Source organism: Enterobacter cloacae complex sp. SHL020 (assembly GCF_049236945.1).
Classification (GTDB): domain Bacteria; phylum Pseudomonadota; class Gammaproteobacteria; order Enterobacterales; family Enterobacteriaceae; genus Enterobacter; species Enterobacter dykesii.
Genome location: NZ_JBMKJF010000012.1, coordinates 1 through 115,280, shown reverse-complemented (window position 1 = coordinate 115,280; position 115,280 = coordinate 1). Strand labels below are relative to the sequence as shown.

At 56.2% G+C, this 115,280-nt stretch carries 104 protein-coding genes, 1 rRNA gene and 1 riboswitch; of the genes, 54 read left to right on the top strand and 51 right to left on the bottom strand.

Annotated features, from left to right (window positions below):
• Window positions 1-313 precede the first annotated feature (313 nt).
• Together murI and btuB are read right to left on the bottom strand one after the other, a co-directional pair.
• Complete coding sequence (gene murI, locus ACOTZB_RS21125) at window positions 314-1,165, bottom strand: glutamate racemase (RefSeq protein WP_421628458.1); 852 nt, start codon at window positions 1,163-1,165, stop codon at window positions 314-316.
• Complete coding sequence (gene btuB, locus ACOTZB_RS21120; protein WP_023309661.1) at window positions 1,110-2,957, bottom strand: TonB-dependent vitamin B12 receptor BtuB; 1,848 nt, start codon at window positions 2,955-2,957, stop codon at window positions 1,110-1,112. Before btuB ends, murI begins: the two co-directional genes overlap by 56 nt.
• A gap of 66 nt (window positions 2,958-3,023) precedes the next feature.
• Window positions 3,024-3,199, bottom strand: a riboswitch (cobalamin riboswitch).
• A gap of 104 nt (window positions 3,200-3,303) precedes the next feature.
• On the opposite strand from btuB, the gene trmA reads away from it, so the two are divergent.
• The gene (gene trmA, locus ACOTZB_RS21115; RefSeq protein ID WP_047653051.1) at window positions 3,304-4,404 is read left to right on the top strand and encodes a tRNA (uridine(54)-C5)-methyltransferase TrmA; all 1,101 of its coding nucleotides are present in this window, start codon (window positions 3,304-3,306) and stop codon (window positions 4,402-4,404) included.
• Between the two features lie 79 nt (window positions 4,405-4,483).
• Here the strand turns inward: trmA and ACOTZB_RS21110 are convergent, their stop codons facing one another.
• Window positions 4,484-4,843 (bottom strand): YijD family membrane protein, encoded by a 360-nt coding sequence (locus ACOTZB_RS21110; RefSeq protein ID WP_008501783.1) that lies wholly within the window; start codon window positions 4,841-4,843, stop codon window positions 4,484-4,486.
• A 9-nt stretch (window positions 4,844-4,852) separates the two neighbouring features.
• Window positions 4,853-5,491: an HTH-type transcriptional repressor FabR gene (fabR, locus tag ACOTZB_RS21105; protein ID WP_008501784.1), complete on the bottom strand. Its 639-nt coding sequence runs from the start codon at window positions 5,489-5,491 to the stop codon at window positions 4,853-4,855.
• A gap of 196 nt (window positions 5,492-5,687) precedes the next feature.
• Between fabR and sthA the strand changes: the two genes are divergently transcribed.
• Complete coding sequence (gene sthA / locus ACOTZB_RS21100; RefSeq protein WP_008501785.1) at window positions 5,688-7,088, top strand: Si-specific NAD(P)(+) transhydrogenase; 1,401 nt, start codon at window positions 5,688-5,690, stop codon at window positions 7,086-7,088.
• On the opposite strand, the gene oxyR is transcribed toward sthA, so the two are convergent.
• Complete coding sequence (gene oxyR, locus ACOTZB_RS21095; protein WP_023309664.1) at window positions 7,071-7,988, bottom strand: DNA-binding transcriptional regulator OxyR; 918 nt, start codon at window positions 7,986-7,988, stop codon at window positions 7,071-7,073. The two genes, sthA and oxyR, sit on opposite strands and share 18 nt — an antisense overlap.
• A gap of 489 nt (window positions 7,989-8,477) precedes the next feature.
• Between oxyR and ppc the strand changes: the two genes are divergently transcribed.
• Together ppc and ACOTZB_RS21085 are read left to right on the top strand one after the other, a co-directional pair.
• Window positions 8,478-11,129: a phosphoenolpyruvate carboxylase gene (gene ppc / locus ACOTZB_RS21090; RefSeq protein WP_047653049.1), complete on the top strand. Its 2,652-nt coding sequence runs from the start codon at window positions 8,478-8,480 to the stop codon at window positions 11,127-11,129.
• 54 nt (window positions 11,130-11,183) lie between these two features.
• Window positions 11,184-12,032, top strand: a complete 849-nt coding sequence (locus tag ACOTZB_RS21085) for a helix-turn-helix transcriptional regulator (RefSeq protein ID WP_421628459.1) — start codon at window positions 11,184-11,186, stop codon at window positions 12,030-12,032.
• Here ACOTZB_RS21085 and ACOTZB_RS21080 read toward each other — a convergent pair.
• The 5 genes from ACOTZB_RS21080 to ACOTZB_RS21060 are packed head-to-tail and all read right to left on the bottom strand — an operon-like array spanning window position 12,019 to window position 16,982.
• Window positions 12,019-12,375, bottom strand: coding sequence for a PTS fructose-like transporter subunit IIB (locus ACOTZB_RS21080; RefSeq protein WP_193805319.1), 357 nt, complete (start codon window positions 12,373-12,375; stop codon window positions 12,019-12,021). The genes ACOTZB_RS21085 and ACOTZB_RS21080 overlap by 14 nt on opposite strands.
• Before the next feature lie 2 nt (window positions 12,376-12,377).
• Window positions 12,378-13,253, bottom strand: coding sequence for a [formate-C-acetyltransferase]-activating enzyme (locus tag ACOTZB_RS21075; protein ID WP_421628457.1), 876 nt, complete (start codon window positions 13,251-13,253; stop codon window positions 12,378-12,380).
• The gene (locus ACOTZB_RS21070; protein ID WP_421628456.1) at window positions 13,219-15,516 is read right to left on the bottom strand and encodes a formate C-acetyltransferase; all 2,298 of its coding nucleotides are present in this window, start codon (window positions 15,514-15,516) and stop codon (window positions 13,219-13,221) included. Before ACOTZB_RS21070 ends, ACOTZB_RS21075 begins: the two co-directional genes overlap by 35 nt.
• Before the next feature lie 51 nt (window positions 15,517-15,567).
• Window positions 15,568-15,888 carry a PTS fructose-like transporter subunit IIB gene (locus ACOTZB_RS21065; RefSeq protein WP_421628455.1) on the bottom strand — a complete coding sequence of 107 codons (321 nt, stop codon included), beginning with the start codon at window positions 15,886-15,888 and terminating at the stop codon, window positions 15,568-15,570.
• Between the two features lie 14 nt (window positions 15,889-15,902).
• A complete protein-coding gene (locus ACOTZB_RS21060) occupies window positions 15,903-16,982 on the bottom strand; it encodes a PTS fructose transporter subunit EIIC (RefSeq protein ID WP_194401819.1) in 1,080 nt (359 codons plus the stop codon).
• A gap of 305 nt (window positions 16,983-17,287) precedes the next feature.
• On the opposite strand from ACOTZB_RS21060, the gene ptsP reads away from it, so the two are divergent.
• The 3 genes from ptsP to gldA are packed head-to-tail and all read left to right on the top strand — an operon-like array spanning window position 17,288 to window position 21,582.
• Window positions 17,288-19,789 carry a phosphoenolpyruvate--protein phosphotransferase gene (ptsP, locus tag ACOTZB_RS21055; RefSeq protein WP_421628454.1) on the top strand — a complete coding sequence of 834 codons (2,502 nt, stop codon included), beginning with the start codon at window positions 17,288-17,290 and terminating at the stop codon, window positions 19,787-19,789.
• Window positions 19,790-19,803: 14 nt separating this feature from the next.
• Complete coding sequence (gene fsa, locus ACOTZB_RS21050) at window positions 19,804-20,466, top strand: fructose-6-phosphate aldolase (RefSeq protein ID WP_421628453.1); 663 nt, start codon at window positions 19,804-19,806, stop codon at window positions 20,464-20,466.
• 12 nt (window positions 20,467-20,478) lie between these two features.
• Window positions 20,479-21,582: a bifunctional L-1,2-propanediol dehydrogenase/glycerol dehydrogenase gene (gene gldA / locus ACOTZB_RS21045; protein WP_008501794.1), complete on the top strand. Its 1,104-nt coding sequence runs from the start codon at window positions 20,479-20,481 to the stop codon at window positions 21,580-21,582.
• An 83-nt stretch (window positions 21,583-21,665) separates the two neighbouring features.
• On the opposite strand, the gene katG is transcribed toward gldA, so the two are convergent.
• From katG to argE, 3 genes are all read right to left on the bottom strand, one after another.
• Window positions 21,666-23,846: a catalase/peroxidase HPI gene (gene katG / locus ACOTZB_RS21040; protein ID WP_421628452.1), complete on the bottom strand. Its 2,181-nt coding sequence runs from the start codon at window positions 23,844-23,846 to the stop codon at window positions 21,666-21,668.
• Between the two features lie 147 nt (window positions 23,847-23,993).
• A complete protein-coding gene (gene metF, locus ACOTZB_RS21035; RefSeq protein ID WP_023309676.1) occupies window positions 23,994-24,881 on the bottom strand; it encodes a methylenetetrahydrofolate reductase in 888 nt (295 codons plus the stop codon).
• A 261-nt stretch (window positions 24,882-25,142) separates the two neighbouring features.
• Entirely contained in the window at window positions 25,143-26,294 is a 1,152-nt protein-coding gene (argE, locus tag ACOTZB_RS21030; protein ID WP_008501790.1) for an acetylornithine deacetylase, read from the bottom strand.
• An 88-nt stretch (window positions 26,295-26,382) separates the two neighbouring features.
• On the opposite strand from argE, the gene argC reads away from it, so the two are divergent.
• From argC to argH, 3 genes are all read left to right on the top strand, one after another.
• Window positions 26,383-27,387: an N-acetyl-gamma-glutamyl-phosphate reductase gene (gene argC, locus ACOTZB_RS21025; RefSeq protein ID WP_193805325.1), complete on the top strand. Its 1,005-nt coding sequence runs from the start codon at window positions 26,383-26,385 to the stop codon at window positions 27,385-27,387.
• 6 nt (window positions 27,388-27,393) lie between these two features.
• Complete coding sequence (gene argB / locus ACOTZB_RS21020; RefSeq protein ID WP_090420882.1) at window positions 27,394-28,170, top strand: acetylglutamate kinase; 777 nt, start codon at window positions 27,394-27,396, stop codon at window positions 28,168-28,170.
• A gap of 78 nt (window positions 28,171-28,248) precedes the next feature.
• Complete coding sequence (gene argH / locus ACOTZB_RS21015) at window positions 28,249-29,622, top strand: argininosuccinate lyase (RefSeq protein ID WP_421628451.1); 1,374 nt, start codon at window positions 28,249-28,251, stop codon at window positions 29,620-29,622.
• Window positions 29,623-29,677: 55 nt separating this feature from the next.
• On the opposite strand, the gene ACOTZB_RS21010 is transcribed toward argH, so the two are convergent.
• Both ACOTZB_RS21010 and metB read right to left on the bottom strand, forming a co-directional pair.
• Entirely contained in the window at window positions 29,678-32,110 is a 2,433-nt protein-coding gene (locus ACOTZB_RS21010) for a bifunctional aspartate kinase/homoserine dehydrogenase II (protein ID WP_029739191.1), read from the bottom strand.
• 2 nt (window positions 32,111-32,112) lie between these two features.
• The gene (gene metB / locus ACOTZB_RS21005) at window positions 32,113-33,273 is read right to left on the bottom strand and encodes a cystathionine gamma-synthase (protein ID WP_047646964.1); all 1,161 of its coding nucleotides are present in this window, start codon (window positions 33,271-33,273) and stop codon (window positions 32,113-32,115) included.
• A gap of 276 nt (window positions 33,274-33,549) precedes the next feature.
• On the opposite strand from metB, the gene metJ reads away from it, so the two are divergent.
• Entirely contained in the window at window positions 33,550-33,867 is a 318-nt protein-coding gene (gene metJ, locus ACOTZB_RS21000) for a met regulon transcriptional regulator MetJ (RefSeq protein WP_007369220.1), read from the top strand.
• Between the two features lie 48 nt (window positions 33,868-33,915).
• Here the strand turns inward: metJ and rpmE are convergent, their stop codons facing one another.
• Window positions 33,916-34,128 carry a 50S ribosomal protein L31 gene (rpmE, locus tag ACOTZB_RS20995; RefSeq protein WP_003862040.1) on the bottom strand — a complete coding sequence of 71 codons (213 nt, stop codon included), beginning with the start codon at window positions 34,126-34,128 and terminating at the stop codon, window positions 33,916-33,918.
• Between the two features lie 200 nt (window positions 34,129-34,328).
• Between rpmE and priA the strand changes: the two genes are divergently transcribed.
• From priA to rraA, 7 genes are all read left to right on the top strand, one after another.
• Window positions 34,329-36,524 (top strand): primosomal protein N', encoded by a 2,196-nt coding sequence (gene priA / locus ACOTZB_RS20990; RefSeq protein WP_421628450.1) that lies wholly within the window; start codon window positions 34,329-34,331, stop codon window positions 36,522-36,524.
• A 119-nt stretch (window positions 36,525-36,643) separates the two neighbouring features.
• A complete protein-coding gene (gene cytR / locus ACOTZB_RS20985; protein ID WP_421628449.1) occupies window positions 36,644-37,669 on the top strand; it encodes a DNA-binding transcriptional regulator CytR in 1,026 nt (341 codons plus the stop codon).
• Window positions 37,670-37,762: 93 nt separating this feature from the next.
• Complete coding sequence (ftsN, locus tag ACOTZB_RS20980; protein ID WP_047646961.1) at window positions 37,763-38,761, top strand: cell division protein FtsN; 999 nt, start codon at window positions 37,763-37,765, stop codon at window positions 38,759-38,761.
• 94 nt (window positions 38,762-38,855) lie between these two features.
• Window positions 38,856-39,386 (top strand): ATP-dependent protease subunit HslV, encoded by a 531-nt coding sequence (gene hslV, locus ACOTZB_RS20975; protein ID WP_008501802.1) that lies wholly within the window; start codon window positions 38,856-38,858, stop codon window positions 39,384-39,386.
• Between the two features lie 9 nt (window positions 39,387-39,395).
• Window positions 39,396-40,730, top strand: coding sequence for an HslU--HslV peptidase ATPase subunit (gene hslU, locus ACOTZB_RS20970; protein ID WP_421628448.1), 1,335 nt, complete (start codon window positions 39,396-39,398; stop codon window positions 40,728-40,730).
• 68 nt (window positions 40,731-40,798) lie between these two features.
• Window positions 40,799-41,719, top strand: a complete 921-nt coding sequence (gene menA, locus ACOTZB_RS20965) for a 1,4-dihydroxy-2-naphthoate polyprenyltransferase (protein WP_337281424.1) — start codon at window positions 40,799-40,801, stop codon at window positions 41,717-41,719.
• 92 nt (window positions 41,720-41,811) lie between these two features.
• On the top strand, window positions 41,812-42,297 hold the full coding sequence (gene rraA / locus ACOTZB_RS20960) for a ribonuclease E activity regulator RraA (RefSeq protein ID WP_023309687.1): 486 nt from the start codon (window positions 41,812-41,814) through the stop codon (window positions 42,295-42,297).
• A gap of 584 nt (window positions 42,298-42,881) precedes the next feature.
• On the opposite strand, the gene zapB is transcribed toward rraA, so the two are convergent.
• Entirely contained in the window at window positions 42,882-43,121 is a 240-nt protein-coding gene (gene zapB, locus ACOTZB_RS20955) for a septal ring assembly protein ZapB (protein ID WP_010436935.1), read from the bottom strand.
• A 399-nt stretch (window positions 43,122-43,520) separates the two neighbouring features.
• Between zapB and ACOTZB_RS20950 the strand changes: the two genes are divergently transcribed.
• The 4 genes from ACOTZB_RS20950 to fpr all read left to right on the top strand — a co-directional run bounded on the left by ACOTZB_RS20950 (window position 43,521) and on the right by fpr (window position 47,849).
• Entirely contained in the window at window positions 43,521-44,366 is an 846-nt protein-coding gene (locus ACOTZB_RS20950) for an MIP/aquaporin family protein (protein WP_010436934.1), read from the top strand.
• A gap of 21 nt (window positions 44,367-44,387) precedes the next feature.
• Complete coding sequence (gene glpK / locus ACOTZB_RS20945) at window positions 44,388-45,896, top strand: glycerol kinase GlpK (protein ID WP_014885706.1); 1,509 nt, start codon at window positions 44,388-44,390, stop codon at window positions 45,894-45,896.
• A 99-nt stretch (window positions 45,897-45,995) separates the two neighbouring features.
• The gene (gene glpX, locus ACOTZB_RS20940) at window positions 45,996-47,006 is read left to right on the top strand and encodes a class II fructose-bisphosphatase (protein WP_223561870.1); all 1,011 of its coding nucleotides are present in this window, start codon (window positions 45,996-45,998) and stop codon (window positions 47,004-47,006) included.
• Between the two features lie 96 nt (window positions 47,007-47,102).
• The gene (gene fpr, locus ACOTZB_RS20935; RefSeq protein WP_421628447.1) at window positions 47,103-47,849 is read left to right on the top strand and encodes a ferredoxin--NADP(+) reductase; all 747 of its coding nucleotides are present in this window, start codon (window positions 47,103-47,105) and stop codon (window positions 47,847-47,849) included.
• Here fpr and ACOTZB_RS20930 read toward each other — a convergent pair whose 3' ends face one another.
• On the bottom strand, window positions 47,850-48,269 hold the full coding sequence (locus ACOTZB_RS20930; RefSeq protein WP_023293600.1) for a DUF805 domain-containing protein: 420 nt from the start codon (window positions 48,267-48,269) through the stop codon (window positions 47,850-47,852).
• 112 nt (window positions 48,270-48,381) lie between these two features.
• Here ACOTZB_RS20930 and ACOTZB_RS20925 point away from each other — a divergent pair, with 112 nt between their 5' ends.
• Together ACOTZB_RS20925 and tpiA are read left to right on the top strand one after the other, a co-directional pair.
• Complete coding sequence (locus tag ACOTZB_RS20925; protein WP_126331001.1) at window positions 48,382-48,978, top strand: DUF1454 family protein; 597 nt, start codon at window positions 48,382-48,384, stop codon at window positions 48,976-48,978.
• Between the two features lie 111 nt (window positions 48,979-49,089).
• Window positions 49,090-49,857: a triose-phosphate isomerase gene (gene tpiA / locus ACOTZB_RS20920; protein ID WP_014172206.1), complete on the top strand. Its 768-nt coding sequence runs from the start codon at window positions 49,090-49,092 to the stop codon at window positions 49,855-49,857.
• A 47-nt stretch (window positions 49,858-49,904) separates the two neighbouring features.
• Here tpiA and ACOTZB_RS20915 read toward each other — a convergent pair whose 3' ends face one another.
• The 7 genes from ACOTZB_RS20915 to cpxP all read right to left on the bottom strand — a co-directional run bounded on the left by ACOTZB_RS20915 (window position 49,905) and on the right by cpxP (window position 56,646).
• Window positions 49,905-51,209: an SLC13 family permease gene (locus ACOTZB_RS20915; protein WP_421628446.1), complete on the bottom strand. Its 1,305-nt coding sequence runs from the start codon at window positions 51,207-51,209 to the stop codon at window positions 49,905-49,907.
• Window positions 51,210-51,282: 73 nt separating this feature from the next.
• On the bottom strand, window positions 51,283-52,026 hold the full coding sequence (locus tag ACOTZB_RS20910; RefSeq protein WP_421628445.1) for a CDP-diacylglycerol diphosphatase: 744 nt from the start codon (window positions 52,024-52,026) through the stop codon (window positions 51,283-51,285).
• A gap of 107 nt (window positions 52,027-52,133) precedes the next feature.
• The gene (locus ACOTZB_RS20905) at window positions 52,134-53,123 is read right to left on the bottom strand and encodes a sulfate ABC transporter substrate-binding protein (protein WP_023309695.1); all 990 of its coding nucleotides are present in this window, start codon (window positions 53,121-53,123) and stop codon (window positions 52,134-52,136) included.
• A 232-nt stretch (window positions 53,124-53,355) separates the two neighbouring features.
• On the bottom strand, window positions 53,356-54,318 hold the full coding sequence (pfkA, locus tag ACOTZB_RS20900) for a 6-phosphofructokinase (protein ID WP_023309696.1): 963 nt from the start codon (window positions 54,316-54,318) through the stop codon (window positions 53,356-53,358).
• A 174-nt stretch (window positions 54,319-54,492) separates the two neighbouring features.
• Entirely contained in the window at window positions 54,493-55,386 is an 894-nt protein-coding gene (fieF, locus tag ACOTZB_RS20895) for a CDF family cation-efflux transporter FieF (protein ID WP_023309697.1), read from the bottom strand.
• 256 nt (window positions 55,387-55,642) lie between these two features.
• A complete protein-coding gene (locus tag ACOTZB_RS20890; RefSeq protein ID WP_115876978.1) occupies window positions 55,643-55,939 on the bottom strand; it encodes a TM2 domain-containing protein in 297 nt (98 codons plus the stop codon).
• A 200-nt stretch (window positions 55,940-56,139) separates the two neighbouring features.
• Entirely contained in the window at window positions 56,140-56,646 is a 507-nt protein-coding gene (gene cpxP / locus ACOTZB_RS20885) for a cell-envelope stress modulator CpxP (protein ID WP_193805341.1), read from the bottom strand.
• 150 nt (window positions 56,647-56,796) lie between these two features.
• On the opposite strand from cpxP, the gene cpxR reads away from it, so the two are divergent.
• Both cpxR and cpxA read left to right on the top strand, forming a co-directional pair.
• On the top strand, window positions 56,797-57,495 hold the full coding sequence (gene cpxR / locus ACOTZB_RS20880) for an envelope stress response regulator transcription factor CpxR (protein WP_003862004.1): 699 nt from the start codon (window positions 56,797-56,799) through the stop codon (window positions 57,493-57,495).
• Entirely contained in the window at window positions 57,492-58,865 is a 1,374-nt protein-coding gene (gene cpxA / locus ACOTZB_RS20875; protein WP_023309731.1) for an envelope stress sensor histidine kinase CpxA, read from the top strand. Before cpxR ends, cpxA begins: the two co-directional genes overlap by 4 nt.
• Before the next feature lie 52 nt (window positions 58,866-58,917).
• Here the strand turns inward: cpxA and yiiM are convergent, their stop codons facing one another.
• Both yiiM and sodA read right to left on the bottom strand, forming a co-directional pair.
• Window positions 58,918-59,592: a 6-hydroxyaminopurine reductase gene (gene yiiM / locus ACOTZB_RS20870; protein ID WP_421628444.1), complete on the bottom strand. Its 675-nt coding sequence runs from the start codon at window positions 59,590-59,592 to the stop codon at window positions 58,918-58,920.
• A gap of 194 nt (window positions 59,593-59,786) precedes the next feature.
• Complete coding sequence (sodA, locus tag ACOTZB_RS20865) at window positions 59,787-60,407, bottom strand: superoxide dismutase [Mn] (protein ID WP_004203668.1); 621 nt, start codon at window positions 60,405-60,407, stop codon at window positions 59,787-59,789.
• 288 nt (window positions 60,408-60,695) lie between these two features.
• Here sodA and rhaT point away from each other — a divergent pair, with 288 nt between their 5' ends.
• A complete protein-coding gene (gene rhaT / locus ACOTZB_RS20860) occupies window positions 60,696-61,730 on the top strand; it encodes an L-rhamnose/proton symporter RhaT (RefSeq protein ID WP_421628443.1) in 1,035 nt (344 codons plus the stop codon).
• Here rhaT and rhaR read toward each other — a convergent pair whose 3' ends face one another.
• Together rhaR and rhaS are read right to left on the bottom strand one after the other, a co-directional pair.
• Window positions 61,731-62,579, bottom strand: a complete 849-nt coding sequence (rhaR, locus tag ACOTZB_RS20855) for an HTH-type transcriptional activator RhaR (RefSeq protein ID WP_023309734.1) — start codon at window positions 62,577-62,579, stop codon at window positions 61,731-61,733.
• A gap of 73 nt (window positions 62,580-62,652) precedes the next feature.
• Window positions 62,653-63,489 carry an HTH-type transcriptional activator RhaS gene (gene rhaS / locus ACOTZB_RS20850; protein WP_047743326.1) on the bottom strand — a complete coding sequence of 279 codons (837 nt, stop codon included), beginning with the start codon at window positions 63,487-63,489 and terminating at the stop codon, window positions 62,653-62,655.
• A 300-nt stretch (window positions 63,490-63,789) separates the two neighbouring features.
• Between rhaS and rhaB the strand changes: the two genes are divergently transcribed.
• From rhaB to rhaM, 5 genes are read left to right on the top strand one after another with little or no spacing between them, the layout of a single operon-like run.
• Window positions 63,790-65,259, top strand: a complete 1,470-nt coding sequence (gene rhaB / locus ACOTZB_RS20845) for a rhamnulokinase (RefSeq protein WP_421628442.1) — start codon at window positions 63,790-63,792, stop codon at window positions 65,257-65,259.
• Entirely contained in the window at window positions 65,256-66,515 is a 1,260-nt protein-coding gene (gene rhaA / locus ACOTZB_RS20840) for an L-rhamnose isomerase (RefSeq protein WP_421628441.1), read from the top strand. Before rhaB ends, rhaA begins: the two co-directional genes overlap by 4 nt.
• A gap of 36 nt (window positions 66,516-66,551) precedes the next feature.
• Window positions 66,552-67,382, top strand: a complete 831-nt coding sequence (rhaD, locus tag ACOTZB_RS20835; RefSeq protein ID WP_421628440.1) for a rhamnulose-1-phosphate aldolase — start codon at window positions 66,552-66,554, stop codon at window positions 67,380-67,382.
• A gap of 46 nt (window positions 67,383-67,428) precedes the next feature.
• Window positions 67,429-68,577, top strand: coding sequence for a lactaldehyde reductase (gene fucO, locus ACOTZB_RS20830; RefSeq protein ID WP_421628439.1), 1,149 nt, complete (start codon window positions 67,429-67,431; stop codon window positions 68,575-68,577).
• Window positions 68,574-68,888: an L-rhamnose mutarotase gene (gene rhaM / locus ACOTZB_RS20825; RefSeq protein ID WP_421628438.1), complete on the top strand. Its 315-nt coding sequence runs from the start codon at window positions 68,574-68,576 to the stop codon at window positions 68,886-68,888. The genes fucO and rhaM overlap by 4 nt, the downstream gene beginning before the upstream one ends.
• On the opposite strand, the gene ACOTZB_RS20820 is transcribed toward rhaM, so the two are convergent.
• The 4 genes from ACOTZB_RS20820 to ACOTZB_RS20805 all read right to left on the bottom strand — a co-directional run bounded on the left by ACOTZB_RS20820 (window position 68,876) and on the right by ACOTZB_RS20805 (window position 73,987).
• Window positions 68,876-70,153, bottom strand: coding sequence for an MFS transporter (locus ACOTZB_RS20820; protein ID WP_421628437.1), 1,278 nt, complete (start codon window positions 70,151-70,153; stop codon window positions 68,876-68,878). The two genes, rhaM and ACOTZB_RS20820, sit on opposite strands and share 13 nt — an antisense overlap.
• A gap of 44 nt (window positions 70,154-70,197) precedes the next feature.
• The gene (locus ACOTZB_RS20815) at window positions 70,198-72,321 is read right to left on the bottom strand and encodes an alpha-galactosidase (RefSeq protein ID WP_421628436.1); all 2,124 of its coding nucleotides are present in this window, start codon (window positions 72,319-72,321) and stop codon (window positions 70,198-70,200) included.
• 104 nt (window positions 72,322-72,425) lie between these two features.
• On the bottom strand, window positions 72,426-73,421 hold the full coding sequence (locus ACOTZB_RS20810; RefSeq protein ID WP_214577548.1) for a LacI family DNA-binding transcriptional regulator: 996 nt from the start codon (window positions 73,419-73,421) through the stop codon (window positions 72,426-72,428).
• A 17-nt stretch (window positions 73,422-73,438) separates the two neighbouring features.
• Window positions 73,439-73,987, bottom strand: coding sequence for a helix-turn-helix domain-containing protein (locus ACOTZB_RS20805; protein WP_023309744.1), 549 nt, complete (start codon window positions 73,985-73,987; stop codon window positions 73,439-73,441).
• Window positions 73,988-74,089: 102 nt separating this feature from the next.
• Between ACOTZB_RS20805 and ACOTZB_RS20800 the strand changes: the two genes are divergently transcribed.
• Window positions 74,090-74,749: an AzlC family ABC transporter permease gene (locus ACOTZB_RS20800; RefSeq protein WP_023309745.1), complete on the top strand. Its 660-nt coding sequence runs from the start codon at window positions 74,090-74,092 to the stop codon at window positions 74,747-74,749.
• Window positions 74,749-75,072, top strand: coding sequence for an AzlD domain-containing protein (locus ACOTZB_RS20795; protein WP_111963949.1), 324 nt, complete (start codon window positions 74,749-74,751; stop codon window positions 75,070-75,072). The genes ACOTZB_RS20800 and ACOTZB_RS20795 overlap by 1 nt, the downstream gene beginning before the upstream one ends.
• A 39-nt stretch (window positions 75,073-75,111) precedes the next feature.
• On the opposite strand, the gene ACOTZB_RS20790 is transcribed toward ACOTZB_RS20795, so the two are convergent.
• Window positions 75,112-75,324: a DUF1471 domain-containing protein gene (locus ACOTZB_RS20790; RefSeq protein WP_023309747.1), complete on the bottom strand. Its 213-nt coding sequence runs from the start codon at window positions 75,322-75,324 to the stop codon at window positions 75,112-75,114.
• Window positions 75,325-75,438: 114 nt separating this feature from the next.
• On the bottom strand, window positions 75,439-76,275 hold the full coding sequence (gene fdhD / locus ACOTZB_RS20785) for a formate dehydrogenase accessory sulfurtransferase FdhD (protein WP_421628435.1): 837 nt from the start codon (window positions 76,273-76,275) through the stop codon (window positions 75,439-75,441).
• Between the two features lie 372 nt (window positions 76,276-76,647).
• On the opposite strand from fdhD, the gene fdnG reads away from it, so the two are divergent.
• Genes fdnG through fdhE form a run of 4 tightly spaced genes read left to right on the top strand, consistent with a single transcriptional unit; the run spans window position 76,648 to window position 82,171 of the window.
• Window positions 76,648-79,698: a formate dehydrogenase-N subunit alpha gene (gene fdnG / locus ACOTZB_RS20780; protein WP_126330977.1), complete on the top strand. Its 3,051-nt coding sequence runs from the start codon at window positions 76,648-76,650 to the stop codon at window positions 79,696-79,698.
• Between the two features lie 12 nt (window positions 79,699-79,710).
• Window positions 79,711-80,613, top strand: coding sequence for a formate dehydrogenase subunit beta (gene fdxH / locus ACOTZB_RS20775; RefSeq protein WP_008501831.1), 903 nt, complete (start codon window positions 79,711-79,713; stop codon window positions 80,611-80,613).
• Window positions 80,610-81,245, top strand: coding sequence for a formate dehydrogenase cytochrome b556 subunit (gene fdoI / locus ACOTZB_RS20770; RefSeq protein WP_008501832.1), 636 nt, complete (start codon window positions 80,610-80,612; stop codon window positions 81,243-81,245). Before fdxH ends, fdoI begins: the two co-directional genes overlap by 4 nt.
• Window positions 81,242-82,171 carry a formate dehydrogenase accessory protein FdhE gene (gene fdhE, locus ACOTZB_RS20765; RefSeq protein ID WP_421628434.1) on the top strand — a complete coding sequence of 310 codons (930 nt, stop codon included), beginning with the start codon at window positions 81,242-81,244 and terminating at the stop codon, window positions 82,169-82,171. Before fdoI ends, fdhE begins: the two co-directional genes overlap by 4 nt.
• A gap of 39 nt (window positions 82,172-82,210) precedes the next feature.
• Here the strand turns inward: fdhE and ACOTZB_RS20760 are convergent, their stop codons facing one another.
• Together ACOTZB_RS20760 and ACOTZB_RS20755 are read right to left on the bottom strand one after the other, a co-directional pair.
• Window positions 82,211-82,582, bottom strand: coding sequence for a type II toxin-antitoxin system VapC family toxin (locus ACOTZB_RS20760; protein WP_080298642.1), 372 nt, complete (start codon window positions 82,580-82,582; stop codon window positions 82,211-82,213).
• A gap of 2 nt (window positions 82,583-82,584) precedes the next feature.
• Entirely contained in the window at window positions 82,585-82,827 is a 243-nt protein-coding gene (locus ACOTZB_RS20755; RefSeq protein WP_421628433.1) for a CopG family ribbon-helix-helix protein, read from the bottom strand.
• A 198-nt stretch (window positions 82,828-83,025) separates the two neighbouring features.
• On the opposite strand from ACOTZB_RS20755, the gene ACOTZB_RS20750 reads away from it, so the two are divergent.
• On the top strand, window positions 83,026-83,946 hold the full coding sequence (locus tag ACOTZB_RS20750) for an alpha/beta hydrolase (RefSeq protein ID WP_421628432.1): 921 nt from the start codon (window positions 83,026-83,028) through the stop codon (window positions 83,944-83,946).
• Between the two features lie 8 nt (window positions 83,947-83,954).
• Here the strand turns inward: ACOTZB_RS20750 and fabY are convergent, their stop codons facing one another.
• The 6 genes from fabY to ACOTZB_RS20720 form a co-directional block, all read right to left on the bottom strand.
• The gene (fabY, locus tag ACOTZB_RS20745; RefSeq protein WP_421628431.1) at window positions 83,955-84,896 is read right to left on the bottom strand and encodes a fatty acid biosynthesis protein FabY; all 942 of its coding nucleotides are present in this window, start codon (window positions 84,894-84,896) and stop codon (window positions 83,955-83,957) included.
• Between the two features lie 44 nt (window positions 84,897-84,940).
• The gene (gene dtd, locus ACOTZB_RS20740; protein WP_421628430.1) at window positions 84,941-85,378 is read right to left on the bottom strand and encodes a D-aminoacyl-tRNA deacylase; all 438 of its coding nucleotides are present in this window, start codon (window positions 85,376-85,378) and stop codon (window positions 84,941-84,943) included.
• Window positions 85,375-86,256 (bottom strand): virulence factor BrkB family protein, encoded by an 882-nt coding sequence (locus ACOTZB_RS20735; protein ID WP_421628429.1) that lies wholly within the window; start codon window positions 86,254-86,256, stop codon window positions 85,375-85,377. Before ACOTZB_RS20735 ends, dtd begins: the two co-directional genes overlap by 4 nt.
• Window positions 86,250-86,849: a glucose-1-phosphatase gene (gene yihX / locus ACOTZB_RS20730; RefSeq protein WP_126330965.1), complete on the bottom strand. Its 600-nt coding sequence runs from the start codon at window positions 86,847-86,849 to the stop codon at window positions 86,250-86,252. The genes ACOTZB_RS20735 and yihX overlap by 7 nt, the downstream gene beginning before the upstream one ends.
• 120 nt (window positions 86,850-86,969) lie before the next feature.
• The gene (locus tag ACOTZB_RS20725; RefSeq protein ID WP_421628428.1) at window positions 86,970-87,770 is read right to left on the bottom strand and encodes a DeoR/GlpR family DNA-binding transcription regulator; all 801 of its coding nucleotides are present in this window, start codon (window positions 87,768-87,770) and stop codon (window positions 86,970-86,972) included.
• A 34-nt stretch (window positions 87,771-87,804) separates the two neighbouring features.
• Window positions 87,805-88,701 (bottom strand): sugar kinase, encoded by an 897-nt coding sequence (locus tag ACOTZB_RS20720; protein ID WP_421628427.1) that lies wholly within the window; start codon window positions 88,699-88,701, stop codon window positions 87,805-87,807.
• A gap of 155 nt (window positions 88,702-88,856) precedes the next feature.
• On the opposite strand from ACOTZB_RS20720, the gene yihU reads away from it, so the two are divergent.
• From yihU to ompL, 7 genes are all read left to right on the top strand, one after another.
• Window positions 88,857-89,747 carry a sulfolactaldehyde 3-reductase gene (gene yihU, locus ACOTZB_RS20715; protein WP_421628426.1) on the top strand — a complete coding sequence of 297 codons (891 nt, stop codon included), beginning with the start codon at window positions 88,857-88,859 and terminating at the stop codon, window positions 89,745-89,747.
• Between the two features lie 17 nt (window positions 89,748-89,764).
• Window positions 89,765-90,640, top strand: coding sequence for a sulfofructosephosphate aldolase (yihT, locus tag ACOTZB_RS20710; protein WP_421628425.1), 876 nt, complete (start codon window positions 89,765-89,767; stop codon window positions 90,638-90,640).
• 14 nt (window positions 90,641-90,654) lie between these two features.
• Window positions 90,655-91,896, top strand: a complete 1,242-nt coding sequence (gene yihS, locus ACOTZB_RS20705) for a sulfoquinovose isomerase (RefSeq protein ID WP_421628424.1) — start codon at window positions 90,655-90,657, stop codon at window positions 91,894-91,896.
• 16 nt (window positions 91,897-91,912) lie between these two features.
• A complete protein-coding gene (locus ACOTZB_RS20700) occupies window positions 91,913-93,937 on the top strand; it encodes an alpha-glucosidase (RefSeq protein WP_421628423.1) in 2,025 nt (674 codons plus the stop codon).
• Between the two features lie 45 nt (window positions 93,938-93,982).
• The gene (locus ACOTZB_RS20695) at window positions 93,983-95,365 is read left to right on the top strand and encodes an MFS transporter (RefSeq protein ID WP_421628422.1); all 1,383 of its coding nucleotides are present in this window, start codon (window positions 93,983-93,985) and stop codon (window positions 95,363-95,365) included.
• 43 nt (window positions 95,366-95,408) lie between these two features.
• On the top strand, window positions 95,409-96,833 hold the full coding sequence (locus ACOTZB_RS20690; RefSeq protein ID WP_421628421.1) for an MFS transporter: 1,425 nt from the start codon (window positions 95,409-95,411) through the stop codon (window positions 96,831-96,833).
• Window positions 96,834-96,907: 74 nt separating this feature from the next.
• Window positions 96,908-97,594: a porin OmpL gene (ompL, locus tag ACOTZB_RS20685; RefSeq protein ID WP_337281667.1), complete on the top strand. Its 687-nt coding sequence runs from the start codon at window positions 96,908-96,910 to the stop codon at window positions 97,592-97,594.
• Between the two features lie 63 nt (window positions 97,595-97,657).
• Here the strand turns inward: ompL and typA are convergent, their stop codons facing one another.
• Window positions 97,658-99,481, bottom strand: a complete 1,824-nt coding sequence (gene typA, locus ACOTZB_RS20680) for a ribosome-dependent GTPase TypA (RefSeq protein WP_023331638.1) — start codon at window positions 99,479-99,481, stop codon at window positions 97,658-97,660.
• 378 nt (window positions 99,482-99,859) lie between these two features.
• Between typA and glnA the strand changes: the two genes are divergently transcribed.
• The 4 genes from glnA (at window position 99,860) to ACOTZB_RS20660 (ending at window position 104,136) form a co-directional block, all read left to right on the top strand.
• Window positions 99,860-101,269 carry a glutamate--ammonia ligase gene (glnA, locus tag ACOTZB_RS20675; protein ID WP_023309763.1) on the top strand — a complete coding sequence of 470 codons (1,410 nt, stop codon included), beginning with the start codon at window positions 99,860-99,862 and terminating at the stop codon, window positions 101,267-101,269.
• Window positions 101,270-101,440: 171 nt separating this feature from the next.
• Window positions 101,441-102,490 (top strand): nitrogen regulation protein NR(II), encoded by a 1,050-nt coding sequence (glnL, locus tag ACOTZB_RS20670; protein WP_047652977.1) that lies wholly within the window; start codon window positions 101,441-101,443, stop codon window positions 102,488-102,490.
• A gap of 11 nt (window positions 102,491-102,501) precedes the next feature.
• A complete protein-coding gene (glnG, locus tag ACOTZB_RS20665; RefSeq protein WP_023309765.1) occupies window positions 102,502-103,914 on the top strand; it encodes a nitrogen regulation protein NR(I) in 1,413 nt (470 codons plus the stop codon).
• A 111-nt stretch (window positions 103,915-104,025) separates the two neighbouring features.
• Entirely contained in the window at window positions 104,026-104,136 is a 111-nt protein-coding gene (locus ACOTZB_RS20660; RefSeq protein ID WP_023333898.1) for a YshB family small membrane protein, read from the top strand.
• 72 nt (window positions 104,137-104,208) lie between these two features.
• On the opposite strand, the gene hemN is transcribed toward ACOTZB_RS20660, so the two are convergent.
• Both hemN and yihI read right to left on the bottom strand, forming a co-directional pair.
• On the bottom strand, window positions 104,209-105,582 hold the full coding sequence (gene hemN, locus ACOTZB_RS20655; RefSeq protein ID WP_033146971.1) for an oxygen-independent coproporphyrinogen III oxidase: 1,374 nt from the start codon (window positions 105,580-105,582) through the stop codon (window positions 104,209-104,211).
• A 188-nt stretch (window positions 105,583-105,770) separates the two neighbouring features.
• A complete protein-coding gene (gene yihI, locus ACOTZB_RS20650; RefSeq protein WP_023309767.1) occupies window positions 105,771-106,286 on the bottom strand; it encodes a Der GTPase-activating protein YihI in 516 nt (171 codons plus the stop codon).
• A 578-nt stretch (window positions 106,287-106,864) separates the two neighbouring features.
• Here yihI and yihA point away from each other — a divergent pair.
• Window positions 106,865-107,494 carry a ribosome biogenesis GTP-binding protein YihA/YsxC gene (gene yihA / locus ACOTZB_RS20645; RefSeq protein WP_047174088.1) on the top strand — a complete coding sequence of 210 codons (630 nt, stop codon included), beginning with the start codon at window positions 106,865-106,867 and terminating at the stop codon, window positions 107,492-107,494.
• Between the two features lie 311 nt (window positions 107,495-107,805).
• Here the strand turns inward: yihA and polA are convergent, their stop codons facing one another.
• Entirely contained in the window at window positions 107,806-110,598 is a 2,793-nt protein-coding gene (polA, locus tag ACOTZB_RS20640) for a DNA polymerase I (protein WP_182931346.1), read from the bottom strand.
• Between the two features lie 440 nt (window positions 110,599-111,038).
• Here polA and ACOTZB_RS20635 point away from each other — a divergent pair, with 440 nt between their 5' ends.
• The gene (locus tag ACOTZB_RS20635; protein ID WP_421628420.1) at window positions 111,039-111,947 is read left to right on the top strand and encodes an acyltransferase; all 909 of its coding nucleotides are present in this window, start codon (window positions 111,039-111,041) and stop codon (window positions 111,945-111,947) included.
• A 23-nt stretch (window positions 111,948-111,970) separates the two neighbouring features.
• Here the strand turns inward: ACOTZB_RS20635 and dsbA are convergent, their stop codons facing one another.
• From dsbA to ACOTZB_RS20620, 3 genes are all read right to left on the bottom strand, one after another.
• Window positions 111,971-112,594 carry a thiol:disulfide interchange protein DsbA gene (gene dsbA / locus ACOTZB_RS20630; protein WP_033146975.1) on the bottom strand — a complete coding sequence of 208 codons (624 nt, stop codon included), beginning with the start codon at window positions 112,592-112,594 and terminating at the stop codon, window positions 111,971-111,973.
• Window positions 112,595-112,621: 27 nt separating this feature from the next.
• Complete coding sequence (locus tag ACOTZB_RS20625) at window positions 112,622-113,608, bottom strand: serine/threonine protein kinase (RefSeq protein ID WP_421628419.1); 987 nt, start codon at window positions 113,606-113,608, stop codon at window positions 112,622-112,624.
• A 75-nt stretch (window positions 113,609-113,683) separates the two neighbouring features.
• Complete coding sequence (locus ACOTZB_RS20620; RefSeq protein WP_008501866.1) at window positions 113,684-113,953, bottom strand: YihD family protein; 270 nt, start codon at window positions 113,951-113,953, stop codon at window positions 113,684-113,686.
• 68 nt (window positions 113,954-114,021) lie between these two features.
• On the opposite strand from ACOTZB_RS20620, the gene mobA reads away from it, so the two are divergent.
• Both mobA and mobB read left to right on the top strand, forming a co-directional pair.
• Window positions 114,022-114,606, top strand: a complete 585-nt coding sequence (gene mobA / locus ACOTZB_RS20615) for a molybdenum cofactor guanylyltransferase MobA (RefSeq protein WP_421628418.1) — start codon at window positions 114,022-114,024, stop codon at window positions 114,604-114,606.
• Window positions 114,603-115,106, top strand: a complete 504-nt coding sequence (gene mobB / locus ACOTZB_RS20610) for a molybdopterin-guanine dinucleotide biosynthesis protein MobB (RefSeq protein WP_421628417.1) — start codon at window positions 114,603-114,605, stop codon at window positions 115,104-115,106. The genes mobA and mobB overlap by 4 nt, the downstream gene beginning before the upstream one ends.
• A 99-nt stretch (window positions 115,107-115,205) precedes the next feature.
• Here the strand turns inward: mobB and rrf are convergent.
• Window positions 115,206-115,280: ribosomal RNA gene (gene rrf, locus ACOTZB_RS20605) — 5S ribosomal RNA — on the bottom strand; the annotation flags it as partial.

Here is a 115,280-nt window from a genome sequence, read left to right as displayed (position 1 = left end):
ATTGTCCGAAGACATTAAGAATCCATGTCACTTTGAGTGCCCACACAGATTGTCTGATAAATTGTTAAAGAGCAGTTGCAACGGGGCGTTAAGCTCACCGTTGCGAGGTCCCGTATATTACGTTTTCCTCATTCAGAGTCAAGCGATTATTTTTGCTTTTCTCTGTCGGCGTTCATCTCTGAACCCCGCCAACCCGGCGGCCTGTAAGCCGTTGTTCCGTGTCAGTGGAGGCGCATTATAGGGAGTTCTCAGACGTTGACAACCCCTCTTTTAAAAAAAACTTTCAACCGTCTCTTTTTTGCTCAAAACCGTGCTACAGCGCCAGTTTTTCGAGCGTTTCAAAGCCATAACGGCGTAAAACGGGTAAAAGTTGCTCAGTCTCTTTCGTGATGGCCATACAAAACGCGATATTCGCATCGGTAGATTTCGCATCCGGCGCTTCATGCTCCAGCAACCAGGCCGTGCGACGGGCGATAGCCGCACCGGAATCCACCAGGCGCGTTCCCTCCGGGAACACCTCTAATAGCTCTTCCTGTAATAGCGGGAAGTGGGTGCACCCCAGCACAACGGTATCCGGGGGTTCAGGCATGCGCAGCCACGGACGAAGAATACGACGCAGCTCGTCGAGTGATACCGCTTTTCCATGCAGCTTCGCTTCAGCCATCTCCACCAGCTCAGCCGAACCCAGCATCGCAATCTGGCATTCGTTGGCAAAACGGTCGATCAGCTCGCGAGTATAAGGACGCTTTACCGTGCCTCGCGTTGCCAGCAAACCCACAATGCCGTTCGCCGTCAGGCGCGCGGCAGGCTTTATCGCAGGAACAACGCCCACAACCGGGAACTGGAATTTTTCACGCAGGGCGGGAAGAGAAACGGTGCTTGCCGTATTACAGGCGATGACGGCCAGCGCAAGGGGATAGCGCTTTTGTACAGCGGTGACGATTTCAACCACACGCTCAACAATAAAATCTTCGCTCTTTTCCCCATACGGGAAAGCGACGTTATCGAAGGCGTAGATGTAATGGAGATCCGGCAGGAGATGCCGAATCTCATCATAGACCGAAAGCCCACCGACGCCGGAATCAAACACCAGCACGGTGGGACGCGGATTAGAAGGTGTAGCTGCCAGACAAGGTGTATTCCCGTCCTGCAGTTTGGTAGCCATAAACTGTCTCGTAATCTTTATCGAACAGGTTGGCTATTTTACCACGAACTGTGAGATGTGAGGTGACAGGATACGAAACTGCGACATCCCACAGGCTGACACCACCCATTTTTACTTTCTCAGACGGATAAGCACCAAAGTCAGTGTCGTAACGCGTACCGAGATAGTGATAAGTCAGGCTCCAGTCGAAATCATAGATCTGCGTGTCGAGCTGATATTTCACCTGCTGCTTAGCACGACGGTCCAGAAGTTCGTTGGTTGCGGCATTGCGGGCATCCACATAGTCGTAGCCTACAGTATGCGTCAACGGGCCCGTATCAAACGATGCTGTCGCTTCCACACCTTTAATGCGCGCTTTACCGACGTTGTAATATTGCTGAAGGTTATTATCGAAGTCGATGAGATTATCGACGTCATTACGGTAGCCGGAGACGCGCCAGCTCACGCCCGCCGTCAGGCCTTCAAACGCACCTTCCCACTGCTTACTCTCTTCTGGATCAAGATGGTCATTGCCATAGAAACCATAGAGTTGACCCAGATTCGGAGCCTTATAGGCCGTACCATAAGAAGCAACGAAGCGGTAACCCTCCACGAACTCCCAGGCCGCACTACTTTGCCAGGTGCCATGGCGGCCGAACTGAGAGTTGTCATCGCTGCGAACCGCTCCTTCCAGAGTGAAGTCACCAAACTGCTGCAACCCGGTCAGGTAAACGCCGGTGTTACGCAGGTCGTAGCCGTTGGTCACGTAGTTTGTACCCGGCTCGGTGCTCTGCTTCTGCCAGTCAACGCCCGCGCCAATGTTTCCATGGCCAACATCAACGGAATTCAGCCACTGGACGTTGTACTGTTTGATTTCATCCAGGGTGGCTGTTGAATCGTAGCGGCCCAAATTTGGGTCGTAGTTATAGTCCTTGCTGTGGCTATAGCTGGTGAGCAGCTGTGAATGGAAGATGTCATCGTTGAAGCGCAATCCAGCATCCCAGGTCTGACTATAGAGCTGGCGGGTATCGACCAGTACATCGGGGGTAAATGAGCTGTAGTAACCGTCGTAGGCAGTACGGTTGCTATAGCCAAAGCCGCGAACAAATCCGCTCCACTGCTCCGAGAATGCGTGATCCAGTGCACCATAGAGCGTTTTATTCATAAAGCCGTCGCGATCGGTCTGGGCAAGGCCACCATTGTTGCCGTCCGCAACCACATCAAACCCTTTGGTATAGGTGTAATCACCCGCAAGCGTGACGCGCGTGCTGTCGCCCAATGTTTGCTGAGTACTGCCGCCATAATTCTGGTAACCATGCGACCCTACGCCTGCATTCAGCGTGGTACCGTCCTTCGCGCGAGTGGTAATAATGTTTACGACTCCGCCGATCGCGTCCGAGCCGTATACCGCCGAACGCGGTCCACGAACATATTCGATACGCTGCACCAGGGAGATCGGGAACTGGCTGAGATCGGATGACCCCGTGACGCCCGCCTGGTTAAGGCGGATCCCATCAACCAGGATCAGGACGTGGCTGGAGTTGGTGCCACGTATAAAGAGAGAAGAGAGTTGCCCCATCCCGCCACTTTGCGCCGTATCCACGCCGGGCAGGCGACGCATAACATCCAGGACTGAGGTTGATTGCCAACGGTCAATATCGGCACGCGTAACAACGGAGGTTGCAGCCAGAATAGTTTTTTCAGGTTGTTCAAAACGATTTGCCGTCACCACCAACGAGTCGGCGCTATCCTGCGCCCAGCCCGAAAATGCCGTGACGGACAACGCCGTCAACAGCGATACTTTTTTAATCATTGTTAAAGCATCCACAATATAAGAAGGATGCCGCAGGCCTCATCGATAGCACGCGATGATGAAACCAAATGCGACGTGATCCCGGCAGGTCTTCGGGCTAGGTGGCTATATAAGGATGAAGACTTCCCATTTTCACAGTGTCTACAACGCTCATCCCGCCAGTCTTTACCGCTGCGCGTCAGCTCCAGATTTACACTGGATTCCCTTTTCACTCTCAGGAGACCGGAAACAGAATGCTACAATTAGACACGTATGGATGTCCAGACAGCTATTGCCCATTAAATCTGGACATCCCCTGAACAATGCCTACAATCCCCGCGTAATTCTTTATCACTCAGGACGCATCATGACCCCAGAACACCTCCCGACAGAACAGTACGACGCGCAGCTGGCAGAGAAAGTCGTCCGCCTGCAAAGTATGATGACGCCTTTCAACGCGCCCGTTCCCGAGGTGTTTCGCTCTCCTGTCAGCCACTACCGCATGCGCGCCGAGTTCCGCATCTGGCACGACGGCGACGACCTGTACCACATCATTTTCGATCAGCAGACGAAATCCCGTATCCGCGTCGACAGTTTTCCGGCGGCGAGCGAGCTCATTAACCAGTTGATGACGCTGATAATGGACGGCGTGCGCAACAATCCGGTACTGCGTAACAAGCTGTTCCAGATTGACTACCTGACCACGCAAAGCAATCAGGCGATTGTCTCTCTGCTGTACCACAAAGCGCTTAACGACGAGTGGCGCGAGCAGGCAGAAGCGCTGCGCGATGCGCTGCGCGCGCAAAACATCAACGTTCACCTGATTGGCCGCGCGACAAAAACCAAAATCATGCTGGATCAGGACTACATCGACGAGCGCCTGCCGGTGGCAGGTAAAGAGATGGTGTATCGTCAGGTCGAGAACAGCTTCACCCAGCCGAATGCCGCGATGAACGTGCAGATGCTGGAGTGGGCGCTGAAGGCGACGGAAGGGTCAACGGGCGATCTGCTGGAGCTTTACTGCGGTAACGGCAACTTCTCGCTGGCGCTGGCGCGTAACTTCGATCGCGTGCTGGCAACGGAAATCGCAAAGCCGTCGGTGGCAGCCGCGCAGTACAACATTGCCGCCAACCATATCGACAACGTGCAGATCATTCGTATGGCCGCAGAAGAGTTCACGCAGGCCATGAACGGCGTACGCCAGTTTAACCGCCTGGAAGGGATCGATCTCAAGAGCTACCAGTGTGAGACGATTTTTGTCGACCCGCCGCGCAGTGGCCTGGACAGCGAAACCGAGAAGATGGTGCAGGCGTACCCGCGTATTTTGTACATCTCCTGTAACCCGGAGACGCTGTGCAAGAACCTCGAAACATTAGGCCAGACGCACAAGGTTGAACGTCTGGCGCTGTTCGATCAGTTCCCGTATACGCACCATATGGAGTGCGGCGTTTTACTTACCGCACGGTGATCTGTAGGCCGGATAAGCGTAGCGCCATCCGGCGTTTTTGGCAGGTGGCGCTTCGCTTACCTGCCCTACAAATAATTCATTACTCTGGTAACTGGCTTTTACGGCTACGCATGCGCGAGCCAATCCAGAACACCAGCGCCACAGACAGTACCGCAGGGAAGAAGTTAGAGCCGATATCCGGATATTCCGCGCGAACCACGGTGCTATACAGCAATACGCCCAGAATAAAGCAGGCAGCGGCCAGCCCCGGTAACCCCACCGGCATGGTGCGGTTCAGGTAACGTTGATGCAGGCAGTAAACCGTCAGCACCAGCGCAATAAGCGGGAAAATCGAAAATGGAACGATTGAGCTAAAAATAGCGGCAAACGTACCATTAATGGATAAGCCAGCGATCAATGCCAGCAACAGCGTCCCTTTATCCTGACCTGACTGTTTCATTACTCACCTTCACTCTTCGGTTTGATGTGCCAGTTTCTCTTGTTCACGGCGATACCAGTAGTACGCGCCTTTGGAGATCATCCTGAGCTGCAATACCAGTCGCTCTTCGAGCTGCTTGCGTTGTTCAATGCTGACATCCAGCGCTTCGGCACCCGCGCTGAAAACAATCGTCACCATCGCCTCGGCCTGTGCTTCAGTAAACGCACGCGGCATATGGTTTTCGAGTTCAAGATAGTCGGCAAGTTCCGCGATGAAGTGCTGAATTTCACGCGCGACGGCGGCACGAAACGCCGCCGATGTGCCCGAACGCTCGCGCAGAAGCAGACGAAACGCGTTGGGGTTATTGCCGATAAATTCCATAAAGGTCGATACGGAGGTGCGGATCACGCTGCCCCCTTTGGCGATACGCTGACGCGCCTGGCGCATCAGCTGGCGCAGCATCAGGCCGCTCTCGTCGACCATGGTCAGGCCCAGTTCATCCACATCACGGAAGTGACGATAGAAGGACGTTGGCGCAATCCCGGCCTCGCGTGCGACTTCGCGCAGGCTCAAACTGGCAAAACTCCGCTCAGCACTCAGTTGACTGAATGCGGCTTCCACCAGCGAACGCCGGGTTTTCTCTTTTTGTTGTGCTCTTACGCCCATCACGATAGTTGAATCCTTCCAAAGGCCTGATGGCACTATACCAGAGAATAAAATTAATCTGTTTACCTGGCTTTGTGAATGATTGTTTACGTGCGGTTTGTGCTCCACTGCCCGAAAAAAGCACAACGATAATTGGGTTACTCTGCCAATGATGTTATGATTCTGTTGCTTTTATGTATAAGAACAGGTAAGCCTTACCATGCCACATTCCTACGATTACGACGCAATAGTTATTGGTTCCGGCCCCGGCGGCGAAGGTGCAGCTATGGGTCTGGTGAAACAGGGAGCCAGAGTAGCGGTCATCGAGCGCTACCATAATGTCGGCGGCGGTTGCACCCACTGGGGCACCATCCCTTCGAAAGCCCTCCGCCACGCCGTTAGCCGCATTATCGAATTTAACCAGAATCCTCTTTACAGCGACCACTCCCGACTTCTTCGTTCATCCTTTGCTGACATCCTGAATCACGCGGATACCGTTATTAACCAGCAGACACGCATGCGTCAGGGATTTTATGAGCGTAACCACTGTGAAATTTTGCAGGGCAACGCGCATTTTGTGGATGAACACACCCTGGCACTCGAATGCCACGACGGTTCGGTTGAAACCATCACGGCTGAAAAATTTGTGATCGCCTGCGGCTCACGCCCTTACCATCCGGCCGACGTAGACTTCTCACACCCGCGCGTCTACGACAGCGACTCGATTCTGAGCCTGCACCATGAGCCACGCCACGTCATTATCTATGGCGCAGGGGTCATTGGCTGCGAATATGCGTCGATCTTCCGCGGAATGGATGTCAAAGTTGACCTGATCAACACCCGCGACCGCCTGCTGGCGTTCCTCGATCAGGAGATGTCGGACTCTCTCTCCTACCACTTCTGGAACAGCGGCGTGGTGATTCGCCACAACGAAGAGTACGAGAAGATTGAGGGCTGTGACGACGGGGTGATCATGCACCTGAAGTCCGGTAAGAAGCTGAAAGCCGACTGCCTGCTGTACGCCAACGGTCGTACCGGCAACACCGATTCACTGCAGCTGGAAAATATCGGGCTTGAAACCGACAGCCGCGGTCAGCTGAAGGTCAACAGCATGTATCAGACCGCCCTGCCGCACGTTTACGCGGTCGGCGACGTGATTGGCTACCCAAGCCTGGCCTCAGCCGCTTACGACCAGGGACGCATTGCCGCACAGGCGCTGGTAAAAGGCGAAGCGACGGCGCACCTGATCGAAGATATTCCGACGGGCATCTATACCATCCCGGAAATCAGTTCTGTCGGCAAAACCGAACAGCAGCTGACGTCAATGAAGGTGCCTTACGAGGTGGGTCGCGCCCAGTTTAAACATCTGGCGCGGGCGCAAATCGTGGGGATGAGCGTGGGAACGCTGAAGATACTGTTCCATCGCGAGACCAAAGAGATCCTCGGCATTCACTGCTTTGGTGAACGCGCGGCGGAAATCATTCATATCGGCCAGGCGATAATGGAGCAGAAAGGCGGTGGTAACACCATTGAGTACTTCGTTAACACCACCTTTAACTACCCGACCATGGCGGAAGCCTATCGGGTAGCTGCGCTGAACGGCTTAAACCGCCTGTTTTAACGCGCTGTCGAAATGGCCATCCATCGAACCACGGATGGCCTCTGCCAGCTGCTCATAGCGGCTGCGCAGCGGTGAACCCGGACGATACACCAGGCCGATAGTGCGACGCGGCTCCGGCTTAATGCACGGCAGATAAACCACGCCATCACGTTTACGCTCGCGCGGCACGGCCAGCGCAGGCAGCAGCGTAATACCGCTTCCCGCCGCGACCATATTACGCAGCGTTTCCAGGCTGGTTGCGCGGAAATGGGTATCTTCATCCGCACCCGCTTCAAAGCAAAAGCCCATCGCCTGGTCGCGCAGGCAGTGGCCATCTTCCAGCATCAGCAGCTTTTCACCGGCCAGATCGGCCATCGGTACGCGATCGCGGTTCGCCCACGGGTGATCTTCATAGATCGCCAACATCATCGGCTCATCGAACAGCGGCACTTCAATAAAGGCTTCACTCTCTTTCACCAACGCCAGAATGGCGCAGTCGAGCTTGCCGCTGTCTAACTGCGCCAGCAGCTGATGGGTTTGCGCTTCATGCAGGTACATTTCAAGTTTCGGGAACGTCTGGTGCAGCATCGGAATGATGTGCGGCAACAGGTACGGGCCAACGGTTGGGATCAGGCCAATATGCAGCGGGCCGGACATCGCTTCCCCCTGCTGGCTTGCCATTTCCTTGAGCACTTTGACCTCGCGCAGCACGGTGCGCGCCTGATCCACCAGCAGCAGACCTGCCTGTGTGAACAGAACCTTACGACTGGTGCGCTCCAGCAGCATCACGCCCAGCTCATCTTCCAGCTTGCGGATCTGGCCGCTCAGCGTGGGCTGGCTGACGTGGCAGGAGTCTGCCGCGCGGCGAAAGTGACGATGCTCAGCTAACGCTACCAGGTATTCAAGATCGCGAATATTCATTATTCATCCTCCGTCGCCACGATAGTTCATGGCGATAGATAGCATAGCAACGAACGATTATCCCTATCAAGCATTCTGTTGAATAATACACCACATAGACGAGGCGGCACGTGTTTGACCCTTGACGTCCCCGCTCCGTCAGCGAGTTTCTCTCAAAACTCGAACAACTAAAGCCAACGTGAACTTTTGCGGACCCCGTGGTCCGCGTTTTTTTTGCGGAAAAAAGGCCGGACATACAAACAAAATGGCAACAGAAGTTACCATTTTTAGCGTTTACTCCCTTTCCCCTGTACATTTTCATAAGCATCTCTTATCTGACGCAATGCGAATTAAATTTCGTAAATTGCCCTCATTTATTCGTTTGCTGAACCGTTTTCGCAGCAATTGACGACGGGGGTTTTACGTGGCTTTATAAAGGGAGATGACAAAATAATGTCCAGAAAATTTTCGCCTGGGCATAAACAAAAATGATGGGGTGACTGGGTTTTTATGAACGAACAATATTCCGCGTTGCGTAGTAATGTCAGTATGCTCGGCAAAGTGCTTGGAGATACCATCAAAGACGCGTTGGGGGAGAACATCCTCGACCGCGTTGAAACCATCCGCAAGCTGTCTAAATCTTCCCGTGCCGGTAACGAGGCCAGTCGTCAGGAGCTGCTCACCACCTTGCAGAACCTCTCTAACGATGAGCTGCTGCCCGTTGCACGCGCATTCAGCCAGTTCCTGAACCTGGCCAACACCGCTGAGCAATACCACAGCATTTCGCCAAATGGCGAAGCGGCCAGCAACCCGGAAGTCATTGCCCGCACCCTTCGTAAACTGAAAGACCAGCCAGACCTCAACGAAGCCACCATCAAAAAAGCGGTGGAGTCGCTTTCGCTGGAGCTGGTGCTGACCGCACACCCCACCGAAATTACCCGTCGCACCCTGATCCACAAAATGGTGGAAGTGAACAACTGTCTGAAGCAGTTGGATAACAAAGACATTGCCGACTACGAACGCAACCAGCTGATGCGCCGTCTGCGCCAGCTGATTGCCCAGTCCTGGCACACCGATGAAATTCGTAAGCATCGCCCAAGCCCGGTCGACGAAGCCAAATGGGGCTTTGCGGTGGTGGAAAACAGCCTGTGGGAAGGGGTGCCTAACTACCTGCGCGAGCTGAACGAACAGCTGGAAGAGAACCTTGGCTACCGCCTGCCGGTCGACTTTGTTCCGGTGCGCTTCACCTCCTGGATGGGCGGCGACCGCGACGGCAACCCGAACGTGACCGCAGAAATCACCCGTCACGTCCTGCTCCTGAGCCGCTGGAAAGCGACCGACCTGTTCCTGAAAGACATTCAGGTGCTGATATCCGAACTGTCGATGGTTGAAGCGACGCCGGAACTGCGCGCGCTGGCCGGAGAAGAAGGCGCCAGCGAGCCGTACCGTTTCCTGATGAAGAAACTGCGTGGTCAGCTGATGGCCACTCAGGCCTGGCTGGAAGCGCGGCTGAAAGGTCAGCGCCTGCCAAAACCAGAAGGTCTGCTCAGCCAGAACGAACAGCTCTGGGAGCCGCTGTATGCCTGTTATAAATCACTTCAGGCGTGCGGGATGGGCATCATCGCTAACGGCGAACTGCTGGACACCCTGCGCCGAGTGAAGTGTTTCGGCGTGCCGCTGGTGCGTATCGACGTGCGTCAGGAAAGTACCCGTCATACCGAAGCGCTGGGCGAGCTGACCCGCTATCTCGGCATCGGCGACTATGAAAGCTGGTCCGAAGCCGACAAACAGGCCTTCCTGATCCGCGAGCTGAACTCGAAGCGCCCTCTGCTGCCGCGCAACTGGGAGCCAAGCAACGAAACCCGCGAAGTGCTCAACACCTGTAAAGCGATCGTGGACGCACCGAAAGGATCGGTGGCCGCCTATGTGATCTCTATGGCGAAGACGCCGTCCGACGTGCTGGGCGTTCACCTTCTGCTGAAAGAAGCGGGAATCGACTACGCCCTGCCGGTCGCCCCGCTGTTTGAGACCCTCGACGACCTGAACAACGCCAACGACGTCATGACCCAGCTGCTGAATATCGACTGGTACCGCGGCTTTATTCAGGGCAAACAGATGGTGATGATTGGCTATTCCGACTCCGCGAAAGATGCGGGCGTGATGGCGGCATCCTGGGCGCAGTATCAGGCGCAAGACGCACTGATCAAAACCTGCGAGAAAGCCGGTATTGAACTGACCCTGTTCCACGGACGCGGTGGCTCGATTGGCCGTGGCGGCGCACCTGCACACGCAGCGCTGCTGTCACAGCCGCCGGGAAGCCTGAAAGGCGGCCTGCGCGTCACCGAGCAGGGCGAGATGATCCGCTTCAAGTACGGTCTGCCGGAAGTGACCATCAGCAGCCTGTCGCTCTATACCAGCGCTATCCTGGAAGCAAACCTGCTGCCACCGCCGGAGCCGAAAGCATCCTGGTGCCATATCATGGACGAGCTGTCTGATATCTCCTGCGATCTGTACCGCGGCTACGTGCGTGAAAACAAAGATTTCGTTCCTTACTTCCGCTCGGCCACGCCTGAGCAGGAGCTGGGTAAACTGCCGCTGGGCTCACGTCCTGCGAAGCGCCGCCCAACCGGTGGCGTAGAGTCTCTGCGCGCGATCCCGTGGATCTTCGCCTGGACGCAGAACCGCCTGATGCTGCCCGCCTGGCTGGGTGCCGGTGCCGCGCTGCAAAAAGTGGTGGAAGACGGCAAACAGAGCGAACTGGAAACCATGTGCCGCGACTGGCCGTTCTTCTCTACCCGTCTGGGCATGCTGGAGATGGTCTTCTCGAAAGCCGACCTGTGGCTGGCGGAATACTACGACCAGCGTCTGGTGAAACCAGAGCTGTGGGCGCTGGGTAAAGAGCTGCGCGAACTGCTGGAAGGCGACATCAAAGTGGTGCTGGACATTGCCAACGACTCACATCTGATGGCGGACCTGCCGTGGATTGCCGAGTCTATTCAGCTGCGTAACATCTACACCGACCCGCTGAACGTCCTGCAGGCAGAACTGCTGCACCGTTCGCGTCTGGCGGAAGAAGAAGGTAAAGAGCCGGACCCACGCGTTGAACAGGCGTTGATGGTGACAATTGCGGGCGTTGCGGCGGGTATGCGTAACACCGGCTAATACTTTATGCCCGGCGGCGCTACGCTCGCCGGGCAATACCCTGGTATCTACACCATGCACCACGACATTGCCCACATCCTGACTGACCTGATCAACGGCACAAAGCCGCTGCGTCAGATGCATTTTGCAAACCCAGCGATCTCCGCCCCCGAACTTGCCTTGCAGGTCGATTTTCCGCGTCTGGAGATCGTGATCGAAGGTTCGATGAAAGACCTGGCTGGCTGCGTTTTACAGCGGGGCGATGTTTTATACGTCCCGGCTGGCGGCTGGAATAATCCACAATGGCAAGCCCCCGCAACAACGCTGAGCATCCTGTTTGGCAAACAGCAGCTTGGGTTTAGCCTTCTACACTGGGATGGAGTAGACGTTCGTAACCTGGCGAAGCAGCACGTCGCCCGCCGCGGTCCACGCATTGGATCGCTTCTCTTACAGACGCTCCATGAAATGCAGATGCAACCGCACGAGCAGCAAACCGCACGGCTGATTATCGCCAGCCTGCTTAGCCACTGTGTCGACCTGCTGGGGAGTCAGATCCAAACCGCCTCCCGCAGCCAGGCTCTTTTTGAAGCGATTCGGGTCTATATTGACGAACACTACGCCACTCCGCTTACCCGGGAATCCGTCGCGCAGGCGTTTTATATCTCCCCAAACTACCTGTCGCATCTGTTTCAGAAAACAGGCGCAGTGGGTTTCAATGAGTACCTGACGCATACCCGGCTGGAACACGCGCGCCAGCTGTTGAAAGGGTATGATTTAAAAGTGAAAGAGGTGGCCCATGCCTGCGGATTTGTCGACAGCAACTATTTCTGCCGGTTATTTCGCAAAAACACGGAGCGTTCGCCGTCAGAATACCGTCGTCAGTATCACAGCCAGCTCACCGGGAAGGCCATTAGTCCAGAATGATTTGAGTATGCTGCGGAGCGGCTAATATCTTACGCACCGTCCCCATCACCTTGTGCGGGTCACGTAAAAAGGCGCTAATACCGCACTTCACGTAGCGCGCATGCTCGAAGCGTTCACTGCCCGCCAGTTCGATATCGGTAATGAGCAATACGACATCGGCACGCCGGATGTCCTCTTCCGTAAGCTCGCTCTCAACGCCCAGCGCTCCCTGCGTCTCGATGTTAACGCTCCACTTCTCCTGCTGGCAAAGCTTTTCCAACCGTTCGGCAGCCATATAGGTATGTGCGACGCCACTGACGCATGCGGTCACCGCCACCAGATGACGTCCCGTTATCACTGTCATATTCAACCTCCCAGGGTAACGTTGAAACCTTCGCGCTCTGCCCGTTGACGCATCGCTGACACCTCATCTTCTGTCGGAGGGATCGCTTGCCGCATTCCCCACTCCTGTCCCAGCAGACGGTATTTTGGCTCCCCATACTGATGGAAGGGCAATAAATGCAGCTGCCGTATTCCTGAAGGTAGCAGGAAAGCCAGCACGCGCGCCATGTTCGTTTCGTTGAACGTATAGCCAGGAATAAGCGGGACGCGGGGAATCACGTTTATCCCGTCTGCCACCAGCTGGCGGAAATTATCCAGCACCCTGGGGAGATTCATAGCCAAAACGGATTGGGCCAGCGCCGTGTCCATGGTCTTCAAATCAAACAGCACTTCATCACACTGGTGGGCCAGCGGCATTAATCGGGACAAAGGCGCATCGCCTGCCGTTTCGATGGCCGTATGCACGCCGAAACGACGCAGCCTCTGAAGAAACTGAGTTGCGAAAGGCGCCTGTAGCAATACTTCTCCACCCGAAAGCGTCACTCCGCCTCCCGAGGAACGAAAGAATACATCGTCTTTCATTACCTCGTTTTCCAGCTCATGCAGGGTCACATCTCTTCCGATATGCCCGAAGGCACCGGACGGGCACTCACCTGCGTCCCGCAGGCAGGGGGCGCAGTGCAGACATTTACTTTCTCTGCGCACCGTCTCGATTTTCGGTGAAATCGACTCCGGATTCGCACACCACGGACAGCGGTGAGGGCAGCCTTTAAAAAATACCACCGTACGGATGCCGCGACCGTCATTCAATGAGTAGCGCTGAATGTTGAAAATACGCGCCACCTCGGCGCGCGTTTCCATCACGTCACAGCTGATGCGCTGTGCGGCGGATAATGTCATCCTGGATCTCCTTCGATAACTCAACAAAGAAGGCGCTGTATCCGGCAACGCGCACCACCAGCCCGGCAAAATCCTGCGGACGCTGTTGCGCTTCACGCAGTGTTTCCGCGTTCACCACGTTGAACTGGATATGCTGCAGCTTAAGCTGGGTGAAGGCGCGCAGGAAATCCGCCAGCTTTTGCAGCCCCGCGTCGCCTTCCAGCGTCGCAGGGGTGAATTTAACGTTTAGCAGCGTACCGTTTGATAACAGATAGTTATCCAGCTTGCTTACCGATTTAAGTACCGCCGTTGGACCCTGCATATCTTGCCCAAGCATCGGCGAGAGCCCACCGTCGGCCAGCTGTTCGCCGGCAAAACGGCCATCGGGCGTTGCCCCTACAACCGCGCCTAGCGGCACGTGTGCCGACACGGTATAAGAACCCGGCGTGAACTGCCCGCCGCGCGGGTTACGGTATTTTTCGACCTCTTTACAGTAGTGGCGCAGCAGTTCAGCGCTGATGTTGTCGACATCATCGATATCATTGCCGTATTTTTCGAAGCGATTAATCAACCGGGCGCGGATTTTTTTGCCCTCGAGCGTGGCAAAATTAGCGTTTAATACGGCTAAGAGTTCATCAAAACTTAAGCGCTGCTGTTCAAAGACCAGCCCTTTCAGCGCGTGGAGTGAATCACTCAAGTTGGCTATCCCGATCCCCTGTACACCAGAGAAGTTATAGCGTGCGCCACCATCGGTGATGTCTTTTCCCACCTCCAGGCAATCGCTGATAAAAGAAGAGAGCAACGGTACCGGAGCCCAGTCACGATGGCCGATATCACAGATATTGCTCCCCTCGACCATCAGAGCAATATAGTGATTAATTTTAGTGCGAATATGCGCCAGCAACCCTTCATAACTCAGCGCTGTGTTGCCTTCGTTCTCCTGCATCGCGATTTCCATCACCTTCAGCAGGTTAAACATCGCGATATCGTGTAGCCCATAGGTTTTACCCGGAATCGACAGTTCTACACAGCCAACCACCGCGTAATCGCGCGCGTCTTCCAGCGACACCCCCCGATTCAGGAAAGCAGGCACCACCACTTCATCATTGAAAATCTGCGGAATACCGGTGCCCAGGCGGATCGTCTCTGCCGTTTTAAGCAGGAAAGGCCGGTCGATAAGTTCGTTAACCCGCACGCCAAGGTTCGGTTGAGGAAGCTGAACGCTCTGATAAGCATCCAGGCACAGGAAGGAAAGCACGTTCACCGCGCTACGACCGTTCTCCGTCAGGCCGCCCAACAAAGCGGTATAACCCGTTGGGAAACCGGCAAAATAGCGGGCGCTGCTGGTCGAGCGTAAAAGCACCACGTCATTGCACTTCACCCACAGCGATTCCAGAATCTCTTTCAGGAACGCGGGCTCCTCGCCCCGCGAGAGCGAATCCTGATAAAACGGCAGCATATACTGGTCAAAGCGCCCGATGGAGAGCGAGCTGGCGTTAGATTCATATTGCAAAATCACGTTCATATACCAGAACAACTGACACGCCTGCCAGAACGTTTGCGGCTTATGCTGCGCGTTGTGGCGCGAGATTTCTGCAATCTTCCGTAATTCTTCTCGCCGTGAAGCTTCATCACAGACGGTAGCAAGCGTTTCAGCCAGCGCGGCGTAGCGCAGAATATGACGCTGGGAGGCTTCAAGCAGAATCAGCGCGGCGGCATAAAACGTGTTCTGCGCATCGCGGGCGCAGTGTTCGCGCAATTCTTCCACCAGCGCACCCAGCCCGTTATTCAGCAGGCGCGGATAATCAATAATGATATGCCCCTGCCCTTTATCCGTCTGGTTGATGCTGAAAATTTGCGTCCCCACAGCGGCTTTCACCTCATCCGTCATCTGGCTGTTGATGAAATCCTTCATTGACCGTTTTTCCCAGTAGGGATACAGCACGTCACGGTAGATCTGCTTATCCTCTTCGCTGATTTCAAAGCGGTCCTGTGGACGAGTGGAGAACTGGTCCAGCTCCTTAAGCAGCCAGTACGGATCCATCTCAGGAGACATAATGCCCGCGCGCGGTTTAACGGTCCGGTTGGCCGCAATCAGTTCCTCATCACGAATCGCGATATTCACATGGTCAAGAATGTACGCCGTGGCTTTTGCTCGCCTGAGGATAACCGGCTCGCCCTCCGTCTGCTGATGACTGGCGGTATAGAGCAAAGCACGCTCAAGCGAAATTTCACGCGGGCTGGCAAAGAGTGCATCTTTCAAACGCTGGGTACGATTCGTCATGAGGGAACTCCTGTATCGGAAAACAAGCCCGCCCCGAAGGGCGGGAGAGCGTCAGGCGGTTTGCGCCAGGTGGGCATCAATTTTGTTCATGATGGCGTCGGCACGTTTAACCGCGTCGCTGATGTTGACGCGCACGATGGTTTTCCCGGTAAAACGTTCTTCGAACTTAATGCCAATATCTTTGGTCAGGATTACCATATCCGCTGCGGCGATATCCTCAGCATTCAGCTCGTTCTCAAGACCAATCGCCCCCTGCGTTTCAACCTTCACTTCCCAGCCTTTGGCTTTAGCGGCGCTTTCCAGCGCTTCGGCCGCCATGTAGGTATGGGCAACGCCAGACGGGCATGCTGTTACTGCGATAATTCGGGCCATGTTCTCTTCCTCACTCAGTTAATTTCAAAATCCAGATCCAGGTCGTCCTCTTTTTCCTCAACCTGTTTTGCATTCTTGCGGGCAATACTCTTCAGCACGTTGACGCTAATGGCCGTCACCACAGCCCCTACGGCGACCGCCGCGATGTAGCCCAGTTTGCCTTCCACCACAGGGAGAACGATAAGCCCGCCCCATCCCGCATAACATTGCGCACCCATCACGGCAGCCGTCACTGCGCCACACGCGGAGCCCAGCATGATGGAGGGAATGACACGCAGAGGATCGGCAGCGGCGAACGGAATGGCCCCTTCGGTAACCCCCACGCAGCCCATCACTAATGCAGCCTTGCCCGCTTCGCGCTCTTCAGCGGTAAAGTTTTTGCGGTTAATCAGCGTCGCCAGGCCTAATCCCAGCGGTGGCACACAAATACCGACTGCCGCAATCGCCACCACGGTATAGACGCCCTGAGCAACGCAGATCAGCATGAAGGCGTAGGCGACTTTATTAATCGGGCCGCCCATGTCGAAGGCCAGCATCAACCCCATGATGACGGCCAACACGACGATGCTGCCCTGCTGCATCCCTTGCAGCCACTGGGTTAAACCCGTCGTCAACGCACCAACAGGTTCGCCCAGACCCCACATCATGATGCCCGCGGTAACAAAGGTGCCGATGATAGGGATGATGAAGATAGGCATGACGGAGCGCAGGACTTTCGGGACCGGCAGTTTTTTCAGATACCAGACCACAATCCCGCCGAGGATCCCGGCAATAATGGCGCCGAAGAAACCCGCACCGAAGCTGTTACCGACCCACGCGGCAATAGCGCAGGGAGCAAGCGCGGCGCGCTCGGCAATGGAATAGCCAATATAGGCGGCCAGGAAAGGCACCATCAGCGTTAACCCCGCCACGCCGATATCAAATAGCTTTTTGAGGTTGGGATCGGTTGCGGCATCAGGTACCGCGCCCTTGCCGTACAGCATGACCGACACCGCCAGCAAAATACCGCCCGCGACCACGAACGGGATCATGTGCGACACCCCAGTCATCAGATGCTGCCGCGTGTTCTTGAGAATATGCACCAACTCTTTCATATGTCGCTCCTGACCAAAAACCATAAAGATGTTGTGGCAAACAATAGGCAATCAGGAAGACGGCGGACAGGAGACAAAAAGGTCATTTACTGGATTTTTGTAAGATTGAAATGAAAATGCGATCCGCCTCGACATTTCCTGTAGACGGTACGCATAAAACAAACCGCCACAACCTGTGAGTCAAATCTCACTTTTCACGTGATATTACATTTGTCCAGCTTTTGGCAGATTTGTCACATGGCGCGCGCCATCAACACACTCGTATGCTGTTCCCCAATGAATGATGATGAGTTTCAGGAGTGTGTATGGCTCTGGTAGTGGAATTTACCTGTGAATTGCCCAACGGTGTTCACGCGCGTCCGGCAAGTCATGTGGAGACGCTGTGCAATACGTTTATCTCGCAAATCGAATGGCACAACCTGCGCACAGACCGTAAAGGGAACGCCAAGAGCGCACTGGCACTTATTGGTACCGATACGCTGGCAGGCGACGCCTGTCGCCTGGTGATCCACGGTGAAGATGAGCAGAGCGCCCATCAACGACTGGAACAATGGTTCCGGGAAGAGTTTCCACACTGTGATGCGCCGCTCGCAGAAGCCATCAATATTGAACGCGATCCGCTGCCAGAATCCCTCGCACGCCTTAATCCAACGCTATTCCGCGCCCTGCCCGTTTGCAGCGGTAGCGCCCGGGGCGTGTTGACCTTGCTGACCTCGCTGGATCTCAATGCACTGACGGATTTACCCGACGCGAAAAACGTGGAAGATGAACAGTCAGCGCTGGATAACGGCCTCACCCTGCTGGTGAAAAACATTGAGCTGCGCGCGCTGGACAGCGACAGCACCGCCTGCGCCATTCTTGAGGCACATCGTTCGCTGGCAACGGATACCTCTTTGCGCCAGCATCTTCTTGCGGGCGTGAGCCAGAGGCTAAGCTGCGCGCAAGCGATAATCGCCACAGCCAACCATTTCTGTGATGCGTTCTCTCATTCCAGCAGCAGCTACTTACAGGAACGTGTGCTGGATGTGCGCGATGTCTGCTATCAACTTTTACAACAGATTTATGGTGAACAACGCTTCCCGGCACCGGGACAACTCACTCAGCCGAGCGTCTGCCTTGCCGACGACCTCACGCCCGGTCAGTTCCTGGAACTCGATAAAACCCTGCTCAAAGGGCTGCTGTTAAAAAGCGGTGGAACAACCTCACACACCGTTATTCTTGCACGTTCCTTTAATATTCCGACGCTGGTGGGCGTCGACAGCGAAAGCCTGCTGCAGTGGCGCAATAAACCCGTATTTATCGATGGCAATGCCGGTGCGGTCGTGGTCAACGCCAGCGATGCGGTGGCACGCTACTACCGACAGGAAGCACGGGTACAACAGGCACTCCGCGAGCAGCAGCGCATCTGGCTTGACCGGGAAGCCAGAACCGCCGACGGCCTGCGCATTGAGATCGCCGCGAACATCGCCCACGCGGTGGAAGCGCAGGCAGCATTTACGAATGGCGCCGAGGGCGTTGGCCTGTTTCGCACCGAAATGCTGTATATGGACCGCAGCAGCGCGCCCGGTGAAAACGAGCTGTACAATATTTTCTGTCAGGCACTGGATAGCGCAAACGGGCGCAGCATTATCGTGCGCACCATGGATATCGGCGGCGATAAACCGGTGGCGTACCTGAATATCCCGGCCGAAAACAACCCGTTTCTCGGCTACCGCGCCGTCCGCATTTACGAAGAGTATGCAGCGCTTTTCACCACCCAGCTTCGGGCGATCCTGCGCGCCTCTGCTCACGGCAGCCTGAAGATCATGATCCCGATGATCTCTTCTATGGAAGAGATCCTGTGGGTGAAAGAGAAACTTGCCGAAGCGAAACAGCAGCTCCGGGCTGAACATATTCCGTTTGATGAGAAAATCCCGCTCGGCATCATGCTGGAAGTGCCTTCGGTGATGTTCATCATCGATCAGTGCTGCGAAGAAATTGATTTCTTTAGCATCGGCAGCAATGACCTGACGCAGTATCTGCTGGCCGTCGACCGCGACAACGCCAAAGTCACACGTCACTACAACAGCCTGAACCCGGCCTTCCTGCGGGCACTGGATTATGCGGTACAAGCCGTCCATCGCCAGGGGAAATGGATTGGCCTTTGCGGCGAGCTAGGCGCAAAAGGTTCGGTGTTGCCATTGCTGGTGGGCCTGGGTCTGGACGAGCTGAGCATGGGGTCGCCTGCCATTCCGGCAACCAAGGCGCGTCTGGCACAGCTTGATAGCCGCGCCTGTCGCCAGTTGCTGAATCAGGCCATGGCGTGTCGCACTTCGCTTGAAGTGGAACACCTGCTGGCTCAGTTCCGCATGAATCAGCAGGACACACCGCTGGTGACGCCACGCTGTATTTCGCTGGATAACGACTGGAAAAGTAAAGAAGAGGTCATGAAAGGGATGACCGATAACCTGCTGCTCGCCGGACGTTGCCGCTACCCCCGCAAGCTGGAGGCCGATCTGTGGGCGCGCGAAGCCGTTTTCTCCACCGGGCTTGGCTTCAGCTTCGCCATTCCGCACAGTAAGTCTGAGCATATTGAGCAATCCACCATCAGCGTTGCACGCCTGCGAAGCCCCGTCATGTGGGGAGATGAAGAAGCACAATTCATCATCATGCTGACGCTGAACAAACACGCCGCGGGCGACCAGCATATGCGTATTTTCTCCCGCCTGGCCCGCCGCATCATGCATGACGATTTCCGCAACGCGCTGGTTAACGCCAGCTCCGGGGAGGCGATTGCTTCCCTGCTACAACACGAATTAGAACTGTAAAACGAGGAAGTGTGATGGAACTGTACCTGGATACCGCCAACGTGGCGGAAGTTGAACGCCTGGCGCGCATCTTTCCCATTGCGGGCGTCACCACCAACCCGAGCATTATTGCCGCCAGCCGTGAATCCATCTGGGATGTGCTGCCGCGTCTGCAAAAAGCCATCGGACCGGAAGGCACGCTGTTTGCTCAAACCATGAGCCGCGATGCCGAAGGCATGGTGGCGGAGGCCAAACGCCTGAGTAACGCCGTCCCTGGCATCGTGGTGAAAATCCCGGTGACGGCTCAGGGGCTCATCGCGATTAAGGCATTGAAAAAAGAGGGAATAGCCACGCTAGGTACTGCCGTTTACAGCGCTGCGCAGGGTTTGCTTGCCGCACTGGCAGGCGCGAAATATGTCGCACCGTACGTAAACCGCGTTGACGCGCAGGGTGGTGACGGCATTCGCATGGTTCAGGAACTGCAGTCCCTGCTGGAACTGCACGCGCCGGACAGTAAAGTGCTGGCCGCCAGCTTCAAAACGCCGCGTCAGGCGCTGGACTGCCTGTTGGCAGGATGCGAGGCAATCACGCTTCCCTTAGACGTAGCGCAACAAATGCTCGGCACGCCAGCGGTAGAGTCAGCCATAGAGAAGTTCGAGCAGGACTGGAAAAACGCGTTTGGTAACCTCAACCTCTAAGGGAGAACTGTTATGGACCGTATCATTCAATCGCCGGGAAAATATATCCAGGGCGCTGATGTGCTTACCCGTCTCGGCGACTATCTGAAACCCCTGGCCAATCGCTGGCTGGTTGTCGGCGATAAATTTGTGCTGGGTTTTGCCGAAGAGACCCTGCGTCAGAGTTTTAAAAAAGCCGAACTGCATGCCGAAATCGCGCCGTTTGGTGGCGAATGTTCACAAAATGAAATCGATCGCCTGAAAAAACTGGCCGACAGCGCCGACTGTCTGGCGGTGTTGGGTATCGGTGGAGGTAAAACGCTTGATACCGCCAAAGCGCTGGCCCATTTTATGGACGTACCCGTGGCTATTGCCCCAACCATTGCCTCCACCGATGCGCCGTGCAGCGCCCTTTCCGTTATTTACACCGACAGCGGCGAGTTCGACCGCTATCTGATGCTGCCGCACAATCCGAACATGGTTATCGTCGATACCAAAGTGGTGGCGGGTGCGCCGGCACGCCTGCTGGCCGCCGGGATTGGCGATGCGCTGGCAACCTGGTTTGAAGCACGCGCCTGCTCGCGCAGCGGCGCGACCACCATGGCGGGCGGCAAATGTACGCAGGCAGCACTCGCGCTGGCCGAGCTGTGCTACAACACGCTGGTTGAAGAGGGTGAAAAAGCGATGCTGGCGGCAGAACAGCATGTGGTGACGCCTGCTCTTGAACGCATTATCGAAGCCAATACCTATCTCAGCGGCGTAGGATTTGAAAGCGGCGGGCTGGCGGCGGCACACGCTATTCATAACGGTATGACGGCGGTACCGGACGCGCACCACTTCTATCACGGTGAAAAAGTGGCGTTTGGCACGCTGACGCAGCTGGTGCTGGAAAACGCGCCGGTAGAAGAAATAGAGACCGTCGCGGCGCTTTGTCACAGCGTTGGGCTGCCGATCACGCTGGCGCAGCTGAACATAAAAGAGGATATCCCGGCCAAAATGCGTCTGATCGCGGAAGCCTCCTGTGCCGAAGGGGAAACCATTCACAACATGCCCGGCGGCGTAACGCCGGATCAGGTGTATGCGGCGCTGCTGGTAGCCGACCAGTATGGGCAGCGGTTCCTGCAGGAGTGGGAGTAAATAGCGTGAATAAAAATCCCCGCATCAGCGGGGATTTTTTTGCCCGTAAGCCGGGTAAGCGTCAGCGCTACCCGGCACAGGGGTTACTGCAGGTCAAACCGGTCCAGATCCATCACCTTCGCCCATGCGGCAACGAAGTCACGGACGAACTTCTCATGCGCATCATCACTGGCATAAACCTCTGCCAGCGCGCGCAGAACGGCGTTAGAACCGAAGACCAGATCGGCGCGGGTGGCGGTGTATTTCACTTCACCGCTGGCGCGATCGCTTCCGGCAAACAGTTCATTAGATTCGTCGGTCGCCTTCCACTGGGTGTTCATGTCCAGCAGGTTCACGAAGAAATCGTTGCTCAGCACGCCCTCGCGGTCGGTGAACACGCCATTCTTGCTGCCATCAAAGTTGGCACCCAGCACGCGCAGGCCACCGATCAGCACCGTCAGCTCAGGCGCGGTCAGCGTCAGCTGCTGGGCTTTATCAATCAGCAGTGACTCTGTCGTGGACACATCCACCTGCGCACGGTAGTTGCGGAAGCCGTCGGCAATCGGTTCGAGCAGGTTAAACATCTCGATATCCGTCTGATCCTGACGCGCATCGACGCGGCCCGGGGTGAACGGAACGTTGACGTAAACGCCTGCCGCTTTCGCCGCCTGCTCAACGCCCACCACGCCCGCCAGCACGATGATATCCGCCAGAGAGGCTTTGTTGGTGGTGCGCTGGATAGCTTCCAGAGCCGGCAACGCGCGAACCGCTGCGGCGTTCACATCCCAGTCGCGCTGAGGGGCCAGCGCCAGACGCGCGCCGTTAGCGCCACCGCGCTTGTCGCCGCCGCGGAAGGTTGAAGCTGACGCCCAGGCAACGGAAATCAGTTCGCTCACGGAGAGGCCAGAGGCAGCGATTTCCGCCTTCAGGCTTTCAATGTCTTCTTTCGACGGATTGAACACCGCCTGCGGCAGCGGGTCCTGCCAGATCAGATCTTCTTTCGGCACTTCCGGGCCAAGATAACGCGATTTCGGCCCCATATCGCGGTGGGTCAGCTTGTACCACGCGCGCGCGAAGGCTTCGTTGAAGGCCTGCGGATCGTTCAGGAAGCGGCGGGAAATTTTCTCGAATTCCGGGTCAAAACGCAGCGTCAGGTCGGTGACCAGCATAGTAGGTTTGCGCTTTTTCGACGGGTCGAACGGGTCAGGCATGATTTCCGGCGCATCCACGGCTTCAAACTGAATCGCACCCGCCGGGCTGCGGGTCTGCACCCATTCGTATTTGAACAGGTTCTCGAAAAAGTAGTTGCTCCACTGGGTCGGGGTTTGTGACCAGATGACTTCCAGACCGGAGGTAATAGCATCTGCGCCAATTCCCGTGCCGTGCGTGCTGGCCCAGCCCAGGCCCTGCGCTTCAATCGGCGAGGCTTCCGGGTCGGTGCCGACGTGGGTGGCTTCACCCGCGCCATGGGTTTTGCCAAGGGTGTGGCCGCCCGCGATCAGCGCAACGGTCTCTTCGTCGTTCATCCCCATGTTGCCGAAGGTCGCGCGAATGGCCGCCGCAGCAGAAAGAGGTTCACCGCTGGCGTTTGGCCCTTCCGGGTTAACGTAGATCAGGCCCATTTCGGTGGCGGCCAGAGGACGCTTGGCCAGCGCCTCCGGGTCACGGTGGGTCAGCCAGGCTTTTTCATCACCCCAGTTCACGTCCAGGTCTGGTTCCCAGACGTCTTCACGCCCGGCACCGAAACCATAGGTACGGAAGCCGGAGTTCTCCAGCGCCACGTTACCCGCGAGGATAAACAGGTCGGCCCAGGAAATTTTTTGTCCGTATTTTTGCTTGATTGGCCACAGCAGACGGCGCGCCTTATCCAGGCTCACGTTATCCGGCCAGGAGTTCAGCGGCGCAAAGCGCTGTTGACCGCGACCAGCGCCACCGCGCCCGTCAACGGAGCGATAGGTACCCGCGCCGTGCCAGGCCATACGAATAAACAGGCCCGCATAGCTGCCCCAGTCGGCAGGCCACCACGGTTGAGAGTCGGTTAAAAGGGCTTTGAGGTCGCCTTTAAGGGCGGAGTAATCAAGTTTGCTGAATTCTTTGCGGTAGTCGAAGTCTTCACCCAGCGGGTTCGAACGATTGGAATGTTGGTTAAGAAGATCGATGCGGAGTTGTTTTGGCCACCAGTCGCGGCTGCCTGTACCTGCGCCCGCGCTGTGATCGACGCCGCCCTGGTGGAACGGGCATTTGCCGACCGATGCCGCTTTATTGGTCTCGTCTGACGTGCTCATCGCTATGCTCCCTTTTACAGTGTTACCGTTACGATATACACCACTAGCAATAAGTTATAGTTGAATTAATCCACAGATTCGATAGCTAATACCTTTTAACTATTCGGGTGACAAAAAAGCCCTCGAAAAATGAGGGCTTTGTGCTTATTACGCCGGACGAACGCCCAGCGTATGGCAAATGGCGTAGCTCATCTCCGCGCGGTTCAGCGTATAGAAGTGGAAATCTTTCACCCCTTCACGGCTTAAAATTTTCACCATGTCCATCGCGATATTGGCCCCCACCAGCTTGCGGGTTTCCGGGTCATCGTCCAGCCCTTCGTACATTTTGGACATCCAGAGCGGAATGCGGACATTGGTCATATCAGCGAACTTCTTCGCCTGTTTGAAGTTAGAGACCGGCAGAATACCCGGGATAATTTCAACGTCGATGCCCGCGGAGACGCAGCGGTCACGGAAACGCAGGTAGCTTTCCACATCAAAGAAGAACTGGGTAATGGCGCGGTTCGCGCCAGCGTCCACTTTGCGCTTCAGGTTCAGCAGATCGGCCTGGGCACTTTTCGCTTCCGGATGCACCTCAGGATAAGCGGCAACGGAGATATCGAAGTCGGCCACGTCTTTCAGCAGCGCGACCAGATCGGCGGCGTACATGTCCGGCTTACCGCTGCCCGGCGGCAGGTCACCGCGCAGTGCGACGATATGGCGAATGCCGTTATTCCAGTAATCCTGGGCGATAGCCCGTAATTCGTCGCGGGTCGCGTCGATACAGGTGAGATGCGGCGCCGCTTCCAGACCGGTACGATCTTTGATGCCTTTAATGATGCTGTGCGTACGGTCACGCTCGCCGGAGTTAGCACCGTAAGTCACGGAGACAAACTTCGGCTTCAGGCTGCTGAGACGATCGATAGAGCTCCACAGGGTTTGCTCCATTTCACTGGTGCGCGGCGGGAAAAATTCAAAAGAGACGTTAATCTGGCCGTTTACTTCGGCCAGGCTCTGATTCAGTGCTTCCCGCTGGTTGGCGTGAAAAAAGCTCATACCTTACCTCTATCAATCGCATGTCGTTATCTGTTGTGTTGTGAACTTCTATACGTTTAGACGTCCAGATGTAAAAATGACGGAAAAGCGGAGGGACGTCAACATAAATAATCAACAATAACGGTGAGGTTTGCTCAGGAAAGATGAAGAAAGTTCATGATGGGGGAGACATCCCCTTCCCCAGGACCGAACCCCCTTTGGGTAAAGGGGAAAAAACCGCACCGGGCAGTTTTCTTCCCCTGGGGGATGTACGGTGCGGTTTTAATGCCAGCAGAAGTGATGCACAACCTGGGTAATCAGTTCGCGAGTTGGCTTGATGAAGCGGGTCTCCAGATATTCATCCGGCTGGTGGGCCTGGTTGATGGAGCCGGGGCCCAGGACCAGCGTAGGGCAAAGCGTCTGAATAAACGGCGCTTCGGTGCAGTAGTTCACCACGTCGGTTTTCTCACCGAGCAGCTTTTCCACCACTTCAACCAGCTGATGATCCGGCGGGCATTCGTAACCCGGGATCGGCGGATGCAGTTCGGAGACCGTCAGGCGGCCCGGCCAGCGCTCGCTCACTGGGGCCAGCGCTTCATTCAGCAGGCCGTCGAGATCGCTGAGGGTCATGCCCGGCAGCGGGCGGATGTCCATATGCAGTTCGCAGCAGGCGCAGATGCGGTTGGAGGCATCACCGCCGTGCAGGCTGCCGAGGTTCAGGGTCGGATACGGCACGGTGAACGCCTCATAGTGATAGCGCTCTTTCAGATCGTCGCGCAGGGTCATGATGCGGCCGATGGCGTCATGCATCAGCTCAATGGCGTTCACGCCGCGCGCCGGGTCGCTGGAGTGGCCGGACTGGCCCAGCACGCGCACGGCGGTAGAGATATGGCCTTTGTGCGCGCGGATCGGCTGCAGAGACGTCGGCTCGCCGATGATCGCGCAGTCCGGGCGAATCGATGTGTTTTCAGAGAAGTAGCGCGCGCCCGCCATGCTGGTTTCTTCATCGGCGGTCGCCAGAATGTAGAGCGGTTTTTTCAGCTTCGTCACGTCCACGTCACGCAGCGCGTCGAGGATAAAGGCGAAGAAGCCTTTCATGTCGGCGGTGCCCAGACCATAGAGTTTGTTGTCGTGCTCGGTCAGGGTGAACGGATCGCGCGTCCAGCGGCCATCGTCAAACGGCACCGTATCGGTATGACCGGCCAGCAGCAGGCCGCCCGCACCGGTTCCGGTGCTGGCGAGCAGGTTAAATTTGTGGCGTGTTCCGGGAACGGGCTGAACCTCAACGTTAAACCCAAGATCGCTAAACCAACCCGCCAGCAGATTGATTAAAGACTCATTGCTCTGATCCAGCGCTTCTTCCGTTGCGCTGATGGACGGTGTGGCAATCAGGGCGCGGTAGATCTCGATAAATGGCGGTAAGTTCATTTTCATTGTTGACACACCTTAGGTCGTGATAGTATCAATATTCATGCAATAAATATGAATAAAAATACACTAACGTTGAGCATAAAGGAACCCGATGTTGAATACGCTGATTGTAGGCGCTAGCGGTTATGCGGGCGCAGAGCTTGTAAGCTACGTGAATCGCCATCCACATATGACCATAACCGCTTTGACCGTGTCAGCGCAAAGCAATGATGCAGGAAAGTTAATTTCCGATTTGCATCCGCAGCTTAAGGGCCTGGTCGATCTGCCGCTGCAGCCCATGTCTGACATCAGCGAGTTTACCGACGGCGTCGACGTGGTGTTTTTAGCCACCGCGCACGAGGTCAGCCACGACCTGGCGCCGCAGTTCCTGGCGGCTGGCTGCGTGGTCTTTGACCTTTCCGGCGCGTTCCGCGTGAACGACGGTGCGTTCTACGAAAAATATTATGGTTTCACCCATCAGCATCCGGATCTGCTTGAAAAAGCGGTGTACGGCCTGGCGGAGTGGAGCGCAGACAAACTAAAAGAAGCGGACCTGATTGCCGTGCCGGGCTGCTACCCGACGGCGGCGCAGCTTTCCCTGAAGCCGCTGATCGACGCGGGTCTGCTGGATCTGAGCCAGTGGCCGGTGATCAACGCCACCAGCGGCGTGAGCGGTGCAGGTCGCAAGGCCGCTATCTCCAACAGCTTCTGCGAAGTGAGCCTTCAGCCGTATGGCGTGTTTAATCACCGTCATCACCCTGAAATCACGACGCATCTGGGCGCGGACGTCATTTTCACCCCGCACCTGGGCAGCTTCCCGCGCGGGATCCTCGAAACCATTACCTGCCGCCTGAAACCGGGCGTAACCAAAGAGCAGGTGAGCGAGGCCTTCACCCAGGCGTACGCGGATAAGCCGCTGGTGCGTCTGTACGACAAAGGCGTGCCGGCGCTGAAAAACGTGGTCGGCCTGCCGTTCTGCGACATCGGCTTTGCCGTGCAGGGCGAGCACCTGATTGTGGTGGCCGCAGAAGATAACTTACTCAAAGGCGCTGCCGCACAGGCAATGCAGTGTGCAAATATTCGTTTCGGTTTCCCGGAAACGCAGGCTCTTATTTAAGGTGTGATGATGAACCCATTAATTATCAAACTCGGTGGTGTACTGCTGGACAGCGAAGAAGCGCTGGAGCGCCTGTTTACCGCGCTGGTGAACTATCGTGAATCACACCAGCGTCCGCTGGTGATTGTCCACGGCGGCGGCTGCGTGGTGGATGAGCTGATGAAAGGGCTCAACCTGCCGGTGAAAAAGAAGAACGGCCTGCGCGTGACGCCTGCTGACCAGATTGACATCATTACCGGCGCGCTGGCGGGTACGGCGAACAAAACGCTGCTGGCGTGGGCGAAGAAACACCACATCGCGTCCGTTGGCCTCTATCTGGGTGATGGCGACAGCGTAAAAGTGACCCAGCTCGACGAAGAGCTCGGCCACGTTGGACTGGCGCAGCCAGGTTCGCCTAAGCTGATTAACACGCTGCTGGAAGGAGGTTTCCTGCCGGTGGTGAGCTCCATCGGCGTGACCGAAGAGGGCGAACTGATGAACGTCAACGCTGACCAGGCGGCGACGGCACTGGCGGCAACGCTGGGCGCGGATCTGATCCTGCTTTCCGACGTGAGCGGCATTCTGGACGGCAAAGGCCAGCGCATCGCGGAAATGACGGCTGAGAAAGCCGAGCAGCTGATTGCGCAGGGCATTATCACCGACGGCATGATCGTCAAAGTGAACGCCGCGCTGGATGCCGCACGCACGCTGGGCCGCCCGGTGGATATCGCCTCATGGCGTCACGCGGAACAACTGCCGGCGCTGTTTAACGGCACGCCGATTGGCACGCGTATTCTGGCGTAATCGATTTAATGTTTTGTAGGCCCGGTAAGCGTAGCGCCACCGGGCAATGAAATTCAAAGATATTTAAGGAAGCATGTTATGGCACTTTGGGGTGGGCGTTTTACACAGGCAGCGGATCAGCGGTTCAAACAGTTCAACGACTCTTTGCGCTTCGACTACCGCCTGGCCGAACAGGATATTGTCGGCTCTGTGGCCTGGTCCAAAGCGCTGGTAACGGTGGGCGTACTGACCGCAGAGGAACAATTACAGCTGGAAGAAGCGCTGAACAATCTGCTGGAAGAGGTGCGTCTTAACCCGCAGCAGATCCTCGAAAGCGATGCTGAAGATATTCACAGCTGGGTGGAAGGCAAACTGATCGACAAAGTCGGCCAGCTGGGTAAAAAGCTGCATACCGGCCGCAGCCGTAACGACCAGGTCGCCACCGACCTGAAGCTGTGGTGTAAAGATACCGTCGGCGAACTGCTGGCGGCTAACCGTCAGCTGCAGAGCGCGCTGGTGGAGACCGCGCAGAACAACCAGGACGCGGTGATGCCGGGTTATACCCACCTGCAGCGCGCCCAGCCGGTGACCTTCGCGCACTGGTGTCTGGCCTACGTCGAGATGCTGGCGCGTGACGAAAGCCGTCTGCAGGACACCCTGAAACGTCTGGACGTCAGCCCGCTGGGCAGCGGCGCGCTGGCCGGTACGGCGTATGAAATTGACCGTGAACAGCTGGCTGGCTGGCTGGGATTTGCCTCCGCCACCCGTAACAGCCTGGACAGCGTGTCCGACCGCGACCACGTGCTGGAGCTGCTCTCGAATGCCTCTATCGGCATGGTGCATCTGTCGCGCTTTGCTGAAGACCTGATTTTCTTTAACTCTGGCGAAGCGGGCTTCGTCGAGCTGTCCGACCGCGTGACCTCAGGTTCATCCCTGATGCCGCAGAAGAAAAACCCGGACGCGCTGGAGCTGATCCGCGGCAAATGTGGCCGCGTGCAGGGCGCGCTGACCGGCATGATGATGACACTGAAAGGGCTCCCGCTGGCGTACAACAAAGACATGCAGGAAGACAAGGAAGGGCTGTTCGACGCGCTCGACACCTGGCTGGACTGTTTGCACATGGGCGCGCTGGTGCTGGACGGCATTCAGGTGAAACGTCCGCGCTGTCAGGAAGCGGCGCAGCAGGGCTATGCGAACTCTACCGAACTGGCGGATTATCTGGTGGCGAAAGGCGTACCGTTCCGTGAGGCGCACCATATTGTGGGTGAAGCGGTGGTGGAAGCCATTCGTCAGGGTAAACCGCTGGAAGATCTGGCGCTGGCCGACCTGCAGAAGTTCAGCGCGGTTATCGGGGATGATGTGTATCCGCTCCTTGCGCTGCAGTCCTGTCTGGATAAACGTGCCGCGAAAGGCGGCGTGTCGCCTAAGCAGGTGGCGCAGGCGATAGCGGATGCGAAAAACCGGTTGGTTTAATCTGTCCTGACTGGTGCCCTCTCCCACCGAGCGGGGAGAGGGTTAGGGTGAGGGCTTACAGCAGCTTAGCCAGACGGTTGATGTCGGACTGAATGGCTCCAGCGGTGACGTCGCGCCCCGCACCAGGACCGCGGATCACCAGCGGGTTATCGCGATACCAGCGGCTTTCGATCGCGAAGACGTTATCGCACGGCAGCAGCGCGGCCAGCGGATGTTCAGGACGCACCGCCTCGACGCCGACTCGAGCTTTCCCGTTGGCCTCGAAACGCGCAACATAGCGCAGCACCAGCCCCATCTCGTTCGCCGCCTCCAGACGCTGTACCATCTGCTCGTTAAGCTCTTCACCATTTTCAAAGAAATGGTCCACAGAACCTTCTTCACAGCCGGCAGGCACCAGCGATTCGACGCGTACGGCATCCGGTTCGATGTCATAACCGGCTTCACGCGCCAGGATCACCAGCTTACGCATCACGTCTTTGCCGGAAAGGTCAACGCGCGGATCGGGCTCGGTTAAGCCCTGCTGCCACGCCTGATCCACCAGGTCGGTGAACGGGACGGTGCCGTCAAACTGCAGGAACAGCCAGGAGAGCGTGCCGGAGAAAATACCGCTCAGCGCCAGAATGCTGTCGCCGCTTTCAATCAGGTCACGCACGGTGTGGTTAACCGGCAGGCCAGCCCCAACGGTAGCGTTATAGAGCCAGTGGCGCCCCGTTTTTTCAAACGCGTCGTGGATCTGGCGGTATTTATCGGTACTGCTTGCCCCAGCCAGCTTATTGGCGCTGATGACGTGGAAACCGTGGCTGGCGAAATCCAGGTACTGATCGGCAAGCTGTTCGCTGGCGGTAACGTCCAGCACCACCAGATCGTCATACGGGTGCGCGCGCATCCACAGGAACAGCGACTCTTCATCCTGCTCAACCGCTTCATCATTAAAGAACGCAAGCGCGCGGCTCGCATCCAGCCCTTCGTAGTTCAGGAGGCTGCGGCGGCTGTCCACCACGCCCGCAAGAATGAATTCAAATCCGGTACGCGCCGAGAGCGTCACCTGTTCGCGGGCGAACAGTTCCAGCCAGCGGGAACCGATGTTGCCTTTCCCGAACAGCACCAGGCCGATGCGCTTTTCCGCGCGGAACAGGGAGGTGTGCAGGCCCTGAATCAGGCTCTCGGTTGGCCCTTTACGCAGGACGGCGACCAGGCTGATGCCCTCTTCCGACTGCCAGGTGAACTCCACCGGCTGGCCTTTCAGCTGCTGCCAGAAGCGGTGGCAGTGCAGCGGGTTACGGGTGACGCCCGCGCCCACCATCGCCACCAGCGCGAGCCCCTGACGCAGGCGAAGTTCGCCCGGCAGGCCCGCTTCATCCAGAATTTTCAGTGCGCTGTCCGCCACTTCCGCGGTATAGCAGAACTGCAGCAGCTGGCGATCGTTATGCACGCCAACGGCCAGCGGACGCACCTGGGCGCGTTTCAGGATAGTGTCGATATCTTTATGCGCCAGCTTGAAGTCCTGGCCCGCAGGTACCTGGAACTCAATCAGGCAGATGTCGTCGTGGCTGGTGACAATACGCGCCCCGGTACCGGATGCCAGCACGCGCTCAATGCGCGTGGAGCCTTGATCCGGGGTGTAACTGCAGCGCAGCTGGAGGTCGATATCGCTGCCGGAAACCGGCTGCAGCGTGCGCGCGTGCAGTACCGGCGCGGCCAGACGCGCCAGCTCGCTGGCTTCGTCGAGACGCAGCAGCGGCAGCAGGCAGGCATCTTTTACTTTACGCGGGTCCGCGCTGTACACACCGGCTACGTCGCTCCAGATGGTGACGCGAGACACGCCCGCCAGGGCACCAATCTGCGTTGCCGAGTAGTCCGAACCGTTACGGCCCAGCAGCACGGTTTCGCCCGCGTTGCTGCGGCTGATAAAGCCGGTGACGACAATACGTTTGCCCGGGTGCTGCACCAGCAGCTGTTGCAGCAGCGGGTAGGACAACCCTTCATCCACCTGCGGCTGCGCGGCGCGTTCGGCGCGCAGGAAATCACGCGCGTCGAGCCAGGCTGCTTCCACGCCCAGGTGTTGCAGCACGGCGGCCATCAGGCGAGCGGACCACACTTCACCGTGGCCCACCACTTCGGCATACACCGCGTCGGTAATTCCGCTGTCCAGCAGGGCAGCCAGACGCTCAAGGTCATGCGTAAAGGCGCCGATCAGCCCGTCCGCCACGTCCGCAGGCAGCAGGCCGGCAATTAGCTCGCTCTGGTAACGGCGTAAGGACTGTTGCACCTGATGCGCAGAAAGGCGATCGGTCTGGCTCAGCTTCAGCCAGCTAATCAACTGGTTGGTGGTGCTGCCCGCCGCCGAGACAACCATCATGTCACCCGGCTGTGAATATTCCGTCATGATCCCTGCAACGCGCAGGTAACATTTCACATCAGCAAGACTACTACCACCAAACTTGTGCAGCTGACGACCCTTCGCCCCTGCCTGCGCTATCACACTCATGATTACCCCTTGGCTGCGATCCGGAAGGCATTTTCCAGATCGGCAATTAAATCTTCAGAATCTTCAATGCCGGTTGAGATACGCAGCAGCGTCTCAGAAATTCCGGCGGCGGCACGAGCTTCCGGTGCCATACCTGCGTGCGTCATGGTCGCGGCGTGGGAGATCAAGCTTTCAACCCCACCTAAGGATTCCGCCAGCGTAAACAATGACAGCCCGCTCAGGAAGCGACGCAGCGTTTGCTCGTCACCATCCAGTTCAAAACTTAACATCGCGCCAAATCCCTTCTGCTGGCGCGCGGCAATCTCGTGCCCCTGGTTTTCCGGCAGCGATGGGTGGTACAGCTTCTTCACCAGCGGCTGGGTTTTCAGGAAATCGACAATCGCCTGGGCATTGCGCTGCGCCACTTCCATGCGCGGCGACAGCGTGCGGATGCCGCGCAACAGCAGATAGCTGTCGAAGGCGCCAGCGGTGACGCCAATATTATTGGCCCACCATGCCAGTTCGGTGACAACATCCGGATCTTTGGCAATCACCACGCCCGCCACCACATCAGAATGGCCGTTCAGATATTTAGTGCATGAATGCAACACCAGATCGGCACCCAGTGCTAACGGGTTCTGAAGGGCCGGACTGAGGAACGTATTATCCACTACACTTATCGCTCCCGCATCCCTTGCGAGCTGACAAATTTTCGCAATATCGACAACTCGCAACAATGGATTGCTTGGACTTTCCACCAGAACCAGCTTTGGTTTCTCTGCCAGGGCCTGTTTCAGCGCCTGTTCGTCGTTTTGATCGACAAACAGCACGCGATAGCAGCCGCGTTTCGCCAGGCTATCAAACAGGCGATAGCTGCCGCCGTAGCAGTCGTGCGGCGCAACCAGCAGATCGCCCGGTTTCAGGAACACCGTGGTCACCAGGTGAATGGCGGACATCCCCGTATTGGTTAATACTGCACCTGCGCCACCTTCCAGCTCGGCCAGCGCACGCTGGGTCACGTCACGCGTAGGGTTGCCACGACGCGAATAATCATGCGCGCGGGGTTCATTAAATCCGGTGAAATTATAGGTACTGGAAAGATGAATCGGCGGGACAACGCAGCCGTACTGCTCGTCATCATTTAATCCGCTACGCACTGCAATAGTGGCCTGTTTACGCGTCATGGTGAGGGCTTCCTGGCGAATGAGGTGAAAAGTCAGGCACCAGAGTAAACATTGAAAGTATGGACGTCAATACATCTGGACATCTAAACTTCTTTGCGTATAGATTGAGCAATGCGCAAATAGCCGTTAAAATTATATGCTTTAGTGCACGCTGCAGCGGCAATATCCGTGCCACGGTATCGTCTCTACGGTAAACTAGGCAAGATTGCGGTTCAAAACGGGTGGTTACAGGTTTTGCACCTTTAAATAAATGACTGAGAGGATTAAAGGTATCTCATGGCTGAATGGAGCGGCGAATATATCAGCCCATACGCTGAGCACGGTAAGAAGAGTGAGCAAGTAAAGAAAATTACGGTTTCCATTCCTCTGAAGGTGTTGAAGATCCTCACCGATGAACGTACGCGTCGTCAGGTGAACAACCTGCGCCACGCGACCAACAGCGAACTGCTGTGCGAAGCGTTCCTGCATGCGTTTACCGGTCAACCGTTGCCGAACGATGAAGATCTGCGCAAAGAGCGTAGTGATGAAATCCCGGAAGAGGCGAAGGTGATCATGCGTGAACTGGGTATTGACCCGGACACGTGGGAATACTGAGAAGCGGATACAAAAAAGGCACCTTGCGGTGCCTTTTTTTCGGGAAACTTATTTAGCGCCCGGGATGCTGAAACGCTTGTTGAAGCGGTCAACACGGCCACCGGTTGCAACGTCACGCTGCTTACCAGTGTAGAACGGGTGGCATTTGCCGCACACGTCCAGGTTCAGATCGTGACCCACGGTAGAGCGGATCTGGATAGAGTTACCGCAAGAACAGTTTGCAGTAATCATTTCGTATTTCGGGTGAATATCTTTTTTCATGGGAGAACCTCAGTTAAGGCCGCGTCGCTCTTCCAGCCCTAACGCCAGACACCACGCGATGTTGATTGTAAGTTCTTTGGCGTAAAGTACACCAAAGGCGGCGAATCATACAGAATTTGACCAACGTATGCAAACTGATCCGCACGCCGCTTTTACTAATGTGTATACTAACGCGCCACTTTTCAAGTCAGGAAGATTCGATGCCCATCGCTCACGTTGCCCTGCCCGTTCCGCTTCCCCGCACCTTTGACTACCTGCTGCCTGACAGCATGAGCGCCAAAGCGGGCTGCCGCGTGACCGTGCCGTTTGGCAAACAGCAGCGCGTGGGGATTGTTGTCTCCGTCAGCGATAAAAGCGAGCTTCCGCTTAATGAGCTGAAGTCAGTCGTTGAGGTGCTGGACAGCGAGCCCGTTTACTCTACCAGCACCTGGCGACTGCTGCTGTGGGCGGCGGATTATTATCATCACCCCATTGGCGACGTGCTGTTCCACGCCCTGCCCATCATGCTGCGCCAGGGCAAAAGTGCCAGCCATGCGCCGATGTGGTACTGGTTTGCTACAGAGCAGGGTCAGGCCGTGGATATCAACAGCCTGAAGCGTTCGCAGAAACAGCAGCAGGCGCTGGCGGCGCTGCGTCAGGGAAAAATCTGGCGGCATCAGGTCGACGAGCTTGAGGTCAGCGAAACGGCGCTACAGGCCTTAAGAAAGAAAGGGCTGAGCGAACTGGCCAGCGAAGCCCCCGCTCTTTACGACTGGCGGGAGAGTTTCTCCGTTTCAGGGGATCGCCTGCGTTTGAATACCGAGCAGGCCACCGCCGTGGGCGCGATTCATAGCGCCTCCGATCATTTCTCTGCCTGGCTGCTGGCGGGAGTCACCGGTTCCGGCAAGACCGAAGTCTACCTGAGCGTGCTGGAAAACGTGCTCGCGCAGGGCAAACAGGCGCTGGTGATGGTGCCGGAAATTGGCCTGACGCCGCAAACCATCGCCCGATTCCGCGAGCGCTTTAACGCGCCGGTTGAGGTGTTGCACTCCGGCCTGAACGACAGCGAACGCCTCAGCGCCTGGCTGAAAGCCAAAAATGGCGAAGCGGCGATTGTGATCGGCACCCGCTCGTCGCTGTTTACGCCGTTTAAAAATCTTGGCGTTATCGTGATCGACGAAGAGCACGACAGCTCCTATAAACAGCAGGAAGGCTGGCGCTACCACGCCCGCGATCTGGCGGTTTATCGCGCGCACAGCGAGCAAATACCCATTATTCTCGGCTCCGCCACGCCGGCGCTCGAGACGCTGCACAACGTGCGCCAGCGTAAATACCATATGCTGCGCCTGACGCGTCGGGCGGGGAATGCCCGTCCGGCCATTCAGCACGTGCTGGATCTGAAAGGCCAGCAGGTTCAGGCCGGGCTTGCGCCGGCATTGATTACCCGCATGCGCCAGCACTTGCAGGCGGGGAACCAGGTCATTCTGTTTCTCAACCGCCGCGGATTTGCCCCCGCACTGCTGTGCCACGACTGCGGCTGGATTGCCGAGTGTCCGCGCTGCGACCACTACTACACCTTCCATCAGGCCCAGCGGCATTTGCGCTGCCACCACTGCGACAGCCAGCGCCCGGTGCCGCGCCAGTGCCCGTCATGTGGCTCAACGCATATCGTGCCGGTCGGTCTGGGGACGGAACAGCTGGAACAGGCGCTTGGCCCCTTCTTCCCGGACGTGCCGATTTCTCGTATCGACCGGGACACCACCAGCCGCAAGGGCGCGCTGGAACAGCAGCTGGCGGAAGTGCATCGCGGCGGCGCACGCATTCTGATTGGTACGCAGATGCTGGCCAAAGGCCACCACTTCCCGGACGTGACGCTAGTTGCCCTGCTGGACGTAGACGGCGCGCTGTTTTCGGCAGATTTCCGCTCAGCCGAGCGCTTCGCCCAGCTTTATACCCAGGTGGCAGGGCGTGCCGGTCGCGCCGGTAAACAGGGCGAAGTGGTGTTGCAAACGCACCATCCTGAGCACCCGTTGCTGCAAACCCTGCTGCATAAAGGCTATGACGCCTTTGCCGAGCAGGCGCTGGCCGAACGCCAGACCATGCAGCTGCCGCCGTGGACCAGCCACGTCATCATCCGCGCGGAAGATCACAACAACCAGCAGGCGCCGCTTTTCCTGCAGCAGCTGAGAAACCTCCTGCAGGCCAGCCCGCTGGTGGATAATCAGCTGTGGATCCTGGGCCCGGTGCCGGCACTCGCACCAAAGCGCGGCGGACGTTTCCGCTGGCAAATCTTACTTCAGCACCCCTCACGTGTTCGCCTGCAGCATATCGTCAGCGGCACGCTGGCGCTCATCAACACGCTGCCGGAAGCGCGAAAAGTGAAGTGGGTACTGGACGTCGATCCCATCGAAGGCTGAAGCTGGATCGAAAAATTTAACGCTCCTCACACTTTTTATGAAAATTCTGTAACCGATTCCATTAACTATCTGTAAAAATGGTGATGTCAGAAGTTCGGTGTTCAGGCGAGGAGAAGACGTTGAAGTCCAGGAAAGAGGTTGCCACAGCGACCATGAAAGACGTTGCCGAGAAAGCACAAGTCTCAACGGCAACCGTGTCCCGCGCATTAATGAACCCGGATAAAGTCTCCCAGGCGACCCGTAACCGGGTGGAGCAGGCTGCGCTTGAAGTGGGCTATTTCCCGCAGGCGATGGGGCGTAACGTCAAACGCAACGAGTCGCGCACCATTCTGGTAATTGTGCCGGACATCTGTGACCCTTTCTTCAGCGAGATTATCCGCGGTATTGAAGTCACCGCCGCGGAACAGGGTTACCTGGTGCTGATTGGCGACTGCGCTCACCAGAACCAGCAGGAAAAGACCTTCATCGATCTCATTATCACCAAGCAGATCGACGGCATGCTGCTGCTTGGCTCTCGCCTGCCGTTTGATGCCAGCATTGAAGAGCAGCGTAATTTACCGCCGATGGTGATGGCCAACGAGTTTGCGCCAGAGCTGGAGCTGCCGACCGTCCATATTGATAACCTCACCGCCGCGTTCAACGCCGTAAACTATCTCCAGGAGCTGGGGCATAAGCGCATTGGCTGTATTGCCGGGCCGGAAGAGATGCCGCTGTGCCACTATCGCTTACAGGGCTACGTTCAGGCGCTGCGCCGTACCGGCGTCACCGTCGATCCTCACTACATTGCGCGCGGTGACTTTACCTTCGCAGCGGGTGGGCAAGCGCTTGAGAAACTTCTGGACCTGCCTGAGCCGCCAACCGCCCTATTTTGTCACAGCGACGTGATGGCGCTGGGCGCATTGTCGTACGCCAAACGCCGCGGCCTGCGTATACCGAAAGATTTATCCATCATCGGATTCGATAATATTTCGCTTTCGGAATTTTGCGATCCGCCGCTCTCAACGGTCGCTCAGCCGCGCTATCAGATCGGCCGCGAAGCGATGCTTCTTCTGCTGGATCAGCTTCACGGTCAAACAGTTAGCAGCGGCTCGCGGTTGCTGGACTGCGAACTGATTGTCCGCGGCACTACCCAGGCATTGACTTAAAGTAAACGTCTTTCGGATACCCTTATCTGGTCAAAGCCCCGCCGCTTAAGTAACATGGCGGACTGACGAACGAATAAATACAGCGAAACGATAGTGGCACAACGAGATTATGTACGTCGCGGCCAGCCGGCACCTTCGCGACGCAAAAAGAGTAGCTCAAGGAAAAAGCAACGTAACCTGCCTGCTGTCTCGCCAGCAATGGTCGCTATTGCTGCGGCTGTAGTCGTCGCCTTTATTGGTGGCCTGTACTTTATCACGCACCATAAAAAAGAAGAGTCCGAGGCGCTTCAGGCCAGTAAAGTTGCCGGAAATGGCCTTCCTCCGAAGCCTGAAGAGCGCTGGCGCTATATCAAAGAGCTGGAAAGCCGCCAGCCCGGGGTGCGTGCGCCAACCGAACCTTCTGCGGGTGGTGAAGTGCAGAATGCGAATCAGCTGACGGATGAACAGCGTCAGCTGCTGGCACAAATGCAGGCCGATATGCGCCAGCAGCCTACGCAGCTGAACGAAGTGCCGTGGAATGAGCAGACGCCGGCACAGCGCCAGCAAACGCTGCAGCGACGTCAGGCGCAACAGCAGATCCAGCAGCAGCAACAGCAGCAGCAGTGGGCGCAAACGCAGCCGGTGCAGCAGCCGAAAGCACAGCCGCGGGTAACGGAACAGCCATACCAGCAGCAGACGCGTACGGCGCAGTCTCAGCCTGTCCAGCAGCAGCCGAAAACGCAGCCGCAGAAACAGGCCGCTCAGCCGTATCAGGATCTGCTCCAGACGCCAGCGCATACCACCGCGCAGCAGCCGAAAACGCAGCAGGCCGCGCCGGTGACCAAAGAGACTGAAGCGCCGAAACAGACGGCGGAGAAAAAAGACGAGCGCCGCTGGATGGTGCAGTGCGGTTCGTTCAAAGGCGCAGAGCAGGCGGAAACGGTACGCGCGCAGCTGGCCTTTGAAGGGTTTGATTCGCGTATTACCACCAATAACGGCTGGAATCGCGTGGTGATTGGTCCGGTAAAAGGCAAAGAAAACGCCGACGGCACTATTTCGCGGTTGAAAATCGCTGGCCACACAAACTGCATTCGACTCGCCTCCGGGGGTTGAAACCCCCAAAATCCCCCCCATCTATCATTTAATTCAGCCCTGAGCACAGGCTCAGGGCTTCTGTTTCCCGATTCTGTAACCAGGGGGTCTGCTCGTGACAACAATAGTAAGTGTACGCCGTAACGGCCATGTGGTAATCGCCGGTGATGGCCAGGCCACGCTGGGTAATACCGTCATGAAAGGCAACGTGAAGAAAGTGCGCCGTCTCTACAACGACAAAGTTATCGCCGGTTTTGCAGGCGGCACGGCGGACGCCTTCACGCTGTTTGAACTGTTTGAACGCAAACTGGAAATGCACCAGGGCCATCTGGTGAAAGCTGCCGTTGAGCTGGCGAAAGACTGGCGTACCGACCGCATGCTGCGCAAGCTCGAAGCGCTGCTGGCGGTAGCCGATGAAACCGCCTCGCTGATCATCACCGGTAACGGTGACGTGATTCAGCCGGAAAATGACCTGATTGCCATTGGCTCTGGCGGCCCTTATGCCCAGGCTGCAGCCCGCGCGCTGTTGGAAAATACCGACATGAACGCGCGTGATATCGCGGTGAAGGCGTTGGATATTGCAGGTGATATCTGCATTTATACCAACCACAACCACACCATCGAAGAATTGACCTCCAAAGCGTAAGGATCTCCCATGTCTGAAATGACCCCACGCGAAATTGTCAGCGAACTGAACAAACACATTATCGGCCAGGATAACGCCAAGCGTTCCGTGGCTATCGCTCTGCGTAACCGCTGGCGTCGTATGCAGCTTGACGAAGAGCTGCGCCACGAAGTGACGCCGAAAAACATTCTGATGATCGGCCCGACCGGCGTCGGTAAAACCGAAATCGCCCGTCGTCTGGCGAAGCTGGCTAACGCGCCGTTCATCAAAGTTGAAGCCACCAAGTTCACCGAAGTGGGCTATGTGGGTAAAGAAGTGGACTCCATCATCCGCGATCTGACCGACTCGGCGATCAAAATGGTGCGCGTCCAGGCGATCGAGAAAAACCGCTACCGCGCGGAAGAGATGGCCGAAGAGCGCATTCTCGACGTGCTGATCCCACCGGCAAAAAACAACTGGGGCCAGGCAGAGCAGCAGGCGGAACCGTCCGCTGCGCGTCAGGCGTTCCGCAAGAAGCTGCGTGAAGGCCAGCTGGACGACAAAGAGATTGAGATCGATCTTGCTGCCGCGCCAATGGGTGTGGAAATCATGGCACCTCCGGGCATGGAAGAGATGACCAGCCAGCTGCAGTCCATGTTCCAGAACCTGGGCGGCCAGAAGCAAAAAACGCGTAAGCTGAAAATCAAAGACGCGATGAAGCTGCTGATTGAAGAAGAAGCGGCGAAGCTGGTGAACCCGGAAGAGCTGAAACAGGACGCTATCGACGCGGTTGAGCAGCACGGTATCGTGTTTATCGACGAAATCGACAAAATTTGTAAGCGCGGCGGCAACAGTTCCGGTCCGGATGTGTCCCGTGAAGGCGTTCAGCGCGACCTGCTGCCGCTGGTTGAAGGCTGCACCGTCTCCACCAAGCACGGCATGGTGAAAACGGACCACATCCTGTTTATCGCTTCCGGTGCTTTCCAGGTTGCCAGCCCGTCGGATCTGATCCCGGAACTGCAGGGGCGTCTGCCGATTCGCGTTGAGCTGCAGGCGCTGACCACCCAAGATTTCGAACGTATCCTGACCGAGCCAAACGCCTCTGCTACCGTACAGTACAAAGCGCTGATGGCGACCGAAGGCGTGAACCTCGAGTTCACCGAAGACGGCATCAAGCGTATTGCCCAGGCTGCATGGCAGGTCAATGAAACCACCGAGAACATCGGTGCGCGTCGCCTGCATACCGTTCTGGAACGCCTGGTTGAAGATATCTCTTACGACGCGAGCGACCTGAACGGTCAAACCGTTACCATTGACGCAGAATATGTGAGTAAACATCTGGATGCGTTAGTGGCAGATGAAGATCTGAGCCGTTTTATCCTATAATCGCGGTTACTGGATTCTCATCACGTTTAATGGGGGCTAATGCCCCCATTTTTATTGGCTAAATACTTATGACTGACATCAGCCGTACTCAGGCGTGGCTCGAAAGTCTGCGCCCTAAAACGCTTCCTCTGGCCTTTGCCGCGATTATCGTCGGCACCGCCCTTGCCTGGTGGCAGGGGTATTTTGATCCGCTGGTTGCCGCGCTGGCATTGATTACCGCGGGCCTGCTGCAAATTCTCTCCAATCTCGCCAACGACTACGGCGACGCGGTAAAAGGCAGCGACAAGCCGGACCGCATAGGGCCGCTGCGCGGAATGCAGAAAGGGGTGATTACCCAGGCGCAGATGAAACGCGCGCTGATTATCACCGTAGTGCTGATCTGCGTATCCGGCCTGGCGCTGGTGACGGTGGCGTCTAAGACCACCAGCGATTTTATTGGCTTCCTGGTGCTGGGTTTACTGGCCATTATCGCGGCCATCACCTACACCGTCGGCACGCGTCCTTACGGTTATATTGGACTCGGGGATATCTCCGTACTGGTGTTCTTCGGCTGGCTGAGCGTGATGGGAAGCTGGTACCTGCAGGCGCATACGGTGATCCCTGCCCTGTTCCTGCCCGCAACCGCATGTGGTCTGCTGGCGACGGCGGTGCTCAACATCAACAACCTGCGCGACATCGACAGCGATCGCGAGAACGGCAAAAATACCCTGGCGGTTCGTCTGGGGCCGGTCAATGCGCGCCGCTATCATGCCTCCCTGCTCATTGGCGCGCTGGTTTGCCTGGCGCTGTTTAACCTGATTTCCTTGCAGAGCTTGTGGGGCTGGCTGTTTGTGCTTGCCGCGCCGCTGCTGATTAAGCAGGCCCGCTTTGTGATGCATGAACTCAGCCCGTCCGCCATGCCGCCAATGCTGGAACGCACGGTAAAAGGCGCGCTGCTGACTAACCTGTTGTTCGTCATCGGAATTGTTTTAAGCCAGACGCTCAGTTAGCTGACAAATATCAATTAACAATTGATGATTTTGCCAACAACGCATTTCGCACGATATACTGAACACATTCGCAGCAACTGAGCGTTAAACCTATGAAATACGATACCTCCGAGCTCTGTGACATCTACCAGGAAGATGTCAACGTCGTTGAACCGCTGTTCTCCAACTTTGGTGGGAGGTCGTCGTTTGGCGGTCAAATCGTCACGGTGAAATGTTTCGAGGACAACGGGTTGCTGTACGATCTGCTTGAACAGAACGGCCGCGGCCGCGTTCTGGTGGTCGACGGCGGCGGTTCCGTGCGCCGTGCGTTAATTGATGCTGAACTGGCTGGCATTGCCGTTCAGAATGAGTGGGAAGGCCTTGTGGTGTACGGTTCCGTGCGCCAGGTGGACGATCTGGAAGACCTGGATATCGGGATTCAGGCCATCGCGGCCATACCGGTAGGGGCAGCGGGTGACGGCATCGGCGAAAGCGACGTGCGCGTCAATTTCGGCGGCGTGACCTTCTTCTCCGGGGACCATCTCTACGCCGATAATACCGGCATTATCCTTTCCGAAGATCCGCTGGATATCGAGTAGTAAAAGAGTCAGCGAGAACCATAAAAAAACCGCCAACAGCAATGTGGCGGTTTTTTTTGTCCCTCGGGATTCGCGGTCCGTTGGGAAGTTTTGCAACCTTTAACCAGGATTTTTATCTTACCCTGGTTCAAACCTCAGGTAACCCCATCGACCCTTTATAAATTCCTAATTAACTATTAAAACCTTAACTAGGCTGCTGCTGCTCATTATGATGCATCGTCCCTTTCCGCCATCTCGCACATGGGCATCGGTCCAGGGAAAGGTGTATTCACAACCGTAAAGCAACCTTTAACCGGGCTTGTGTCCATCGACTTATCACCGGTGGTGAACGGTGGAGCGGTTAGCTGCAGGGACCGCATAATGAAACGCTATTTATGTATCGCGTTCATTGTCGCCAGCGTACTCGTTGTAAAGAGTGATGAACCGAATGTGTTCGTTGCTTTTGCTATGACAGCGCAGGACAAGTAGCGTTAAGGCCGCCTTTGGCGGCCTTTTTTATGGTTGGATGTCTGTTAGCGAGAACCATAAAAAAGCCGGGTGGCGGCTTCGCCTTACCCGGCCTGTTCAGTTCATCCCGTAGGGAATTAAACTTCTTCCATACGTCCCAGCAGCGCCTGCAGGCGATCCTGCCAACCGTTCTGCTGCTCGCGCAGCTGGTTGTTTTCGCGCTCCAGTTCTTCGCGGCCGTGCTGAGCGTTCTGAACTTCCTGCGCCAGGCTGTTGTTCTTTTCTTTCAGCTCTTCAATTTCCATCTGCAGCAGGGTGATGGTGTCAATCGCCTGCTGTACTTTCGATTCCAGTTTCTCAAACACTTCTAAAGACATGATGCTACCTCTCCTGAATTGCAAGGCGACGCTTTAACATAAACGCGCACGACATATACCGTCGATTGTATGGAGCGCGGCGCTCTGTGTCCAGCGACACACCGCGCAGATCGCGGTTTGCAACACTTTTAGGTCTGGTCCTGGTGTGTTCGCGTCATATACCCCTAAATTGTTAACTGATTCGTTAATGAAATGATTCAGCTCACATTCCTGTACTGATGCAAAAATGTGCTTTATGGCGCGAAAACGCTCATTTTATTGACACAGACCACACATTTTGATTTCGATATTTCTCGTTTTTGCTCGTTAACGATAAATTAACACTATGTCTACAGGGCATCGTGGCTGTCACGGGCGGCCATGCTAACAATAAACATTCATCTCTTCAGGATTCCGATTATGAGTCAGACATCAACCTTAAAAGGCCAGTGCATTGCCGAGTTCCTTGGTACCGGGTTGTTGATATTCTTCGGAGTGGGCTGTGTCGCTGCACTGAAAGTGGCGGGTGCCAGTTTTGGTCAGTGGGAAATCAGTATCATCTGGGGTCTGGGCGTGGCGATGGCCATCTACCTGACTGCAGGAGTTTCCGGTGCACATCTTAACCCGGCTGTGACCATCGCGCTGTGGCTGTTCGCGTGCTTCGATGGACGCAAAGTTGTTCCTTTCATCATTTCTCAGTTTGCCGGCGCCTTTTGCGCAGCGGCGTTAGTTTACGGGCTTTATTACAATCTTTTCATCGACTTCGAACAGACGCATCATATGGTACGCGGCAGCGTCGAAAGTCTGGATCTGGCAGGCATCTTCTCAACCTATCCGAACCCGCATATCAATTTTGTGCAGGCGTTCGCAGTTGAAATGGTGATTACCGCTATTCTGATGGGCGTCATTATGGCGCTGGGCGATGACGGCAACGGCATTCCGCGCGGCCCGCTGGCCCCGCTGCTGATTGGCCTGCTGATTGCGGTTATCGGCGCATCAATGGGTCCACTGACCGGCTTCGCGATGAACCCGGCGCGTGACCTGGGGCCAAAAACCTTCGCCTTCTTCGCTGGATGGGGCGACGTCGCCTTCACCGGTGGCAAAGACATTCCTTACTTCCTGGTTCCGCTGTTCGGGCCAATCGTAGGGGCGGCGCTGGGTGCATTCGGCTATCGCAAATTAATTGGTCGCCACTTACCGTGCGACACCTGTGTGGAAGAGGAGAAGGAAACGACTTCTACCGCACAACAAAAAGCTTCGCTGTAATCTGACTACGGGACACATACCATGACCGAAAAAAAATATATCGTTGCGCTCGACCAGGGCACTACCAGCTCCCGCGCTGTCGTAATGGATCATGACGCGAACATCGTCAGCGTGTCACAGCGCGAATTTGAGCAAATTTATCCTCGTCCAGGCTGGGTAGAACACGACCCGATGGAGATTTGGGCGTCACAAAGCTCCACGCTGGTCGAAGTGCTGGCGAAAGCCGATATCAGTTCCGACGAGATTGCCGCGATTGGTATTACCAACCAGCGTGAAACGACGATTGTCTGGGAACGTGAAACCGGTAAGCCCATTTACAACGCTATCGTCTGGCAGTGCCGCCGTACATCCGAGATCTGCGAACAGCTGAAGCGCGACGGTATGGAAGAGTACGTGCGCAGCGCCACCGGTCTGGTGGTTGACCCGTATTTCTCCGGCACCAAAGTGAAATGGATCCTCGACCACGTAGAAGGTTCACGCGAGCGTGCTAAACGCGGCGAGCTTCTGTTCGGTACCGTCGATACCTGGCTTATCTGGAAGATGACCCAGGGACGCGTTCACGTCACCGACTACACCAACGCCTCGCGTACCATGCTGTTCAACATCAACACCCTGGAGTGGGATGACAAGATGCTGGACGCGCTGGACATCCCGCGCGCGATGCTGCCTGAAGTGCGTAAGTCTTCAGAAGTGTACGGCCAGACCAACATCGGCGGTAAGGGCGGCACCCGTATTCCTATCGCCGGTATCGCCGGTGACCAGCAGGCGGCGCTGTTCGGCCAGCTGTGCGTCAAGGAAGGGATGGCGAAGAACACCTACGGCACCGGCTGCTTTATGCTGATGAACACCGGTGAGAAAGCGGTGAAATCAGAAAACGGCCTGCTGACCACCATCGCCTGCGGCCCACGCGGCGAAGTGAACTATGCGCTGGAAGGTGCGGTGTTCATGGCCGGTGCGTCTATCCAGTGGCTGCGCGACGAGATGAAGCTCATCAGCGATGCGTTCGATTCCGAGTACTTCGCGACCAAAGTGAAAGACACCAACGGCGTGTACGTGGTGCCTGCGTTCACCGGTCTGGGCGCGCCGTACTGGGATCCGTATGCACGCGGCGCAATTTTCGGCCTGACGCGCGGTGTGAACTCTAACCACATCATTCGCGCCACCCTGGAATCTATCGCCTACCAGACGCGCGACGTGCTGGAGGCGATGCAGGCTGACTCCGGTATCCGTCTGCACGCCCTGCGCGTGGACGGCGGTGCGGTAGCGAATAACTTCCTGATGCAGTTCCAGTCCGACATTCTCGGCACCCGCGTTGAGCGCCCTGAAGTGCGTGAAGTCACGGCGCTGGGCGCGGCGTACCTTGCCGGTCTGGCGGTAGGCTTCTGGCAGAACCTGGACGAGCTGCAGGAAAAAGCGGTTATCGAACGCGAATTCCGCCCGGGCATCGAAACCACCGAGCGTAACTTCCGCTACAGCGGCTGGAAAAAAGCGGTGAAACGCGCCCTGGCGTGGGAAGAGCACGACGAGTAATCCCCCTCACCCTAACCCTCTCCCCATAGGGGAGAGGGAACTCGTATCCCCACTCTGTGATAAACTTCGTGCAATTCCTTTTGATTGTACGAGTACCTCATGAAACGTGAACTTGCTATCGAGTTTTCCCGCGTCACCGAAGCGGCCGCCCTCGCAGGCTATAAATGGCTGGGTCGTGGCGATAAAAATACCGCAGACGGCGCTGCCGTCCATGCCATGCGCATTGTGCTTAACCAGGTCAACATCGACGGCACCATCGTGATCGGCGAAGGCGAGATCGACGAAGCGCCGATGCTCTATATCGGTGAAAAAGTCGGTACCGGCAAAGGCGATGCCGTGGATATCGCGGTCGATCCGATCGAAGGCACCCGCATGACGGCGATGGGTCAGGCCAATGCGCTAGCGGTGCTGGCCGTGGGCGATAAGGGCTGCTTCCTCAACGCGCCGGACATGTATATGGAAAAGCTGATTGTCGGTCCGGGCGCGAAAGGCGCAATCGACCTTAGCCTGCCGCTGGAAGAGAACCTGCACAACATCGCCAAAGCCCTGGGCAAACCCCTTAGCGAACTCACCGTCACCATTCTGGCGAAACCGCGCCACGATGCCATTATCGCGCAGATGCAAAAGCTCGGCGTGCGCGTGTTTGCCATCCCTGACGGTGACGTTGCCGCCTCAATCCTGACCTGCATGCCGGACAGCGAAGTCGACGTGCTGTACGGCATCGGCGGCGCGCCGGAAGGTGTGGTCTCCGCGGCAGTGATCCGCGCGCTGGATGGCGATATGCAGGCCCGTCTGCTGCCCCGCCATGAGGTGAAAGGCGACAGCGAAGAGAACCGCCGTATCGGGGAAAACGAGCTGGCGCGCTGCGAAGCGATGGGCATCGAGGCCAATAAAGTGCTCGCGCTGGACGAGATGGCGCGTAGCGATAACGTTGTCTTCTCGGCGACCGGCATCACCAAAGGCGATCTGCTGGACGGCATCACCCGCAAGGGCAATATGGCCACCACTGAAACGCTGCTGATCCGCGGTAAATCACGCACCATTCGCCGCATCCAGTCTATCCACTATCTCGACCGCAAAGACCCGGACGTGCAGACGCACATTCTGTAAAACCGTTTGATCGATAGAGCTTTCCGGCCCTGACGGGCTGGAAATTGTCACCACAAGTACGGAAGATAGAACAGAGAAACAGCACAGGAGAAGATCATGGCGGACTGGGTAACAGGTAAAGTCACAAAGGTACAGTTCTGGACCGATGCGCTATTTAGTCTCACCGTACATGCTCCCGTCCACCCGTTTAAGGCCGGGCAATTTGCGAAGCTGGGGCTGGATGTCGACGGCGAGCGCGTGCAGCGCGCCTACTCTTACGTTAACGCGCCTGATAACCCGGATCTCGAGTTCTATCTGGTCACCGTTCCCGACGGTAAGCTCAGCCCGCGCCTTGCCGCCCTTAAGCCCGGCGACGAAGTGCAAATTGTGAGTGAAGCGGCAGGCTTCTTTGTGCTCGAAGAGATCCCTGATTGTGACACGCTCTGGATGCTGGCAACGGGTACGGCCATTGGCCCTTATCTCTCTATTTTGCAGTACGGCAAAGATCTGGAGCGCTTTAAAAACATCGTGCTGGTACACGCTGCGCGCTACGCTGCAGACCTGAGCTATCTGCCGCAAATGCAGGCGCTGGAACAGCAGTACGGCGGAAAGTTAAAGATTCAGACGGTGGTGAGCCGCGAAACCGTAGCAGGAGCGCTTACCGGCCGCGTGCCGGCGCTAATTGAGAGTAGAGCCCTGGAAGACGCGGTGGGGTTGCCGCTGAACGCTGAAACCAGCCACGTCATGCTATGCGGCAACCCGCAGATGGTGCGGGACACGCAGCAGCTTCTGAAGGATACCCGGCAGATGACGAAACATCTTCGCCGCCGACCGGGCCATATGACCGCCGAACACTACTGGTGATCAGCGGTATTTCACCTCAACGGTGTCTTTACCGTATTTGTTTTCGCTCTGGGTGCCGATAAACGCGCCCAGATCGACAATCATCATCACGAAGATGACCGACGGCAGCAGCCTGCCCACGACCCACGGCAGGATGGACGGCAGCATCGCCCAGTTTCCGGCCACCAGCATCCACGCCAGAATAATCAGAAATGCCCACGCGCCGGAACGTCCGCGATCGTGCAGCCGTTTTACGACAACCGCCGCCGTTGGCCATAGCAGGCAGACCAGCGCGAAGGCCGCCGTTTGCGTGCTCAGCCAGGCATTGTAAGCAACGAAAAACAGAAGCAGCATGGCGACAACCCACGTCACCATCCAGATCCAGAAATCACGGCGTCCAATACGCCCTTTGAATGAAAACAGCCACTGCTGTATGGTCATGTAAGGTTCCTTATTATCGTATAGCGCGCATTTTACCCTGGAGTTGTGACCTTTTGACAAGCCGACCAGATATCGTTTTAATCATGAACACTTACGGCCAGGGGCAATGTTGATGAAAAGTTCGGCACGTTCTCTTTTCCTGTGTTTAGCGCTGCTCAGCGCGGGTTATCCCCTGCACGCCGCCGAAACCACTGCCCCGACCACAGCACCGTATCTTCTGGCGGGCGCGCCGTCGTTCGATCAGTCCATCAGCCAGTTTCGTGAAACCTTCAATCAGACCAACCCCTCGCTGCCGCTGGATGAGTTTCGCGCCATTGATGGCTCACGCGATACCCCCACACTGACCCGTGCGGCAAGCAAGATTAACGAGAATTTGTATGCTTCCACGGCGCTGGAGCGCGGTACGTTAAAAATCAAAAGCATGCAAATTACCTGGCTGCCGATACAAGGGCCGGAGCAGAAAGCCGCTAAGGCGAAAGCGCTGGAGTACATGAGCGCGGTATTGCAGGCCTTTACCCCTGCGCTGACGAAAAAGCAAAGCCAGCAAAAGCTGCAAAAACTGCTGGCCGCGGGTAAAAACAAGCGTTACTACACCGATACCGAAGGAGCGATCCGCTATGTTGTGGCGGACAACGGCGAAAAAGGACTGACCTTCGCTGTTGAACCGATTAAGCTGGCACTATCTGACACCCTCGGCGGGGCGAATTAATGACAAAAAGCAAAGCCTTTCGAGGGAAAATCTCTATACTGATTCACAGACCATGCTGCCCGACAGGGTGGCCATATTCCTTAATTCGCTTATTGAGCGTGGAGAATTGAAATGCGACATCCTTTAGTGATGGGTAACTGGAAACTGAACGGCAGCCGCCACATGGTAAACGAGCTGGTTGCGAACCTGCGTAAAGAGCTGGCTGGCGTGACGGGCTGCGCGGTTGCTATCGCTCCGCCGGATATGTATCTGGATCTGGCTAAACACGCCGCTGACGGCAGCCACATCATTCTGGGCGCGCAGAACGTTGACGTTAACCTGTCTGGCGCGTTCACCGGTGAAACCTCCGCTGAAATGCTGAAAGATATTGGCGCGAAATACATCATCATCGGCCACTCAGAGCGTCGCACCTATCACAAAGAATCCGATGAGTTCATCGCGAAGAAATTCGCCGTGCTGAAAGAGCAGGGTCTGATCCCGGTTCTGTGCATCGGTGAAACCGAAGCGGAAAACGAAGCGGGCAAAACCGAAGAAGTGTGCGCACGTCAGATCGACGCAGTGCTGAAAACCCAGGGCGCTGCAGCGTTCGAAGGCGCGGTTATCGCATACGAGCCAGTCTGGGCGATCGGTACCGGCAAATCTGCAACCCCTGCGCAGGCTCAGGCGGTTCACAAATTCATTCGTGACCACATTGCTAAAGCCGACGCGAAAGTCGCTGAGCAAGTGATTATCCAGTACGGCGGTTCCGTAAACGCTTCCAACGCTGCTGAGCTGTTCACCCAGCCAGACATCGATGGCGCGCTGGTTGGCGGTGCATCCCTGAAAGCTGACGCTTTCGCGGTGATCGTTAAAGCGGCAGAAGCGGCTAAACAGGCATAATTGCCTTTGGGCGGGTGGCGTTCGCGTTCACCCGCCTTACAAAACTGCTACAAACGGCCTAATACGCTAAACCACAAATAATCCAGCGGCAGCAGCACCAGATACGTTGCAATGGCCAGCGCCAGACAGAGCACCATCCCCGCCCTTGCAGGCACCTTTCCTAACCCCATCGCCACAACAATCGGCGACGCCTGATACGGCAGCAGCGGCGTGGAATAGCCCAGCACCTGAATCATGATCACCGACAGCAGCGGGAAACCGGTCGCGTCCGAGAAGCTCTGCGCCAGCGTGGTGTAAAGCGCAGGCACGCCGTTGGCGGTCATAATGAAGTTGAGCGCCGTGGTAATACCGGTCAGCGCCAGGAAGCTGATGAACGGTCTGTCTGCATCCAGCGGCATAATGCGAAGCAGTGCCTCGCCCACGGCCGTTCCGATACCGGTTTGCGTCACCACGATCGCCAGCCCAAGAATACCCGCGACGTAAATACAGGTGCGCATGTTCACCCCGGCAGAAAACTCTTCCCCGGTAATGAAACCAATGCGCGGCAGCATAACGATGATCGACGCTGCCAGCCCGGTCCACGCCGGCCCTACACCGTGCCAGCTCTCCGTGACCCACATACCCAGCACCACAGCCAGCAGCCAGGCGAGACGCTTTTCATCTCGCCCCATCGGCTCAGACGGCGCCTGTTCCTTCGACGGTTTTGGGCTACCGGGAAATAGCCAGCAGATGAGGCCAATCAAAATTAGGCCTTTGAGAATGCCCAGCACCGGCGTGTGCAGCAGCAGATACGGGACATAGTTTAGATGGATGCCGTACGAGCCTTCCGCCGCACCGCTCATCACCAGATTAGGGACGTTTGCAGGCAGGATAGTCGCCGACAGCTGGAAAGTCCCGAACCCCACCGCCAGCGCAAGCCCGAACCAGGCGCGGGAGCCGTCGGCGATACCGGCGCGTTTTGCCATCGCCGCGACAATCGGCATCAGCAGCGCAATACGTCCCATGTTCGACGGCATCACAAACGCCAGCGCATAGCTCAGCAGCACCACGCTCGCCACCATCAACACCCAGGAGTCGGTGAGTCTTGCCGACAGCGCCCGGGCGGCCCTGTCCGCCAGTCCGGTTTTACGGATCGCCACGCCGAGCACAAAGCCGCTGAATACCAGCCAGAAAGCCGACGAGGCAAAACCGCCGAAGATGACCTCCGGCGGGGCGATCTTCGCAGTCATTGCCGCCGTGAAGAACAGCAGCGCGGTGATGAATTCCGGCAATAGCGACGTCGCCCACAGCACGATGGTGACGCCAACGATCAGTGAGGGCAGCAGCAGAGGATACGTTGACCAGAGCGACATACCTGTCTCCTGTAGAATTTTTCAGCAAGTCTACGGTGACAGGTAGCCCGAGTAAACGCGATTTATGGTGGGGTTACTTCAGGATAGCGCATTGATGATCCTGCAGTTCCTCCGCAGACGCGCGGTTAAGCGTGAGCAGGTTACGCTCGGTCGCCAGCAAAACAAAAGAGCCATCCGACTGCTGCGCCATTGCCAGCGCGAAACGCCCCATATGGTCGCGCGCTTCCGGCAGCTCTTCCGCCAGCATCATAAACGGGCTGCGCTGGACCAGTTCATTCTCCGTCACGCGACGAGCAAGATATTCATGTCCTTCCAGCCCCCCCGGAAGAGGCAGCCACTGGGTGCTGATTTCTCCCTGTGCCGCGTTGAGCTTCTCGCGCACGTCCGGGCGCAGGCAGGAGATATGAATATGAAAATGATTCTGCGTGCGGCCAGTCGGCGAGTTAATCGTCAGCGAAATGGCGCTATCAGGCACCTCGGATCCGCGCTTCAGGGTCATAAAGCTGCGCGACTGCCACGCCAGCCAGAAAAAGTTCGGCGTATGAGCGTCGGTCAGCAGCGGGCTCTCGGTGCCGTTGATGCGATAGGTTGGCATCAGCAGGTATTGCAGCGGCCCGTTGCGATCTTTAAATACCACATAGCCTGCATCCGTTTTCACCTGCGCACAGGGTGCCGGGTTACGGTTCTGGACCTGATTCGGCACACACTGGTCGAGAACGATATGGCGCAACGCATTCGGATTACCCGCCTTCATCCAGTACACGCCGCCAGCGGCAAGGGCGATGACAATGAGGAGCAATAAGATAATTTTTTTCACAACGCGTTCCCTGTTTTCAATAGAGGCAAAAGAGTAACGCAAAATGATGACCAAATAAAAAACCCGGCGGATTTCTCACGCCGGGTCACCGTGTCACAGGCTAATGGTTAGCGCTGGCTAATTTGGTCGAAGGTACCGCCGTTGGAGAAGTGCTCTTTCTGCGCTTTCGTCCAGCCGCCGAACACATCGTCAATAGTGAATAGCTTCAGTTTTGGGAACTCCCCTTCGTATTTCTTGGCGACCGCCGCATCGCGTGGACGATAGAAGTTTTTCGCCGCAATTTCCTGGCCTTCTGGCGAGTACAGATACTTCAGATAGGCTTCCGCCACCGCTTTGGTATCTTTCTTCTCAACTACTTTATCGACCACGGAAACGGTCGGCTCAGCCAGAATCGATTCGCTCGGGGTCACGATCTCGAACTTGTCTTTACCCAGCTCGTGGGTCGCCAGCAGAGCTTCGTTTTCCCAGGCAATCAGCACGTCGCCAATCCCGCGCTCAACGAAGGTGTTGGTGGCGCCACGCGCGCCGGAGTCCAGCACCTCAACGTTTTTATACAACGCCTTCACGAATTCCTGCGCTTTGGCCTGGTCGCCATTGTTGTGATGCAGTGCATAGCCCCACGCGCCGAGGTAGTTCCAGCGAGCGCCGCCGGAGCTTTTCGGGTTCGGGGTAATCACAGAAACGCCCGGTTTGATCAGGTCGTTCCAGTCTTTAATTTGTTTCGGGTTTCCTTTACGCACCAGGAAGACGATGGTCGAGGTGTAGGGTGCGGAGTTATCCGGCAGGCGTTTGATCCAGTTTTTGTCGATGCGGCCGCGCTCGGCGATCGCGTCGACATCGTAGGCCAGCGCCAGGGTCACCACGTCGGCTTCAATACCGTTTATCACGGACGTCGCCTGCTTGCCGGAGCCGCCATGCGACTGGCGAACCACCACGTTGTCGCCGGTTTCCTGCTTCCAGTGTGCCGCAAACGCTTTGTTGTATTGCTCGTACAGTTCACGCGTCGGGTCGTATGACACGTTCAGTAACTGGATATCCTTAGCCAGAACGCTGGTCGATGCCAGCAATAATGTTAAACCCACGCCCCATTTATTCATCGCCCAGCTCTCTTATGTAGTGTTTTGATGAATGCAGCGTGCCAGAAAGCGAATCGAGGATTAAAGAATAAAAAAAGATTGGCTATAACGTAGTGGAATAAAAGAAGGGGATGAGCGGCCTGATGCCCTCACTCCAACCCTTTCCCACGGGAGAGGGAGCAACCATAAAAAAACGGTAACCCAAGGGTTACCGTTTTGCATTTACCTTGCCGCCACCGGGCAACAGAGCCGATCAGTACAGTTTTTTCGCGCAGTCCAGCCAGTCACCTTTGAACGGACGCTTCATGTTTTCAATCGCGTCGATGATGTCATGGTGAACCAGTTTTTCATTCTGAATACCGACGCAGCGGCCGCCGTGCCCCTGCAGCAGCAGATCGATAGCGTACGCGCCCATACGGGACGCCAGAATACGGTCGTAAGGGCCTGGGGAGCCGCCGCGCTGGATGTGACCCAGTACGGTCGCGCGGGTTTCGCGTTTGGTTTCGGCTTCGATGTACTTCGCCAGCTCATCAACGTCACAGATATGCTCGGTGATAGCCACGATCGCGTGTTTTTTACCCTTCGCGATGCCCGCTTTGATTTCAGCCACCAGATCTTCACGGCTAAATTCGACTTCTGGCACGACGATAAATTCGCAACCGCCCGCAATGGCTGCCGCCAGCGTCAGGTCGCCACAGTAACGGCCCATCACTTCAACGATAGAGATACGCTGGTGAGAAGACGAGGTGTCACGCAGACGGTCAATCGCTTCAACAACGGTACCCAGCGCAGTAAAGAAGCCGATAGTGTAGTCAGTACCTTTGATGTCGTTGTCGATGGTGCCCGGCAGACCGATGCACGGGAAGCCCATTTCGGTCAGACGTTTTGCACCCATGTAGGAGCCGTCACCACCGATAACCACCAGGGCGTCCAGGCCGCGTTTCTTCATGTTTTCGATAGCCACTTCACGAACGTGTTCATCACGGAATTCCGGGAAGCGCGCGGAACCGAGGAAAGTACCGCCACGGTTGATCATGTCAGACACGCTGTAACGGTCGAGCTGAACCATACGATCTTCATACAGGCCCAGATAACCGTCATAAACGCCAAAAACTTCCAGGCCTTCCGTCAGCGCTGCACGGACAACACCACGAATTGCCGCGTTCATGCCCGGCGCATCACCGCCGCTTGTCAACACACCGATTTTCTTAATCATGACTACCTCTGAACTTAGGAATGCAAAATTGAAATCTGTTGCCGGAAGAAACTTATCGACCAACGAATACTGCAAATAGTATATCAATCCCTTCCAGCTGAATTGATTCAGGTCAGACCAAACGGCGGTAATTTATACACAAAATGCTGGCCTGGCTCACTTTTTTACAACGAATTACGAAAGCCCAACATGACCGGGTACAACCGAGCAGGGATCCTGGTGAATGATGACGTCTGAACCAGGAAAACGCTGCAAAATCGCCTGCTCGACCTGCTCAGCAATAACGTGAGCCTGAACCAGTGGCAGGTTGTCTTCCATTTCAATATGAATCTGAATAAAGCGGGTCGGCCCTGACTGCCGCGTTCGAAGATCGTGTGCACCGCTGACGCCGGGCCAGGAGGTCACGATAGAAAAAATTTCATTACGTTCTGAGTCCGGGAGGGCGCGGTCAAGCAGTGATTGCACCGCTTCATACCCCATCCGCAGGGCGCTATATAAAATATAGATACCAATCCCTAACGCAAATAACGCATCGGCGCGATGCCAGCCATACCAGGCCAGACCGAGCGCAATAAGAATAGCCCCATTCATCATAACATCAGATTGATAATGAAGCATATCCGCCCGTACAGCCTGACTTTGCGTTTTGCGAACAACCCAGCGCTGGAACGTTACCAGAACAAGTGTGCATATAAGCGCAACGATCGTCACAACTACGCCCACGCCGGGATCGTTCATCGGTGTCGGCGAAACGAGATGCTGAATGCCGGTTAAAAACAGGAACAGCGCAGAGCCGGAAATGAACATGCTTTGTGCCAGCGCGGCCAGCGACTCCGCTTTGCCGTGCCCAAATGTGTGCTCTTCATCCGCTGGCTGCAGCGAGTAACGCACCACCAGCAGGTTGGTCAACGAGGCGGCAATGTCCATCAGCGAGTCCACCAGCGCCGCCAGAATACTGACCGAGCCGGTATACCACCAGGCAAAGATTTTAATCAGTAACAGGCTGGAGGCCATGACGGTAGCCGCAATGGCGGCCCGGCTTACCAGTCTTCCATAGGATTGATTCATAAACGCTCCTGTCATGTCATGCCGCTATTATAACGGAAGCATGGGGAGTCTAAGGATGAATAGAGGGTTAACAAAAGAGAATGACGAGCAAAAGACCTGTCGCAGATGAAGAGAAGTAGATGATGCAGGATTACAATCATACTATTGATATAAATGGTTTTTATAACGTGATATTCGCCCGTGGCGTTCATCAATAAGAAAGCCCCGTTTAAAAGGGGCTTTCCTGGTTTGAAACCTGAAAATGCTAAGTCAGCACTTAACCATATTTTCTGGCAAAGTCGTCTTCAGAGGTGCACAGATAGATAATAAACTCAATGAAGGCAATGACTGACGGTATGAAGGTCCAGCAAAAGATGAGGTAAAGGAATCCCTGGCCAATCTTACCTAAGTAAAATTTATGTGCGCCCAGGCCTCCTAAGAAGAAAGCGAGCAATGCTGCGGTAAGCTTATTTTTACTTCCTGCTGCAACCTGGCTTGCGCCACAATGCGGACAGGCCTTAGCGGTACTGTGCAACTCCTTGCCACATCCTCGGCAAAAAACCATTCCTGACATGATATCCCCTTTTGTTTCTTATCAGTAGCTTGCATATTTTACAAACAATTAAGAAAAATACTATTTTAAAAAAGAATATATCGTCGCAATGAAAATAATGAGCCCTTGATTTAGGTGGGGTGGCAGAAGAAGGAATAAAAAAAACCCCCACATCATGTGGGGGAAGACAGGGATGGTGTCTATGGCAAGGAAAACAGGGTTTACTGGTTACTACGGGTACTGCTATTGCTACTGAAAAACGACGTTTCTGAGCTTCGCTGCATCCGTGCAACCTCACGCAGCTGGTCCATTCGCTGCTGATGTCTGGCATTCAAAACCGCTTGCTGCTCGGGCGTTAGCAGATGGAACATCTGGTTGCGGACCTTCGCCATCTCTACCTGGCGGGCAACTTGTTCCTGTGCCATTTTTTCGGCCTGAGCGCGTACAGCGCTTTCGTCAAAATTTTCTGCGGTGACAAGGCGATGCATTGTCTCCATTTCGCTAACATTAACAGGGGGCTGGTCGTGTCGTGCCCTCTGCATTAGATCTCGCATCTGTTGACGCTGATGTTCGGTTAAACTTATGCCGTCAAACATATGGCTTTGGCTGCTGTTCTGCGTTGCACCCTCTTGTAAGGGACTGTTATCGCTGATGATAGCTTCAGCAGCCTGGCTAAACGCACTGAACGCCAGCGTTGAGGCCATGACGGCAGCGGTAACTTTGCGCATCACTTGCTCCCAAAATCTTTCGTGTCGCGATTCAACGAGAGACAGTCTACGATTCAGGCTGCAAACATGCGTCAGGGGGTGTAAAACAACGTAAAGTCATGGATTAGATAGCCTTGATGTCGTAATTTCTGCCTCGGAGGTATTTAAACAATGAATAAAATCCTGTTAGTTGATGATGACCGAGAGCTCACATCCCTTTTAAAGGAGTTGCTCGACATGGAAGGTTTCAACGTCCTGGTTGCCCATGATGGCGAGCAGGCGCTGAGTCTCCTTGACGACAGCATCGATTTACTTTTGCTCGACGTGATGATGCCGAAGAAAAACGGTATTGATACGTTGAAAGAGCTTCGCCAGACACACCAGACTCCCGTAATCATGCTGACCGCGCGCGGCAGCGAACTTGACCGCGTACTCGGCCTTGAGCTGGGCGCGGATGACTATTTACCGAAGCCGTTTAACGACCGTGAACTGGTTGCCCGTATTCGCGCTATCCTGCGTCGTTCCCACTGGAGCGAGCAGCAGCAGAATACCGACAACAGCTCACCAACGCTGGAAGTGGACTCCCTGAGCCTGAACCCGGGCCGTCAGGAAGCGAGCTTCGACGGTGAAACGCTGGAACTGACCGGCACCGAGTTCACCCTGCTTTACCTGCTGGCGCAGCATCTCGGCCAGGTGGTATCGCGTGAACATTTAAGTCAGGAAGTGCTGGGCAAACGCCTTACCCCGTTTGACCGCGCCATCGACATGCACATCTCTAACCTGCGCCGCAAGCTGCCGGAGCGTAAAGACGGTCACCCATGGTTTAAAACCCTGCGTGGTCGCGGTTACTTGATGGTTTCCGCTTCATGATAGGAAGCTTAACCGCCCGCATCTTCGCCATCTTCTGGCTGACGCTGGCATTAGTTTTAATGCTCGTACTGATGTTGCCAAAACTCGACTCACGCCAGATGACGGAGCTTCTCGACAGCGAGCAACGTCAGGGCGTGATGATCGAGCAGCACGTTGAAGCCGAGCTGGCAAACGATCCGCCGAACGATTTAATGTGGTGGCGCAGATTATTTCGCGCTATCGACAAGTGGGCGCCGCCCGGACAACGCCTGCTGCTGGTCACCAGCGAAGGCCGCGTCATTGGGGCCGATCGCAATGAAATGCAGATTATCCGTAACTTCATTGGCCAGGCGGATAACGCCGATCACCCACAGAAGAAGAAATATGGTCGGGTAGAGATGGTAGGCCCTTTCTCGGTGCGGGATGGGGAAGATAACTATCAGCTCTACCTGATTCGCCCTGCGAGCAACTCCCAGTCCGATTTCATCAACCTGCTGTTTGACCGCCCTCTGCTGCTGCTGATTGTCACCATGCTGGTCAGCTCGCCGCTGCTGTTATGGCTGGCGTGGAGCCTGGCAAAACCGGCGCGTAAGCTGAAAAATGCGGCGGATGAAGTGGCTCAGGGCAACCTGCGACAACACCCTGAACTGGAAGCAGGGCCGCAGGAGTTCCTTGCAGCCGGAACCAGTTTTAATCAGATGGTGAGCGCGCTGGATCGCATGATGACCGCCCAGCAGCGTCTGCTGTCGGATATCTCGCACGAGCTGCGCACCCCGCTCACGCGCTTACAGCTTGGCACCGCCCTGCTGCGACGCCGCAGCGGTGAGAGCAAAGAGCTGGAGCGTATTGAGACGGAAGCTCATCGTCTGGACAGCATGATTAACGACCTGCTGGTGATGTCGCGCAATCAGCAGAAAAACGCGCTGGTGAGCGAAACGGTCAAAGCTAATCACCTGTGGCACGAGGTGCTGGACAACGCGGCGTTTGAAGCGGAACAGATGGGTAAATCCTTCACCGTCAACTTCCCGCCGGGCCCGTGGCCGCTGTACGGTAACCCCAACACGCTGGAAAGCGCGCTGGAGAACATCGTGCGTAACGCTCTTCGCTACTCGCATACGAAGATTGAGGTGGCGTTCTCGGTGGATAAAGACGGGATCACCGTCATTGTCGATGACGACGGTCCTGGCGTGAGTCCGGAAGACCGCGAGCAGATTTTCCGTCCGTTCTATCGTACCGATGAGGCGCGCGACCGGGAATCAGGTGGTACGGGGCTGGGTCTGGCGATTGTTGAAACCGCCATGCAGCAGCACCGCGGCTGGGTGAAAGCCGATGACAGCCCTCTGGGTGGACTACGTTTAACGCTGTGGCTACCGTTGTATAAGCGTTCGTAGCTATTAGTGCCGGGTGGCGGCTTCGCCTTACCCGGCCTACTTTCCCGGAAGACTATTTCCCCCACAATCTCCGCGAATTATCCTCGATCTTATTGCTTAAACGCCGCTTCTGCATCGTTCTCGTCCAGCTGGTCGATAGCCCCGCCGCCGACAGCAGGCGGTGATATTGTTCGTCGTCAAACGGCATATGCCAGGCAATGGCGCAGGCGTCATAAACAGACACATCGCTCAGGCGCGACGCCAGTTCAAGCGGGGCGTCCGCTGAAATCTGCCCAGCCAGCACCACGCGATACAGCCAGCCGGTTTTACCCGCTTTTTGCAGCTGGGCCGACATATCCTGAATACCGAAATGGTAGTTGAGCTTGAAGCACGGCGAGCGTGGCTGCGTCACCTGAATCAGGGCATCGCCCCAGCGGTAGATATCACCGATAAACACGTTCTTTTCGGTGAGCCCTTCGGTGGAGAGATTCTCGCCAAACGCGGGGGCGACGAAGAGGTCCGCCTGCTCGGGGAATTCGGTTTTCCAGTGCTGATAGTGTTCACGCGGGTAGTGGCACAGCGCGCGATCGGGCCCACCGTGGATTTTCTTTTCGGCCTGCTCGTCACCCGCAAGCCCGAGGTCGGTTAACGTCAGCTCACCGTCGACCTGAATTTTGGCGATGGCACTCGGGCGGCTGCCGTCGTACTCCCTTACCTTGCCTGTAAATACATTCACCGGATAATGCATCGCTGCTCCTTTTATGCCCTAAATAATTCGAGTTGCAGGAAGGCGGCAAGAGAGTGAATCCCCAGGAGCTTACTCAGGTAAGTGACTGGGGTGAGCGAACGCAGCCAACGCACCTGCAACTTGAAGTATGACGGGTATACAGATACAAAAAAAGCGAGTCATAAGACTCGCTTCTCACAGGCGTCAATGCAACCTTATTTTTTAGCGGCGAAACGCGCTGCTGCTTCGTCCCAGTTCACTACGTCCCAGAACGCTTTGATGTAGTCCGGGCGACGGTTCTGGAATTTCAGGTAGTAAGCGTGTTCCCACACGTCCAGGCCCAGGATTGGGAAGCCGGATGCGCCAGAGATTGCTTCACCCATCAGCGGGGAGTCCTGGTTAGCAGTAGACACTACCGCCAGCTTGTCGCCTTTCAGAACCAGCCACGCCCAGCCAGAGCCGAAACGGGTTGCAGCGGCTTTTTCGAATTCCGCTTTGAAGTTGTCTACGGAGCCGAAGTCGCGCTCGATAGCCGCTTTCAGGTCGCCCTGCAGGGTGGTACCGGTCTTCAGGCCTTTCCAGAACAGGCTGTGGTTAGCGTGGCCGCCAGCGTTGTTACGCAGAACGGTTTTCTTGTCCGCTGGCAGCTGGTCCAGCTTGGTGATCAGCTCTTCAGCAGACAGGTTAGCGAACTCTGGCAGGCTTTCCAGCGCGGCGTTCGCGTTGTTCACATAGGTCTGGTGGTGTTTAGTGTGATGGATTTCCATCGTCTGCTTGTCGAAATGCGGTTCCAGTGCGTCGTAGGCATACGGCAGGGATGGCAGTGTATAACTCATAATCCTCTCCATTATTGTCGGGCGGCACAGCTGTTAATGCCGCGTAAGCAGTTGGTTCATTATAGTTAATTAAATGATATTGAAAATGATTATCAATGCCGTAGTTTTTATAAGGTTATTTGATTTTTGCCTTATCACAAAATTGTGAGTCTGCTCACCCGGTTAACGTGCTGATTGCCATCCAAAACTAAATTGCGGCAACAGTCTGAAGGTTCCTGAACTGCCTAATTTTTACACTCATCAAGCCGGGGGGAAGCCACCGGCTATAAAAACGATGAGGACGTAAAAATGAATCATGCGATTACGATGGGTATCTTCTGGCATTTGATAGGCGCGGCCAGTGCAGCCTGTTTCTATGCCCCGTTTAAAAAGGTGAAAGGGTGGTCGTGGGAAACCATGTGGTCAGTTGGCGGTACCGTGTCCTGGCTGATTTTGCCGTGGACCATTAGCGCCATGCTGCTCCCGGATTTCTGGAGCTACTTTACTTCCTTCAGTGCCTCCACCCTCCTGCCAGTGTTTCTGTTCGGGGCGATGTGGGGCATCGGCAACATCAATTACGGCCTGACCATGCGCTACCTCGGGATGTCGATGGGTATTGGCATCGCAATTGGCATTACGCTCATCGTCGGCACGCTGATGACGCCCATTCTTAACGGCAATGTCGACGTGTTGATCAACACCAAAGGCGGGCAAATGACGCTGCTTGGCGTGCTTGTCGCGGTGATAGGCGTGGGTATCGTCACCCGCGCGGGGCAGTTGAAAGAGCGCAAGATGGGCATCAAAGCCGAAGACTTTAACCTGAAGAAGGGGCTGCTGCTGGCAGTGATGTGCGGCATCTTCTCGGCGGGCATGTCGTTCGCCATGAACGCCGCAAAACCCATGCACGAAGCGGCCGCCGCGCTGGGCGTCGACCCGCTGTACGTGGCGCTGCCAAGCTACGTGGTGATCATGGGCGGCGGCGCGTTGGTAAACCTCGGCTTCTGCTTTATTCGTCTGGCAAAAGTGAAGGATTTGTCGGTAAAAGCCGATTTCTCACTGGCAAAATCCTTAATCATCACCAATGTGCTGCTGTCGATGCTGGGCGGCCTAATGTGGTATCTGCAGTTCTTTTTCTACGCCTGGGGCCACGCCAGCATCCCACCACAGTACGACTACATAAGCTGGATGCTGCATATGAGCTTCTACGTGTTGTGTGGCGGACTGGTTGGGCTGGTACTGAAGGAGTGGAACAACGCCGGGCGTCGTCCGGTGGGCGTGCTGAGCCTGGGCTGCGTGGTGATTATTATCGCGGCCAATATCGTGGGCCTCGGCATGGCGAACTGATTACGCTGCCTTTCGACTGCGATGACGCCACTGAACCGGCGTCATCCCCACCTCGCGGTTAAACACCACCGAAAAGTAATTACTGTCCTCAAATCCGCTGCGCATCGCCACTTCACTGACCATCAGCTCGGTATGCTGCAACAGGTACTGGGCGTGGCAGATGCGCAGCTGACGCAGGTAGTGGTTGACCGTCATCCCCGTCTGGGTGCGGAACTGCTGGCGCAGCGCGCGCTCGCTGCACTGCTCCTGCTCGCAAAACTTTTCCAGAACGAAACTTTTGTTCAGGCTGCCCGCAAGCCGGGCAATCAGCTTGTCCAGCAGCGCTTCCTGGACGGTTGCGGAGGGGTTATCGGTCGCGTAACGATGACGTTTGAGGGTCATCACCAGCTGGGCGAACAGCAGTTCCGCCATCGGATTTGCCACGGGATCGTGCTTCTGGCTCTCCTGCTCCAGCTGGGCGATCGTCTGGCGCACCTGAGCCATGCCGTTGCTGCTTAAGCGCCAGTGGGGTTCGCCTCTGGCATTGAGAAAACCGGGGATATGGGCCGGCCAGTCGACATTCAGTTTAAGCCTGTCCGGGCAGTAGATAACGTTCTGCAACACCAGATCGTTAACCGAGGCGTAAGCGTGTTTGTCTTCGGCGCGGATGTAAAACAGATCGCCACGCGTGATGCGGTAGGGCCGGTCGTTGAGGATGTGTAAGCCGTTGCCGCGCCATACCAGCACCAGCTCGCAAAACTCGTGGGTATGCTCGGCAAAGACATTTTGCGGGTAGCGGTCGGCCACCGCGACGGCCTGACTCGCGGAGGCAAAAAAATCATCTTTGCGAAGAATTAACTGAGCGGCCACACCACCACCTCAACGGTGAATAACCGGATATTATTAGCCTTTTTGCGGCAATAAAACGGTGATTGCATTCGCGTTACTGGAGTGAAGCATCCTTTCCCTGACGGATATCGCGCGGCGACCAGCTAAATTCCCGGCGAAACAGCGTTGAAAAGTGATTGCTGTCGCCAAAACCACAGCAGTAGGCAATATCCGTGACGCTTTCGTCGGTGTGACGTAAAAGATGACGCGCTTTGATCAGGCGCAGACGGTTAAGGTAGCGCTGCGGCGTCAGCCCGGTGTGCTGCTTAAGCTGGCGATGCAGGGTGCGCAGGGACAGTGAAAAATCATCCGCCAGCGTCTCCCAGCAGACATCCTCGGTGAAATGATCTTCCAGCCAGGCCATCAGATGGTTCAGGCGCGCGTCGTTATTTTCCAGCCCTTCCACAAGGCTGCTGCGACGCAGCAGCACCAGCAGTTGCATAAACAGCAGCTCGCGGGAGGCAATAGCATACGTCTCCTGCCCGCCCTCGCTCTGCTCCAGTTGATTCACCAGCTGGCGCACCTGCTGCAACGTGGACTGATTGACCCGCCAGTGAGACGGGTAGTGTCCATCCTGCTCCTGGGGCAGTAGCTTGTTCAACCCCGACAGAAACTGGAACGCGTCCGGCGAACGATAGAGCACGTTGGTCAGGCACAGGTTGTCGGTATGTTCATACAAATGCCTGTCATGATCGCGCACGAAGCACACCATACCGCCGCTGATGGTGTAGGGCTGGCCGTTGAAGACATGAATACCCGTTCCATGCTCGACAATCACAATTTCATGAAAATCATGATGATGTTCAGGAAACGCAGCCTGCGGGAGCCGGGGCTCTATCGCAACCGGAGACGTTCCCGACGGGAAAAAATCGACGCTGTGCAATACGGTCATAACGGCCCCCACCAATGAGGAAAGTTCTCGAATAGTAATTAAGGCCTTCCGCACTCACCTTAAATTTTTGACAGCAAACGGCGCAAAAGCCGTCAGTTTTTCAAGAAACAGACGGAAAAATCGGGAAATGCGGTCAGCGTCACATTGCCAGAAAACCCTGCCATAACAGGAAATTGTGAACTTCCTCACGATCATCTTTGCTTTCTTGCCAGCGCGAGATTCGTGCTGTCAGTGACGAGAAGGTGGTCTTTTCGTCCCTTTTTTACACTCAGCACCAATGACTTAAGAAGGGACCTGACCATGACTTTTCGCCATTGTGTGGCTGTCGATTTAGGCGCATCCAGCGGCCGCGTAATGCTCGCCACCTGGGACTGCGATCGGCGCATACTTACGCTTCGCGAAATGCACCGTTTCGCCAACTGCCTGCAAAAACAGGACGGTTTTGATACCTGGGATATTGATGCCCTGGAAGCGGAGATCCGCACCGGGCTGAACAACGTCTGCAATGACGGCATTCGCATCGACAGCATCGGCATCGATACCTGGGGCGTGGACTACGTTCTGCTCGACAGCCGCGGCGAACGCGTAGGCCTGCCCGTCTCGTATCGCGACAGTCGCACCGACGGGCTGATGACACACGCCATCGCACAGCTTGGCATGGACAACATCTATGGCCGCAGCGGTATTCAGTTTCTGCCGTTTAACACGCTCTATCAGCTGCGCGCGCTGGTTGAGCAGCAGCCGGAGCTGGTCAAAAAGGTGACGCACGCGTTACTCATTCCGGACTACTTAAGCTATCGGCTGACCGGCAACATGAATTGGGAATACACCAACGCCACCACCACGCAGCTGGTCAACATCAACACCGATAGCTGGGATGAAACCCTGCTGACCTGGACGGGCGCCTCACCCTCCTGGTTCGGCACGCCAACGCACCCCGGAAATGTGATAGGTCGGTGGATTTGCCCGCAGGGGAATGAAATCCCCGTCGTTGCCGTCGCCAGTCACGATACCGCCAGCGCAGTAATTGCATCCCCGCTGGCCAGTAGAGACGCGGCCTACCTCTCGTCCGGCACCTGGTCGCTGATGGGTTTTGAGAGCAAAACGCCGTACACCAGCGACGCCGCGATGGCGGCGAACATCACTAACGAAGGCGGTGCCGAAGGGCGCTACCGCGTTCTGAAGAACATCATGGGCCTGTGGCTGCTTCAGCGCGTGCTGAAAGAGCAAAACGTTAACGACCTGCCCGCGCTTATCGCAGAAACCGAAAAGCTGAAGGCCTGTACGTTCCTGATTAACCCGAACGACGACCGCTTTATTAACCCGGTGCATATGAGCGCCGAAATCCAGTCCGCCTGTTTCGAAGCCGGGCAGCCGGTGCCTTCCCGTCCTGCCGAGCTGGCGCGCTGTATTTTTGACAGCCTCGCCCTTCTCTACGCGGATGTACTGAGCGAGCTGGTCGACCTGCGAGGCGCACCGTTCAACCAGTTGCATATCGTGGGCGGAGGCTGCCAGAACCAGCTGCTGAACCAGCTCTGCGCCGATGCCTGCGGCATCACCGTGGTGGCGGGTCCGGTGGAGGCTTCGACGCTCGGCAACATCGGTATTCAGCTGATGACCCTGGACGAACTTTCTGATGTCGATGAATTCCGTTCGGTGGTCACCGCGAATACCTGCCTGACCACCTTCACCCCCAATCCCTGCCATGAAATAGCCCGCCACCGGGCGCAGTTTCAGCAAAAACGACTGACTAAGGAGCTTTGCGCATGACCACTCAATTAGAACAAGCCTGGGAGCTGGCTAAACAGCGTTTCGCCGCCGTCGGCGTGGATGTCGAAACGGCGCTACGCCAGCTCGACCGTCTGCCCGTCTCTATGCACTGCTGGCAGGGTGATGACGTCGCCGGCTTCGAGAACCCGGGCGGTTCTCTGACGGGGGGTATTCAGGCGACGGGTAACTACCCGGGCAAAGCGCGCAACGCCACCGAACTGCGTGCCGACCTGGAGCTGGCGCTGAGCCTGATCCCGGGGCCAAAACGCCTGAACCTGCATGCGATTTATCTGGAGTCCGACGCACCGGTAGCGCGAAACGAGATCAAACCGGAACACTTTAAAAACTGGGTGGAGTGGGCGAAAACCAACAAGCTTGGTCTGGACTTTAACCCGTCCTGCTTCTCGCACCCGCTGAGCGCCGACGGTTTTACCCTCGCGCACGCCAACGACAAAATCCGTCAGTTCTGGATCGACCACGTGAAGGCCAGCCGCCGCGTTTCGGCGTATTTCGGCGAGCAGCTCGGCACGCCGTCAGTAATGAACATCTGGATCCCGGACGGCATGAAAGACATCACCGTCGACCGCCTGGCCCCGCGTCAGCGCCTGCTGGCCGCGCTGGATGAGGCCATCAGCGAGAAGCTGGACCCGGCGCACCACATCGACGCCGTGGAGAGCAAGCTGTTCGGCATTGGCGCCGAGAGCTACACCGTCGGCTCGAACGAGTTCTACATGGGGTACGCCACCAGCCGCCAGACCGCGCTGTGCCTGGATGCCGGTCACTTCCATCCGACCGAGGCGATCTCCGACAAAATCTCCGCTGCCATGCTCTACGTGCCGCGCCTGCTGCTGCACGTCAGCCGCCCGGTGCGCTGGGACAGCGACCACGTGGTGCTGCTGGATGACGAAACCCAGGCGATTGCCAGCGAAATTATCCGTCATGACCTGTTCGACCGCGTGCACATTGGCCTCGACTTCTTCGATGCCTCCATCAACCGCATCGCGGCGTGGGTTATTGGCACCCGCAATATGAAAAAAGCCCTGCTGCGCGCGCTGCTGGAGCCAACCGCAGTGCTGAAACAGCTGGAAGAAAACGGCGACTACACCGCGCGCCTGGCGCTGCTGGAAGAGCAGAAATCCCTGCCGTGGCAGGCCGTTTGGGAGATGTACTGCCAGCGTAACGACGCTCCGGCAGGCAGCCAGTGGCTGGAAAACGTGCGCGCGTACGAGAAAAACGTGTTGAGCAAGCGCGGGTAATTTTGCCCTCACCGCGATAACTGGAAAATAAAGACTATGCAGACTATCACCCACTCCTGGTTCGTCCAGGGCATGATCAAAGCCACCTCTGATGCCTGGCTGAAAGGCTGGGACGAGCGCAACGGCGGCAACCTGACGCTGCGTCTGGACGACGCGGATATCGCGCCTTACACCGGCGATTTTCACCAGAAGCCACGCTATATTGCCCTGAGCCAGCCCATGCCGATGCTGGCCAACACGCCGTTTGTCGTCACCGGCTCCGGAAAGTTCTTCCGCAACGTTCAGCTTGATCCACAGGCCAACCTCGGCGTGGTGAAAGTGGACAGCGACGGCGCGGGCTACCACATTCTGTGGGGTTTGACCGATGAGGCGGTACCCACGTCTGAACTGCCGGCGCACTTCCTCTCCCACTGCGAGCGCATCAGGGCGACTAACGGCAAAGACCGCGTGATCATGCACTGCCACGCCACCAACCTGATCGCCCTGACCTATGTGCTGGAAAACAGCGCCGATTTCATCACCCGCAAGCTGTGGGAAGGCAGCACCGAGTGTCTGGTGGTGTTCCCGGATGGCGTGGGCATTCTGCCGTGGATGGTGCCGGGTACCGACGAAATCGGCCAGGCAACCGCCAGAGATATGCAAAAACATTCGCTGGTGCTGTGGCCGTTCCACGGCGTGTTCGGCAGCGGCCCAACGCTGGATGAAACCTTTGGCCTGATCGACACCGCCGAGAAATCGGCTGAAGTGCTGGTGAAGGTTTATTCCATGGGCGGCATGAAGCAGACCATTACCCGGGAAGAACTCATCGCCCTCGGCAAGCGCTTTGGCGTGACTCCGCTACGGTCAGCGCTGGAAATCTATGCATAAACCCTCGCTGACCGGACGGTACGGGCGATAGTTAAGGAGAATTATCATGAGCTTTATGTTGGCGCTTCCAAAAATCAGCCTTCACGGCACGGGCGCAATCGGCGATATGGTTAACCTGGTGGCGAACAAGCAGTGGGGAAAAGCACTGATTGTCACCGACGGCCAGCTGGTAAAGCTGGGCCTGCTCGACAGCCTTTTTGCCGCGCTGGACGCCCATCAGATGTCGTATCACCTGTTCGACGAGGTGTTCCCGAACCCGACGGAAGCGCTGGTGCAAAAAGGATTTGCGGCATACCGGGACGCGGAGTGTGATTACGTGATCGCCTTCGGCGGCGGCAGCCCGATTGATACCGCCAAGGCGATTAAAATCCTCACCGCCAATCCCGGACCGTCCACCGATTATTCCGGCGTCGGCAAGGTGAAAAACGCGGGCGTGCCGCTGGTGGCGATCAACACCACCGCAGGCACGGCGGCGGAGATGACCAGCAATGCGGTAATCATCAACTCCGCGCGCCAGGTGAAAGAGGTGATTATTGACCCGAACATCATCCCTGACATCGCCGTGGACGATGCCAGCGTCATGCTGGATATTCCACCCTCCGTGACCGCCGCAACGGGTATGGACGCGTTAACCCACGCCATAGAAGCCTACGTGTCCGTTAGCGCGCACCCGCTGACCGATGCCAACGCGCTGGAGGCAATCCGCCTGATCAACCTCTGGCTGCCGGAAGCGGTCGAAGACGGTCATAATCTTGAGGCGCGCGAGCAGATGGCGTTTGGTCAGTATCTGGCGGGCATGGCGTTTAACAGTGCGGGTCTCGGCCTTGTGCATGCCCTGGCGCACCAGCCGGGCGCGACGCACAACCTGCCGCACGGCGTGTGCAACGCCATCCTGCTGCCGATCGTTGAAGACTTTAACCGCCCGAACGCAGTTGCCCGCTTCGCCCGCGTGGCGCAGGCGATGGGCATCGATACTCGCGGCATGAGCGTTGAAGCCGCCAGCATGTCCGCCATTCAGGCGATTCGCGACCTGAGCGCACGCGTCGGCATCCCTTCCGGCTTCAGCCAGCTCGGCGTGACCAAAGCCGATATTGAAGGCTGGCTGGATAAAGCTCTCGCCGACCCGTGCGCGCCATGCAATCCGCGCACCGCCAGCCGCAACGAGGTTCGCGAGCTGTATCTGGAGGCATTATGATCCGCAAAGCCTTTGTTATGCAGGTTAACCCGGACGCACATAAGGAGTACGCGCGTCGCCACAACCCCATCTGGCCCGAGCTGGAAACGGTACTGAAAGACCACGGTGCGCACCGCTACGCCATCTATCTCGACAGAGAACGCAGCCTGCTCTTTGCCACCGTGGAGATTGATTCTGAGGAGCGCTGGAACGCGGTCGCGAGTACTGACGTCTGCCAGCGCTGGTGGAAACACATGCGTGATGTAATGCCGTCGAACCCGGACAACAGCCCGGTGAGTACCGGGCTGGAAGAGGTGTTTTACCTGGACTGACCGGTTAACGCTGCCGCACCCGCGGCAGCGGCTATCTCCTGCCTGCTGCTCAGCGTAAACGCCGACACTATCGTAATCGCCAGCACGAAACAGCCCAGCATCAGATACGTCTCCTGGAAGCCGATCCGGTCATACATATTCCCGGCAAAAGCGGAGAGAAAAATGGCCGCCGACTGCTTGGCGAACTGGAAGCCGATCAGATAGATAGTCGCTGACAGTCGGGTATCAAACACCCCGGTGATGTACTTGAATGCCCCCACCAGCAGGAACGGCACCTCCAGCGCGTGCAGCATCTTCAGGGCAATCACTTCTACAGCGGTGGTGGCAAATGACGAGCCAATGATGCGCGTCGCCATAATCACCCCGGCGATCAGCAGCGTGTTTTTCGCGCCGATGCGGTTAATGATCCACGGCGAACAAAACATGATGATCGCGTTGCAGATTTCCCCCGCCGTGGTAGCGAAACCAAAGGCGCGGGTCCCTTCCTGCGGCGTGGCGAAGAACGTTTTGAAGAAAGTGGCAAACTGCTGGTCAAATACGTCGTAGACGCAGGCTACGCCAATCACGTACAGAATAAACATCCACATCCTGCGCTGACGGAACAGGCTAAAGACCGTTTTCGCAGTGATCTGCGGCTGGTTGGCACCCAGCGCATTCATCACCTGCGCCGTCTGGTTGGGTTTTGGCTTCGCGACCACCAGCAACAGCATCAACAGCAGCGCCGCCGCAGACCCCATCCAGAAAACATATGACGGATCGATGCCGAACAGGATCCCGCCCGTGGAGGCGCATAGCCCCCAGCCGAGGCAGCCAAACATGCGCGCCTTACCGTATTCAAAGAAACTGTTACGGCTCACGCGTTCAATGTAGGCCTCAATTGCCCCCGAGCCCGCCGAAAAGACAAAGCCGATATACAGGCCACCGCTCAGCGCGCCCAGCCAGATGTTGGCTTTCAGCAACGGCGCAAAGACATAGAGGAAGAAAGGGGCAAACAGGAACAGCAGCACGGAGATGATCCACAGCAGGTGTTTTTTCAGCCCCAGCTTGTCCGAGATCACGCCAAGCACCGGCTGGAAGGCGATAGCCGACAGCGAGATGCAGGAGAAGACAATCCCGGTATGGGTTTTATTCAGGCCGATGATGTCCGACAGCCAAATCGGCAGGAACGGAAAGCAGGTGGCCATGATGAAGAAGTAGAGAAAGAAGAACAGCCCAAAGATCCAGAAGTTAGGGTTGTCTTTGTGGGTACAGGTTGTTGTGTTCATTATTTTTATCCTCAACGGAGGGCCGGCTGCCCGGCCCGTCACCCTTACACGCGTTCAACGCCAATCAGAATGGCGGTTTCCGGATCCAGAATCGGCAGCGCAATGCCCGCCTGCATCAGCCACTCGCCGCTCACCGTTTGCGGCGTTTCCATCCACGCCGGTAGCTTGCGCATGGTGTGCCCTCCCTCGCCCGTAATCTGAATATTCGGGTGATCGAGCAGCGTGACGCGGTACCGCGCGCTGGCCTCCAGCCCCGCCATGCGCAGCGGCATCATCAGGCTGTAGTCCGGCATCGCGAGCTGGCTGACCATAAACAGCCCCTGCGCCTTATCTTCGCTTACAATCCCCTGCGCCAGCGTGGTGGCGTCCGGCATATCAATTCGCCACTGGGTGCCGTGATGAATGACGTCGCGCCACTGCTTGTGTAGCGCGGCGTAATGGCGATAGCCTTCGCGCTCCTGTTCGTCCACGGTGAGCGGATCCAGCTCCAGCCCCATATGGCCAAACAGGGCCGTTAGCCCGCGGAAGGCGATGCCGTGCTGGCGGAAGGTGGCGTGGCATTTATGATGACCGATATGCGCGCCCATCACCTCCGGCGGGAAGAAGTAGCTCATGCCGCGCTGAATGGTACTGCGCTCCAGCGCGTCGTTGTTGTCGGACGCCCAGAAGCGGTGGCTGCGGGTCAGTACCTCATAATCAATGCGACCGCCGCCGGAGGAGCAGGATTCAAACTCAATATGCGGGAAGCGCTCACCCAGCACGTCCAGCAGGCGGTAAAACTGGCGGGTCTGGGCGTCGGCGGCGGCTTTACCGTTGTGTCCAGGCTGCACCAGCTCGCGGTTCATGTCCCACTTCACGTAGTCGACCGCATGTTCGCCCAGCAGCCAGCTCATGCGCTCCACCAGGTAATCAAAGGCCTCCGGGATGTTGAGATTGAGAACCAGCTGGTGTCGTCCGGTCGCCTGGGGATAGCCCGGCAGCGCCAGTACCCAGTCAGGATGCGCGCGGTACAAATCTGAATCCGGGTTGATCATCTCCGGCTCAATCCAGATGCCAAACTCCATGCCCAGCCGTTTGACGTGGTCGATCACCGGCGTCAGGCCGTTCGGGTATTTTTTCTCGTCGAGATACCAGTCGCCCAGCGCGGCATGGTCGTCATTACGGCCTTTGAACCAACCGTCATCAATGATGAAGCGCTCCACGCCCAGCGCGGCGGCCTCGTCGGCCATGCGCTTGATGTACTCCGGATCGTGGTTGAAGTAGATCCCTTCCCAGGTATTGAGGTGCACCGGGCGCGGTTTGTTTTCCGGGAAGCGGATGACGTTGTTGCGCAGGTAGCGATGGAACGGCTGGCTCATGCCGTTCAGGCCCTGCGTGGAGTAGCTGGCATACAGGCGCGGCGTCCAGAGCGTATCGCCCTCCTCAACCGCCATTTCACCCGGCAGGTAGAGCGCTTCGGCCTGGAGATAGCGACGACCGTCGGTTTTCGCTTCCGCGCGCAGGCGGTGATTACCGCTCCAGCCCAGATGCACGCCCCAGACGTCGCCCTGCATTTCGCTGAACGACGGCGTACCGGCAATCAGCGCCGGGAAGTGCTCGTGGGAGGTTTTACCCCGACGGTTTTCAATCACGAAGCTGTCATGTTCAAGCTTTACGCGGTGCGGCTGAAACTCCCTGATCCAGCGACCGTGGAAGGCCATTACCTCCTGCGCGCGCTCGGCCACCGGCAGCGTGACGGCAAAACGGTCCACCTGCCAGGGGATCGCTTTCAGGTTCGTTAAACCGTGACGAACCACAAGCACGCCGCTGGCATCCAGCGCCAGCTCGCTGGTCAGGCGCAAGCCCGCATGCTCATCTTCGGCGGTAATCGTCAGGGTGTTAACGCCCTGCTGCACCTGCGAGGTTTTGAACACCGGGGAACCGTCCAGCCCCTGGCGATGCCCCTCAATGCCAGGCGAACCAAACAGACCATGCCCCAGCTCGGCCATCAGCGTGACCGGGGAGTCGACGTCAAGCCTGCCGTTGGCAACGGGACGCGCGAGCGTAGCAACATCCTGCGGCGAAAAGTGCTGAAGGTGCGGCCCCCAGTAGAGAATTTCGGCGAACGGGTACGTTTTTATCACCACGTCTACCGTATTGCTTTCAAGTCGTAAAACGGAATCTTGCATCAGACATCTCCTGTCATCGGGATGATCTGAGTGTTGATCCGAAACGTTTCGGATACAAACCAAAACGTTTCGGTTTTGTGATCGACTTTAGAAAATGGAGAGATTCAGGCCGTCTGGCCGGGAGAGAATTCGGGCTGCCAGAGCACCTGAAGTTGTTCAATATCGTCGCCGTTAATCAGCTGACGCACCATATCGGCAATCTGTTTCCCGACGCCCTGGCGGGTGGACTGGATCACCGACGCCACCTCAATATCGACGATGCTATCCTGCGGCAGGCCGTCATAGACCACCAGCGAGACGGCGTTGTCGCCGGATAAACGCCCCAGCTGCGCCAGCGCCATCGCCGCGCCGTCGCCGTGGGTGTTACAGTCGGTGATGATGGCCGTGGGCGGCTGCGGCAGGGCAAGCAGTTCTTTCGTGGTGGCATACCCCACGCGGCGCGAAGGCGGCATCGCGCGCAGCCATTCGCTGGAAAGCCCGGCTTCCCGCAACGCGTCCAGATAGCCCTGACGACGCTGGGTGATGAATGCCTGATTGTTGCTTTCGCCCAGTAGGGCAATGCGCTGATGGCCTTTCCCGATCAGCCAGCGGGTAGCATTGTACGTACCGGCATAGTTGTCGAAGTCGAACCATGCGTACGGCTGCGGCAGCTGGCTGCGCCCAAGCGCCAGGAAGGGGAATCCGGCCGCCTGCAGCTGCTCAAGTCGCGGATCGCGATCCAGCGTGTGGGCCACAATCAGCGCGTCCACGCGGCGGCTTTGCACCATGCGCATATAGCTGTGCTTATCCGCCAGATCGTCGTCGGCGATGAGCAATAAGTCGATCTCATGTCGCGCCAGTTCGTGGCTAATTTCGCCGACCATGTCCATAAATACGCTGTTATTGAGCGGAACAGGATGTACGGGAAACACCAGCCCGACGGCGTCAATTTTGCCCATCTTCAGGCGGCGGGCGAAGGTGTTAGGCCGATAGCCGCGTCGCTGGGCTTCCGCTTCAACGCGAGCGCGCGTCTCGTCAGAAACGTCGTCATATCCGTTGAGGGCGCGGCTGACGGTGGTAACAGAGAGCCCCAGTTCTTTGGCAATGGCTTTAAGCGACATGATTTTCCTTATCTTCGTTAGTTTTGTTCCGCCACCAGCAGCGCGTAAGTGTCTGGCTCCAGGGCCTTGAAGATATGCGGCTGGTCGGCGGGATAACAAATGTAATCTCCTGCGCCGAGCTCTTCTGCCGCGTCGAGCAGGCCGACCAGCGCCCGCCCCTGCGTCACAATAATATGCTCAACCGAGCCCGGCGGATGCGGCTGGGAAATACGGTCTGCGCCCGGCTGGGTCATCAGAAGATAGACATCGCGGCGCGCGCCCGGAGGGCATGCCGCCAGCAAAATGGCTTCATAATTAGCCTGTCCGGCAACCACTTTCGTCCCTTCACCACGGCGGATCACCTGCGTGGTCGGCAGCTGCGGCTCAAGCAAGCGGGCGAAAGGAATATCCAGCGCCACGCACAGCGACCACAGCGTTTCCAGGCTAGGGTTACCGTTGCCGGACTCCAGCTGGGAAAGGGTGGATTTAGCGATCCCGGCACGGCGGGCAATTTCCGCCAGTGAAAGCCCGGTTCGCAGGCGTTCCCGCACCAGACTTTTTGCGATCAGGCTGATTGGCTGCGTCATATAACGGCCTCATGTTCTATAAAACGAACGAATCGTTCGGCTTGAAAATCAGTTTCGTTGCGTTCATTATAATGGATACACGTTCGATATGGCTAAAATTGTATGAAGCATCATCTCTCTTGCCTGAAAGGCGACACCATAAAAGCAATCATCCTGGTCTGCCTCGCGGTCGGCGTGGTCGGGATGTCCTACGGCTCCCTGGCGATGGCCTACGGTTTCCCGGTCTGGGTACCGTTTGTACTCTCCATCACCGTACTCGCGGGCGCGTCAGAATTTATGTTTATCGGCATTGTAGCAAGCGGCGGTAACCCGCTGGCGGCCGCGGCGGCGGGGTTGCTGGTCAACGCGCGGCACGTGCCGTTTGGCGTGACGGTGCGTGAGCTGGTCGGCAAACGTGGTCTGAGCCTGTTGGGCTGCCACATCATGAACGACGAAAGCGTGGTGTTTGGCCTGTCGCAAAAAACGCCCGAACAGCGTAAAGCGGCGTACTGGCTATGTGGTTTAGGCGTGGCGATTGTCTGGCCGCTGGGGGCCCTGCTGGGCGCCATGGTCGGCAAGCTGCTACCGGACCCGGAGACCATCGGGCTGGATGCGGTATTCCCTGCGATACTGCTGGCGCTGGTAGTGCCCGCATTTAAAAACCGCACCACGCTGATCCGCGCCTGCAGCGGTGCCGCGCTGTCACTGGCCGCCGTGCCGTTTGCCCCGGTGGGATTACCGGTGCTGCTTTCCTTACTGGGTCTTGCTGCGAGGAAAAAATAATGGAAAACATGACGTTCTTTATTCTCGGCATTGCCATTTTATCTGCAGGTACGTACCTGATGCGTCTTGGCGGGGCGAAACTTGGCAGCAGGCTGGCATTGTCAGAACGTTCACAGGCGCTGCTGTCAGATGCGGCAACGGTATTGCTGTTCTCCGTGGCGCTGGCGACCACGTTTTATGAAGGTGACCACTTCGCGGGCATGGCACGCGTGCTGGGCGTGGCGTTTGCGGTGTTTTTAGCCTGGCGGAAGATGCCGTTAATTGTAGTGATCGTGGCGGCGGCGGTGGTAACCGCGCTGCTGCGCGTGGCGGGCATAAACTAAAAAAGCGCCCCGGGGGCGCTCTTTCGACGGTGTGACAGCTTATTTAGTCAGTTCAGCAGTCATGTGTACGCGGTTACCTGAGAACGCCTGGGTAATTTTGTAAGATGACGCGCCGGCTTCCTGAGCCTGAGCCGCGATTTTAGCTTCTGCACCATCAATGGTAGAGGCGGTTGCGGTCACGGTCTGTGCAGCGAAAGAACCGAAAGAAGTAGCCAGAGCGATTACAGCGACAAAAGTTTTGATGCTTTTCATAATATAAACCCTTTCATTAAGTTGTTTAGGTAAGGCACCGTGCCTTGATGAGATAAATACTAGACCTCATCATGAACAACTAAAAGCGGAAGGATTTGCTATTATCATTCAAAATTATTGATCAACGATTAATCGCTGAGGATGGGTATAAACGGTCGCCCTTCCCGGCTTGCAGAAGCCCACCAGCGTCAGGTTGCAGCGCTCCGCCACCTCCACTGCCAGCGTGGTCGCCGCCGACACCGCGAACAGAATTTCCACACCGCACATCGCGGATTTTTGCACCATCTCATAGCTGGCGCGGCTGGAAACGAGTGCAGCCCCCTGCTTCCACACGTCACTTTCACGCGCCCGGCGACCAAGCAGCTTATCCAGCGCCACGTGGCGGCCAACGTCCTCGTGTCCACCGGCAATATCGCCCGACGGCAACACCCATGCCGCCGCGTGCGTGCAGCCGCTCAGCTGACCGATGGGCTGTACATCGTTCAGGTGCTCGAGCGCATGGTCGAGGTGAGCCAGATTAAAGGTCTGAGTAAACGGCAGTGGCGCAACGGGTTTACCAACATCATTGAGCTGCTCAACGCCACAGACGCCGCAGCCGGTACGCCCGGCCAGCGCGCGGCGGCGCTCTTTCAGCCCCATAAAGCGGCGGCTGGAGAGTTCGATTTGCACTTCAAGGCCGTTGCAGGCCTGCACCACGTCCATGCCGTAGATCTCATGCGGATGGTCAATGATGCCTTCCGACAGGGAAAAACCGATGGCGAACAGCTCGAGATCTTTCGGTGAAGCCATCATCACCACGTGCGAGATACCGTTGTAAACGAGCGCAACGGGTACCTCTTCCGCCAGAAAATCGGGCGTGGCATGGGTTAGGTGGGGCGGTCTGTGTACCGACAGTTCCACAATGCCCGCAGGCAGTGGTGACGAGTGGGGAGCACGGTTTTGTTTAGACACAGCGGTATTCCTGAACAACCACGAGGTGAGCCTGCTATTGCATCATAAAGTGCAGACTTTACGCATAGTATGGATCAACTTTTCGACAACCATTCTCCTACTCAATTGGGAGGGGTGCAACCTGACACCCGCTACACCGCTTTAACATGCAGAGCTGTTAATGTGATCGATATCACACTTTATAATCAACATGGTGATAATACGTTCACTTTGTATTAACGCCATTGGAACAGGCGTACCGACATTGTGGTATTCTGATGATACCCCTCGTGGTATTGAGGGATTAACGCAAATTTTTTTTCCTTTGCGGCCATTCTTCAGCCGCGAAGTCAAAACTACATATGTAAGCAATGTCGAAACAAGGAGTGACCCATGCAGGTCAGCAGAAGGCAGTTCTTTAAGATCTGCGCTGGCGGTATGGCAGGCACCACGGCAGCGGCACTGGGCTTTGCGCCCGGCGTAGCGCTGGCGGAAACGCGGCAGTATAAACTGCTGCGCACCCGTGAAACCCGTAATACCTGTACGTACTGCTCTGTCGGTTGCGGGCTGTTGATGTATAGCCTCGGCGACGGTGCTAAAAACGCCAAAGCGTCTATTTTTCATATCGAAGGCGACCCGGATCATCCGGTCAACCGCGGCGCATTGTGCCCGAAAGGGGCCGGTCTGGTGGACTTTATCCACTCCGAAAGCCGCCTCAAATTCCCTGAATATCGCGCGCCTGGCTCCGACAAATGGCAGCAAATTAGCTGGGAAGAAGCGTTCGACCGCATCGCAAAACACATTAAAGAAGACCGCGATGCCAACTTTGTTGAGAAGAACGCCGATGGCGTCACGGTCAACCGCTGGCTCTCCACCGGGATGCTGTGTGCCTCTGCTTCCAGCAACGAAACCGGTTATTTAACCCAGAAATTTACGCGTGCACTCGGTATGCTCGCGGTCGACAACCAGGCGCGTGTCTGACACGGACCAACGGTAGCAAGTCTTGCTCCAACATTTGGTCGCGGTGCGATGACCAACCACTGGGTCGACATCAAGAACGCCAACCTCATTGTGGTGATGGGCGGTAACGCCGCTGAAGCGCACCCTGTCGGGTTCCGCTGGGCGATGGAAGCTAAAATCCACAACGGTGCGAAACTGATTGTGATCGATCCCCGCTTTACGCGTACTGCGTCAGTGGCGGATTTCTACACCCCTATTCGTTCAGGTACTGACATCACTTTCCTGTCAGGCGTATTGCTGTACCTGATGACCAACGAAAAATATAACCGCGAATACACCGAAGCTTATACCAACGCCAGCCTGATCGTGCGTGAGGATTACCACTTCGAAGATGGCCTGTTCAGCGGTTACGACGCCGAAAAACGCAAATACGATAAAACCAGCTGGAACTACGAGCTGGATGAGAAAGGCTTTGCGAAGCGCGATACCACTCTGCAACACCCGCGCTGCGTGTGGAACCTGCTGAAAGAGCACGTTTCCCGCTACACGCCGGAGGTGGTTGAAAACATCTGCGGTACGCCGAAGGCAGACTTCCTGAAGGTATGCGAGCTTATCGCCGAAACCAGCGCGAAAGATAAAACCGCGTCGTTCCTGTACGCCCTCGGCTGGACGCAGCACTCCATCGGTGCGCAGAACATCCGTACCATGGCGATGGTTCAGCTCCTGCTCGGCAACATGGGGATGGCAGGCGGCGGCGTGAACGCCCTGCGCGGTCACTCTAACATTCAGGGTCTGACCGACCTAGGCCTGCTGTCTCAAAGCCTGCCGGGTTACATGACCCTGCCGAGCGAGAAACAGACCGACCTGCAGACCTACCTGACGGCCAGCACGCCTAAACCGCTGCTCGAAGGCCAGGTCAACTACTGGGGCAACTATCCGAAGTTCTTCGTCTCGATGATGAAAGCCTTCTTCGGCGACAAAGCGACGGCTGAAAACAGCTGGGGCTTTGACTGGCTGCCGAAGTGGGACAAAGGTTACGACGTTCTGCAGTATTTCGAGATGATGCACCAGGGCAAAGTGAACGGCTATCTGTGCCAGGGCTTTAACCCGGTTGCCTCGTTCCCGAACAAGAACAAGGTTGTTGAGTCTCTGTCGAAGCTGAAGTTCCTGGTGACGATTGACCCGCTCAATACCGAGACCTCAACCTTCTGGCAGAACCACGGTGAATCGAACGACGTCGATCCGTCAAAGATTCAGACCGAAGTGTTCCGTCTGCCGTCGACCTGCTTCGCGGAAGAGAACGGTTCTATCGTTAACTCCGGACGCTGGCTGCAGTGGCACTGGAAAGGCGCGGACGCCCCGGGCATCGCCATGAACGACGGCGAGATCCTGGCCGGTATCTTCTTACGCCTGCGTAAGATGTATGCGGAAGAAGGCGGCGCGAACCCTGAGCCGGTGCTGAACATGACCTGGAACTACTCGACGCCGGAAAACCCTGCGCCGGAAGAAGTGGCGATGGAGAGCAACGGTAAGGCGCTGGCGGACGTTATCGACCCGGCCACCGGTACCGTGCTGGCGAAGAAAGGCGATCAGCTCAGCACCTTCGCGCACCTGCGCGATGACGGCACGACCTCCAGCGGCTGCTGGATCTTTGCCGGTAGCTGGACGCCGAAAGGCAACCAGATGGCCAACCGCGATAACGCCGACCCGTCGGGCCTGGGCAATACGCTAGGCTGGGCATGGGCATGGCCGCTCAACCGCCGCATCCTCTATAACCGCGCATCCGCTGACCCGCAGGGCAACCCGTGGGATCCGAAGCGTCAGCTTCTGAAGTGGGACGGCGCGAAATGGGGCGGCGTGGATATTCCGGACTACAGCACTGCCGCACCGGGCAGCGACGTTGGGCCGTTTATCATGCAGCCAGAAGGGATGGGACGTCTGTTTGCTATCGATAAGATGGCGGAAGGTCCGTTCCCGGAACACTACGAGCCGTTTGAGACGCCGCTGGGTACCAACCCGCTGCACCCGAACGTGGTCTCTAACCCGGCAGCCCGTATCTTCAAGGGCGATTTTGAAGCGCTGGGTAAAAAGGACAAGTTCCCGTACGTGGGCACCACCTACCGTCTGACCGAGCACTTCCACTACTGGACCAAGCACGCGCTGCTTAACGCCATCGCGCAGCCGGAACAGTTTGTGGAGATCGGCGAGAAGCTGGCGGGCAAGCTCGGCATTGCCCATGGCGATACCGTGAAGGTCTCCTCTAACCGTGGCTATATCAAGGCCAAGGCGGTGGTGACCAAGCGTATTCGCACGCTGAACGTTCACGGTCAGCAGGTGGATACCATCGGTATTCCGATTCACTGGGGCTATGAGGGCGTGGCGAAGAAAGGGTTCATTGCGAACACCCTGACGCCGTTCGTCGGCGATGCGAACACGCAGACGCCGGAGTTTAAGGCCTTCCTCGTGAACGTGGAAAAGGTGTAACGGAGACGACTTATGGCTTATCAATCTCAAGACATTATCCGTCGTTCCGCGACTAACGGTTTCACGCCTGCGCCTCAGGCGCGGGACCACCAGCAGGAAGTGGCGAAGCTTATCGACGTGACCACCTGTATAGGCTGTAAAGCCTGCCAGGTGGCCTGCTCTGAGTGGAACGACCTGCGTGACGAAGTGGGTCACAACGTCGGGGTGTACGACAACCCGGCGGACCTGACCGCCAAGTCCTGGACGGTGATGCGTTTCTCGGAAGTTGAGCAGAACGACAAGCTGGAATGGCTTATCCGCAAAGACGGCTGTATGCACTGTGCGGATCCGGGCTGCCTGAAGGCATGTCCGTCAGAAGGGGCTATCATTCAGTATGCCAACGGTATCGTCGACTTCCAGTCCGAACAGTGCATCGGCTGCGGCTACTGCATCGCGGGCTGCCCGTTCGACGTACCGCGCCTGAACCCGGAAGACAACCGCGTCTACAAATGCACGCTGTGCGTAGACCGCGTCACCGTCGGCCAGGAGCCAGCGTGCGTGAAAACCTGCCCAACCGGCGCTATCCACTTTGGCTCCAAAGAGGATATGAAAACGCTGGCGGCAGAGCGCGTAGGCGAGCTGAAAACCCGTGGTTACGACAACGCGGGCCTGTACGATCCGGCCGGAGTTGGCGGTACGCACGTGATGTACGTGCTGCACCACGCCGACAAGCCGAATCTGTATCACGGCCTGCCGGAGAACCCGGAAATCAGCGCCACCGTGAAGTTCTGGAAAGGTATCTGGAAACCGCTGGCAGCGGTCGGTTTTGCTGCCACCTTCGCAGCGAGCATCTTCCACTACGTCGGCGTCGGTCCGAACCGCGCGGAAGAGGAAGACGACAACCTGCATGAAGAGAAAGACGAGGTGCGCAAATGAGAAAACGTGACACCATCGTGCGCTACACCGCGCCGGAACGCATCAACCACTGGGTCACCGCCTTCTGCTTCATGCTGGCGGCGATAAGCGGGCTGGGGTTCTTCTTCCCGTCCTTCAACTGGCTGATGCAGATCATGGGGACACCACAGCTGGCGCGCATCCTGCACCCGTTTGTGGGCGTCATCATGTTCGCGTCGTTCATCATCATGTTTTTCCGCTACTGGCACCATAACCTAATCAATCGGGATGATATCTTTTGGGCGAAGAATATTCGTAAGATCGTCGTCAACGAGGAAGTGGGTGATACCGGGCGTTATAACTTCGGCCAGAAATGCGTATTCTGGGCGGCGATTATCTTCCTGGTCCTGTTGCTGGTGAGCGGTGTGATCATCTGGCGTCCGTACTTTGCGCCTGCTTTCTCAATCCCGGTGATCCGATTCGCGCTGATGCTGCATTCATTTGCCGCAGTGGCGTTAATTGTGGTTATCATGGTGCATATCTACGCCGCCCTTTGGGTGAAAGGCACCATTACCGCGATGGTGGAAGGATGGGTGACCAGCACGTGGGCGAAGAAACATCACCCGCGCTGGTACCGTGAAGTCCGCCAGAAACAGGAAAAGTCATCTGAATGAGTATTCGCATAATCCCGCAAGATGAGCTGGGGTCGAGCGAGAAACGCACGGCGGATTATATTCCGCCGTTGTTATTCCCCAGACTCAAGAACCTCTACAACCGCCGCGCAGAGCGTCTGCGCGAGCTGGCAGAGAACAACCCGCTGGGTGATTTTCTGCGCTTTGCCGCGCTGGTTGCCCACGCGCAGGAAGTGGTGCTGTACGACCATCCGCTGCAAATGGATCTGACCGCGCGCATCAAAGAAGCCAACGCGCAGGGCAAGCCGCCGCTGGACATTCACGTCCTGCCGCGCGACAAGCACTGGCAAAAGCTGCTGCATTCACTGATTGCCGAGCTGAAGCCCGAGATGAGCGGCACCGCGCTGGCGGTCATTGAGAATCTGGAAAAAGCCTCTGACCTGGAGCTGGAAGAGATGGCGAGCGCGCTGTTTGCCTCTGACTTCTCTCTGGTGAGCAGCGATAAAGCGCCGTTTATCTGGGCTGCGCTGTCGCTCTACTGGGCGCAAATGGCAAGCCTGATCCCCGGTAAAGCCCGCGCCGAATACGGCGAGGCGCGCCAGTTCTGCCCGGTCTGCGGCTCCATGCCGGTATCGAGCATGGTGCAAATCGGCACCACGCAGGGGCTGCGCTACCTGCACTGCAACCTGTGTGAAACCGAGTGGCACGTGGTGCGCATCAAGTGCAGCAACTGCGAGCAGACCCGCGATCTGAACTACTGGTCGCTGGAAAATGAAGAAGCGGCGGTGAAAGCCGAAAGCTGCGGCGACTGCGGCACTTACCTGAAGATTCTGTATCAGGAAAAAGACCCGAAAGTCGAAGCCGTGGCAGATGATCTCGCCTCGCTGATTCTGGACGCGAAGATGGAGCAGGAGGGCTTTGCCCGCAGCTCGATCAACTCGTTCCTGTTCCCGGGTGAAGGGGAGTAATTTCCTCTGACAGTGCCGGGCGGCGTAAGCTTGCCCGGCCTACAGCTGGTAAGGTGAAACGACTCCAGTAATGCCCGAAAAGTCTTTCGTGTTTCGAGAAATCAACGGACAATTTCTGCTCTGAGCTGTAGCCAGAATGATAGCATCAGGCAGTTTCATTCCATGCTTCTCGCGCAGAATTACACTTCTTTCAGCGATATCTCGGGTGATATCAATAATCTCAAATACGCCCATCACTGTCGCAGTTTTCGCTTCGTGACCATGTTTGCGGGCCCCCACCATGACTTCCATCCATGTGATCAGGCTAATGGCTCGATGCGAAGCCGTGCGATCAATTGCATCCGCAGCCTCAACGCGATTATTAAAAAGATCAATGAGTATATTGGTATCGAACACCGCCATGTGTTCCATGATTACCACTCCTCACGCAGCTTGCGTTCATACTCAAGCCCATCTTCCTGCTGGTTTCCCCACAAGCCAAGCGCATCGCGGATAACCGATGAACTCTGCTGGTCGAGATATTGCTCAATGGCTTCCCGAAGCAATTCGGCACGAGGCCGGTTACGCAGCTGCTTCAGATTATCCAGTCGTTGAATTACGTCATCAGACAAATCGATCAGAATTCTGCCCATATCAAAATCCGCGGAAAGACTCATATATCACCTTAGTATATCACCATTGTCTATTTTCAAGGCAACATACACTTTCTCTCTGTAGGGTTAAAGTCCCAGCCAATAGTTTGCCTTCCATTTGCGAGGCGCTTTCCAGATTGTTGTCCTCAACAATATTCTTGTTTTCTTTTGAATCAAACCAGGCTATAAAACTGTTCATCCATACAGTAAAAGGGAATTTTCATGGCGCTGGAACAGGGTATTGCACAGCTGGTTCAGGGGTTTATCGCTGCAGGTCGGCCCTCGTCACGACGCCAGAGCATTGAGGTGCGACGAGCAGGCTATATTGCCAGCACGGGGCTTGCCGGGGAGACCGAAACGCGCGTACAGGTGGAGACGTTTGTTCTTGAGGGTCTAACCATTCGGTTATATTCACCTCTCAATGCGCCTGAACTATTGCCTGCAGCCATCTACTACCACGGCGGATGCTTTATCAGCGGCGGCTTTGATACCCATGACAATCAACTTCGACAGTTAGCCTGCTACGGCAATTGCCGGATGATTGCGATTCAGTACAGGCTGGCGCCGGAGCATACTTTCCCCGCCGCACATGACGATGCGGAAAGAGGTGCAGATCTGGTCTGGCAATATGCGGAAAAACTGGGCGTGGATAAAAACCGGATCACCCTTTGCGGAGACAGCGCGGGGGGACATCTTGCGCTGGTAACGTCATTGCGGCTCAACGCGAAAGGGCGATGGAAACCTGCACAGCTTATTCTTATCTACCCCATGCTCGACGCCACCGCCAGTTTTGAAAGCTATGCCCTCAATGGCACGGATTACATTATCACCCGCGATACCCTGCTCAGCGGGTATGAAATGTACCTCGCCGACACCGACCGCCAGCACCCCGAAGCGAGCCCGCTGTGGCGCGATGATTTTTACGGTCTTCCGCCTGTGCACATTATTACCGCAGAGTACGATCCGCTCTGCGATGAGGGCGAAATGTTGTTCCAGCATCTGACGGAGCAGGGTGTGAAGTGTACCGCTCAGCGCTGGCTGGGCGTCATCCATGGCTTCTTTCAGCTTGGCGGGGTTAGCCAGTCAGCGCGAGACGTTGTGCGGGATGTCGCCGGGCGGATTCAGCACGCCCGGGGAGCGTGAACAGGAGATTATTCCTCCTCGTTCCCACCCTCTTCATACGCGCCGAAGGGCTTCGCTGGCAGAACAATGTAGGTACCTTCAAACACCGCGCCCGGTGTTTTGTCGCCAAACAGTTCGACCTGCATTTGCACGCGGGCTTTGCGGCCGCGTGCCAGACGGTCAAGATCGCCACCCAGTGCACCGAGATCGGCCACCGCGCTCGGCTTGCCGCTGATGGGGGCGCTGTAGCGAATATGTGCATCAGCAAGAATAATGGTGCCGCCCAGGTGACGCTCGCGCAGCATGAGCCAGATCAGCCCCCAGCCAGTGAGCGTAGCCAGTGAGAACAGGCTGCCTGCAAACAGGGTGTGATGTGGATTTTGGTTGCCGGTTTCCGGCATGGTGGTAATGAATTTCTGCCCGGTGTACTGCTGAATGCGCACGCCCATTTTTTCACTGAGCGGAATGTGCTCATACCACGCCTGCTGCAGCTGACCGCACCAGTCGGCTCGATGCAGAATATCATCCAGCGTGGCGATGGGTTTGATCATCAAAAAATGACGAATCGGCGTGGTCTGCGGGGCGGTAATTTCGCCCTGGTTAACAAAACCGAGCTTGGCAAAGAACTCGACGGCGTCTTCACGGGCGCTACAGGTGACGCGCTTAACGCCTTCCTGACGGGCGACGGACTCCAGCGTCATCGCCATCAGGGTGCCGAGCCCTTTATCCTGCACTGAGGGGTGAACCGCCATAAAGCGAATAGAGGCTTCATTGTCGGCATTGATATACAGTCGCCCAACGGCGACGAGGTTACCCTCTTCATCCACCACCATTTGATGGTGCGCCATTGCGTCCCAGGCGTCGCGTTCAGACCCTTTTGGTTGATGTAATGGCTTGCGTAGCATTTCCCAGCGGAAATGGTAGTAGACCTCTAACTCTTCTTCCGTTTGCGGTACTCGAAGGTGATACATAGCTGTACTCTCTCTGGTTACCCGCGGCCACGCCGCCAGTTGGCTCATACCTGGAGCCAGAATGTAACGGGGCCATCGTTCACCAGCGATACCTGCATATCTGCAGCGAATCGTCCGGTTTGCGTATTCATTTCCTGCTGGCGACAACGCTCAATAAAGTACTCGTAAAGTGCTTCTGCACGATCCGGCGCGGCACCTTTGGAGAAGCTCGGACGCATGCCGCGCTCGGTATCCGCTGCCAGCGTAAACTGGGAAACCACCAGCACGCTGCCGCCCGCCTGCTGGACGTTCAGGTTCATCTTGCCTTCCGCATCGCTGAAAATACGGTAGCCCAGCACGCGCTCACACAAGCGGTTGGCTTTTTGTTCGTCATCATCCTTTTCGACACCCAACAACACCAAAAGTCCTGGGCCAATTTCACCCGTCACCTCTCCCTCCACGGTGACGCTGGCACGGGTTACGCGCTGTATCAATGCAATCATGGTTGGTCTGCTTCTTGTTGTTTTTCAGCTGCTGCTGCTTTTTTAAGTTCGCGGTATACACCGAGAGTGACAGTTATTTCAGCCCCAAGCAAGACGATACACCAGGTCCAGTAGACCCATACAAACAAAATGGGGATCACCGCCAGCACGCCGTAAATCAGCTGATAGGACGGAAACATGGTGATGTAGAGGGCAAACCCTTTCTTACCGAGCTCGAAGAGCACGGCCGCCACCAGCGCCCCAACGATGGCATCACGGTTGGGCACACGCGTAGTCGGTACCACACTGTAAAGCAGCCAGAACGAGAGCCACGATAAAATGAGCGGGAAGATGCGCAGAACGTTATCAATCACGCTGTTTAAGTCACTCGCCCAGCGCAGAGAAAGAAGATAGGAACTGATCGCCAGGCTCGCCCCCGCCAGCAGTGGACCGAGGGTCAAAATCATCCAGTACACGGCAAAGGAGTAAACCTTAGGACGGATTTTTTTGCTTCGCCAGATGGTGTTGAGGGCACTGTCGATGGAATACATCAAAAGCAGCGCCGTGACGATGAGGCCGCAGGCACCCACTGCTGTCATCTTGCTGGAGTTGGCGACAAACTGCTCAATATAGTTCTGGATGACATCCCCGGTTGCAGGAATGAAATTCGCGAAGACAAAATGGCGAAGCTGCAGGCTGACGTCCGCAAACATCGGAAAGGCGGAAAACAGGGCAAAGATAACCGCCACCAGCGGCACCAATGAGAGCAACGACACGTAGGCGAGGTTACCCGCCAGCGTGGTCATATTGTCCTCATCAATCCGGTGCCAGAGCAGTTTCAGCCAGGCCCTCAGGGGGCGAGTATGGTGCGTGGCTTTTTGATGAACGGTTTTTAGCATAGCTGCTTCGCAAAGTAGTCAGGTATCGTCTCTTTTCCGGTCACCAGAATTGACGTAATACCCAACTGGTTAGCTCCCTCTATATTATCGGCGTTGTCATCGAAAAAGACCGCATCGGCCGCGGTGAATCCTTCTGACTGCAGAACAGCCTGATAAATTCGCGCTTCAGGCTTACGCATCCCCATCTCCTGCGAGAGGTAGATCTTGTCGGCCGCCGCCTTAACTTCAGGGTATTCTTCAGGCCAGAATGTGGTGTGCAGACGGTTGGTATTTGATAGCACAACGACCCGATGGCCCTGCTCGCGCAGTTTGTGCATGATGTCGATCACCTCAGGGCGAACCGCCACAAATACCGCCTGCCAGCCGTGGGAAAACTGTTCATAGCTTAACGAAAGCCCCATCTCCTGGCAGAAACGTTCAGCGAACTCTTCATCGCTGATTTCGCCGCGTTCATGCTGGTGGAAAGTCTCGCCCATCGCGAAATTCTGCTTTAAGGTCGCCAGCGGCACGCGGCTAAAATCGCTCCATGCACCCAACACGCGATTAAAATCGATATCGACGATGACGTTTCCTAAATCAAAGATATAAAGCATGTTTATCTCCTGCTCGCCGTGGAGAAGTAACTGTAGCGGGAAAGATAAAGTTTGGCTATGCACGAGATTCAGCTTAAAGAAAGGAATGGCCCGAACGTGAATGTCGGGCCAGGGGAAGCGTTAACCTGCCTGCTGTTCGTCGTTTGAAATCACTTCAACTATTTCAACTTTGCTGGATTTGAGATGATTTTGCAGCGCCGAGCCGGGCAGCTCGTCGGTGAAGAGCGCCGTCGCCTGAGCCACGTTGCCAATTTCAACCGCCGCGGACGCTTGATATTTCGTATGATCGACAGCGAGTAAAATGTGGCGGGAGTGGGCGATCATGTTTTTCACCACGCTGGCTTCGTTCACGTCAAATTCCATCATCGCACCGTCGTGTTCGATCGCCCCGACGCTGGTGACCAGGTAATCCGCACGGAATCCCGATACGAACGCCGTGGCCGCCGGGCCGATAATGCCGCCGTTATGCGGACGCAGCGTGCCGCCCGGCACCATCACTTCAAAGCGCGGATTCTTATACAGAATATGCGCCACCCGAAGGCTGTTGGTGATGATGCGCAGATGATTATGGTTGAGCAGCGCCCGGGCGACGTGCTCCACGGTCGTGCCGATGGTGATGAAAATAGTCGAGCCGTCGGGAATATAGTCCGCAATCGCCTCGGCAATCGCCCGCTTCTCTTCGGTAAGCGAGACTTCGCGCTGCTCGAACGCCGTGTTCACCACGCTGGATGCCCTGCCCGCGCCGCCGTGGTGACGCGTGATCAGCCCCTGCTCGCTGAGCTTGCGGATATCCCGACGCACGGTTTGCGTCGACACGTCCAGCAGCTGCGCCAGCTCATCAATGTTCATATAGCCGCGATCGGCAATCAGCGTAAGCAGCTGATCGTGACGCGGGTTGCCGGTCAGTTCGGTAAGGCTCATGGGCTGTCCTCTGAAAACCATCACGCCCCGCATTTTATACAAAAAGTGACAAAAAAGAGCGGGTTTGATCACAGTCAGGTATACCTGCACGCCCACCGGGCTTCGTGCATTTCAGCGCTGCGACTGCGCTGGCAAAGCGGACGGCGTCTCCAGTGGACGATTGTTGCCCCAGACTGACCGCCAGCGCGCCGTGGAAAACGTCGCCCGCCCCGGTGGTATCCACCACATCCACCTCAAAGCCGGGCTGATGACGCAATGCGTCGTTCTCCAGCCAGAAGCAGCCGTCTCGCCCCTGCGTGACGTACACATGTCCATTTGTGAGCATTCGTGCTTTTTTCAGCGCGTCTTCCACATCATCCCGCTGGGTTAAACGCTGCAGCCCCGGCGCGGAGAAGGCCGCGTGGTCGCTTAAGGCAATTAGCTCTGCGATATCCTGCGGGGTGATATCTGCATCAAGCAAGGTCGGTACGCCCTGCTGGCGGGCAAGGGTAAACGCCTGCTTTGCCCCGTCATGCCAGCGCACGTCAGCTAAAACGATATCCCATTGCGAGAAGTCGATTTCACGCAGCCAGTCTGCCGCGGCAGGGAGATCGGGGCTGGGGTAGTTGGCAATCACGCGCTCTCCGCTGCCGTCTACCAGCACCGCCGACTGTGACGATCGGGCACCTTTAAAGACGCGCGTGTAGCGGGTATTCACCCCCAGGGATTCCAGCTCCGCCAGTAGCCGTGTACCGGTGTCGTCGTCCCCCACCCTGCCAATAAAATCCACTTCCGCGCCCAGTTTTGCCGCCGCCACCGCCGCAGTTGCCGCCGGACCGCCGCCCACTTCCGTATAGTCTTTTGCGACATACTTCCCACCTTCTTTCGGTAAATCATCGAGATACCAGATGCGATCCAGCACGGTAATGCCGACACAAACGATGCGAGTCATGGTGATTCCTTCTGCGATTTCTGATGCTTTCATTTTAATTTCATCAAATGTTTAAAAAGTGACCCGTGTCAATTTTTTGACTATAAATTACAAATACGATCAAAAACAGACAACACAAACGCGCAAAAATTGACACGATGTGACAGGAGAGAGGCATGTCAGCAATCGCATTTATCGGTTTAGGGCAGATGGGCGCGCCAATGGCGACGAATCTGTTGAAGCAAGGCCACCAGCTTAACGTTTTTGATGTGAACCCGCAGGCGGTGCAGGCGCTGGTGGAGAGCGGTGCACGGGCGGCGGCAACGCCCGCGCAGGCCGTCAGGGATGCAGAATTCGTCATCACCATGCTGCCAAACGGCGACCTGGTGCGCAGCGTGCTGTTCGGTGAGTACGGCGTGTGCGAAGGGCTATCCCCCGACGCTCTGGTGATAGATATGTCCACCATTCACCCGCTGCAAACCGACGCGCTGATCCGCGACATGGCTGGACGCGGCTTCAGCCTGATGGACGCGCCCGTCGGACGCACGTCTGACCACGCCGTCGCCGGTACGTTGCTCCTTCTGGCTGGCGGCACGGCAGAGCAAATTGAGCGCGCCACCCCGGTATTAATGGCGATGGGCAATGAGCTGATTAACGCCGGCGGGCCGGGCATGGGCATCCGCGTGAAGCTTATCAATAACTACATGAGTATCGCCCTGAACGCCCTCTCGGCGGAGGCGGCCGTGCTATGTGAAGCATTAGGCCTCTCCTTTGACGTGGCGCTCAAGGTCATGAGCGGTACGCCTGCGGGTAAAGGTCACTTCACCACCTCATGGCCGAACAAGGTGCTGAAAGGGGATCTTTCACCCGCCTTCATGATCGACCTTGCGCATAAAGATCTGGGGATCGCCCTGGACGTGGCCAACCAGCTCCACGTTCCGATGCCGCTGGGCGCGGCTTCCCGCGAAGTTTACAACCAGGCACGCGCCGCCGGGCGCGGGCGCGAAGACTGGACAGCCATTCTTGAACAGGTTCGCGCATCTGCCGGGCTGAAAAAAACACACTGATACGAAAGGACTGAGGAATGACGATGTACACCCTGAAAGATATCACCCGACCTTCCGGCGGTTTTGCGATGCTGGCCGTGGATCAGCGCGAAGCGATGCGCCTGATGTTTGCCGCCGCAGGCGCGCCGGTGCCGGTAACCGACCAGCACCTGACGGATTTTAAGGTCAACGCGGCAAAAATTCTGTCGCCGTACGCCTCTGCCATTCTCGTCGACCAGCAGTTCTGCTATCGCCAGATCGTGGAGCAGCAGGCCGTAGCCAAAAGCTGCGCGATGATTGTGGCGGCCGACGAGTTTATTCCGGGGAACGGTATACCGGTCGACAGCGTGGTGATCGACAAGAACGTCGACGCGCAGGCGGTCAAACGCGATGGCGGCAAGGCGCTGAAGCTGCTGGTGCTGTGGCGCAGCGATGAAGATCCGCAGCAGCGTCTGGAGATGGTGAAGGCGTTCAATACGCTGTGCCACGATAACGGTCTGCTGAGCATTATCGAGCCGGTTGTACGTCCGCCGCGTCGCGGTGCCGCGTTTGACCGCGAGCAGGCGATTATCGACGCGGCCAAAGAGCTGGGCGACAGCGGCGCCGACCTCTACAAAGTGGAGATGCCGCTGTTCGGCAAGGGCACGCAGCAGGAACTGCTGGCCGCCTCGCAGAAGCTGAATGAGAACATCGCCATGCCGTGGGTGATCCTCTCTTCCGGCGTGGACGATAAGTTATTCCCGCGCGCCGTGAGCGTCGCCATGCAGGCGGGTGCATCGGGCTTTTTAGCCGGTCGTGCCGTCTGGTCCTCTGTGATTGGCTTGCCGGACACCGGGCTGATGCTCCGCGATATCTCCGTACCCAAACTGCAGCGTCTGGGTGAGATCGTCGACGAAATGATGGCTCGCCGTTAAGAAAGGACCCGAACATGAAATGGTTTAATACCCTGAGCCATAACCGCTGGCTCGAGCAAGAGACCGACCGCATTCTCGATTTCGGTAAAAATGCCGCCGTACCGACCGGCTTTGGCTGGCTGGGCAATAACGGCCAGGTACGCAGCGATATGGGCACGCATCTGTGGATCACCGCCCGTATGCTGCACGTTTACGCGGTGGCGGCAAACATGGGCCGTCCCGGCGCGTATGCGCTGGTTGAGCACGGTATTAATGCCCTGAACGGCCCGCTGCGTGACAAACAGCACGGCGGCTGGTACGCCTGCGTTAACAATGAGGGCGTGATGGATGCCTCCAAGCAGGGCTATCAGCACTTCTTCGTGCTGCTCGGCGCGGCGAGCGCCGTCACCACCGGCCACCCGCAGGCACGCAGTCTGCTGGACGATGCCATCGAGGTGATTGAGCGCTACTTCTGGAGCGAACAGGAGCAGATGTGCCTGGAGTCCTGGGATGAAGCGTTCAGCAAAACGGAAGATTACCGCGGCGGTAACGCCAACATGCACGCCGTGGAAGCTTTCCTCATCGTTTATGACGTGACCCACGACCGTAAATGGCTCGACCGCGCCCTGCGCATCGCCTCGGTGATTATTCATGACGTGGCGCGAAAAGGTGAGTACCGCGTTAACGAGCATTTCGACGCAAACTGGAACCCAATCCGCGACTACAACATCGATAACCCTGCCCACCGTTTCCGCGCCTACGGCGGTACGCCGGGGCACTGGATTGAATGGGGCCGCCTGATGCTGCACCTGCGCGCCGCGCTGGAAGCGAGCTTTGAAACCCCGCCGGAATGGCTGCTGGAAGATGCGAAAGGCCTGTTCCACGCCACCATCCGCGACGCCTGGGCACCCGACGGAGCCGATGGATTTGTCTACTCCGTGGGCTGGGACGGCAAGCCTATCGTGCGCGAACGCGTGCGCTGGCCAATCGTCGAGGCGATGGGCACGGCCTATGCCCTCTATACCGTGACCGGCGAGGCGCAGTACGAGGCCTGGTATCAGAAATGGTGGGATTACTGCATCAAGTATCTGATGGACTACGAAAACGGTTCCTGGTGGCAGGAGCTGGACACCAATAACGAAGTGACGACCAAAGTCTGGGACGGCAAGCAGGATATTTACCATCTGCTGCACTGCCTGGTGATCCCTCGCCTGCCGCTGGCACCGGGCTTAGCGCCTGCCGTAGCCGCTGGTCTGCTAGACAGCCTGGCCAAATAATAAAGACGGAGTGTTTATGCGTACCCTACACAATATAAATCTGAAAAATAATGAAAATGGTTTCACTCTTAGCTGGGAAAATCGCCTGATTTTATCCCACACCGCGGATGCCCCCTGCCTGTGGATCGGCGCAGGTGAGGCCGATATCGAGATGTTTCGTGGCAACTTCAGCATTAAAGACAAGCTTAACGAAAAGATTGCCCTGACGGACGCGACCGTCACGCAGCAAAGCGCGGGCTGGGCGATCCGCTTTACTCGCGGCGATGCGGTGAGCGCGACGCTGCTGGTGGGCGTCGATGCGGATGGCCGTCTTGAGTTGAAGCTTAAAAACGATGCTCCCGGCCATAACCGCATCTGGCTGCGGCTGGCGGCGCAGCCGGAAGATCATATCTACGGCTGCGGCGAGCAGTTCTCGTATTTCGATCTGCGCGGCAAGCCGTTCCCGCTGTGGACCAGCGAGCAGGGCGTGGGCCGCAATAAGCAGACCTACGTGACCTGGCAGGCCGACTGCAAAGAGAACGCGGGCGGCGACTACTACTGGACCTTCTTCCCGCAGCCTACCTTCTTGAGCACCCAGAAGTACTACTGCCACGTGGATAACAGCTGCTATATGAACTTCGACTTCAGCGCGCCGGACTTCCACGAGCTGGCGTTCTGGGAAGATAACGCCACATTGCGCTTCGAATGTGCGGAAAGCTACGTCGATCTGCTGGAAAAGCTCACCGGCCTGCTGGGGCGTCAGCCAGAGCTACCGGACTGGGTTTACGACGGCGTGACGCTGGGCATTCAGGGCGGCACCGAGGTGTGCCAGCAGAAGCTCGACGTTATGCGCCAGGGCGGCGTGAAGGTGAACGGTATCTGGGCGCAGGACTGGTCCGGCATCCGCATGACCTCGTTTGGCAAACGCGTGATGTGGAACTGGACGTGGAACAGCGAGTTGTATCCGCAGCTTGACGAGCGTATTGCGCAGTGGAAAGAGGAAGGCGTGCAGTTTCTCTCCTATATCAACCCGTACGTCGCCAGCGATAAAGATCTCTGCGAAGAGGCGGCACGGCGCGGCTATCTGACCAAAGACGCCGACGGCAGGGACTACCACGTCGAGTTCGGCGAGTTCTATGCGGGCGTTATCGACCTGACCAATCCAGAAGCGTACGCCTGGTACAAAGAGGTCATCAAAAAGAACCTGATTGAACTGGGATGCGGCGGCTGGATGGCCGATTTCGGGGAATATCTGCCGACCGACACCTTCCTGCACAACGGCGTCAGCGCGGAGATCATGCATAACGCCTGGCCTGCCCTGTGGGCGAAGTGTAACTACGAAGCGCTTGAAGAGACCGGCAAGCTCGGCGAGATCCTGTTCTTTATGCGCGCGGGATACACCGGCAGCCAGAAGCACTCGGTGATGATGTGGGCGGGCGATCAGAACGTCGACTGGAGCCTGGACGACGGTCTGGCGTCCGTTGTACCTGCGGCGCTCTCGCTGGCGATGACCGGTCACGGCCTGCACCACAGCGACATCGGCGGCTATACGACCCTGTTCGAGATGAAGCGCAGCAAAGAGCTGCTGCTGCGCTGGTGCGACTTCAGCGCCTTTACGCCGATGATGCGTACCCACGAGGGCAACCGTCCTGGCGATAACTGGCAGTTTGACGGCGACGCGGAAACCATCGCGCATTTCGCGCGCATGACCACCGTGTTCACCACCCTGAAGCCGTACATCAAAGCCGCCGTCGCGCAGAACGCGAAAAGCGGCCTGCCGGTGATGCGCCCGCTGTTCCTGCACTACGAAGACGACGCGCGCGCCTACACGCTGAAATACCAGTATCTGTTTGGCCGCGATCTGCTGGTGGCACCGGTTCATGAAGAGGGACGCCGCGACTGGACGCTCTATCTGCCGCAAGACAGCTGGGTCAACGCGTGGACCGGGGAAATCTGCCAGGGCGGTGACGTGACCGTTGATGCCCCGCTCGGCAAGCCGCCGGTGTTCTATCGCCAGCACAGCGATTGGGCAGATCTGTTTAGCACCTTACGTCATATCTGATAAGGCTCGCCCGCAGGGCAACCTGCGGGCAGACGGAGAATAATAATGAGTCAACATACTTCCGATCCGGCAACCCTACGCCTGCCGTTTAAAGAAAAACTCGCCTACGGGATGGGCGATCTCGGCTCAAACATCCTGCTGGATATCGGCACGCTTTATCTGCTGAAGTTTTACACCGACGTGCTGGGGCTGCCGGGCACCTACGGCGGGATCATCTTCCTGATTGCGAAGTTTTTTACCGCCTTCACCGATATGGGCACCGGGATCATGCTCGACTCCCGGCGCAAGATCGGCCCGAAAGGAAAATTCCGCCCGTTCGTGCTGTATGCCGCGTTCCCGGTGACCCTCCTGGCGATTGCCAACTTCGTCGGCACGCCGTTTGAGATGACCGGTAAAACGGTGATGGCGACGGTGCTGTTTATGCTGTACGGCCTGTTCTTCAGCATGATGAACTGCTCCTACGGCGCGATGGTACCGGCTATTACCAAAAATCCGGACGAGCGCGCCTCGCTGGCCGCCTGGCGCCAGGGCGGCGCTACGCTGGGCCTGCTGCTCTGTACCGTGGGCTTTGTGCCGGTGATGAACCTGATCGAGGGCAACGACCAGCTTGGCTATATCTTTGCCGCGACCCTCTTCTCGCTGTTCGGCCTGTTCTTTATGTGGTGGTGCTATAAGGGCGTGACCGAGCGTTACGTCGAGACGCAGCCTGCAAATCCGACGCAAAAGCCGGGGCTGCTGCAGTCGTTTCGCGCCATCGCCGGGAACCGTCCGCTGTTTATCCTGTGCATCGCCAACCTGTGCACGCTGGGTGCCTTTAACGTCAAGCTTGCCATCCAGGTCTACTACACGCAGTACGTGCTGAACGACCCGATTCTGCTGTCGTACATGGGCTTCTTCAGCATGGGCTGTATTTTTATCGGCGTCTTTATGATGCCCGGCGCGGTGCGGCGCTTCGGCAAGAAAAAGGTCTACATCAGCGGGCTGACGATTTGGGTGGCGGGCGATCTGCTCAACTACTTCTTCGGCGGCGGATCGGTGAGCTTTGTGGCGTTCTCCTGCCTGGCGTTCTTTGGCTCCGCGTTTGTGAACAGCCTGAACTGGGCGCTGGTGTCCGATACCGTGGAATACGGCGAGTGGCGCACCGGCGTGCGCTCCGAGGGGACGGTCTATACCGGCTTTACCTTCTTCCGGAAGGTATCCCAGGCGCTGGCGGGCTTCTTCCCGGGGATCATGCTCACCCAGATCGGCTATGTGCCCAACGTGGTGCAATCCGCCGGAACGGTTGAAGGGCTGCGGCAGCTGATATTTATCTACCCGAGCCTGCTGGCGGTGATCACCATCGTGGCGATGGGCTGCTTCTACAACCTCAACGAGAAGATGTATGTGCGCATAGTTGAAGAGATCGAACTGCGCAAACGTACGGCATAAATGACGAGATAGAGCGCCCGACTGGGCGCTCTGGGGATCGACCATGACGCATAATAGTGATCCGTTAACCCTGAAATTGAGCCTGCGAGAGAAGTGCGCCTACGGGATGGGCGATTTTGGCTCGAACCTGATGCTCTGTATTGGCACGCTGTATCTACTAAAGTTTTACACCGATGAGCTGGGCATGCCGGCGTTCTATGGCGGCATTATTTTCCTGGTGGCTAAGTTCTTTACCGCGTTGACCGACATGCTGACCGGCGTGCTGCTCGACTCCCGGCGTAATATCGGCCCGAGGGGGAAGTTTCGGCCATTCATTCTTTATGCCTCCGTCCCGGTGGCGCTGGTCGCCACGGCGCAGTTTATGGCCAACGACTTTAGCCTGACGGTGAAAACGGCCCTCGCCACCGTGCTCTTCATGATGTTCGGCCTTTGCTATAGCCTGATGAACTGCGCCTACGGTGCAATGGTGCCAGCCATCACCAAAAACCCGAACGAGCGCGCGCAGCTTGCGGCGTGGCGCCAGGGTGGCGCAACGGTCGGACTGCTGCTCTGCACCGTCGGCTTTATGCCTATACAGGCGATGTTTGTCAGCCAGCCTTCCCTCGGCTATCTGGTGGCCGCGCTGGTGTTCGTCACCGGCGGCCTGTTCTGCATGTGGTGGTGCTACAGCGGAGTGAAAGAACGCTACGTGGAGCTCACGCCCGACCACCATAAGCCCGGCATGTTGAAATCGTTCTGCGCGATTTTCCGCAATCCGCCGCTGCTGGTGCTGTGTATCGCCAACCTGTGTACCCTCGCCGCCTTCAACATCAAGCTGGCGATTCAGGTCTATTACACCCAGTACGTGCTGAACGATCTGCACCTGCTGTCGTGGATGGGATTTTTCAGCATGGGCTGCATTCTGGTTGGCGTGTTTTTGGTGCCCGGCGCGGTTAAGCGTTTTGGCAAGAAGCCGGTTTATCTCGGCGGTCTGGCGCTGTGGGCGGTGGGCGACGTGCTGAACTTATTCTGGGGGACCAGCTCCCTGCTGTTCGTGCTGTTTTCCTGCATGGCCTTTTTCGGCACGGCGTTTGTTAACAGCCTCAACTGGGCGCTGGTGCCGGACACCGTCGATTACGGCGAGTGGAAAACCGGCATCCGCGCCGAAGGGTCGGTTTACACCGGCTATACCTTCTCGCGCAAAATCTCCGCCGCGCTCGCCGGTTTCCTGCCCGGCATCATGCTGACCCAGATTGGCTACGTTCCCCATGCGGTGCAGAGCGCGGGCACGCTGCTTGGCCTACGTCAGCTGATTTTCCTGTGGCCGTGCGGCCTGGCGATTGTCGCTGCCGTGACCATGGGGCTGTTTTATAAACTCAACGAAGCGCGCTTCGCCTTTATTATCGAGGAGATTGGAAAACGGAAAAAACAAACCGCGAATACCCCTGAGATAACCACCAACAATAAAGCGTCAGCAGTCACTTTATAACTATAAATCCGGCCACTATGTCCTTCCTGTTTATCAGGAGGGAGGCCTTTCTGTACCTGATACATGGACAAATTATGAAAAGAATCATCACTGTACTGATCGTGTCGTCTGTGTCCTGCCCGGTATTTGCCGGGGCCTATGTCGAAACACGTGAAGCCTACAATACGGCTTCTGAGCTGCACGAGGTGATCCTGCGTGCGGGCTATAACTTCGATATGGGCGCGGGGCTGATGTTTACCAACGCCTATAACGTGGGCAAATGGGATGAGCTTAAGCACAGCTATAACGAGATAGAGGGGTGGTATCCGCTCTTTAAACCGACCGATAAACTCACCTTCCAGCCCGGTGGGTTAATCAACGACAGCAGCGCGGGGTCAGGCGGCGCGGTTTATTTAGATACCAACTACAAATTTACGGACGGGTTCAACCTGACGTTCCGCTATCGCTATAACCATAACAATTACGATACGCCGGACTATAACGGGCAGATGGATAAAAACGACACGCACGAGTTTGCCAACTACTGGAATTTCAAAGTGACGGATGCGTTTTTCTACACCTTTGAACCGCACTTTTTCCAGCGGGTGAATGATTACCACAGTAAAAATGGTAAAGACCATCACTGGGAAATAACCAATAAGTTTATCTATAAGATCGACAGAAACTGGCTGCCGTACCTCGAACTACAGTGGCTGGACAGATGGAATGATTACAACCGTGAGCAGTACCGGATTCGGTTGGGGTTACGGTATTCGTTCTAATAAAAAAGCCGCTGATCTCTCAGCGGCTTTTTACATACAGGACAGCGTTAACGCTAACCTGTATTAGTCTTCTTTCGCACCGCGCATAGCACGTTTACGATCGTTCTCGGTCAGGTGACGTTTACGGATACGAATTGACTGTGGAGTCACTTCTACCAGTTCGTCATCATCGATGAATTCCAGAGCCTGCTCCAGAGTCATCTTGATCGGTGGAACCAGAACCGTTGCTTCGTCAGTACCGGACGCACGCATGTTGGTCAGTTTCTTACCGGTCAGGCAGTTTACGGTCAGGTCGTTAGAACGACTGTGAATACCGATGATCTGGCCTTCGTAAACTTCAGCACCGTGACCCAGGAACAGCTTACCGCGATCCTGCAGACCGAACAGCGCAAACGCAACCGCTTTACCCTGACCGTTGGAGATCAGCACGCCGTTGTTACGCTGGCCCACTTCGCCCGGACGCACGTCGTCGTAGTGGCTGAAGGTGGAGTACAGCAGACCGGTACCGGAGGTCATGGTCATGAACTCTGAACGGAAGCCGATCAGACCACGGCTTGGGATCACGTAGTCGAGACGTACGCGGCCTTTGCCATCTGGATTCATGTTTTTCAGGTCGCCTTTACGCTCACCCAGAGCCTGCATCACAGAACCCTGGTGCTGCTCTTCAACGTCCAGCGTTACGTTTTCGAACGGCTCTTGTTTACGGCCGTCGATTTCGCGGAAGATTACTTTCGGACGGGAGACCGCCATTTCGAAACCTTCACGACGCATGTTTTCGATCAGAACAGACAGGTGCAGCTCACCACGACCAGAAACGCGGAATGCATCAGCGTCTTCGGTTTCTTCAACGCGCAGCGCAACGTTGTGCACCAGCTCTTTGTTCAGGCGGTCAAGGATCTGACGAGAGGTAACGAACTTACCTTCTTTACCACAGAACGGAGAGGTGTTGACGTTGAAGAACATGGATACGGTTGGTTCATCAACGGACAGGGCTGGCAGCGCTTCGACGTTCTGCGGATCGCAGATGGTGTCGGAGATGTTCAGTTCACCCAGACCGGTGATAGCGATGATGTCGCCCGCTTCAGCGATGTCGCTCTCGATACGCTCAAGACCCAGGTGAGTCAGTACTTTACCAACTTTACCGTTACGGGTTTTGCCTTCGCTATCGATGATAGTGACCTGCTGGTTCGGCTTCACTTTACCGCGCTTGATACGACCAATGCCGATTACGCCAACGTAGTTGTTGTAGTCGAGCTGAGAGATCTGCATCTGCAGGGTGCCGTCGAGATCGACGTTTGGTGCAGGAACACGGTCAACAATCGCCTGATACAGCGGGGTCATGTCTTCAGCCATGTCTTCGTGGTCCAGACCTGCGATACCGTTCAGCGCAGAGGCGTAAACGATAGGGAAGTCCAGCTGCTCGTCGGTCGCGTCGAGGTTAACGAACAGGTCGAAGACCTGGTCAACAACCCAGTCAGGACGCGCGCCAGGGCGGTCAACTTTGTTGATAACAACGATTGGCTTCAGACCATGGGCAAAAGCTTTTTTGGTCACGAAGCGCGTCTGTGGCATTGGGCCATCCATTGCGTCAACGACCAGCAGAACGGAGTCTACCATGGACATTACACGTTCAACTTCACCACCGAAGTCGGCGTGCCCTGGGGTATCAACGATGTTGATACGGTAGTCATTCCATTTAATCGCGGTGTTTTTCGCGAGGATGGTAATCCCACGCTCTTTCTCCAAATCGTTGGAGTCCATCACGCGTTCTTGGGTTTCGGCACGCGCATCAAACGTACCGGATTGCTGCAGCAGCTTATCGACCAGGGTAGTTTTACCATGGTCAACGTGCGCGATGATGGCGATGTTACGCAAATTTTCGATCACAACTTTGCCTCAGGCATTTAGAAATAGCGCGTTATTGTACACGGATTAATCGCACTACAAAACAGGATCACAAACATCCCCCGCAAACAAGTATTGCAGAGATGCTTTGTGATGGCTTTCACGGAGCGGTAAAAGGGCACTTTAACGTAAATTGCACCAATATGGTGCTCAATGTTCACATTGAAGCACTATACTGGTGCAACAAATCCATTGTGGTGCAGCCCTTTTGCACTATGGTGCGCATGATAACGCCTTTTTAGGGTGATTTAAAAGTTGGCACAGATTTCGCTTTATAAAAAATACATGGCACCAGCCAGTACAAACAGAAATTGAAGACCTCGTTACCACGACGACAATGACCAATCTGGAGAGTTAAGTATGTCCGCTGAACACGTTTTGACGATGCTGAACGAACATGAAGTGAAGTTTGTTGATCTGCGCTTCACCGATACCAAAGGTAAAGAACAGCACGTCACAATCCCTGCTCATCAGGTGAACGCCGAATTCTTTGAAGAAGGCAAAATGTTTGACGGCTCCTCCATTGGTGGCTGGAAAGGCATTAACGAATCCGACATGGTTCTGATGCCAGATGCGACCACTGCGGTCATTGATCCGTTCTTCGAAGAACCAACCCTGATCATCCGTTGCGACATCCTCGAGCCAGGCACGTTGCAGGGCTACGACCGCGACCCACGTTCTATCGCGAAACGTGCTGAAGAGTACCTGCGTTCTACCGGCATCGCAGACACCGTTCTGTTCGGGCCAGAGCCAGAATTCTTCCTGTTCGATGACATCCGTTTCGGTGCCTCTATTTCTGGCTCCCACGTGGCTATCGACGACATCGAAGGTGCATGGAACTCCTCTACCAAATACGAAGGCGGTAACAAAGGTCACCGTCCTGGCGTGAAAGGCGGTTACTTCCCGGTTCCTCCGGTCGACTCTGCACAGGACATCCGTTCCACCATGTGTCTGGTGATGGAAGAGATGGGTCTGGTTGTTGAAGCTCACCACCACGAAGTGGCGACTGCTGGTCAGAACGAAGTGGCTACCCGCTTCAACACCATGACCAAAAAAGCAGACGAAATTCAGATCTACAAATACGTTGTGCACAACGTTGCGCACCGTTTCGGTAAAACCGCGACCTTCATGCCAAAACCAATGTTTGGCGATAACGGTTCCGGTATGCACTGCCACATGTCTCTGTCCAAGAACGGTACCAACCTGTTCTCTGGCGACAAATATGCCGGTCTGTCCGAGCAGGCGCTGTATTACATCGGTGGTGTTATCAAACACGCTAAAGCGATCAACGCCCTGGCGAACCCAACCACGAACTCCTACAAGCGTCTGGTCCCGGGCTACGAAGCGCCAGTGATGCTGGCCTACTCTGCACGTAACCGTTCTGCTTCTATCCGTATCCCGGTGGTGGCTTCTCCTAAAGCGCGTCGTATCGAAGTGCGCTTCCCGGACCCAGCGGCTAACCCATACCTGTGCTTCGCAGCACTGCTGATGGCCGGTCTGGACGGTATCAAGAACAAGATCCACCCGGGCGAAGCGATGGACAAAAACCTGTACGACCTGCCGCCAGAAGAAGCGAAAGAGATCCCACAGGTTGCTGGCTCTCTGGAAGAAGCCCTGCAGGCGCTGGACGCAGACCGCGAGTTCCTGACTGCAGGTGGCGTATTCACTGACGACGCTATCGATGCTTACATCGCCCTGCGTATGGAAGAGAACGACCGCGTGCGTATGACTCCACACCCGGTTGAGTTCGAGCTGTACTACAGCGTTTAATTAAAGTTGTTTTACCCGGCGCGATAAGCGCCGGGGGTAGTTGCCGTGGAAACTTTTAGCCCATCTCCGGATGGGCTTTTTTCTCCACCAACAACCTGATCTCACGCGCTTTTTACGCCGAAAACGCTATACTGCACTAAATTAGTGCAAACGACTCCAGGAGACTGCTGAATGGCAACTGGCACGCTGCCCGATGCTGGGCAGATCCTCAATTCTTTGATTAACAGCATTTTGCTGGTCGATGACGAGCTGGCCGTTCATTACGCCAACCCGGCCGCGCAGCAGCTGCTCGCCCAAAGCGCACGTAAACTGTTCGGCACCCCGCTTCCTGAACTCCTGAGCTATTTTTCGCTGAATATTGGCCTGATGCAGGAGAGTTTGCAGGCTGGCCAGGGGTTTACCGATAACGAAGTCACGCTGGTGATCGACGGGCGCTCGCACATTCTGTCGCTAACCGCGCAACGTCTTCCCGAAGGCCTGATCCTGCTGGAAATGGCACCGATGGATAATCAGCGTCGACTGAGCCAGGAGCAGCTTCAGCATGCGCAGCAAATTGCCGCCCGTGACCTGGTGCGCGGTCTGGCACATGAAATCAAAAACCCGCTGGGTGGATTACGCGGCGCGGCGCAGCTGCTGACCAAGGCGCTGCCCGATCCCGCGCTGGCGGAGTATACCAATGTCATCATTGAGCAGGCGGACCGTCTGCGGAATCTGGTAGACCGTCTTCTCGGTCCGCAGCAGCCGGGAATGCACGTCACGGAAAGCATCCATAAAGTGGCTGAGCGGGTGGTGAAGCTCGTCTCAATGGAGCTGCCGGAGAACATCACGCTGGTACGTGATTACGACCCAAGCCTGCCGGAACTGGCCCATGACCCGGACCAGATTGAGCAGGTCCTGTTGAATATTGTGCGTAATGCCCTGCAGGCGCTGGGGCCTGAAGGCGGCGAGATTATTTTACGCACCCGCACCGCCTTTCAGCTCACGTTACACGGCGTGCGCTACCGGCTGGCGGCCCGAATCGACGTTGAGGATAACGGGCCCGGCATTCCATCGCATCTGCAGGACACCCTGTTCTACCCGATGGTAAGCGGTCGCGAAGGCGGAACCGGCCTGGGCCTATCCATTGCCCGCAGTTTGATCGATCAACACTCCGGGAAAATTGAATTTACCAGTTGGCCGGGACATACCGAGTTTTCGGTTTTCCTGCCGATTAAAAAATAAAGGTGACGTTTATGCAACGAGGGATAGTCTGGGTAGTCGATGACGATAGCTCCATCCGTTGGGTGCTTGAACGCGCGCTCACAGGGGCAGGATTAAGCTGCACGACGTTTGAGAGCGGCAGCGAAGTGCTCGACGCACTCACCACCAAAACGCCAGACGTTCTGCTTTCGGATATTCGTATGCCGGGCATGGACGGGCTGGCGCTGTTAAAGCAGATCAAACAACGCCACCCTATGCTTCCGGTCATCATAATGACCGCGCACTCCGATCTGGATGCCGCAGTGAGCGCCTATCAGCAAGGGGCGTTCGATTACCTGCCCAAACCCTTTGATATCGACGAAGCGGTGGCGCTGGTTGAGCGCGCGATTAGCCATTATCAGGAGCAGCAACAGCCGCGCCACGCGCCCGATTTTGGGCCAACGACAGACATCATCGGCGAAGCGCCGGCGATGCAGGACGTGTTTCGCATTATCGGGCGTCTGTCGCGTTCGTCCATCAGCGTATTGATTAACGGTGAGTCGGGAACCGGTAAAGAGCTTGTGGCGCATGCATTGCACCGCCACAGCCCGCGGGCAAAAGCGCCGTTCATCGCCCTGAATATGGCGGCGATCCCGAAGGATTTGATTGAGTCCGAACTGTTCGGCCATGAAAAAGGGGCATTTACCGGCGCCAATACCATTCGCCAGGGGCGGTTTGAACAGGCTGACGGCGGTACGCTGTTCCTGGATGAGATCGGCGATATGCCGCTGGATGTGCAGACACGCCTGCTGCGCGTGCTGGCCGACGGGCAGTTTTATCGCGTGGGCGGCTATGCGCCGGTGAAGGTGGACGTGCGTATTATCGCCGCGACCCACCAGAACCTGGAGCAACGCGTGCAGGAAGGAAAATTCCGTGAGGATTTATTCCACCGTCTGAACGTCATCCGCGTTCATCTGCCGCCGCTGCGTGAGCGTCGGGAAGATATTCCCCGCCTGGCACGCCATTTCCTGCAGGTAGCCGCTCGTGAGCTGGGTGTGGAGGCCAAGCAGCTTCACCCGGAAACCGATGCCGCTCTGACGCGTCTGGCGTGGCCGGGCAACGTGCGTCAGCTGGAAAACACCTGCCGCTGGTTAACCGTGATGGCCGCCGGGCAGGAAGTGCTGATTCAGGACTTACCGGCCGAGCTGTTTGAAGCGACCGCGCCTGAAAGCAGTACCGGGCACGCGCTGCCGGACAGCTGGGCGACGCTGCTGGCGCAGTGGGCCGACCGCGCGCTGCGTTCCGGTCATCAAAACCTGCTGTCTGAAGCTCAGCCAGAGATGGAGCGTACGCTGTTAACTACCGCGCTTCGTCATACGCAGGGTCATAAGCAGGAAGCTGCTCGCCTTCTGGGATGGGGACGTAATACCCTTACGCGCAAGCTTAAAGAGCTGGGAATGGAGTGATCGTACGCCGCTGTGTAAAGGCTATTAATTGAGCGCAAATTGCCGTTATTTTGCGCTTTACTGTTCCGATGAGTTTTGTATGATCGTGCCCGGAAATTGGGGGTGAACATCATGCTGGAAACAATCGTGAATATGCTCTCTAGCGGAGCCGCTGAAAGCCACACGCCACAAACAGCCGTTGCGGCTATGTTGTGTGCGGCGCTGGTTGGGCTGTTTAGCTAGCGAGTTGAACGTAAAAGCCGGGTGGCGGCTTCGCCTTACCCGGCCTACGTTTAGTGCTTTTGGCAATGCGCCTTAAATCACCCGCGAGAACTGCTGCAGTCGCGCTTTCTGACGCAGATACGCGTCAAAGCACATGCAGATATTACGGATCAACAGACGCCCTTTCGGCGTGACCTCAATCGCGTTCTCCGACACATCCACCAGCCCGTCTTTCGCCAGCGGTGCAATCAGCTTCAGGTCTTCCGCAAAATAATCGCTGAAGTGCAGATCCCACTGCGACTCAACGTCGCTGAAATCGAGACGGAAGTTGCAGATTAGCGCCTTAATCACATCGCGCCGGATGCAGTCGTCGCGCGTTAACGCGATGCCTCGCCACAGCGCGTTGCCCGTTTCATCAACCTGCTGATAGTAAAGCTTCAGCTCTTTCTGATTCTGCGCGTAACAGTCACCAATCATGCTGATAGCAGAGACGCCCATCCCCAGCAAATCGGTATCGCCCTGGGTTGTGTAGCCCTGGAAGTTACGGTGCAGAACGCCTTCACGCTGAGCAATCGCTAGCTCGTCATCCGGACGAGCAAAGTGATCCATCCCGATAAACTGATAGCCGGTTTCGGTCAGCGAGGTAATGGTTTCCTGCAGAATATCCAGCTTCTGCTGGGCAGAAGGAAGATCGGCATCTTTTATTTTGCGCTGAGCGGCAAAGAGCGTCGGCAGATGCGCATAGTTAAAGACGCTCAGGCGGTCCGGGTTGAGTTCGGCCACGCGCTTCAGGGTGAAGGCGAAGCTTTCCGGCGTCTGCTTTGGCAGGCCGTATATCAGGTCAATATTGGTCGAGGTGAAACCAATCTCACGCGCGTGATTGAGTAAGGCAAAGATAAATTCTTCGTCCTGCTCGCGGTTCACCAGACGCTGAACCTCTTTATTGAAATCCTGCACGCCCATGCTCAGACGATTGAAGCCTTCGGCGCGTAAGTGATCCAGTACATCCAGCTCAATTTCACGCGGATCGACTTCGATCGAGATTTCAGCGTCGGCGTTAAAACTGAAATTGCCGCGCAGCAGGGTCATCAGGCGGCTTATTTGCGCTTTATTTAGATAGGTTGGCGTACCGCCGCCCCAGTGAAGCTGGCTGACGTGACGGCCAGCAAACAGCGGCGCGCGATGCACAATTTCTTGTTCGAGCGCATCAAGATACTGGTCGGCTTTGTGCTGCTGACGGGTAACGATTTTATTGCACCCGCAGAAGTAGCAGAGCTTGTGGCAGAACGGAATATGGACGTAGAGCGACAGCGGACGCTCAGGATAGCGCGCGACAGCCTGCTGGAAATCAGCCTCGCCGAAGGCATCGGAGAACTCCAGCGCGGTGGGGTATGACGTATAACGCGGCCCGGAATAGTTATATTTCTGGATTAGGGCCAAATCCCAGTCGATAGTTGGTGCTGACATGCTCACTCCTTCCGTTGGTGTCGCGTTCGTATACGGCGGCCCGTTCTGACCCCATTGCGGGCCATCATTCGGGTGCGCAGCCACTTCTGTCGCCGCGACAACCGCCGTAGTTTAACGAATAACCACACCAGATAACATATAACCGGAAGGGTTATAAGCAGGACTATCGTGCCTGCCGGGTGCAAATGTTAGTTTCCACCCTTCAGAAGACGCATCATATCTTCCTGCTTCTCGTCTTCTTCTTCATCTTCGTCATCGTCGTATGACAGGCCCAGCTTCTGCATCAGTTCATCGATACGATCCAGTTTGGCATCCACCCATGACTGCTCTTCAGCGGTCAGGGTTTCACCCTCTTCAAGACGTTCCAGCAGCGCGTCCAGGCGCTCATCGTTCTCCAGCAAATCCAGCTCAGCCTGCGGTGAAAGCATAGGTTTCTCGCTCTTTGGTTTGTGCTGCTTAGTGACCGGGGTGTCTGTCACGCCCAGTGGAATGGGAGTTTTACTGCCGATACGAGGGTCTTTCTGCTGTTTGCCTTTTGCAGAAGCACCCGCTGCACCACCACCGTTGGCACGGCTACCCGCAGCATGACCGCGATGTTTTTTATCGCGTTTGCGATCGCGCGCTTCCTGGTTCAGTTCTTCGCGCGTTTTGCGGCGTGCTTTTACAGGGCGTTTCGCGCCTGCAGCGGAGGTTGGTTTTTTCATGATGTTTTATCTTTAAGTCGTTTTCTTCAGTATAGAATTGCGGCGAAATCTAGCAGAAAGCAAGCAAAGAAAAAAGGCGACAGAGCAATCTGTCGCCTTTTTTCCTGACTCACAACCCTTAGCGGGTCAGACATTCCGTGTTTGCCAACAACAAACCCTGTTTATCCCTTGGCTAATACCGTCCGTGATACGGTTCCATTTCCTGTAAAAAACGCCTCCAGGCGCTGGTCATCCTGACAATCCTGCGTCTTCGCCTCCTGGCGCTCCTGACCCTCATCCTTAAGTCGATTTCCTGTTGGCTTCCTCGCCCTGACGCACACTTTACCTTGTTCAGTTAAACTAACAAGCAACGAAACGGTACAGAAAGGGATTTTCAGATAATTACCTGGAAATAAGCTTATGATTTAAAACAGTTTGAATTTTTTTACGCCTGCGAATTCTCTGAAATCTCGCATAGCATTACTGGCCGATCTCTCACACCGGTTGTGGCATTCGACTACTGCTCATAGCAATCAGAAAAGCCTTTTGCCTGCATTCGGGTATAATCCCCTTCAGATTACGATTTTGGAGACGACCACGTGACTACCTGGAACTACCAACAGACGCATTTTGTCACCAGTGCGCCCGATATTCGCCACCTTCCTTCTGATACCGGTATTGAAGTGGCATTTGCTGGCCGCTCCAATGCGGGGAAATCCAGCGCCCTGAATACGCTGACCAATCAGAAGAGCCTGGCGCGCACCTCAAAAACACCTGGCCGTACCCAGCTGATCAACCTGTTTGAAGTCGCAGAGGGCAAACGCCTGGTCGACTTACCGGGCTACGGTTACGCGCAGGTACCGGAAGAGATGAAAATCAAGTGGCAGCGTGCGCTGGGTGAATACCTGGAAAAACGCATGTGCCTGAAAGGCCTGGTGGTGCTGATGGATATTCGTCATCCCCTGAAAGATCTGGATCAGCAGATGATCGACTGGGCTGTAGCAAGCGATATCGCCGTGCTGGTGCTGCTGACGAAAGCCGATAAGCTGGCGAGCGGCGCGCGCAAAGCGCAGGTGAATATGGTTCGCGAAGCGGTGCTGGCGTTCAACGGTGATGTGCAGGTTGAGCCATTCTCCTCGCTGAAAAAGCAGGGCGTGGACAAGCTGCGTCAGAAACTCGACGCCTGGTTTAGCGAGCTGGAACCCGCGACAGAAGCGGAAGAAGAGTAATACCGAGCGCGGCGATAGCCGCGTTTTTTTTGCCTGAATTTTTCTTTGCCGCAATAAAAAACGCCCCAGTCATTACTGACTGGGGCGGCTAAAATATTCAGCCAAATCCGATTACGTGAAGTAAAAGGTCTGAAAGATAGAACATCTTACCTCTGTACCCTACGCCGACAACTCTACCCCTTTTTGTGCTGCAGAAAAAGCACTTTTTGTAGTTTTTTTTCATTCTTTACATAGGGAATTCTAATGATTGTCACAAAACGCGCGTTGTTATGTTGCAAACTTACATAAAAGGCGCGTTATGCGAAGAACCGTTAGTGAGCCTGATCCCAGTTTTCGCCACTTCCCACTTCCACCAGCAACGGCACGTCGAGCGTCATGCTGCTTTCCATCAGTTCGTGGATCTTCTTCGACACGGCGTCGAGGTCGTCTTTGTGCACTTCAAATACCAGTTCATCGTGTACCTGCATGATCATTTTCACGCGAGGCTTCTCTTTTTCCAGCCAGGCATCAACGGCGATCATTGCACGCTTAATAATGTCCGCCGCGGTACCCTGCATCGGGGCGTTGATCGCCGCACGCTCTGCGCCAGCACGACGCGCCGCGTTGCTGGATTTGATGTCCGGTAAGTAGAGACGGCGGCCATCCAGGGTTTCGACGTAACCTTTTTCCTTCGCCTGCGCGCGGGTGCGTTCCATATATTCCAGCACGCCCGGATAACGCTCGAAGTAGAGATCCATATACTTCTGCGACTCTTTGCGCGGAATGTTGAGCTGGCGCGAAAGACCAAATGCACTCATGCCGTAAATCAGACCGAAGTTGATCGCCTTAGCGCTGCGGCGCTGCTCGTTGGTCACGCTGTCCAGCGGCAAGCCGAAGACTTCCGCCGCGGTTGCCCGGTGGATATCTTTCCCTTCGGCAAACGCGGTCAGCAGGCCTTTGTCGCGGGACAGATGCGCCATAATGCGCAGTTCGATTTGCGAGTAGTCAGCAGAGACAATCAGATAATCCTCTGGTGCGATGAAAGCCTGGCGAATACGGCGGCCTTCTTCGTTACGTACCGGGATGTTCTGCAGGTTGGGATCGGTCGACGAGAGACGACCGGTCGCCGCAACAGCCTGATGGTACGACGTATGCACACGACCCGTTTTCGGGTTGATCATCAGCGGGAGCTTGTCGGTGTAGGTAGACTTCAGCTTCGCCAGACCGCGGTACTGCAGAATCACTTTTGGCAGCGGGTAATCCAGAGCCAGCTCTTCCAGCACCTCTTCCGAGGTTGAAGGCGCACCGCCCGGAGTTTTCTTCAGCGGCTTGATGCCCTGCTTTTCAAACAGGATGGTCTGCAGCTGCTTCGGCGAAGAGAGGTTAAACGGCTCGCCTGCAAGTTCATGCGCTTTTTGCTCGAGCTCGGTCAGACGCTGCGCCAGCTCCCCGGAGTGGTTATGCAGCACCGTTGGGTCGATTTTCACGCCGTTGCGTTCAATGCGAGACAGCACGGGCACCAGCGGCATCTCGATATGCTGGAACACGTTCAGTGGACCTTCATGCTTCTGCAGTTTTGGCCACATCTTCAGGTGCAGCTGCAACGTGACATCTGCGTCTTCCGCCGCGTAGCGCCCCGCTTCTTCCAGAGCAATCTGGTTAAAGGTGAGCTGATTTTTCCCTTTACCGGCAATCTCTTCAAAGGTGATCGTTTTGTGCTTGAGCCAGCGGTCAGATAAGGAATCCATATCATGGCGGCCCGCGACGCTGTCCAGAATGTAGGATTCAAGCATGGTGTCGAAGGCAATCCCGCGCAGTTCAATGCCGTAGTTTTGCAGAATGCCGCGGTCGTACTTGAGGTTTTGCCCAACCTTGAGCGCCTTTTCGTCTTCCAGGATCGGCTTTAGCAGTTCGAGCACGCGTTCACGGGAGATCTGCTCCGGCGCATCCAGGTAATCGTGCGCCACAGGAACGTAGGCGGCAATACCCGGCTCTGTCGCAAATGACAGGCCAACCATATTGGCAGAGATGTTATCGAGACTGTCAGTTTCGGTATCAAAAGCAAAGACCGGCGCCTTTTTCAGTTTATCGATCCAGGCGATCAGCCGTGACTCTTCAAGAATGGTTTCGTAGTTGTCGAAGGAAAGCGCCACGGCTTCTTCTTCCGCCTGCTCTTCTGCGTCAACGACGATCGTCTCCTTCGGCTTTGCAGCAGGTTTGGCCCCTTTCGCCTGCAGCCATTTACCGGCTTCCACGTCAGCGGTCCAGCGCTTGAATTCGTATTTCTTAAACAGGCTCAGCAGATCGTCAGCAGAAGGCTGTTGCACTTCAAGCTGCTCACAGCCCAGCTCCAGTTCGACATCGGTTTTGATTGTGGCCAGCTTATAAGAGAGATAAGCCACCTCTTTGTTCTCTTCCAGTTTTCCGGCCATGGTTTTTGCACCACGGAAGGAGAGCCCGGCGATTTTATCCGATTCCGCGTAGAGCGTGTCCAGACCACCCAGCCCCTGGAGCAGCGCCTGCGCGGTTTTTTCACCGACGCCAGGAACACCCGGGATGTTATCCGAGGAGTCGCCCATCAACGCGAGGAAGTCGATAATCAGCTCAGGCGGCACGCCGTACTTTGTGACCACTTCTTCTGGCCCCAGAATGGTGTTGGTCATGGTGTTAATCAGGGTGATGCCTGGCGTCACCAGCTGCGCCATATCTTTATCACCGGTGCTGATCAGCACAGGACGCCCCATCTTTTCTGCTTCACGCGCCAGCGTACCGATGACGTCATCGGCTTCTACGCCAGAGACGGCCAGCAGTGGCAGCCCCATCGCTTTTACCATGGTGTGCAGCGGCTCAATCTGCGCGCGCAGATCGTCAGGCATTGGCGGACGGTGAGATTTGTAATGCTCAAACAGCTCGTCGCGGAAAGTTTTACCTTTCGCATCAAAGACCACAGCCGCATGGGTTGGCTGATACTGAAGGATCAGGCTGCGCAGCATGTTCAGCACGCCGTACATTGCGCCGGTGGGTTCCCCTGCGCTATTGGTCAGAGGAGGAAACGCATGATATGCCCGATACAGGTAAGAAGAGCCATCGACGAGAATAAGAGGGTTTTCTGGGATCTGAACCATAATGTCCGTGCCTTTAATCAATTTATGGGTAAAGGATGCCACAGAAGGATGAAAACATCAGGTATTAGCGCCAGATACAGGAAAAGATTTTGCGATTGTGAGGATCGCTCGCAAAAATCAAACTGTGGATAAGTTTGTGTATATTTTCACTTCATATGAATAACAGACGTAAAAAATACATATGCATTAATTTTTAGATCTTAATTATCATGCTGTTATAGCATTAGATCTTATCTATATGGTCAACTGATGGCAATTTAGTCTATGTGGATATAAGCCTTGTTAAGCGCGCAATCACAGAGAAATCGTCTGCGACAGGGTAAAAGCGGCCAAATCATCACGTCAAAGCGCCATTAATTTGTCTGTTTTCTGGTAAAATCAGCGCCCGGCGTCGCATAGCCGACAGCTCACTTACAGCTAACTACCTGAAAAAGCTCATCATGCCGAGATTGCTCGCAGCAATAACATTACTGTTAAGCATCATTTTAACTATCCTGGTGACTGTCGCCTGCTCTGTGCCGATCATTATCGCCGGGATCGTTAAACTGCTGCTGCCTGTCCCTGTGGTGTGGCGAGCCGTGTCCGCATTTTGTAATTTCATGATGTACTGCTGGTGCGAAGGACTGGCGATCCTGCTGTGCCTGAATCCTCATCTGAAGTGGGATATCAATGGGCTGGAGAGTCTTAGCAAGAAGAACTGGTATCTGCTGATCTGCAATCACCACAGCTGGGCGGACATCGTGGTGTTATGCGTACTTTTTCGCAAACACATCCCGATGAACAAATATTTTCTGAAACAGCAGCTCGCCTGGGTGCCTTTTATCGGGCTGGCCTGCTGGGCACTTGATATGCCGTTTATGAAACGCTATTCGCGCAGCTATTTGATTCGTCATCCCGAGCGTCGCGGCAAAGATGTGGAGACCACGCGCCGTTCCTGCGAAAAGTTTCGCGCGCATCCTACGACCATCGTGAACTTTGTTGAAGGCTCCCGGTTTACGGAAGAGAAGCATCAACAAACTCGCTCCCCTTATCAGCATCTGCTGCCGCCAAAGGCTGCGGGTATTGCGATGGCGCTTAACGTGCTGGGAGCACAGTTCGATAAGCTCCTTAACGTCACGCTCTGCTATCCGGAAAACGATAAGACGCCGTTCTTCGATATGCTCAGCGGCAAACTGACGCGCATTGTTGTGCGTGTCGATCTGGTTCCGATAGATGCCGGGCTGCACGGTGATTACGTTAACGATAAGAATTTCAAGCGTCGTTTCCAGCAGTGGCTTAATACGCTCTGGAAAGAGAAAGACGAACAGATAGACAATATTAAATCTTCATACAAAAACGCCGGTCAGTGACCGGCGTTTTTACATCAATGAAATTACTTCTTCTCAACCAGGTATTTCACGGTATCAGCATACTGCTGTACGAAAATATCCATGCTGCTGGTGTCCATGCCCTGCATGTTCAGCTGGTATTTGCCGTTAACAAACATCGCCGGAACGCCCTGAAGCTGAAGGTCAGCAGCCGCTTTTTCCTGCTGAGCAACCAGAGATTTCACCACAAAGCTGTTCCATGCAGCGTCATACTCTTCACCTTTCACGCCGGCATCAACGAACACTTTACGAATATCCGCAGTAGTCTGAACGGTCTGGGTTTTCTGTACGGCTTCAAACATTGGCGCAGTGATCTTATCTTCCACGCCCAGTGCCATCGCAACCGCCCACGCCTGGGTCAGGTCTTTACCCAATGGGCCCAGGAACTCGACGTGGTACTTGGTCATTTTGGTGCCTTCTGGCAGCTTTTTCTTAACGTTGTCAGACACATGCAGAACCTGCTCGAACTGATAGCAGTGTGGGCAATAGAACGAGAAGAACTCCAGAACCTGTGGCTCGCCAGCGACCGGCTTGTCCAGCGTGATGAACTGTTTTCCGTCGGTAAACTGCGCAGCAGAAGCGCTAAATGCCAGAATCATACCTGCCAGCGCCAGCCAAATTTTTTTCATGATTAACTCTCTCCTGGGTGTGTCCAATTAATACATCGGCGTTAATTGCAGAGGGGGTTCCTGAAGAACCTTAACCTGCTCAGTAAATGTAGATATCTGGCTACGCCAGTAATCCTCTCCGGTAAGCCACGGGAAATTCCGGGGAAATGCGGGATCGTCCCAACGCCTGATTAACCATGCGAGATAATAAACAAAACGCATCGCACGTAAAGGCTCAATCAGGGCAATTTCGTCTGAATTAAACGGGCTAAATTCTTCATAAGCTTCAATAATGGTTTCAAGCTGCATGCGTTGCTCGGCTTTATCACCATTGAGCAGCATCCACAGGTCCTGAACCGCTGGCCCCATACGCGCATCATCGAGATCGACAAACAGCGGGCCATCACGCCAGAGGATATTTCCGGCATGGCAATCGCCATGCAGGCGCAGGACGGAAATATCGTCGCGCCAGAAGGTTTTAACAGCAGCAATGAGCTTATCGGTGGCGTTGAGGAAATCATCCTTTAACGCAGTGGGGATCATGGCAGACGTTTCGAATATTCCGCGTGGCTCAAGAAGGTATTCCTGAATCCCGATAGTCGGGCGGGCAATAAAGGCTTTTTTGCGTCCCGTCTGGTGTATGCGCCCAAGATAGCGGGCAACCCACTCCATCTGATCGATATTATCCGCTTCAAACTGGCGGCCACCCAGGCTCGGGAATACAGCGTAGTAAAACCCTTCGTGCGTGAGGAGCGTTTGGTTATTCAATTTTAGCGGTGCGGCAACGGGAACATCGTCATCCAGCAGATCGTGAGCAAACTGATGCTCTTCCTGAATTTGTTCTGCGGACCAGCGTTCAGGACGATAGAATTTTACGACGAAGCGCTGACGATCCTCATCCTGAAACTGATAGACGCGGTTTTCGTAGCTGTTTAACGGTGTTAGCCCGGAATCCACCCGAATACCCTGTTCAAACAGGGCATCCATAATGGTGTCCGGGTGTAATGTCTGGAAAGTAAAAGCCTGGTCGTTCATCCGATCATCCGGAAATTATACGAATGATTCAGGATATCATCTTGTGGCGATTTCGGTGCCGCCGCTTACAAGCTTTTACTCTTTAATTACGCCTCGGGCGCGCAGTAATGCGGTCTTAAAATCTTCCTCATAATCTTTTTGAATACCAGGAATAACAGCATCTTTGGCAGAGTCACGCATTTTAAGGTGATAGATCAGGATGTCGTCAGAAAGGTCTGCCAGATCGCCGTCAAAACCTGACTCTTTCGCCAGTTTCTGTAAAAATTGCATCAGATTTAGCTCTGGCTCTTTTTGCCAGGCGGGCTGGAGGAGTTCAATAACTTCATTCAGACGTTTACATTTCATGGTGGTGCTCCTTTCATTTAGAGTGACACGTTAGCAGGGTCAATCCCACAATAAAAGAGGCGATATTCGTGAATCTTAGCCAGGAAATCATTGGGGTCGTTCTGGCAGGTGGCAGAGCGACGCGAATGGGGGGAAAAGATAAGGGGCTTCAACGCCTGAACGGCAAACCCTTATGGCAATGTGTCGCTGATACGCTCGCAGGCCAGGTGTCGACAATGGTCATCAGTGCTAACCGGCATATCGATACTTACCAGCTCAGCGGGTATGCCGTTTACCAGGATATCCTTGAGGATTACCCGGGACCGCTGGCCGGGATGCTTTCGGTCATGCAACAGTCTCACGGAGAGTGGTTCATCTTCTGTCCCTGCGATACCCCGTTTATTCCGTCCTGTCTTGTCGAGCGTTTGTTGCTGCTTCGCGGTACGGCTCCTGTGGTTTGGGTACATGACGGCGAGCGTGATCATCCTGCTATCGCAATGATGCGCCGTTCCCTAGCGCCAGCCCTGCAGTCCTATCTGGCTGCGGGAGAGCGCAGGGTGATGGCTTTTATGCGCGAGTCTGGCGGTCATCCCGTTGATTTTAGCGATTTAAAATCAGCTTTTGTGAATGTGAATACGCCTGACGATTTGCAGATGATGCAGGAGAAAAGATGATACCTGTTGTCGCCATTTCCGCCTGGAGTGGGACCGGAAAAACCACGCTGCTTAAAAAGCTCATTCCTGCGCTTTGTGCCAGAGGTATCCGTCCAGGATTGATTAAGCATAGCCATCACAACATGGATATCGATACGCCAGGAAAAGACAGCTATGAGCTGCGTAAGGCCGGAGCTGCGCAAACGATGGTAGCAAGTCCTCAGCGCTGGGCGTTGATGACAGAAACGCCGGATGAGGCGCCGCTGGACCTCGCTTATCTGGTCAGCCGTATGGATCACGCCACGCTGGATCTGGTGCTGGTTGAGGGATTTAAGCATGAGGCCGTGCCTAAGATCCTGCTGTTCAGAAGCGATGCCGGGCATGATTTCAGCGAATTAACGCTGGATGAGCATGTGATTGCGGTGGTCAGTGATGTTGTATTGCCGCTTGAAGTTCCGATGCTGGATTTAAATGATGTGGATGGGATTGCGGAGTTTATTGTGGAGTGGAGTGCCATCTGACTTACCGCGGGGCGGTTTCGCCCTACCCGGCCTACAAATTTCTGAGGTGCTTAAACGCAAAAAGGCCATCCTTGCGGATGGCCTCTTCACTTAATTGATGCCTGGCAGTTCCCTACTCTCACATGGGGAGACCCCACACTACCATCGGCGCTACGGCGTTTCACTTCTGAGTTC

Coding starts and splice junctions, on each gene's coding strand:
- glpX (WP_223561870.1), top strand. CDS start 45,996: ATGAAACGTGAACTTGCTATCGAGTTTTCCCGCGTCACCGAAGCGGCC.
- metB (WP_047646964.1), bottom strand. CDS start 33,273: ATGACGCGTAAACAGGCCACTATTGCAGTGCGTAGCGGATTAAATGAT.
- ACOTZB_RS20695 (WP_421628422.1), top strand. CDS start 93,983: ATGAGTCAACATACTTCCGATCCGGCAACCCTACGCCTGCCGTTTAAA.
- sthA (WP_008501785.1), top strand. CDS start 5,688: ATGCCACATTCCTACGATTACGACGCAATAGTTATTGGTTCCGGCCCC.
- sodA (WP_004203668.1), bottom strand. CDS start 60,407: ATGAGTTATACACTGCCATCCCTGCCGTATGCCTACGACGCACTGGAA.
- glpK (WP_014885706.1), top strand. CDS start 44,388: ATGACCGAAAAAAAATATATCGTTGCGCTCGACCAGGGCACTACCAGC.
- yihU (WP_421628426.1), top strand. CDS start 88,857: ATGTCAGCAATCGCATTTATCGGTTTAGGGCAGATGGGCGCGCCAATG.
- ACOTZB_RS20635 (WP_421628420.1), top strand. CDS start 111,039: ATGCCGAGATTGCTCGCAGCAATAACATTACTGTTAAGCATCATTTTA.
- ACOTZB_RS20755 (WP_421628433.1), bottom strand. CDS start 82,827: ATGAGTCTTTCCGCGGATTTTGATATGGGCAGAATTCTGATCGATTTG.
- ACOTZB_RS21110 (WP_008501783.1), bottom strand. CDS start 4,843: ATGAAACAGTCAGGTCAGGATAAAGGGACGCTGTTGCTGGCATTGATC.
- tpiA (WP_014172206.1), top strand. CDS start 49,090: ATGCGACATCCTTTAGTGATGGGTAACTGGAAACTGAACGGCAGCCGC.
- ACOTZB_RS20690 (WP_421628421.1), top strand. CDS start 95,409: ATGACGCATAATAGTGATCCGTTAACCCTGAAATTGAGCCTGCGAGAG.
- ACOTZB_RS20760 (WP_080298642.1), bottom strand. CDS start 82,582: ATGGAACACATGGCGGTGTTCGATACCAATATACTCATTGATCTTTTT.
- metJ (WP_007369220.1), top strand. CDS start 33,550: ATGGCTGAATGGAGCGGCGAATATATCAGCCCATACGCTGAGCACGGT.
- rhaS (WP_047743326.1), bottom strand. CDS start 63,489: ATGACCGTATTGCACAGCGTCGATTTTTTCCCGTCGGGAACGTCTCCG.
- ptsP (WP_421628454.1), top strand. CDS start 17,288: ATGGCTCTGGTAGTGGAATTTACCTGTGAATTGCCCAACGGTGTTCAC.
- ACOTZB_RS21060 (WP_194401819.1), bottom strand. CDS start 16,982: ATGAAAGAGTTGGTGCATATTCTCAAGAACACGCGGCAGCATCTGATG.
- dsbA (WP_033146975.1), bottom strand. CDS start 112,594: ATGAAAAAAATTTGGCTGGCGCTGGCAGGTATGATTCTGGCATTTAGC.
- rhaM (WP_421628438.1), top strand. CDS start 68,574: ATGATCCGCAAAGCCTTTGTTATGCAGGTTAACCCGGACGCACATAAG.
- ACOTZB_RS20950 (WP_010436934.1), top strand. CDS start 43,521: ATGAGTCAGACATCAACCTTAAAAGGCCAGTGCATTGCCGAGTTCCTT.
- ACOTZB_RS21075 (WP_421628457.1), bottom strand. CDS start 13,253: ATGACATTATCCGCCGCACAGCGCATCAGCTGTGACGTGATGGAAACG.
- mobB (WP_421628417.1), top strand. CDS start 114,603: ATGATACCTGTTGTCGCCATTTCCGCCTGGAGTGGGACCGGAAAAACC.
- ACOTZB_RS20735 (WP_421628429.1), bottom strand. CDS start 86,256: ATGCTAAAAACCGTTCATCAAAAAGCCACGCACCATACTCGCCCCCTG.
- ACOTZB_RS21080 (WP_193805319.1), bottom strand. CDS start 12,375: ATGACAGTGATAACGGGACGTCATCTGGTGGCGGTGACCGCATGCGTC.
- ACOTZB_RS20815 (WP_421628436.1), bottom strand. CDS start 72,321: ATGCAAGATTCCGTTTTACGACTTGAAAGCAATACGGTAGACGTGGTG.
- ppc (WP_047653049.1), top strand. CDS start 8,478: ATGAACGAACAATATTCCGCGTTGCGTAGTAATGTCAGTATGCTCGGC.
- ACOTZB_RS20810 (WP_214577548.1), bottom strand. CDS start 73,421: ATGTCGCTTAAAGCCATTGCCAAAGAACTGGGGCTCTCTGTTACCACC.
- fdoI (WP_008501832.1), top strand. CDS start 80,610: ATGAGAAAACGTGACACCATCGTGCGCTACACCGCGCCGGAACGCATC.
- ACOTZB_RS20800 (WP_023309745.1), top strand. CDS start 74,090: ATGAAGCATCATCTCTCTTGCCTGAAAGGCGACACCATAAAAGCAATC.
- metF (WP_023309676.1), bottom strand. CDS start 24,881: ATGAGCTTTTTTCACGCCAACCAGCGGGAAGCACTGAATCAGAGCCTG.
- fpr (WP_421628447.1), top strand. CDS start 47,103: ATGGCGGACTGGGTAACAGGTAAAGTCACAAAGGTACAGTTCTGGACC.
- ACOTZB_RS21010 (WP_029739191.1), bottom strand. CDS start 32,110: ATGAGTGTGATAGCGCAGGCAGGGGCGAAGGGTCGTCAGCTGCACAAG.
- ACOTZB_RS20750 (WP_421628432.1), top strand. CDS start 83,026: ATGGCGCTGGAACAGGGTATTGCACAGCTGGTTCAGGGGTTTATCGCT.
- rhaA (WP_421628441.1), top strand. CDS start 65,256: ATGACCACTCAATTAGAACAAGCCTGGGAGCTGGCTAAACAGCGTTTC.
- yiiM (WP_421628444.1), bottom strand. CDS start 59,592: ATGCATTATCCGGTGAATGTATTTACAGGCAAGGTAAGGGAGTACGAC.
- glnG (WP_023309765.1), top strand. CDS start 102,502: ATGCAACGAGGGATAGTCTGGGTAGTCGATGACGATAGCTCCATCCGT.
- hemN (WP_033146971.1), bottom strand. CDS start 105,582: ATGTCAGCACCAACTATCGACTGGGATTTGGCCCTAATCCAGAAATAT.
- ACOTZB_RS20805 (WP_023309744.1), bottom strand. CDS start 73,987: ATGACGCAGCCAATCAGCCTGATCGCAAAAAGTCTGGTGCGGGAACGC.
- ACOTZB_RS20620 (WP_008501866.1), bottom strand. CDS start 113,953: ATGAAATGTAAACGTCTGAATGAAGTTATTGAACTCCTCCAGCCCGCC.
- zapB (WP_010436935.1), bottom strand. CDS start 43,121: ATGTCTTTAGAAGTGTTTGAGAAACTGGAATCGAAAGTACAGCAGGCG.
- ACOTZB_RS21085 (WP_421628459.1), top strand. CDS start 11,184: ATGCACCACGACATTGCCCACATCCTGACTGACCTGATCAACGGCACA.
- menA (WP_337281424.1), top strand. CDS start 40,799: ATGACTGACATCAGCCGTACTCAGGCGTGGCTCGAAAGTCTGCGCCCT.
- ACOTZB_RS20930 (WP_023293600.1), bottom strand. CDS start 48,269: ATGACCATACAGCAGTGGCTGTTTTCATTCAAAGGGCGTATTGGACGC.
- ACOTZB_RS20915 (WP_421628446.1), bottom strand. CDS start 51,209: ATGTCGCTCTGGTCAACGTATCCTCTGCTGCTGCCCTCACTGATCGTT.
- ACOTZB_RS20890 (WP_115876978.1), bottom strand. CDS start 55,939: ATGTCAGGAATGGTTTTTTGCCGAGGATGTGGCAAGGAGTTGCACAGT.
- trmA (WP_047653051.1), top strand. CDS start 3,304: ATGACCCCAGAACACCTCCCGACAGAACAGTACGACGCGCAGCTGGCA.
- fsa (WP_421628453.1), top strand. CDS start 19,804: ATGGAACTGTACCTGGATACCGCCAACGTGGCGGAAGTTGAACGCCTG.
- argE (WP_008501790.1), bottom strand. CDS start 26,294: ATGAAAATGAACTTACCGCCATTTATCGAGATCTACCGCGCCCTGATT.
- yihI (WP_023309767.1), bottom strand. CDS start 106,286: ATGAAAAAACCAACCTCCGCTGCAGGCGCGAAACGCCCTGTAAAAGCA.
- fucO (WP_421628439.1), top strand. CDS start 67,429: ATGAGCTTTATGTTGGCGCTTCCAAAAATCAGCCTTCACGGCACGGGC.
- ACOTZB_RS20725 (WP_421628428.1), bottom strand. CDS start 87,770: ATGAGCCTTACCGAACTGACCGGCAACCCGCGTCACGATCAGCTGCTT.
- rraA (WP_023309687.1), top strand. CDS start 41,812: ATGAAATACGATACCTCCGAGCTCTGTGACATCTACCAGGAAGATGTC.
- priA (WP_421628450.1), top strand. CDS start 34,329: ATGCCCATCGCTCACGTTGCCCTGCCCGTTCCGCTTCCCCGCACCTTT.
- btuB (WP_023309661.1), bottom strand. CDS start 2,957: ATGATTAAAAAAGTATCGCTGTTGACGGCGTTGTCCGTCACGGCATTT.
- ACOTZB_RS20660 (WP_023333898.1), top strand. CDS start 104,026: ATGCTGGAAACAATCGTGAATATGCTCTCTAGCGGAGCCGCTGAAAGC.
- katG (WP_421628452.1), bottom strand. CDS start 23,846: ATGAGCACGTCAGACGAGACCAATAAAGCGGCATCGGTCGGCAAATGC.
- yihT (WP_421628425.1), top strand. CDS start 89,765: ATGACGATGTACACCCTGAAAGATATCACCCGACCTTCCGGCGGTTTT.
- fdhE (WP_421628434.1), top strand. CDS start 81,242: ATGAGTATTCGCATAATCCCGCAAGATGAGCTGGGGTCGAGCGAGAAA.
- dtd (WP_421628430.1), bottom strand. CDS start 85,378: ATGATTGCATTGATACAGCGCGTAACCCGTGCCAGCGTCACCGTGGAG.
- glnA (WP_023309763.1), top strand. CDS start 99,860: ATGTCCGCTGAACACGTTTTGACGATGCTGAACGAACATGAAGTGAAG.
- argH (WP_421628451.1), top strand. CDS start 28,249: ATGGCACTTTGGGGTGGGCGTTTTACACAGGCAGCGGATCAGCGGTTC.
- polA (WP_182931346.1), bottom strand. CDS start 110,598: ATGGTTCAGATCCCAGAAAACCCTCTTATTCTCGTCGATGGCTCTTCT.
- argB (WP_090420882.1), top strand. CDS start 27,394: ATGATGAACCCATTAATTATCAAACTCGGTGGTGTACTGCTGGACAGC.
- cpxR (WP_003862004.1), top strand. CDS start 56,797: ATGAATAAAATCCTGTTAGTTGATGATGACCGAGAGCTCACATCCCTT.
- rhaB (WP_421628442.1), top strand. CDS start 63,790: ATGACTTTTCGCCATTGTGTGGCTGTCGATTTAGGCGCATCCAGCGGC.
- rhaT (WP_421628443.1), top strand. CDS start 60,696: ATGAATCATGCGATTACGATGGGTATCTTCTGGCATTTGATAGGCGCG.
- fdxH (WP_008501831.1), top strand. CDS start 79,711: ATGGCTTATCAATCTCAAGACATTATCCGTCGTTCCGCGACTAACGGT.
- oxyR (WP_023309664.1), bottom strand. CDS start 7,988: ATGAATATTCGCGATCTTGAATACCTGGTAGCGTTAGCTGAGCATCGT.
- ACOTZB_RS21065 (WP_421628455.1), bottom strand. CDS start 15,888: ATGGCCCGAATTATCGCAGTAACAGCATGCCCGTCTGGCGTTGCCCAT.
- cpxA (WP_023309731.1), top strand. CDS start 57,492: ATGATAGGAAGCTTAACCGCCCGCATCTTCGCCATCTTCTGGCTGACG.
- pfkA (WP_023309696.1), bottom strand. CDS start 54,318: ATGATTAAGAAAATCGGTGTGTTGACAAGCGGCGGTGATGCGCCGGGC.
- ACOTZB_RS20925 (WP_126331001.1), top strand. CDS start 48,382: ATGAAAAGTTCGGCACGTTCTCTTTTCCTGTGTTTAGCGCTGCTCAGC.
- yihX (WP_126330965.1), bottom strand. CDS start 86,849: ATGCTTTATATCTTTGATTTAGGAAACGTCATCGTCGATATCGATTTT.
- fieF (WP_023309697.1), bottom strand. CDS start 55,386: ATGAATCAATCCTATGGAAGACTGGTAAGCCGGGCCGCCATTGCGGCT.
- ACOTZB_RS20820 (WP_421628437.1), bottom strand. CDS start 70,153: ATGAACACAACAACCTGTACCCACAAAGACAACCCTAACTTCTGGATC.
- murI (WP_421628458.1), bottom strand. CDS start 1,165: ATGGCTACCAAACTGCAGGACGGGAATACACCTTGTCTGGCAGCTACA.
- glnL (WP_047652977.1), top strand. CDS start 101,441: ATGGCAACTGGCACGCTGCCCGATGCTGGGCAGATCCTCAATTCTTTG.
- ACOTZB_RS20720 (WP_421628427.1), bottom strand. CDS start 88,701: ATGACTCGCATCGTTTGTGTCGGCATTACCGTGCTGGATCGCATCTGG.
- argC (WP_193805325.1), top strand. CDS start 26,383: ATGTTGAATACGCTGATTGTAGGCGCTAGCGGTTATGCGGGCGCAGAG.
- rpmE (WP_003862040.1), bottom strand. CDS start 34,128: ATGAAAAAAGATATTCACCCGAAATACGAAATGATTACTGCAAACTGT.
- ACOTZB_RS20905 (WP_023309695.1), bottom strand. CDS start 53,123: ATGAATAAATGGGGCGTGGGTTTAACATTATTGCTGGCATCGACCAGC.
- gldA (WP_008501794.1), top strand. CDS start 20,479: ATGGACCGTATCATTCAATCGCCGGGAAAATATATCCAGGGCGCTGAT.
- cpxP (WP_193805341.1), bottom strand. CDS start 56,646: ATGCGCAAAGTTACCGCTGCCGTCATGGCCTCAACGCTGGCGTTCAGT.
- hslU (WP_421628448.1), top strand. CDS start 39,396: ATGTCTGAAATGACCCCACGCGAAATTGTCAGCGAACTGAACAAACAC.
- ACOTZB_RS20700 (WP_421628423.1), top strand. CDS start 91,913: ATGCGTACCCTACACAATATAAATCTGAAAAATAATGAAAATGGTTTC.
- ACOTZB_RS20795 (WP_111963949.1), top strand. CDS start 74,749: ATGGAAAACATGACGTTCTTTATTCTCGGCATTGCCATTTTATCTGCA.
- ACOTZB_RS20625 (WP_421628419.1), bottom strand. CDS start 113,608: ATGAACGACCAGGCTTTTACTTTCCAGACATTACACCCGGACACCATT.
- fabY (WP_421628431.1), bottom strand. CDS start 84,896: ATGTATCACCTTCGAGTACCGCAAACGGAAGAAGAGTTAGAGGTCTAC.
- ACOTZB_RS20790 (WP_023309747.1), bottom strand. CDS start 75,324: ATGAAAAGCATCAAAACTTTTGTCGCTGTAATCGCTCTGGCTACTTCT.
- ompL (WP_337281667.1), top strand. CDS start 96,908: ATGAAAAGAATCATCACTGTACTGATCGTGTCGTCTGTGTCCTGCCCG.
- yihS (WP_421628424.1), top strand. CDS start 90,655: ATGAAATGGTTTAATACCCTGAGCCATAACCGCTGGCTCGAGCAAGAG.
- rhaD (WP_421628440.1), top strand. CDS start 66,552: ATGCAGACTATCACCCACTCCTGGTTCGTCCAGGGCATGATCAAAGCC.
- ACOTZB_RS21070 (WP_421628456.1), bottom strand. CDS start 15,516: ATGACGAATCGTACCCAGCGTTTGAAAGATGCACTCTTTGCCAGCCCG.